The sequence below is a fragment of the Empedobacter sp. UBA2044 genome, assembly GCF_002333005.1.
GTDB classification, from domain to species: Bacteria; Bacteroidota; Bacteroidia; order Flavobacteriales; family Weeksellaceae; genus Empedobacter; species Empedobacter falsenii_B.
In genome coordinates, this window is record NZ_DDBA01000059.1 from 1 (window position 1) to 115343 (window position 115343).

General features: G+C 32.0%; 101 protein-coding genes, 9 tRNA genes and 1 riboswitch (1 of these 111 running past the window's edge). Of the genes, 58 read left to right on the top strand and 52 right to left on the bottom strand.

Annotated features, from left to right (window positions below; translation table 11 throughout):
• Positions 1 to 333 precede the first annotated feature (333 nt).
• Positions 334 to 1116, top strand: a complete 783-nt coding sequence (locus B4E59_RS10285) for an RNA polymerase sigma factor (RefSeq protein WP_291052808.1) — start codon at positions 334 to 336, stop codon at positions 1114 to 1116.
• Between the two features lie 2 nt (positions 1117 to 1118).
• Positions 1119 to 2216, top strand: a complete 1098-nt coding sequence (locus B4E59_RS10290) for a hypothetical protein (RefSeq protein ID WP_291052811.1) — start codon at positions 1119 to 1121, stop codon at positions 2214 to 2216.
• Positions 2217 to 3149: 933 nt separating this feature from the next.
• Here the strand turns inward: B4E59_RS10290 and B4E59_RS10295 are convergent.
• A complete protein-coding gene (locus B4E59_RS10295) occupies positions 3150 to 3476 on the bottom strand; it encodes a hypothetical protein (RefSeq protein ID WP_115001771.1) in 327 nt (108 codons plus the stop codon).
• Positions 3477 to 3713: 237 nt separating this feature from the next.
• Here B4E59_RS10295 and B4E59_RS10300 point away from each other — a divergent pair, with 237 nt between their 5' ends.
• Complete coding sequence (locus B4E59_RS10300) at positions 3714 to 6236, top strand: TonB-dependent receptor (protein ID WP_291047160.1); 2523 nt, start codon at positions 3714 to 3716, stop codon at positions 6234 to 6236.
• 76 nt (positions 6237 to 6312) lie between these two features.
• Here B4E59_RS10300 and mscL read toward each other — a convergent pair whose 3' ends face one another.
• The 5 genes from mscL to B4E59_RS10325 all read right to left on the bottom strand — a co-directional run bounded on the left by mscL (position 6313) and on the right by B4E59_RS10325 (position 8929).
• On the bottom strand, positions 6313 to 6696 hold the full coding sequence (gene mscL / locus B4E59_RS10305; protein WP_038332787.1) for a large conductance mechanosensitive channel protein MscL: 384 nt from the start codon (positions 6694 to 6696) through the stop codon (positions 6313 to 6315).
• Positions 6697 to 6731: 35 nt separating this feature from the next.
• Complete coding sequence (gene lgt / locus B4E59_RS10310; protein WP_115001766.1) at positions 6732 to 7628, bottom strand: prolipoprotein diacylglyceryl transferase; 897 nt, start codon at positions 7626 to 7628, stop codon at positions 6732 to 6734.
• Complete coding sequence (gene yidD, locus B4E59_RS10315; protein WP_125349653.1) at positions 7628 to 7861, bottom strand: membrane protein insertion efficiency factor YidD; 234 nt, start codon at positions 7859 to 7861, stop codon at positions 7628 to 7630. Before yidD ends, lgt begins: the two co-directional genes overlap by 1 nt.
• Before the next feature lie 98 nt (positions 7862 to 7959).
• Positions 7960 to 8466: a thioredoxin family protein gene (locus B4E59_RS10320; protein WP_125349652.1), complete on the bottom strand. Its 507-nt coding sequence runs from the start codon at positions 8464 to 8466 to the stop codon at positions 7960 to 7962.
• Positions 8467 to 8524: 58 nt separating this feature from the next.
• Positions 8525 to 8929 (bottom strand): hypothetical protein, encoded by a 405-nt coding sequence (locus B4E59_RS10325; RefSeq protein WP_115001760.1) that lies wholly within the window; start codon positions 8927 to 8929, stop codon positions 8525 to 8527.
• A gap of 113 nt (positions 8930 to 9042) precedes the next feature.
• On the opposite strand from B4E59_RS10325, the gene B4E59_RS10330 reads away from it, so the two are divergent.
• The 3 genes from B4E59_RS10330 to B4E59_RS10340 all read left to right on the top strand — a co-directional run bounded on the left by B4E59_RS10330 (position 9043) and on the right by B4E59_RS10340 (position 11323).
• Entirely contained in the window at positions 9043 to 10323 is a 1281-nt protein-coding gene (locus tag B4E59_RS10330; protein WP_221855377.1) for a replication-associated recombination protein A, read from the top strand.
• A 213-nt stretch (positions 10324 to 10536) separates the two neighbouring features.
• Positions 10537 to 10959: a type II 3-dehydroquinate dehydratase gene (locus tag B4E59_RS10335; RefSeq protein ID WP_115001756.1), complete on the top strand. Its 423-nt coding sequence runs from the start codon at positions 10537 to 10539 to the stop codon at positions 10957 to 10959.
• A 40-nt stretch (positions 10960 to 10999) separates the two neighbouring features.
• The gene (locus B4E59_RS10340; protein WP_038332805.1) at positions 11000 to 11323 is read left to right on the top strand and encodes a hypothetical protein; all 324 of its coding nucleotides are present in this window, start codon (positions 11000 to 11002) and stop codon (positions 11321 to 11323) included.
• Positions 11324 to 11357: 34 nt separating this feature from the next.
• Here B4E59_RS10340 and yihA read toward each other — a convergent pair whose 3' ends face one another.
• Together yihA and B4E59_RS10350 are read right to left on the bottom strand one after the other, a co-directional pair.
• Positions 11358 to 11990 (bottom strand): ribosome biogenesis GTP-binding protein YihA/YsxC, encoded by a 633-nt coding sequence (gene yihA, locus B4E59_RS10345; RefSeq protein ID WP_084106860.1) that lies wholly within the window; start codon positions 11988 to 11990, stop codon positions 11358 to 11360.
• A gap of 2 nt (positions 11991 to 11992) precedes the next feature.
• Positions 11993 to 12775 carry an alpha/beta fold hydrolase gene (locus B4E59_RS10350; protein WP_038332809.1) on the bottom strand — a complete coding sequence of 261 codons (783 nt, stop codon included), beginning with the start codon at positions 12773 to 12775 and terminating at the stop codon, positions 11993 to 11995.
• A gap of 262 nt (positions 12776 to 13037) precedes the next feature.
• Here B4E59_RS10350 and mraZ point away from each other — a divergent pair, with 262 nt between their 5' ends.
• From mraZ to B4E59_RS10425, 15 genes are all read left to right on the top strand, one after another.
• Complete coding sequence (gene mraZ / locus B4E59_RS10355; protein WP_038332815.1) at positions 13038 to 13499, top strand: division/cell wall cluster transcriptional repressor MraZ; 462 nt, start codon at positions 13038 to 13040, stop codon at positions 13497 to 13499.
• Positions 13492 to 14397 carry a 16S rRNA (cytosine(1402)-N(4))-methyltransferase RsmH gene (gene rsmH, locus B4E59_RS10360; protein ID WP_291052822.1) on the top strand — a complete coding sequence of 302 codons (906 nt, stop codon included), beginning with the start codon at positions 13492 to 13494 and terminating at the stop codon, positions 14395 to 14397. Before mraZ ends, rsmH begins: the two co-directional genes overlap by 8 nt.
• Positions 14398 to 14406: 9 nt before the next feature.
• A complete protein-coding gene (locus B4E59_RS10365) occupies positions 14407 to 14766 on the top strand; it encodes an FtsL-like putative cell division protein (protein ID WP_052217625.1) in 360 nt (119 codons plus the stop codon).
• Positions 14744 to 16726, top strand: a complete 1983-nt coding sequence (locus B4E59_RS10370) for a PASTA domain-containing penicillin-binding protein (RefSeq protein ID WP_221855357.1) — start codon at positions 14744 to 14746, stop codon at positions 16724 to 16726. The genes B4E59_RS10365 and B4E59_RS10370 overlap by 23 nt, the downstream gene beginning before the upstream one ends.
• Positions 16723 to 18186, top strand: coding sequence for a UDP-N-acetylmuramoyl-L-alanyl-D-glutamate--2,6-diaminopimelate ligase (locus B4E59_RS10375; RefSeq protein WP_291052825.1), 1464 nt, complete (start codon positions 16723 to 16725; stop codon positions 18184 to 18186). The genes B4E59_RS10370 and B4E59_RS10375 overlap by 4 nt, the downstream gene beginning before the upstream one ends.
• Positions 18187 to 18189: 3 nt before the next feature.
• On the top strand, positions 18190 to 19431 hold the full coding sequence (gene mraY, locus B4E59_RS10380; protein ID WP_291052827.1) for a phospho-N-acetylmuramoyl-pentapeptide-transferase: 1242 nt from the start codon (positions 18190 to 18192) through the stop codon (positions 19429 to 19431).
• A gap of 3 nt (positions 19432 to 19434) precedes the next feature.
• A complete protein-coding gene (murD, locus tag B4E59_RS10385; protein WP_291052830.1) occupies positions 19435 to 20769 on the top strand; it encodes a UDP-N-acetylmuramoyl-L-alanine--D-glutamate ligase in 1335 nt (444 codons plus the stop codon).
• Between the two features lie 15 nt (positions 20770 to 20784).
• The gene (locus B4E59_RS10390; RefSeq protein ID WP_291052833.1) at positions 20785 to 21984 is read left to right on the top strand and encodes an FtsW/RodA/SpoVE family cell cycle protein; all 1200 of its coding nucleotides are present in this window, start codon (positions 20785 to 20787) and stop codon (positions 21982 to 21984) included.
• Positions 21956 to 23062 (top strand): undecaprenyldiphospho-muramoylpentapeptide beta-N-acetylglucosaminyltransferase, encoded by a 1107-nt coding sequence (gene murG / locus B4E59_RS10395; protein WP_291052836.1) that lies wholly within the window; start codon positions 21956 to 21958, stop codon positions 23060 to 23062. The genes B4E59_RS10390 and murG overlap by 29 nt, the downstream gene beginning before the upstream one ends.
• The gene (murC, locus tag B4E59_RS10400) at positions 23062 to 24402 is read left to right on the top strand and encodes a UDP-N-acetylmuramate--L-alanine ligase (RefSeq protein WP_291052839.1); all 1341 of its coding nucleotides are present in this window, start codon (positions 23062 to 23064) and stop codon (positions 24400 to 24402) included. Before murG ends, murC begins: the two co-directional genes overlap by 1 nt.
• Before the next feature lies 1 nt (position 24403).
• On the top strand, positions 24404 to 25135 hold the full coding sequence (locus B4E59_RS10405; RefSeq protein WP_260391980.1) for a cell division protein FtsQ/DivIB: 732 nt from the start codon (positions 24404 to 24406) through the stop codon (positions 25133 to 25135).
• A complete protein-coding gene (gene ftsA, locus B4E59_RS10410) occupies positions 25122 to 26573 on the top strand; it encodes a cell division protein FtsA (RefSeq protein WP_291047152.1) in 1452 nt (483 codons plus the stop codon). Before B4E59_RS10405 ends, ftsA begins: the two co-directional genes overlap by 14 nt.
• 55 nt (positions 26574 to 26628) lie before the next feature.
• Complete coding sequence (gene ftsZ / locus B4E59_RS10415; protein ID WP_286494801.1) at positions 26629 to 28473, top strand: cell division protein FtsZ; 1845 nt, start codon at positions 26629 to 26631, stop codon at positions 28471 to 28473.
• A 101-nt stretch (positions 28474 to 28574) separates the two neighbouring features.
• Positions 28575 to 29027 (top strand): GatB/YqeY domain-containing protein, encoded by a 453-nt coding sequence (locus B4E59_RS10420; protein WP_125349638.1) that lies wholly within the window; start codon positions 28575 to 28577, stop codon positions 29025 to 29027.
• Between the two features lie 323 nt (positions 29028 to 29350).
• Positions 29351 to 29881: a septal ring lytic transglycosylase RlpA family protein gene (locus B4E59_RS10425; RefSeq protein WP_125349637.1), complete on the top strand. Its 531-nt coding sequence runs from the start codon at positions 29351 to 29353 to the stop codon at positions 29879 to 29881.
• Positions 29882 to 30009: 128 nt separating this feature from the next.
• Here the strand turns inward: B4E59_RS10425 and mqo are convergent, their stop codons facing one another.
• The 3 genes from mqo to B4E59_RS10440 all read right to left on the bottom strand — a co-directional run bounded on the left by mqo (position 30010) and on the right by B4E59_RS10440 (position 33682).
• On the bottom strand, positions 30010 to 31485 hold the full coding sequence (mqo, locus tag B4E59_RS10430) for a malate dehydrogenase (quinone) (RefSeq protein WP_291052844.1): 1476 nt from the start codon (positions 31483 to 31485) through the stop codon (positions 30010 to 30012).
• Positions 31486 to 31620: 135 nt separating this feature from the next.
• Positions 31621 to 32121: an RDD family protein gene (locus B4E59_RS10435; RefSeq protein WP_038332867.1), complete on the bottom strand. Its 501-nt coding sequence runs from the start codon at positions 32119 to 32121 to the stop codon at positions 31621 to 31623.
• Between the two features lie 79 nt (positions 32122 to 32200).
• A complete protein-coding gene (locus B4E59_RS10440) occupies positions 32201 to 33682 on the bottom strand; it encodes a hypothetical protein (protein WP_038332873.1) in 1482 nt (493 codons plus the stop codon).
• Positions 33683 to 33830: 148 nt separating this feature from the next.
• On the opposite strand from B4E59_RS10440, the gene B4E59_RS10445 reads away from it, so the two are divergent.
• From B4E59_RS10445 to leuB, 4 genes are read left to right on the top strand one after another with little or no spacing between them, the layout of a single operon-like run.
• Positions 33831 to 35006, top strand: coding sequence for a 2-isopropylmalate synthase (locus B4E59_RS10445; protein WP_221855341.1), 1176 nt, complete (start codon positions 33831 to 33833; stop codon positions 35004 to 35006).
• A complete protein-coding gene (gene leuC / locus B4E59_RS10450) occupies positions 35003 to 36388 on the top strand; it encodes a 3-isopropylmalate dehydratase large subunit (RefSeq protein WP_221855339.1) in 1386 nt (461 codons plus the stop codon). The genes B4E59_RS10445 and leuC overlap by 4 nt, the downstream gene beginning before the upstream one ends.
• A gap of 12 nt (positions 36389 to 36400) precedes the next feature.
• Complete coding sequence (gene leuD / locus B4E59_RS10455; protein WP_219034380.1) at positions 36401 to 37003, top strand: 3-isopropylmalate dehydratase small subunit; 603 nt, start codon at positions 36401 to 36403, stop codon at positions 37001 to 37003.
• Positions 36990 to 38114, top strand: a complete 1125-nt coding sequence (gene leuB / locus B4E59_RS10460) for a 3-isopropylmalate dehydrogenase (protein WP_286494786.1) — start codon at positions 36990 to 36992, stop codon at positions 38112 to 38114. Before leuD ends, leuB begins: the two co-directional genes overlap by 14 nt.
• 82 nt (positions 38115 to 38196) lie before the next feature.
• On the opposite strand, the gene groL is transcribed toward leuB, so the two are convergent.
• The 9 genes from groL to miaB form a co-directional block, all read right to left on the bottom strand.
• Positions 38197 to 39822 (bottom strand): chaperonin GroEL, encoded by a 1626-nt coding sequence (gene groL / locus B4E59_RS10465; RefSeq protein ID WP_125349630.1) that lies wholly within the window; start codon positions 39820 to 39822, stop codon positions 38197 to 38199.
• A 103-nt stretch (positions 39823 to 39925) separates the two neighbouring features.
• Entirely contained in the window at positions 39926 to 40204 is a 279-nt protein-coding gene (locus tag B4E59_RS10470) for a co-chaperone GroES (protein ID WP_125349629.1), read from the bottom strand.
• 155 nt (positions 40205 to 40359) lie between these two features.
• On the bottom strand, positions 40360 to 42681 hold the full coding sequence (locus B4E59_RS10475; protein WP_125349628.1) for a zinc-dependent metalloprotease: 2322 nt from the start codon (positions 42679 to 42681) through the stop codon (positions 40360 to 40362).
• 2 nt (positions 42682 to 42683) lie between these two features.
• Positions 42684 to 43109: a hypothetical protein gene (locus B4E59_RS10480; protein WP_125349627.1), complete on the bottom strand. Its 426-nt coding sequence runs from the start codon at positions 43107 to 43109 to the stop codon at positions 42684 to 42686.
• Between the two features lie 91 nt (positions 43110 to 43200).
• Positions 43201 to 43551, bottom strand: coding sequence for a preprotein translocase subunit SecG (gene secG / locus B4E59_RS10485; protein WP_038332909.1), 351 nt, complete (start codon positions 43549 to 43551; stop codon positions 43201 to 43203).
• 4 nt (positions 43552 to 43555) lie between these two features.
• Entirely contained in the window at positions 43556 to 44767 is a 1212-nt protein-coding gene (locus B4E59_RS10490) for a tetratricopeptide repeat protein (protein WP_219034382.1), read from the bottom strand.
• A gap of 23 nt (positions 44768 to 44790) precedes the next feature.
• Positions 44791 to 45300 (bottom strand): LptE family protein, encoded by a 510-nt coding sequence (gene lptE / locus B4E59_RS10495; protein ID WP_125349625.1) that lies wholly within the window; start codon positions 45298 to 45300, stop codon positions 44791 to 44793.
• Position 45301: 1 nt separating this feature from the next.
• Positions 45302 to 46573 carry a sigma-54 interaction domain-containing protein gene (locus tag B4E59_RS10500; RefSeq protein WP_125349624.1) on the bottom strand — a complete coding sequence of 424 codons (1272 nt, stop codon included), beginning with the start codon at positions 46571 to 46573 and terminating at the stop codon, positions 45302 to 45304.
• Positions 46574 to 46792: 219 nt separating this feature from the next.
• On the bottom strand, positions 46793 to 48238 hold the full coding sequence (gene miaB, locus B4E59_RS10505; RefSeq protein WP_125349623.1) for a tRNA (N6-isopentenyl adenosine(37)-C2)-methylthiotransferase MiaB: 1446 nt from the start codon (positions 48236 to 48238) through the stop codon (positions 46793 to 46795).
• Positions 48239 to 48360: 122 nt separating this feature from the next.
• Between miaB and B4E59_RS10510 the strand changes: the two genes are divergently transcribed.
• From B4E59_RS10510 to B4E59_RS10550, 9 genes are all read left to right on the top strand, one after another.
• The gene (locus B4E59_RS10510; protein WP_125349622.1) at positions 48361 to 49155 is read left to right on the top strand and encodes a DUF2189 domain-containing protein; all 795 of its coding nucleotides are present in this window, start codon (positions 48361 to 48363) and stop codon (positions 49153 to 49155) included.
• An 85-nt stretch (positions 49156 to 49240) separates the two neighbouring features.
• Positions 49241 to 51775 (top strand): type I DNA topoisomerase, encoded by a 2535-nt coding sequence (gene topA / locus B4E59_RS10515; protein WP_125349621.1) that lies wholly within the window; start codon positions 49241 to 49243, stop codon positions 51773 to 51775.
• Positions 51776 to 51777: 2 nt separating this feature from the next.
• A complete protein-coding gene (locus B4E59_RS10520) occupies positions 51778 to 52929 on the top strand; it encodes an arginase family protein (RefSeq protein ID WP_291047148.1) in 1152 nt (383 codons plus the stop codon).
• A 108-nt stretch (positions 52930 to 53037) separates the two neighbouring features.
• Positions 53038 to 54477, top strand: coding sequence for a T9SS ring complex lipoprotein PorK/GldK (gene porK, locus B4E59_RS10525; RefSeq protein WP_409450425.1), 1440 nt, complete (start codon positions 53038 to 53040; stop codon positions 54475 to 54477).
• Between the two features lie 36 nt (positions 54478 to 54513).
• Complete coding sequence (porL, locus tag B4E59_RS10530; RefSeq protein ID WP_125349619.1) at positions 54514 to 55185, top strand: type IX secretion system motor protein PorL/GldL; 672 nt, start codon at positions 54514 to 54516, stop codon at positions 55183 to 55185.
• A gap of 51 nt (positions 55186 to 55236) precedes the next feature.
• Positions 55237 to 56805, top strand: coding sequence for a type IX secretion system motor protein PorM/GldM (gene porM / locus B4E59_RS10535; protein WP_219034384.1), 1569 nt, complete (start codon positions 55237 to 55239; stop codon positions 56803 to 56805).
• Positions 56806 to 56828: 23 nt separating this feature from the next.
• Complete coding sequence (porN, locus tag B4E59_RS10540) at positions 56829 to 57731, top strand: type IX secretion system ring subunit PorN/GldN (RefSeq protein WP_257468103.1); 903 nt, start codon at positions 56829 to 56831, stop codon at positions 57729 to 57731.
• Between the two features lie 351 nt (positions 57732 to 58082).
• On the top strand, positions 58083 to 59141 hold the full coding sequence (locus B4E59_RS10545; RefSeq protein ID WP_291047147.1) for an NAD(P)/FAD-dependent oxidoreductase: 1059 nt from the start codon (positions 58083 to 58085) through the stop codon (positions 59139 to 59141).
• Between the two features lie 11 nt (positions 59142 to 59152).
• On the top strand, positions 59153 to 59614 hold the full coding sequence (locus tag B4E59_RS10550; protein ID WP_115001691.1) for a hypothetical protein: 462 nt from the start codon (positions 59153 to 59155) through the stop codon (positions 59612 to 59614).
• Between the two features lie 6 nt (positions 59615 to 59620).
• On the opposite strand, the gene B4E59_RS10555 is transcribed toward B4E59_RS10550, so the two are convergent.
• Positions 59621 to 59842 carry a hypothetical protein gene (locus B4E59_RS10555; protein ID WP_115001689.1) on the bottom strand — a complete coding sequence of 74 codons (222 nt, stop codon included), beginning with the start codon at positions 59840 to 59842 and terminating at the stop codon, positions 59621 to 59623.
• An 18-nt stretch (positions 59843 to 59860) separates the two neighbouring features.
• Positions 59861 to 60181, bottom strand: a complete 321-nt coding sequence (locus B4E59_RS10560) for a hypothetical protein (RefSeq protein ID WP_115002126.1) — start codon at positions 60179 to 60181, stop codon at positions 59861 to 59863.
• A gap of 107 nt (positions 60182 to 60288) precedes the next feature.
• Here B4E59_RS10560 and B4E59_RS10565 point away from each other — a divergent pair, with 107 nt between their 5' ends.
• The 4 genes from B4E59_RS10565 to B4E59_RS10580 all read left to right on the top strand — a co-directional run bounded on the left by B4E59_RS10565 (position 60289) and on the right by B4E59_RS10580 (position 63109).
• Positions 60289 to 62205, top strand: a complete 1917-nt coding sequence (locus B4E59_RS10565) for an ABC-F family ATP-binding cassette domain-containing protein (RefSeq protein WP_291052853.1) — start codon at positions 60289 to 60291, stop codon at positions 62203 to 62205.
• 74 nt (positions 62206 to 62279) lie between these two features.
• Positions 62280 to 62759 (top strand): DNA-deoxyinosine glycosylase, encoded by a 480-nt coding sequence (locus B4E59_RS10570; protein ID WP_115001685.1) that lies wholly within the window; start codon positions 62280 to 62282, stop codon positions 62757 to 62759.
• A gap of 169 nt (positions 62760 to 62928) precedes the next feature.
• Positions 62929 to 63001 (top strand) — tRNA-Gly (locus tag B4E59_RS10575).
• A 24-nt stretch (positions 63002 to 63025) separates the two neighbouring features.
• A tRNA-Leu gene (locus tag B4E59_RS10580) sits at positions 63026 to 63109 on the top strand.
• Positions 63110 to 63232: 123 nt separating this feature from the next.
• On the opposite strand, the gene rho is transcribed toward B4E59_RS10580, so the two are convergent.
• On the bottom strand, positions 63233 to 64870 hold the full coding sequence (rho, locus tag B4E59_RS10585; RefSeq protein WP_115001683.1) for a transcription termination factor Rho: 1638 nt from the start codon (positions 64868 to 64870) through the stop codon (positions 63233 to 63235).
• A gap of 175 nt (positions 64871 to 65045) precedes the next feature.
• Here rho and B4E59_RS10590 point away from each other — a divergent pair, with 175 nt between their 5' ends.
• The 4 genes from B4E59_RS10590 to B4E59_RS10605 all read left to right on the top strand — a co-directional run bounded on the left by B4E59_RS10590 (position 65046) and on the right by B4E59_RS10605 (position 70030).
• Complete coding sequence (locus B4E59_RS10590) at positions 65046 to 65459, top strand: DUF4293 domain-containing protein (RefSeq protein ID WP_038332961.1); 414 nt, start codon at positions 65046 to 65048, stop codon at positions 65457 to 65459.
• A gap of 262 nt (positions 65460 to 65721) precedes the next feature.
• Positions 65722 to 67908, top strand: coding sequence for a glutamine synthetase III family protein (locus B4E59_RS10595; RefSeq protein WP_291047146.1), 2187 nt, complete (start codon positions 65722 to 65724; stop codon positions 67906 to 67908).
• A 106-nt stretch (positions 67909 to 68014) separates the two neighbouring features.
• Positions 68015 to 69106 (top strand): peptide chain release factor 1, encoded by a 1092-nt coding sequence (gene prfA / locus B4E59_RS10600; protein ID WP_115001678.1) that lies wholly within the window; start codon positions 68015 to 68017, stop codon positions 69104 to 69106.
• Between the two features lie 273 nt (positions 69107 to 69379).
• Complete coding sequence (locus tag B4E59_RS10605) at positions 69380 to 70030, top strand: phosphoribosylanthranilate isomerase (protein ID WP_291052857.1); 651 nt, start codon at positions 69380 to 69382, stop codon at positions 70028 to 70030.
• Positions 70031 to 70079: 49 nt separating this feature from the next.
• Here B4E59_RS10605 and B4E59_RS10610 read toward each other — a convergent pair whose 3' ends face one another.
• Both B4E59_RS10610 and B4E59_RS10615 read right to left on the bottom strand, forming a co-directional pair.
• Positions 70080 to 70490: a hypothetical protein gene (locus B4E59_RS10610; RefSeq protein ID WP_286494769.1), complete on the bottom strand. Its 411-nt coding sequence runs from the start codon at positions 70488 to 70490 to the stop codon at positions 70080 to 70082.
• A gap of 29 nt (positions 70491 to 70519) precedes the next feature.
• Entirely contained in the window at positions 70520 to 70999 is a 480-nt protein-coding gene (locus B4E59_RS10615) for a WapI family immunity protein (protein WP_291047144.1), read from the bottom strand.
• A gap of 394 nt (positions 71000 to 71393) precedes the next feature.
• On the opposite strand from B4E59_RS10615, the gene B4E59_RS10620 reads away from it, so the two are divergent.
• Together B4E59_RS10620 and B4E59_RS10625 are read left to right on the top strand one after the other, a co-directional pair.
• Positions 71394 to 72077, top strand: a complete 684-nt coding sequence (locus tag B4E59_RS10620; RefSeq protein ID WP_291052860.1) for a DUF6261 family protein — start codon at positions 71394 to 71396, stop codon at positions 72075 to 72077.
• 149 nt (positions 72078 to 72226) lie between these two features.
• Positions 72227 to 73333: a TlpA disulfide reductase family protein gene (locus B4E59_RS10625; RefSeq protein ID WP_180905119.1), complete on the top strand. Its 1107-nt coding sequence runs from the start codon at positions 72227 to 72229 to the stop codon at positions 73331 to 73333.
• Between the two features lie 74 nt (positions 73334 to 73407).
• On the opposite strand, the gene B4E59_RS10630 is transcribed toward B4E59_RS10625, so the two are convergent.
• From B4E59_RS10630 to B4E59_RS10645, 4 genes are read right to left on the bottom strand one after another with little or no spacing between them, the layout of a single operon-like run.
• Positions 73408 to 74979 (bottom strand): DHA2 family efflux MFS transporter permease subunit, encoded by a 1572-nt coding sequence (locus tag B4E59_RS10630; protein ID WP_291052865.1) that lies wholly within the window; start codon positions 74977 to 74979, stop codon positions 73408 to 73410.
• Positions 74980 to 75000: 21 nt separating this feature from the next.
• A complete protein-coding gene (locus tag B4E59_RS10635) occupies positions 75001 to 76194 on the bottom strand; it encodes an HlyD family secretion protein (RefSeq protein ID WP_291052868.1) in 1194 nt (397 codons plus the stop codon).
• A gap of 11 nt (positions 76195 to 76205) precedes the next feature.
• Complete coding sequence (locus tag B4E59_RS10640; RefSeq protein WP_286494765.1) at positions 76206 to 77501, bottom strand: TolC family protein; 1296 nt, start codon at positions 77499 to 77501, stop codon at positions 76206 to 76208.
• A complete protein-coding gene (locus tag B4E59_RS10645; RefSeq protein WP_280062831.1) occupies positions 77491 to 78120 on the bottom strand; it encodes a TetR/AcrR family transcriptional regulator in 630 nt (209 codons plus the stop codon). Before B4E59_RS10645 ends, B4E59_RS10640 begins: the two co-directional genes overlap by 11 nt.
• Positions 78121 to 78225: 105 nt before the next feature.
• Here B4E59_RS10645 and B4E59_RS10650 point away from each other — a divergent pair, with 105 nt between their 5' ends.
• The 3 genes from B4E59_RS10650 to B4E59_RS10660 all read left to right on the top strand — a co-directional run bounded on the left by B4E59_RS10650 (position 78226) and on the right by B4E59_RS10660 (position 81052).
• The gene (locus tag B4E59_RS10650; protein WP_125349609.1) at positions 78226 to 79497 is read left to right on the top strand and encodes a DUF2851 family protein; all 1272 of its coding nucleotides are present in this window, start codon (positions 78226 to 78228) and stop codon (positions 79495 to 79497) included.
• Positions 79498 to 79719: a PspC family transcriptional regulator gene (locus B4E59_RS10655; protein ID WP_125349608.1), complete on the top strand. Its 222-nt coding sequence runs from the start codon at positions 79498 to 79500 to the stop codon at positions 79717 to 79719.
• 133 nt (positions 79720 to 79852) lie between these two features.
• Positions 79853 to 81052 (top strand): ComEA family DNA-binding protein, encoded by a 1200-nt coding sequence (locus tag B4E59_RS10660; protein WP_286494764.1) that lies wholly within the window; start codon positions 79853 to 79855, stop codon positions 81050 to 81052.
• An 85-nt stretch (positions 81053 to 81137) separates the two neighbouring features.
• Here the strand turns inward: B4E59_RS10660 and B4E59_RS10665 are convergent, their stop codons facing one another.
• The 7 genes from B4E59_RS10665 to B4E59_RS10695 form a co-directional block, all read right to left on the bottom strand.
• Positions 81138 to 84050: a M16 family metallopeptidase gene (locus B4E59_RS10665; protein WP_291052871.1), complete on the bottom strand. Its 2913-nt coding sequence runs from the start codon at positions 84048 to 84050 to the stop codon at positions 81138 to 81140.
• 71 nt (positions 84051 to 84121) lie between these two features.
• Positions 84122 to 84499: a fluoride efflux transporter CrcB gene (crcB, locus tag B4E59_RS10670; protein WP_125349605.1), complete on the bottom strand. Its 378-nt coding sequence runs from the start codon at positions 84497 to 84499 to the stop codon at positions 84122 to 84124.
• Positions 84499 to 84705, bottom strand: a complete 207-nt coding sequence (locus B4E59_RS10675; protein ID WP_125349604.1) for a hypothetical protein — start codon at positions 84703 to 84705, stop codon at positions 84499 to 84501. Before B4E59_RS10675 ends, crcB begins: the two co-directional genes overlap by 1 nt.
• 70 nt (positions 84706 to 84775) lie before the next feature.
• On the bottom strand, positions 84776 to 86344 hold the full coding sequence (locus tag B4E59_RS10680) for an NAD(P)/FAD-dependent oxidoreductase (RefSeq protein ID WP_291047142.1): 1569 nt from the start codon (positions 86342 to 86344) through the stop codon (positions 84776 to 84778).
• A 113-nt stretch (positions 86345 to 86457) separates the two neighbouring features.
• Positions 86458 to 87651: a C1 family peptidase gene (locus tag B4E59_RS10685; protein ID WP_291052874.1), complete on the bottom strand. Its 1194-nt coding sequence runs from the start codon at positions 87649 to 87651 to the stop codon at positions 86458 to 86460.
• A gap of 443 nt (positions 87652 to 88094) precedes the next feature.
• Positions 88095 to 88877 carry a hypothetical protein gene (locus tag B4E59_RS10690; protein WP_291052877.1) on the bottom strand — a complete coding sequence of 261 codons (783 nt, stop codon included), beginning with the start codon at positions 88875 to 88877 and terminating at the stop codon, positions 88095 to 88097.
• A gap of 38 nt (positions 88878 to 88915) precedes the next feature.
• Positions 88916 to 90499 carry a BamA/TamA family outer membrane protein gene (locus B4E59_RS10695; protein ID WP_291052880.1) on the bottom strand — a complete coding sequence of 528 codons (1584 nt, stop codon included), beginning with the start codon at positions 90497 to 90499 and terminating at the stop codon, positions 88916 to 88918.
• 153 nt (positions 90500 to 90652) lie between these two features.
• Here B4E59_RS10695 and B4E59_RS10700 point away from each other — a divergent pair, with 153 nt between their 5' ends.
• Positions 90653 to 90964: a DUF3817 domain-containing protein gene (locus B4E59_RS10700; protein ID WP_291052883.1), complete on the top strand. Its 312-nt coding sequence runs from the start codon at positions 90653 to 90655 to the stop codon at positions 90962 to 90964.
• Between the two features lie 119 nt (positions 90965 to 91083).
• Here the strand turns inward: B4E59_RS10700 and B4E59_RS10705 are convergent.
• The 3 genes from B4E59_RS10705 to B4E59_RS10715 form a co-directional block, all read right to left on the bottom strand.
• Positions 91084 to 91156, bottom strand: a tRNA-Gly gene (locus tag B4E59_RS10705).
• Between the two features lie 26 nt (positions 91157 to 91182).
• Positions 91183 to 91266: transfer RNA gene (locus tag B4E59_RS10710), tRNA-Leu, on the bottom strand.
• Between the two features lie 32 nt (positions 91267 to 91298).
• Positions 91299 to 91371 (bottom strand) — tRNA-Gly (locus tag B4E59_RS10715).
• A gap of 142 nt (positions 91372 to 91513) precedes the next feature.
• Between B4E59_RS10715 and B4E59_RS10720 the strand changes: the two genes are divergently transcribed.
• Positions 91514 to 91888 (top strand): hypothetical protein, encoded by a 375-nt coding sequence (locus B4E59_RS10720; RefSeq protein WP_125350484.1) that lies wholly within the window; start codon positions 91514 to 91516, stop codon positions 91886 to 91888.
• Positions 91889 to 91891: 3 nt separating this feature from the next.
• Positions 91892 to 92608 carry a DUF2071 domain-containing protein gene (locus B4E59_RS10725; protein ID WP_291052885.1) on the top strand — a complete coding sequence of 239 codons (717 nt, stop codon included), beginning with the start codon at positions 91892 to 91894 and terminating at the stop codon, positions 92606 to 92608.
• 1 nt (position 92609) lies between these two features.
• On the opposite strand, the gene cobC is transcribed toward B4E59_RS10725, so the two are convergent.
• From cobC to B4E59_RS10745, 4 genes are all read right to left on the bottom strand, one after another.
• Positions 92610 to 93170 (bottom strand): alpha-ribazole phosphatase, encoded by a 561-nt coding sequence (gene cobC / locus B4E59_RS10730; protein WP_291052888.1) that lies wholly within the window; start codon positions 93168 to 93170, stop codon positions 92610 to 92612.
• Complete coding sequence (locus B4E59_RS10735; RefSeq protein WP_221854148.1) at positions 93155 to 93931, bottom strand: adenosylcobinamide-GDP ribazoletransferase; 777 nt, start codon at positions 93929 to 93931, stop codon at positions 93155 to 93157. The genes cobC and B4E59_RS10735 overlap by 16 nt, the downstream gene beginning before the upstream one ends.
• Positions 93925 to 94944, bottom strand: coding sequence for a nicotinate-nucleotide--dimethylbenzimidazole phosphoribosyltransferase (gene cobT / locus B4E59_RS10740; RefSeq protein ID WP_291047138.1), 1020 nt, complete (start codon positions 94942 to 94944; stop codon positions 93925 to 93927). The genes B4E59_RS10735 and cobT overlap by 7 nt, the downstream gene beginning before the upstream one ends.
• Before the next feature lie 102 nt (positions 94945 to 95046).
• A riboswitch (cobalamin riboswitch) is annotated at positions 95047 to 95160 on the bottom strand.
• Positions 95156 to 95779 (bottom strand): hypothetical protein, encoded by a 624-nt coding sequence (locus tag B4E59_RS10745; RefSeq protein ID WP_291052891.1) that lies wholly within the window; start codon positions 95777 to 95779, stop codon positions 95156 to 95158. (Overlaps the previous riboswitch by 5 nt.)
• Positions 95780 to 95925: 146 nt before the next feature.
• Here B4E59_RS10745 and B4E59_RS10750 point away from each other — a divergent pair, with 146 nt between their 5' ends.
• Genes B4E59_RS10750 through B4E59_RS10765 form a run of 4 tightly spaced genes read left to right on the top strand, consistent with a single transcriptional unit; the run spans position 95926 to position 104717 of the window.
• Entirely contained in the window at positions 95926 to 99849 is a 3924-nt protein-coding gene (locus B4E59_RS10750; protein WP_291052894.1) for a response regulator, read from the top strand.
• Positions 99850 to 99860: 11 nt separating this feature from the next.
• A complete protein-coding gene (locus B4E59_RS10755) occupies positions 99861 to 100217 on the top strand; it encodes a response regulator transcription factor (RefSeq protein WP_221854151.1) in 357 nt (118 codons plus the stop codon).
• A 4-nt stretch (positions 100218 to 100221) separates the two neighbouring features.
• Positions 100222 to 101286: a HEAT repeat domain-containing protein gene (locus B4E59_RS10760; protein ID WP_291052899.1), complete on the top strand. Its 1065-nt coding sequence runs from the start codon at positions 100222 to 100224 to the stop codon at positions 101284 to 101286.
• Between the two features lie 2 nt (positions 101287 to 101288).
• Entirely contained in the window at positions 101289 to 104717 is a 3429-nt protein-coding gene (locus B4E59_RS10765) for a sulfatase-like hydrolase/transferase (protein ID WP_291052902.1), read from the top strand.
• On the opposite strand, the gene B4E59_RS10770 is transcribed toward B4E59_RS10765, so the two are convergent.
• The 8 genes from B4E59_RS10770 to tamL form a co-directional block, all read right to left on the bottom strand.
• Positions 104714 to 105961 (bottom strand): YaiO family outer membrane beta-barrel protein, encoded by a 1248-nt coding sequence (locus B4E59_RS10770; protein WP_291052905.1) that lies wholly within the window; start codon positions 105959 to 105961, stop codon positions 104714 to 104716. The two genes, B4E59_RS10765 and B4E59_RS10770, sit on opposite strands and share 4 nt — an antisense overlap.
• A gap of 90 nt (positions 105962 to 106051) precedes the next feature.
• Positions 106052 to 106135: transfer RNA gene (locus B4E59_RS10775), tRNA-Leu, on the bottom strand.
• Positions 106136 to 106159: 24 nt separating this feature from the next.
• A tRNA-Gly gene (locus B4E59_RS10780) sits at positions 106160 to 106232 on the bottom strand.
• A 29-nt stretch (positions 106233 to 106261) separates the two neighbouring features.
• Positions 106262 to 106345: transfer RNA gene (locus B4E59_RS10785), tRNA-Leu, on the bottom strand.
• Positions 106346 to 106380: 35 nt separating this feature from the next.
• A tRNA-Gly gene (locus tag B4E59_RS10790) sits at positions 106381 to 106453 on the bottom strand.
• 88 nt (positions 106454 to 106541) lie between these two features.
• On the bottom strand, positions 106542 to 107390 hold the full coding sequence (gene accD / locus B4E59_RS10795; protein ID WP_115001651.1) for an acetyl-CoA carboxylase, carboxyltransferase subunit beta: 849 nt from the start codon (positions 107388 to 107390) through the stop codon (positions 106542 to 106544).
• 43 nt (positions 107391 to 107433) lie between these two features.
• Positions 107434 to 108501: a class II fructose-bisphosphate aldolase gene (gene fbaA / locus B4E59_RS10800; protein WP_219033712.1), complete on the bottom strand. Its 1068-nt coding sequence runs from the start codon at positions 108499 to 108501 to the stop codon at positions 107434 to 107436.
• A gap of 37 nt (positions 108502 to 108538) precedes the next feature.
• Positions 108539 to 111142: a translocation and assembly module lipoprotein TamL gene (gene tamL / locus B4E59_RS10805; protein ID WP_286494748.1), complete on the bottom strand. Its 2604-nt coding sequence runs from the start codon at positions 111140 to 111142 to the stop codon at positions 108539 to 108541.
• A gap of 4 nt (positions 111143 to 111146) precedes the next feature.
• Between tamL and B4E59_RS10810 the strand changes: the two genes are divergently transcribed.
• The 4 genes from B4E59_RS10810 to B4E59_RS10825 all read left to right on the top strand — a co-directional run bounded on the left by B4E59_RS10810 (position 111147) and on the right by B4E59_RS10825 (position 114370).
• The gene (locus B4E59_RS10810; protein ID WP_115001648.1) at positions 111147 to 111890 is read left to right on the top strand and encodes a TrmH family RNA methyltransferase; all 744 of its coding nucleotides are present in this window, start codon (positions 111147 to 111149) and stop codon (positions 111888 to 111890) included.
• Between the two features lie 88 nt (positions 111891 to 111978).
• Positions 111979 to 113247, top strand: coding sequence for a serine hydrolase domain-containing protein (locus B4E59_RS10815; protein ID WP_286494747.1), 1269 nt, complete (start codon positions 111979 to 111981; stop codon positions 113245 to 113247).
• 145 nt (positions 113248 to 113392) lie between these two features.
• Positions 113393 to 113776, top strand: coding sequence for an HU family DNA-binding protein (locus B4E59_RS10820; RefSeq protein ID WP_280045253.1), 384 nt, complete (start codon positions 113393 to 113395; stop codon positions 113774 to 113776).
• A gap of 180 nt (positions 113777 to 113956) precedes the next feature.
• Positions 113957 to 114370 carry a GxxExxY protein gene (locus B4E59_RS10825; RefSeq protein WP_291052912.1) on the top strand — a complete coding sequence of 138 codons (414 nt, stop codon included), beginning with the start codon at positions 113957 to 113959 and terminating at the stop codon, positions 114368 to 114370.
• A gap of 470 nt (positions 114371 to 114840) precedes the next feature.
• On the opposite strand, the gene B4E59_RS10830 is transcribed toward B4E59_RS10825, so the two are convergent.
• Positions 114841 to 115343, bottom strand: partial view of an ABC transporter permease gene (locus B4E59_RS10830; RefSeq protein WP_286477497.1) — the 3' portion only. Its footprint extends 610 nt past the window's final position; 503 of the gene's 1113 nt are visible here — the last part of the coding sequence; its start codon lies off the right edge, out of view; the stop codon is at positions 114841 to 114843.

Sequence of the window (115343 nt, forward strand, 5' to 3'; positions counted from 1 at the left end):
ATGCAATTCAACTCTAAATTATTGGAATAAAAAAGATGAGGTGTTTGAACGAAGTGAGTTATCAACTTTATGGAAATAACTTATTTCGTTGAATCATTGAGAGACTACTGTCGGCATCTTTTTTTGTTTCGTTTTTTTGGATGCTCAAAAAAATGAAAGTAAAGAAAATATTTAAAATAAAGAAAAAACAAAAAAAACCTTTCCCCAAAAACAAAGTTGGCGCGATGTACTGGAAAAGGAGTGGCTTTTAAAACGAATGTTGAATTTAAAAACAATGTAAAAACGTAGAACGTAATACGTATCACGTAAAACATAAATAAAACCACCTTTATTATGCTAGAAAAAGAATTTGAATTATTAAAAAAAGGTAATTCTGCTGCCTTCGAACGTATTTATGTCAGGTACAATAAACGAATCTTTTGGTTTGGTAAACAAATAATTGAGGATGAGTTTGTAGTAGAATGTTTGGTACAAGATGCTTTTCTGAAATTATGGGAATATCGTGAGAAGATTGAGTCCCTTGATCATATCTTTTTCTTTTTGAGGCTTGTAATGAAGTACAGTTGCTATTTACATTATCGTAAACCGAAGAATAAGTTTTTTGCAACAGTAAACTCGCTAGAGAGTTATGAGAATTATCAAAGTTATTTGGCTGGATATGATCCCGCTGATGTAATAGAAAACCTGAATGAACAAGAAACACAACAGCACTATTTTGATGAAATTATAAAAGTATTACCTCTATTAAGTACTGAAAGAAAACATTTGATAGAACTTTGTTTAAAACATGGATTTAAATATAAAGCGATTGCTAAAGCAATGGGAAGAGGAATAACAGAAACCAGTAACGAAATTAAACATGCTATAGCGGATCTTAAGAAGATTTTAAGTCATCATGATAAGTTAATTATTAAAACCAAAACAGTCTCTACTGAAGAGAAACAAGATAAAATATCCGAAACACAATCGTTGATATTAAAACTTCGATGTAAGCATAAACAATCTTTTGCCAATATCGCTGAAGAATTAGAACTGTCTCAAAAAGAAGTACACAACGAATTTATAGTCGCCTATAAATTCACTCAACAAAACAAAGTTCAATCACTAAACTATTGATGATGGAAAAATCTACTTTAATACTCACTCGAAAAATACAATTAATTATCGATTTACCAACTCAAGAAGAACGTAAAGAAGTTTTGGATACGCTTTATAAATGGCAAAATAGATGTTTTAAAGCCGCTAATTTGATTGTTTCTCATTTGTATGTACAAGAAATGATGAAAGATTTTTTTTACCTCTCTGAAGGAGTTAAATATAAATTAATGGACGAGAAGAAAGATGCAGAGGGTATACTAGAGTGCTCTAGAATGAATACCATTTATCGTGTACTTTCAAATCGTTTTAAAGGAGAAGTTCCAATGAATATTTTATCTTGTTTGAATAATATGTTGTATCAATCTTTTAAAAAAGATTGTGTCAAATATTGGAAAGGTGAAATCTCATTAAAAAATTTTAAACGAGCTATGGCATTTCCTTTTAATAGCAGTAAAATAACTAAATTATGTTATAATGAAGAGAAGAAAAATTTTTGTTTTATCTTATTTAAAATACCATTCAAAACTTATTTAGGAAAATATTTTACAGGTAATAAAAAACTACTGGAACAAGTGATAAGTGGAGAAATAAAACTTTGCACTTCACAAATAAAGTTAGAAAAAAGTAAAATATTTTGGTTAGTAGCCGTTGAAGTTGAAAAAGAAAACCATCAATTACAATCCGAAATTATTGCAGAAGCTTCCTTGTCGTTGGAATATCCATTGGTTGTAAAAGTAGGTAAATCTCGGCTTACTATTGGTACTAAAGAAGAGTTTCTTTACCGAAGGTTAGCGATACAAGCATCCCGTCAACGAACGCAAGCAGGAGTAGCCTATGCGAAATCGGGAAAAGGAAGAACGAGAAAACTAAAAGCCCTAGATAAAATGAGTCAAGTAGAAAAAAATTATGTGCATCATAGACTACATGTCTATAGTAAAATGTTAATTGATTTTTGTATCAAATATAAAGCAGGAACACTTATTTTATTGGATCAAGAAGAAAAAATCGAGCTAGCTAAAGAAGAAGAATTTGTACTGAGGAATTGGAGTTATTATGAACTGATGACTAAAATAAAATACAAAGCAGAGAAAGCAGGAATTGAGCTTATTATAGCATAAATTATAATTTTTGAGGGTGATTGTACACCCATAAGGTGAGGTTGATTACGAACACTCACTAAATGTAAACAACATATACTAAGAGTGTTTGAGTGTATACTTGAATAGATAAAGGCAACATAGTGGCAGTAGAATGTATATAAAAGATTTTTGTAGTTCAGGTGTTGTGATGCTAGTTTAGTTGTTTTTTATACAAAAAGTCATGGTTAAAATATTTTATACAAATGTTTTGATTTTTACTACAACAAATGATTAAACGGTGATGGTTTGCTGATTTAAGCAAAGCAACAGCAGATACTTTGTGGTTAAGGACTCGCGAAAATTACCGCGAAGCGGGAATCATTAATTAAAAAAACATTATAACTTATTATAGCATACATTAAAAACAAGAAACATTGATTTGATTTTTGTAGATTTGAGAAGCAAGCATCTCCTCTACTTCATTTATCAACCAAATAAATAGTACATACCATAAATATTCTGTAAAAGACTTAGCTGAGTTAGGAGGCTTTTCCTCTGTACGTCACTTTTCTGATGTTTTTTTTTCAAGTGACTTCGTTACGTCCTTATGAATATATAGAACAATTGAAATTCAATTTGAACAAAGACGATTAAAAAGAAAAGATGGAAAAATTATAATAGAAGTTTTAATAATCAAAACTCCCTTGTATAGTAAATTTAGGATTAAGATCAATTGGTGTATAACTATAACAGGATTTATTTAAAAACATGTATAGTTATTTTAGGACGGGTCATTAGGACGGGACAGTAGCAGGATACTCCCAACATCAAGGCAAGATGAAGGCAACATAGTGGCAGTAGAATGTATGTAAAAGGTTTTTGTAACTCAGGTGTTGTGACGATTGCCTAGTTGCTTTGTAAAAAAGATAAACGTATTAAGTTGTGATAATTGTTTAAATAAAAAAGGAGCTATTAATTAGCTCCTTTTTTATTTTGATGTTTTTTGGCGTGCAATTCTTTCAATGTTGCTTTTTGTTCTGGCGTAAAAACATTATTGATTTCATTAAATTCTTTTTGACGAACTTCTTTCATTTTCTTTTTCAATTCCAGTTTTTCGTCTTTGTAGCTATCCTCAATTTGTTTGATTTTAATGACTTGCGCATCTGTCAAGTTCAAATCTTTTTTTAATTGTTGTAATTTCTGCTCTCTCGATCCTTCATTTCTGTCTTGCGCTGAAGCAGTTGTTAAAGTGAAAGCAATTAATCCTAATCCTACATATTTATAAAATGCTGTTCTCATAATTATCAACTTTTTTTGTTTTATTTATTCTTAAGACTTTAAAAAATTAAAAAGGTTTAAAACAATAAATGTTAAAATTTTTCGGTTATGATGAAATCTTTTAAAAGATGTAACATTTGAGATGAATAATCGACCAATATTTTTTAAAATTATTTTTGAAATCGATTAAACCTTTTCCAAAAAGGATTGTCAAACAAGTTGTAAAATTATAAAACTACAAAACGAAAAATTAAACAAATGAGGTTAAGAAGTTTATTTGCTTTGATTTTTATTTGTGTTTGTGCAGGATTGAATGCGCAAGAGCTTTTAAAAATTAAAGGGAAAGTCTTATCAAGTGAAAACAAACCTGTAGAATACACTACAATATCGCTTGAAAGCTCGGAAGATGGAGTTGTGGCAGAAGCGGCAACGGATGCAAAAGGAGAATTTACAGTAGAAGCAAAGGCTGGGCAATATGTTCTTGTGATTGAGCCATTGGGATACGATGTAATAGAAAAACAGATTAATTTAGAATCAGCTTTAGATTTAGGTACTTTTACTGTAAAAACGACGCAAACAGTTTCATTGGGCGCTGCAGTTGTAACAGCGGAAAAGCCTATTTATAAAGTAGAATTGGACAAGAAAGTGTATGATATGGCGAATGATCCAATGTCGCAAGGTCAAACATTGTCGGATGCTTTAGCAAATGTACCATCGGTTTCTGTAGATGCACAAGGAAACGTTTCATTAAGAGGGAATGATAATGTAAAGTTTTTGATTGATGGAAAACCTTCGGGAATGTTAGGTGTTTCTGATGTAGCAGAAGCGTTAAAAAATATTCCAGCCGAAAATGTTGAGCGTATCGAATTGGTGACAAATCCTTCTGCACGTTATGAAGCTTCTGGTTCTGCGGGAATTATTAATATCATCCTTAAAAAGGGAACAAATACAGGTTTTAATGGTTCTGTAACGTTGAATGGAGGTATTCCTAAAATGGTTGGAGGAAACGTCAACTTGAACTACAAAACAAAAAAATATAACATCTATACTACTTTAGGTACACGTTATATGGATAGAGAAGGAGAAGGCAATGCTTTGACAACAAACTATCCGAATGGAATTATTTCTGATTATAGAAAAACAGATACGAACAACAATAGAATTCGTAGAAACTATAATGCACGTTTAGGAGGTGAATATTATTTAGATGATAAAAATACATTAGGAGCTTCTGCAGGATATCGTTACAATAATGGAAATAATATTAATGATGTTAGATACTATTATTATGATGCATTATGGAATCAAACAAATAAAACTGCTCGTATCGAAAATGAAAAAGAGTTAAAAAAAAGTTTTGATGCGGATTTTAACTACAAACACGCTTTTGATACAAAAGGACATGAGTTTACTTTTACAGGACGTTACTCGTACCAAAAAGAAGACGAAAATGGAATTATTCGTAATTTAAATGCAAGTGATGTATTGACAGGAAATGAAAGAACATATAGTTTAGAAACTCAAAATTCTGCAGTTTTTACAGCAGATTATGTTCGTCCAATTGGAGAAAAAGGAAAATTTGAATTAGGTGCTCGTGTTGATTTAAGCGATACAAAAACAAATAGTGGAAATAATACAATTAATACGGACGGAACAGAAACTCCAAATAAAGCTTTCTTAGCTGATATAGATAATCAACAAAATGTATATGCTGGATACGTGCAATATGGAAATGCAATTGGAGAAAAATTCCAATACTTTGCAGGTTTACGTGTAGAAAGTTCTGATATGGAAATTGCAAATCATTCAGAAGGAACTACAATTTCAAAAAAATATACAGATTTATTCCCAACATTAACATTGAATTATAAATTGACAGATAAAAATGAGATGCAATTAAGCTACTCTCGTCGTGTTCGTCGTCCAATGGGATTCATGTTAATGCCATATTTTTCTAGTGTAAATGCATTAGATGTTCGTCGTGGTAATCCAGATCTTAATCCAACATATACTAATTCATTCGAATTATCGTATATCGCAACAGTTGGTAAATTGATGGTGACACCAAGTTTATTTTACCAAAGAACAACTGATGTGATTAATGATTTCCAAACATATAATTATATAGAGTCAGGAAATCCTTTAAAACCATATAATCAAGCATTCGAAACAATGCCAGTTAATGCAGGAAATGAAGACCGTTATGGTTTAGATTTAACTGCTACTTACCGTCCTTTCAAATGGTGGAATTTAATGTTTAATGTCAACTTATTTGGATACAATAGAACAGGTTCTTACTCAGCAACAATTTCAGATTATTTAAATCCAGATACAGGAGTTACAGAGTCGAAAGAATTTACACAAAGTTTCAAAGGAGATGGATTTAGTTCTCGTGGACGTTTATCATCAAACTTTATTTTACCAGCTGATTTAAAATTACAAATCGCAGGTAATTATATGGGAGGAATGAAAACTGCTCAACAAAAAACAGAAGATAACTTATCAATGGATTTATCTTTATCAAAAGATTTATTGAAAAAGAGAGCTTCATTAACATTAAATATTCGTGATGTATTCAATTCTCGTAAAAGAGAGCAAACAACTTTCTACGAAGAATCAGAAAACTATCAAAGTATGCGTTGGATGAAACGCTCTATTAACCTTTCATTTACGTATCGTTTCAAAAATACAAACGAGAAAGAGCAAAGTGGTAAACAACAACGTTCAAATGGAGAAGAAATGGGAGGTGGAGAAGAAATGCAAATGCAATCAGCTTCTTAGTAGTTTGAAAATAATCGAAAAAAAAAGGATCGCAATTGCGATCCTTTTTTGTTTTATTAATTGTTCGAAAAACGAATTATTTGTTTTTCAACAAATCACGAATTTCAGCCAATAATTCTTCTTGTGTTGGTCCAGCAGGAGCAGCTTCTTCAGCAGGAGCTTCTTTTTTCAACTTGTTAATTCCTTTAATCATTACGAATAAAGCAAATGCAACAACAGTAAAAGAAATAGCAGCAGCTAAAAAGCTACCATATTTAATGGCTGTTCCTGGAATTACTAAGGCTGCTAAATTTTCAGCATGAATGGCTTTCAAAGCTGGATTTAAAAGTGCTGGTGTAATGATATCTTCAACTAAAGAAGTAACAATTTTACCAAATGCACCACCGATAACTACACCGACAGCTAAATCTACTACGTTACCTTTTACTGCAAACTCTTTAAATTCTTTAAAAAATCCCATAAGTTTAAAATTTATTTCAAAGTTTATAATTAATATTAATTCGGTTGATTAGTTTCTAATCTATTTTTAGAAGAGATAAATAAGTATAAACCGATTAACATAAAAGGAATACTTAAGATTTGACCATTGTTTAATCCTATATTCAACATTTGAGCAACTGCTTCTTCACCTTGATTTTCTTTATAGAATTCAACAACAAATCGTATTAAAAATAATAAAAATAAGAATAGGCCTAACAAAGCTCCCAAATATTTTCTCTTATCTGTTTTGTTGTACATATAAAGCATAATAATTCCTAAGATAACATATCCAATCGCTTCATAAATTTGAGCTGGATGACGAGGAATTACTTCTCCATATCCCAAACTTTGTTGATGAAATTTTACTGCCCAAGGTAATTCTGATGCTTTTCCTACAATTTCTGAGTTGTAAAAGTTTCCAATTCGAACCGCAGCTCCACCAAAAGGAACAACAACAGCAATACGGTCTAACAACCACAATACATTACGATGCAAATATTTTCTACTAAATAAATAGGAAGTTAAAATTACACCTAATGCAGCTCCGTGACTTGCAAGTCCACTAAATCCTACAAATTCGTAATCTTGTAATAATCCAAAGAAAGCACTTTGTCCTGGTGAGTGTTGTACAGGTAAGAAAACTTCGATTGGTCGTTCAATAAACGCAGCAGGATCATAAAAAATATATTCTCCGAGTCTTGCACCTACAATTGCTCCAATAAATGTGTAAAGGAATAAAGGGTCAAGTAATTCTTTTTTCTGATTTTCTTTCTTGAAAATATTTGACATCAAATACCAGCCTACTACAAAGGCAACTATCCAACATAAACTGTAAATATGTACTTTGAATCCTGCTATTTCAAATAAATAAGGTTTTGGATTCCAATCGATAAACGAAATTAAGTTAATCATTAATTTTTCTTTTTAGGTACAGGGTCGTATCCATGTCCTCCCCAAGGATGACAGCGACCAATTCTTTTTGTTCCGAGCCACAAACCTTTTAGCAAACCATGTTCTTTTAGCGCCTCTATCATATAAGAAGAGCAAGTTGGTTGATATCTACAATTGCTTCCCATCCAAGGAGAAATCGCTAATTGATAAAATCTTACCAACAGAATAAATGGTGTAACCAAAATTTTGTTCATCTCACAAAGTTAATCAATAACCGAAATAAAAAAGAATCAATCTAAAAAGTTTATGCTTTTGCTGATTGATTCTCTATACGATACGTGCTTAACGCATATTATTTTTTAGTATAACTCGCTGGATCTAATGCTTTGTAAGACCAGTTTTGTAAAAACTCTAACACAACTTTCGGATCATGTCCTTTCACTTCTTTGCTTTCAAGATAAGCTGAGTTTTGTGTGTGAATTAAATTTCCTTTCTCATCTAAAATTACAAAAACAGGAAATCCAAAACGCTCTGGGTGTTTCAATGCAGCTAACGTTTCTTCGTTTTTATTTTTTGGAGAATAATTTACATGAACCACTTCATAATTATTCGCAATATAATCTTTTACTTCTTGATTTTCTTTTGTCAATTTATCAAACATCACACACCAAGCACACCAATTACCTCCAATTTGCAATAAAACGTGTTTCTTTTCAGCAGAAGCTTTTTGCACCGCATTCGCGATATCTACTTTCGGATTTGCTTCTTCACTATAAATTTTTGGTTTTTCAGTTTGTTGACCAAATGCAAAACTTAACGATAAAATCATTAAGCTAAAAAACATAGTTAATTTTTTCATTTCAAATTCTAAATATTAAGTCGAATTTACAATAAAAAATTATGCCGAAAACGTTTTTCTACGAATTAATAATCGTGTAATATAAATTTAGTTTTTCTTGAACCGAATTTATTTCATTATTTTTTTCGTTTTGATTAAATTGATTAATCATATTGATTGAGAATTTTGATTCAAATTCTAAACGGTCCAATTCTATTTCATAAAAATTAATTTGATGATGAATTTGTGTGAAATAATAATTCACCAATTCAACATACATCAATCTAAGTTCTTGATTTACTCTGATAAATTCTACAAATTCTTGCAATTCGACCAAAAACTCAATCATTTGTTTATTGATTTCTGATTGTTTATCTTTTAGTTCAATCTTTTTCAAATAATCAGTTGATAAAGCAATTTTATCACCCAAAAGTTGGTGCTTTCTTGTTAAAATTAAAGCACATTCTAACGCTTTCTTCATCATTTTAATTTTTATTCTAACACAAAGAAAATAAATCTAAATGCCAAAATATGTCGCCCAAAAAATCATTCATTTTGACAAAACATTCCCTAACTTTGAAATCTAAACAAGATTTTATGAATGCGCCTTTAGCTGAAAGAATGCGTCCAAAAACGCTTGAAGAATACATTAATCAAAAGCATTTGGTGGGCGAAAACGGACCAATAAAAATGATGTTGCAACATGATATGATTGCTTCGATGATTTTTTGGGGACCGCCAGGGACAGGAAAAACGACACTAGCTCAATTGATTTCCGAATTAACTGATCGACCATTTTATACGTTGAGCGCCATAAATTCTGGTGTGAAAGAAGTGCGTGAAGTAATTGAAAAAGCAAAGAATCAAAATTTGTTTTCGGGAACGAAAAATCCGATTTTATTTATAGATGAAATTCATCGTTTCAATAAATCACAGCAAGACAGTTTGTTGGGAGCGGTAGAAACTGGTTTGGTGACTTTGATTGGAGCGACAACCGAAAATCCAAGTTTCGAAGTTGTGCCAGCTTTGCTTTCACGTGCGCAAGTTTATGTGTTGAAACATCTCGAAAAAGAAGATTTAGTCGATTTGATTGAACGAGCTACAAAAAAAGATACAGTTTTATCTAAATTAAATATTGAATTAGTTGAAACAAATGCATTATTAAGATATTCGGGAGGTGATGCAAGAAAATTATTGAATGGTTTGGAGTTGGTAATTAATAGTTTTTCTCCAACTGATAAAATCATCATCAACGATGAAATTGTGCATGAACGTATTCAGCAAAATTTAGCGCGTTATGATAAAACGGGTGAACAACATTATGATATTATTTCAGCTTTTATCAAATCGATTCGTGGTTCAGATCCAAATGGAGCGGTTTATTGGTTAGCTCGAATGATTGAAGGTGGTGAAGATTTGAAATTTATTGCGCGAAGAATGTTGATTTCAGCTTCCGAAGATGTGGGAAATGCAAATCCAACAGCGATGATTTTGGCGAATAATACATTTCAAGCTGTTTCGGTGATTGGTTATCCAGAATCTCGTATTTTATTGAGTCAATGTGCGGTTTATTTAGCAAATTCTCCAAAAAGTAATGCAACTTATTTAGCGATTGGTAAAGCGCAACAAGTTGTGAAACAAACAGGGGATTTACCTGTTCCGTTGCATTTACGAAATGCACCAACTAAGTTGATGAAAGATTTGGATTATGGAAAAGAATATAAATATTCGCACGATTTTCCAGGAAATTTTGCTGAACAAGAATTTTTACCAAATGAAATTTCGGGGACGACTTTTTATGAGCCAGGAAATAATAAGCGAGAACAAGTGGATAAACAATCGCTGAATCAAAAGTGGAAAGGTAAGTATGGATACTAAAAATAAAAATCTCAGTTAATCAAGTTTAACTGAGATTTTAAGGTTTGGTTGATTTTTTTGGTTTAGATTGGTTTTATATGATAATAGGTTGGTGATTGTATATATACAAGGTTTGTGCCAAAACTTAATAAAAAGTAAAAAATTGATTAAAAAAAAGAAAAAATTAAAGTTTTTCGATTTAAAAAAGGAATTTATATTTATAAAATAAAGAAAATGAAACAAATACAAATTATAAACGGACCTAATTTAAATTTACTTGGCGTTCGCGAACCAGAGATTTATGGAACACAAACTTTCGAAGATTTTTTTGAACATGAATTGAGAAAGCAATTTCCAGAAGTTTCGTTGCATTATTTTCAATCAAATCACGAAGGAGATATTATTGATAAATTGCACGAAATTGGTTTTAAATATGACGGAATTATCTTGAATGCTGGTGCGTATACGCATTATTCGTATGCGATTGCAGATGCGATAAAAGCGATTACGACTAAAGTGATAGAAGTTCATATTTCGGATATTTATGCGCGCGAAGATTTCAGAAAAAATAGTGTAACAGGTGAAAGTTGTCTAAAAATTATTTCAGGAAAAGGTTTACCAGGTTATGTTGAAGCTGTGAATAATTTTGTGAAATAATTAATAATCATTATCTTAACAAGATTAAAATCTATTACCTATGGATAAAATTATTTTAGGATTAATCTTTGGATTAACCATTATTAGCTGTAATTCGAAAGCTGATAAAAACAATACAGAGCAAAAAGCTCAGGCAATGACGGCTTGTGAACAAGCGGCAATAACACCAGGGATATCTGCGGCTAAAAAAGAGCTGATTACAAAATATTGTGACTGTTCGACAGATAAAATGATGGATGAATTTACATATACAGAAATGATGCAAATGAATAATCCAACACCTGAATTACAAGAACGATTAATGAAATTAATAGAACCTTGTATCAATGATTTGAAAACAAAATCTGCTGAATTAGGAGAGTAATAAACAAAAAAGTCGGAACTATGTTCCGACTTTTTTAATATTCTTTTTTGTATTGTTCTTTCTTAAACTCGTCTACAAGATGTTCGTTCAAACTATCAATGTAGCCTAAGATTTCTAATTTACCAATTTTACTCGAAGCCGAACTTGTAAATATTTTTGGTAATTCTTCCCAAGTTTTTAATAACTCGTTTTTGTAGTGATTCAAGTTTTTTTGCATTTGTGTACTCGTTAGTTTGTCTAATTTTGTAAACACAATCGCAAACGGAATTTGTTTGTTTCCTAACCATTCCATAAACTGTAAATCTATTTTTTGAGGCGTGTGTCGAGAATCAATCAATAAAAAAACATTGACCAAGTTTTTACGAAACTCAATGTAATCATAAATCATTTTATTGAAACCACCACGAACACCTTTTGGTGCTTTAGCAAAACCATAACCTGGTAAATCGGCTAAATACCAAGTATCGTCCATTTCGAATGTATTAATCAATTGAGTTTTACCTGGAGTTGCAGAAGTTTTAGCTAATGCTTTTTTATCTGCTAACATATTGATTAATGATGATTTTCCAACATTAGAACGCCCAATAAATGCGTATTCTGGTTTGAAAGGATCTGGACAATCTGTATATTTTTGCGAACTTTTTACGAATTCAGCTTTTTTAATCATAATTATGCTTTAGTGGCTGGATCTAATTGTTTTTCGATTAGCCATTTGTATAAAATTTCGTTGAATAATTCAGGGTGTTCCATCATTGGAGCGTGCCCACATTTATCAATCCAAAATAAAGAAGCGTCTGGTAATTCTTCTTCAAATTCTATTGCAACTTCTGGTGGAGTTACATTATCTTGTTTTCCCCAAATCAAACAAACAGGCATTTTGATGTCTTTTAAATCATCTTTCATGTTAGATTTGATCGCGTCTCTTGCGATATATAAAGTTTTGATAGCTTTATTTCTGTCATTTACAGTGTCAAAAACATCATCTACAATTTCTTTTGTAGCGATAGCAGGATCGTAAAAAACTTCGCGCGTTTTACGTTCTACATATTCGTAATTACCACGTTTTGGATAAGTTTCTCCAAAAGATTTTTCGTACAAACCAGAACTTCCTGTTAAACAAAGTGCTTTTACATATTCTGGATGTCTGTGACAAACCATCAAACCAATATGTCCTCCTAAAGAATTTCCAACTAAAATAGCTGGTTCTTTAACGACTTCTTCAATAAAATTTGCAACATGTTTTGCAATATTTTTGATATTAGTATTGATGACAGATAAAGAATATAATGGCAATTCTGGTGCGAAAACCTTATATCCTCTTTGTGCATAATAATTTGTAAGTGAGCTGAAATTGCTAAGTTCACCCATTAATCCATGAAGCAAAACAATTGGTTGTCCTTCTCCTTCTTCTATGTAAGAGAACTTATCTTTTTTCTTTAAGCTAAAAAACATTTACTCGATATTAAGTCGACAAATTTAATTAATTATATTTTTTATTTCGTGGTTTATATGAAAAACTTTAACAATCCATATTAATCACTTATCAAAACAAGGTCTATATAAACATTATTTCTCATTTTATACATGGGGTTAGCGTTAGAAAAAACATAACTATCTGATACTAAATTTTAAATTGTTGATAACTATTTCAATAAAAGTGGTAAAAAATGGTAATTTGTGGTAATATTTTATTTATTTTTGGAAAAATTCTATCATGAATTCATTAATTGGAACATATGAGTGTAAGGTAGATACAAAGGGTAGGCTCCCAATACCAGCGGGTTTGAAGAAACAACTTGCTGAATGTTTGGAAGATGGCTTTGTGTTGAAAAGATCTGTGTTTCAAAATTGTTTAGAACTGCACCCTATGAAAGAATGGGAAAAAGTGATGAATGATTTGAATAAATTGAATCGATTTGTGAAGAAAAACAATGATTTTATTAGAATTTTTACGGCTGGACTAAAAATTGTCGAAGTTGATGCGAATGGAAGGCTACAGATTTCAAAAGATTTAGTGAAATTTGCAGAAATTAATAAAGAAGTAGTTCTTAATTCTTCTGTAAACATGATCGAGATTTGGGATAAAGACAAATATGAAGAGTCGATTAATGTAGATGATTTAGATTTTGCTTCTTTGGCAGAAGATGTAATGGGAAATTTAGGAGAAGATGAGTGAATATCATAATCCAGTATTATTAAAAGATAGTGTTGATGCGTTAATTATTAACGAATCAGGTATATATGTAGATTGTACGTTCGGGGGTGGAGGTCACTCACGTGAAATATTAAGTCGTTTGGATCAAAATGGAAAATTATTTTCATTTGATCAAGATGTGGATGCGGTTCGCAATAAAATTGATGATAATCGATTTGAGTTAGTTGAGCAAAATTTTAGATTCTTGAAAAATAATTTAAGATTTCGTGGAATAAAACAAGTGGATGGTGTTTTGGGTGATTTGGGAGTTTCTTCTCATCAGTTTGATACGCCAGAACGTGGTTTTTCAACTCGCTTTGATGGAGAATTGGATATGCGAATGAATCAGAATGCAAAACTTTCTGCCAAAACAATTATTAATGAATACGAAGAAGAAGATCTTGCTCGTGTTTTTTATGATTTTGGAGAATTGCAAGGTTCGTATCGTTTGGCGAGAGAAGTTGTGAAAGCAAGAGCAGATAAACAAATTAATACAATTGATGAGTTGAAGCAAATTTTTTCATTCATTCCAAAAATGAAAGAAAATAAATTTTTCGCTCAAATGTTTCAGGCATTACGAATCGAAACAAATGATGAAATGGCTGCATTGAAAGAGATGTTAACGCAATGTGGAGAAGTGATAAAACCAGGTGGTCGTTTGGTGATTATTTCGTATCATTCGTTAGAAGATCGTTTAACAAAACGCTACATGAAAAACGGAATGTTTGAAGGTGAACCTGAACGTGATGTTTTTGGAAATTGGTCGGCACCTTTCAAACCTTTACAATCAAAGGTGATTGTGCCAACGCAAGAAGAAATTAATGAAAATCCAAGAGCGCGTAGTGCGAAAATGCGTATTGCGGTTCGTAATGAGGATTAAGAAATAGGAATGGCAAAAAAGAAAAAAATATTACCAGAGAAAAAAACTTTTACAGGTTTGTTGAGAGGTGAGTTTTTAATCAAAACTGGCTCAGAACAAAACTGGAAGTTCATGTTGTATCTGGTAGGTTTGGCTTTTTTGAGTATTTCGAGTTCGCATTTAGTTGATCGTAAAGTGGTTCGAATCGCTGAATTACAAGATAAAGTAGAAGATTTAAAATCTCAATATACAGATAAGCATCGCGATTTGATGCGTATGCAATTAGAAACGGAAATTTTGGAGCGTACAGCAGTGTATGGTTTGAAAATTCCAGATAAACAACCTTATTATATAGTAGACAAAGTTTATGACGAAGTCAGCGAAAAATAAAAACAATATTGTCATCAAAGGATGGGTATTTGCCGGCGCGCTAGCGATTTGGGCCATCTTTATTATTGTTTTTATGTTTCGAATTAATATTGTAGAAGGGGTTGAATTAGAGCGTTTTGCTGAAAAGAATAATTTTAGATTAGATACCGTTACGGCGGAGCGTGGTAATTTATATGCTTCTAATGGCGCATTAATGGCTACAACTGTTACAAAACACAATGTTTATGTGGATTTGACGGTGATCAAAGATGAATTATTTAAAACAGAAATGCACAATCTTGCCGATTCTTTAGGTAAGATGTTTACAAAATCACCTTCTTATTTTTACGACAAATTTTCGACAGAACGTAAAAAGAAGAATCGCTACATGATGTTAGTAAAAGATTTGGATTATGAGCAATATCAACGCATCAAAAAATTTCCAATCTTCAACAAAGGTCAAAACAAAGGTGGATTTATTCATGAAACTGAGTCAAAACGAGAATTAATTGTTCAAGACATTGGTGTTCGTACAATTGGTTACGATGATCAACGCGGAAAAGTTGGGTTAGAAGGAGCTTATTCTGACTTATTAAGCGGTATTGAAGGTCGTCGTTGGGAGCAATTTATGGGACGTGGAAAATGGAAACCAATGAAAAGTTGGGAGCAAGAGCCCCAAGCGGGTTCATCAGTTTACACAACAATAGATGCCGATTTACAAATGGTTGCTTACGATGCTTTGTACAAACAACTTTCTGAATTTGAGGCGCAACACGGAAGTGTAGTCGTGATGGAAGTTCAGACAGGGAAAGTTCGTGCAATTGTGAATTTATCTCGTAAAAAAGATGGAACATATATAGACGATTATAATTATGCGGTTGGTGAAGCTGCAGAACCAGGATCTACTTTCAAAACAGTTTCGTTGCTTGCAGCAATGGATGATGGTTTTATTAATAAAAACTCGACAGTAGAAACGGGAGGTGGAAGTTATAAATTCTATGGTCGTACGATTACAGATACACACGGATACGGAACATTGACTGTAGATGGCGTGATGAAAAAATCGTCTAACATTGGTACAGCTAAAATTATAAATAAATATTACGGAGAAAATCCAAAAGCTTTCTTCAAAAAAATGGATAAATGGCATATGACTTCGCCTCTTGGAGTTGATATTCTTGGAGAAGGAAGTCCAATTATGCACCGTCCAGATAGTAAATCTTGGAGTAATATTACGTTACCTGTAATGGGTTATGGATATGGTTTACAGTTAACTCCAATTCAAATTGTGACTTTCTACAACGCAGTGGCAAATAATGGTAAAATGTTGAAACCATTATTTATGGATAAAATCACACGTAAAGGTGAACCTGATAAAATTTTCGAACCAGTTGTTTTGGTTGATCAATTAACTTCTTTGGAAAATGTAAAACAAATGCAAGAAATGCTTCGAGGAGCAGTAGAACAAGGAACGGGACGTATTATTAGTAATAGTAATTACGATATTGCTGGTAAAACAGGTACTGCTCGTGTTGATTATTGGAAGCGAGACGGTAAAGGAATGCAATATCGTGCATCATTCGCAGGATATTTTCCAGCAGAAAAACCAAAGTATTCTTGTATTGTTGTTGTGCACAAGCCAAATACAGCCAAAGGGTTTTATGGAGGTAGTGTAACTGCTCCGGTTTTTAAGAAAATTGCCGATTGGGTATATTCAAAAACTCCCATACCTTTGCCACGCGATTTAGTAAAAAAGAACGCGGTGAAAGAGTTTAAAAAAGGAGATGATATTAATGTTAGTAATTCTAAAAATATAGTGCCAAATGTGACTGGTCATACAGGATCTAAAGCAATTCCGGTATTAGAAAATTTAGGGTTAGATGTACAATATTCAGGGTTTGGAAAAGTAACAAATCAATCCATTCCTGCGGGAACAAGATTTAAGAAGGGTGAGACAATTTATTTAATGTTGGAAGGATGAGAAATTTAGTTGATGTATTATATAAAGTTTCCATCTCAGAAACGATTGGTTCAACAAAAGTTGAAGTCAATAATATTCAATTTGATTCAAGAAAAGTATCAAACGATGATGTTTTTGTTGCTGTAAATGGAGTTACAGTTGACGGTCATCAGTATATAGAAAAAGCGATTGGTTTAGGTGCTAAAGCAATTGTTTGCGAAGTTTTGCCAGAAAATTTAGTTGATGGAATAACGTATGTGAAAGTTGAAAATTCAACGATTGCATTAGGAATTTTAGCTTCTAACTTTTATGGAAATCCAACAAAAGATTTAAAACTTGTTGGAGTTACAGGTACGAATGGAAAAACAACAACGACAACTTTGTTGTACGAATTGTTTACAAAATTAGGTTATGCTTGTGCATTAATTTCGACGATTAAAATTGTGATTGATGGTGAAGTGATTCCGTCTACCCATACAACGCCAGATATTTTGACATTGAACAAAATGTTTCGCGAAGCGGTAGATAGAGGATGCGAATTTGCTTTTATGGAAGTTTCTTCGCACGGAATTCATCAAAATAGAATTGCTGGTTTGCATTTTGAAGTGGCTGGATTTACGAATATCACACACGATCATTTAGATTATCACAAAACGTTTGCAAATTATCTTGCAGCAAAAAAGAAATTCTTCGACGATTTGCCAAAAACGTCTACGGCAATTTCGAATGCAGATGATAAAAACGGAAAAGTAATGCTTCAGAATACAGTTGCTACGAAAAAATTGTATGCGCTAAAAACTGATGCAGATTTTAAAGGAAAAATTATTGAACACCAATTTGATGGAATGCAATTAGAATTCAATGGAAAAGAATTCTGGACATCATTAATTGGTCAATTCAATGCATATAATTTATTATTAGTTTTTGGTGTAGCGTCAATTTTAGGACAAGATGAATTAGAAGTTCTAAAAGCGTTGAGCACACTTGGAAATGTTGATGGTCGTTTTCAAACATTCAAAACAGAATCAGGAATTATCGTAATCGTAGATTATGCACATACGCCTGATGCGTTAGAAAATGTTTTGGATACAATAGAAGGAATTCGTACCAAAAACGAAAAACTAATAACAGTTGTAGGCTGTGGTGGAGATCGCGATAAAACAAAACGTCCAGAAATGGCCGATATCGCGAGCGAAAAATCTAATCTTGCCATTTTTACATCAGATAATCCAAGAACCGAAGATGCAGAAGAAATTCTTCGCGAAATGGAAGTTGGTGTAAAAGCGCAATTTTATAATCGCACCTTGAAGATTATAGATCGAAAAGAAGCTATAAAAACAGCACTTAAAATGGCCGAACCAAAAGATATTATTTTGATTGCGGGTAAAGGTCACGAGACGTATCAAGAAATTAACGGAGTAAGAACACATTTTTCTGATGTAGAAGTTGCATCAGAATTGAGTAAAATATTGAACAAATAAAGAATGTTATACTATTTATTTGATTATTTAGAAGGTATCCATTTTCCAGGAGCGCGTATGTTTCAATACACGTCTTTCCGCGCGGGAATGGCAATTTTATTGGCAATGTTCATCAGTTTGTTTTACGGAAAACGAATCATCAGTTATTTACGTAAAGAACAAATGGGAGAAATTGTTCGTGATTTAGGTTTAAAAGGACAAATCGAAAAAGCAGGAACGCCAACAATGGGTGGTTTGATCATCATTTTGGCGACATTAATTCCGACTTTACTTTTTGCGAGATTAGATAATATTTACATTATCATTTTGTTGGTTTCAACAATTTGGTTAGGTGTGATTGGTTTTTTAGACGATTACATCAAAGTTTTTAGAAAAAACAAAGAAGGTTTACAAGGTAAATTTAAAATTTTAGGACAAGTTGGTCTTGGAGTTGTAGTTGGATTAATGCTTTATTTCAGTCCAACAGTTACCGTAAAACATCAAGAAAATAGAGTAAAAACGCCTGTAGGAACAGAACAAACAGAATACAGCCGACAAATAAAATTTGGTCCAGAAGAAAAAACGTTGGAAACAACAATGCCTTTCGTGAAAGGAAATGAATTTAACTATTCTGATATTTTATTTTGGATAGATGCGCAAGATCGACCAACATGGGCGGTTGCAGCGATTTTTATTTTTGCAGTAATTTTTATCATTACAGCAGTTTCGAATGGAGCAAATTTAACAGATGGAATCGATGGTTTAGCAGCAGGTAGTTCGGCTGTGATTATGGCGGCAATCTCGATGTTTGTTTTCGTTTCTGGAAACTTAATGTTCGCCGATTATTTGAACATTATGTTTATTCCGCGTTCAGAAGAAGTCTTGATTTTCTGTGGTGCATTCCTTGGAGGTTTGATAGGATTTATTTGGTATAATACCTATCCAGCTCAAGTTTTCATGGGAGATACAGGAAGTTTAACAATCGGAGGAATAATTGCTGTTTTAGCAATTATCGTTCGTAAAGAATTATTACTACCAATTTTATGCGGAATATTTTTCGCAGAAAGTTTATCAGTAATGTTACAAGTGTCTTATTTCAAGTACACGAAAAAGAAATTTGGTGAAGGTCGTAGAATCTTTTTGATGTCTCCTCTACATCACCATTTTCAGAAGTTAGGTTATCACGAAAGTAAAATCGTGGTGCGTGCAATTATCATCGGAATCATTTTAGCGGTAATTAGTATTATTACCTTAAAGATTAGATAAAAAATGAAAAGATTAGTCGTTTTAGGAGGAGGAGAAAGTGGCGTAGGAACAGCTATTCTTGCGAAGAAAGAAAACTTTGATGTTTTTCTTTCGGACATGGGACAAATAAAAGACAAGTATAAACAACTTTTGGAGGAGCACGGAATTGCTTATGAAGAAGGTCAGCACACAGAAGATTTGATTCTGAATGCCGATGAAGTAGTGAAAAGTCCAGGTATTCCAAAAAAAGCAGCGCTAATTCAGAAATTAGAAGAAAAAGGAACTTCAATTATTTCTGAAATTGAATTTGCGTCTCGTTACACAGATGCAAAAATTATTGCGATTACAGGATCTAATGGAAAAACAACAACAACAAGTTTGATGTTCCATATCCTAAAGCAAGCTGGATTAAATGTAGGATTAGGTGGTAACATCGGAAAAAGTTTTGCAAAATCTGTAGCAGAAGACAACTTTGATTATTATGTATTAGAAGTAAGTAGTTTTCAGTTAGATGATATCAAAACAGATTTCAAACCGTATGTTGCAATTTTGCTGAACATTACACCAGATCATTTAGACCAATACAATTATCAGTTTGATTTGTATGCAAAGGCTAAATTCAGAATTACTGAAAACCAAGATGAAAACGATTATTTTATCTACAATTTGGATGATCCAAAAACAATGGAGATGATTGATCAGATTGATATTCGCGCTCATCGCAAACCGTTCACAATGATGGATGCAACAAATGAAGCATACGCAAACAATGAATTGTTCCGTGTGAACGATTCGAATGGTGATTTTACAATGTTAGTGAATGATTTAGGATTGATTGGAAAACACAATGTTTCTAATTCATTGGCTGCGGCTGTAGCCTCAAAAATTATTGATATTAATAATGAGGAGCTTAAAAAGAGTTTATCAGATTTCAAATCTGTTGAACATCGTTTAGAGCCTGTTTTGACAATTGGAGGAATTGATTTTATCAACGATTCTAAAGCAACAAATGTAAATGCAACGTATTTTGCCTTGGAAAGTATGACAAAACCTATTATTTGGATTGTTGGAGGAACTGATAAAGGAAACGATTACAACGAAGTTTTACCTTTCGTAAAAAAGAAAGTGAAAGCAATTGTTTGTTTGGGTGTTGATAACGCTAAAATTGTTGATTTTTTCAGTCCATATATCGATAGAATTGTTGAGACAAATACAATGAAAGATTGTGTAGAGCAATCATATAAATTAGCAACAAAAGGAGAAACGGTTCTTTTGTCACCAGCTTGTGCAAGTTTCGATTTGTTCAATGGTTACGAAGATCGTGGAGATCAATTTAAAGAAAACGTACGCAAATTATAATAACACAACCAACCAATGTCTAACATCGTACAAAAATATTTTAAAGGCGATAAACCGCTTTGGGCTTTCATTTTATTGTTAGCACTATTTTCGTTTTTACCTGTTTATTCAGCAAGTTCTAACTTGGTGTATACGGTAGGATCGGGTACTATTTTTGGTCATTTAGGTAAACACGCTGTGATTTTATTAATTGGTTTATTTATCATTTATGGATTGCAACGTGTCGATTATCGTTGGTTTGGCTTATTTGCTTTAACGGCTGTTGTTATACTTTCGGGAGTTTTAGCATTGACGCTCGTGCAAGGGCAAACAATTGGAGGTGCAAATGCTGCGCGTTGGTTAACGATTCCGGGAACTGGAATTGGTATTCAACCTTCGATGATTGCTTCGCAAGCGTTGTTGATTTATATAGCTCGTTATTTGACAAAAAATAGAGACAAAGAATATACGTGGAAAAATACAGCAGTTCCATTATTCTTACCAATTATTGTAATTGTAGGATTAATCTTTCCTTCTAATGGTTCAACAGCGTTGATGTTAGCTGGAATGTGCGGAATATTGTTGATTATTGGTGGATTTCCATTCAAATATTTATTTACAATTGCCGGAGTAGGTTTAATACTCGGTGGCGGATTTGTGTGGATGGCTTTATCTCGACCAGATTTAGTAACAAATTCTCGTGTGCATACATGGATGTCACGTATCGAGAAATTTAATGATGATTCTGGATTAGAAAGTTATCAAGTTTTACACGCAAAAGCTGCAATTGCAAGAGGATTGAATGAAATGGCTGGACCAGGAAAAAGTGTTTTCAAACAAACTTTACCTCAGTCATCATCCGATTTTATCTTCGCGATTATTGTAGAAGAATATGGTGCGCTTGGAGCAATTCTATTAATTGGAATTTTCCTTCTGATTTTAATACGGATTTGTATCATCGCATCTAAAATTCATACTGTTTTTGGTACGTTACTTGTGTTTGCAGTTGGCTTACCAATTATTATACAAGCCATGGTAAATATGGCGGTAGCGGTTAATTTAATTCCAGTAACGGGACAACCATTACCAATGATTAGTTACGGAGGAACGTCCATTTGGATGACATGTATTTCGTTCGGAATTATTTTGAGTGTAAGTACTCAAATTAAATCGAAAGAAGAATTAGAACAAGATAGAAAAGTATTAAGTGAAGAATACATCGAAGACATCGCCTAAAGTTTTAATAAGCGGCGGAGGAACAGGTGGACATATTTATCCAGCCATTGCAATAGCAGACGAAATTAAAAGACGTTTGCCAGATGCGCAAATTTTGTTCGTAGGAGCAGAAGGAAGAATGGAAATGGAAAAAGTGCCAAAAGTTGGGTATGACATAAAAGGTTTACCAATTTCTGGATTTGATAGAAGTAACATGAAAGCGAATTTAAAGTTCCCTTTCAAATTGATAAAAAGCTTAAGTCTTGCAAAAAAAATCTACAAAGATTTTCAACCAGATTTAGCTGTTGGTACAGGAGGTTATGCAAGTGGACCAATGTTGTGGGTAGCAGGAAGTAGAAATGTTCCGATTTTATTACAAGAACAAAATTCGTTTCCAGGAGTTACCAATAAAATTTTGAAAAATAAAGCCAGTGCAATTTGTACAGCTTATGAAGGAATTTCTCAGTTTCCACAAGAAAAAGTGCATTATACAGGAAATCCTATTCGTGCTGAAATTTTTCAAAATTTACCATCCAAAGCAGAAGCAATTTCAGCTTTTGGATTAGATCCAGAAAAACCAACAATTTTATCAGTTGGTGGTTCACAAGGATCAAGAGCAATGAATAACGCTTGGTTAGAAAACCTTGATGAATTTGTTGCAAGTGGCGTTCAGTTGATTTGGCAAACAGGAAAGTTAGATTATCAAAAAATCAAAAATTTAGTTTGTGATAAATATCCAACGATTCATGTAACCGAATTTATTTACAACATGAAAGATGCGTATGCAGCTTCGGATATGATTGTTTCTCGCGCAGGAGCAATGGCAATTTCGGAATTGTGTATTGTTGGAAAAGCAACTATTTTGCTTCCATTGCCAACAGCGGCAGAAGATCATCAAACCAAAAATGCACAAGCATTGGTTGAGAAAGATGCAGCGATTATGGTGAAAGATGCAGATGCAAAACAAATTTTAGTCAAAGAAGTAATTGCTTTGGCGAACAATGAAGAATTAAAAAATAAATTATCTCAAAACATTAAGCAATTAGGGAAACCGAACGCAACAAAAGAGATTGTAGATATATTATTGAATTTATTATAATGAATATTTTAGATAAAACATATTATTATTTCATCGGTGCAGGAGGAATCGGAATGAGTGCTTTGGAACGTTTCTTCAAGTCAATCGGAAAAGAAGTTGCTGGTTATGACAAGACGCAAACCGAACTAACAACTGAATTGATTGCTGAAGGAATTGATATTCATTTCGAAGATAACATTGACTTAATTCCAGCAGGAATTAATGCAGAAAATACGTTGGTAATTTATACGCCAGCGGTACCAAAAGATCATTCAGAACTAAATTATTTTTTAGTGAATGATTTTAAAGTCATGAAGCGTTCAGAAGTGTTAGGTGAAATTACCAAACATACATACAATATTGGTGTTGCGGGAACACACGGAAAAACAACGACTTCGTCTATTTTAGGACATATCCTAAAAGTTGCGAATGTAGAATGTACAGCTTTTTTAGGTGGTATTGCTGAAAATTACGATTCGAATATTATCCTAAATGGATCTAAATATACAGTTGCAGAAGCCGATGAATTTGATCGTTCTTTCTTACGTCTTTCTCCAAAATTAGCGATTATCACAAGTGATGATGCAGATCATTTGGATATTTATGGTGAGCGTGATGAAGTGAAAAAATCGTTTCAAGAATTTGCGGCAATTGTTGAAGAAAAATTATTTGTTCACAAAGGTTTGCCTTTCGACGGAGCTTTTACATATGGAGTAGATTTGGACGCAGATTATGATGGGCACAATGTAAGAATTATTGATGGACATTATGTATTTGATGTAAAAACACCAAACGGTTCATTGACAGATGTTGGAATTTTATTACCAGGACATCACAATATGGAAAATGCGGTTGCGGCTTTAGCTGTTGCAGATTACATGGGTGTTCCACATGATAAAATTAAAGAAGCTTTATCAACTTTTGTTGGAGTTAAAAGACGTTTTAATCGTTTCGAAGCAAATGGAAAAATTTACATCGACGATTATGCACATCATCCAACAGAATTGAATGCAGCAATTCGTTCAGTTCGTGAACTTTATCTGGGTAAAAAAGTGTTGGGAGTATTTCAGCCTCACTTATTTACACGTACAAGAGATTTCGCAGAAGAGTTTGGACAAAGTTTATCGCAGTTAGATAGTTTGATTTTATTAGACATTTATCCTGCCAGAGAGTTACCAATCGAAGGAATTACTTCAAATTGGTTGCTAGAAAAGGTGAATTTAAATGAAAAAATAGTATCTTCATTAGAAGATAGTTTAGCAAACATCAAAAAACAAGATTTTGATGTATTATTGACTGTTGGAGCAGGAAATATTGATACAATTGTTAAACCAATAAAAGAGTGGTTAAGTGAAGCGTAAATTGAAAATCATAAAAGTGATTTTTGGAGTTGCCTTGCTAATCGGTTTGATTAGTTTTACGGTAATTAAGAATGCTTCGCGTACTGTGAAAAAAATTGACGTGGCGTTTGTTCAGCCAGTTGATAATTATTTTATTAATGATGAATCGATAAGAGAAATTATCAACAAAGATGGAAAAGACATTCTGAAACAATCTCTACGAGAGGTGAATGTAAAAGAAATCGAACAAAAAGTAAGTGAGAGTCCTTTTGTGGATTCTGTACAAGTAAGTAAGGATATCAACGGACATTTACGACTTGACATAAAAGCAAACTCAGCAGTAGCAAGAATAAAGACGCTGAAAAATGAATTTTATTTGACAACAAAAGGCGGGAAAATGCCTTTATCTAAATTAAATTCAGCAGATGTAATCTTAGTTTCTGGTGATGTAAAACCGAATGAGTATGAAGATTTGAGTAAGTTTGTTCAAGCTTTGAAAGCTGACGATTTATTAAAAAATCACATCATAGCAATTCAAAAAGTGGGACAACGTTCTTTTAATTTAATTGTAAACACAGGAAACTATTATATAGAATTAGGAACTTTAAACAACTTTGAACAGAAGTTACATAATCTAAAATTATTCTATAATCAATACATTGATTTTATAGGAACTGAAGATTATGAAAAATTGAGCTTGAAATTTGTAAACCAAGTTGTAGCAACCAAACGAATAAAAAATGGAAAACAATAGTAAGATTGCAGTTGGCTTAGACATAGGGACTACAAAGATTGTAGCACTTGTCGGACGAAAAAATGAGAACGGAAAAATCGAAATTCTTGGACACGGACAAGCAAAAAGCTTAGGTGTACACAGAGGTGTTGTAAATAATATTACACAAACCATTAACTCGATAAAAGAGGCAATTGATAAGGCTGAAAGATCATCTGGTGTCAAAATTACTGATGTTACTGTTGGTATTGCCGGACAACATATTCGTAGTTTACAACATAGCGATTACATTACTCGTACCAATTCAGAAGACGTGATTGATGATAATGATTTAAAGTTATTAACAAATCAAGTTTACAAATTGGTCATGTTACCTGGAGAAGAAATTATCCATGTTCTTCCTCAAGAATTTAAGGTTGATAACGAAGGTGAAATCCGCGAACCAATCGGTATGTACGGAAGCCGTTTAGAGGCTAATTTCCATGTGGTTGTAGGACAAGTTTCATCCATCCGAAATATTGCACGTTGTGTAAAAGCTGCTGGTTTACGTTTGGCAAGTATTACTTTAGAACCAATTGCATCATCTAGTGCTGCGCTTAGCGAAGAAGAGAAAGAAGCTGGTGTTGCATTGATTGATATAGGTGGTGGAACAACGGATATTGCAATTTTTAAGGATAATATTATTCGTCACACATCTGTTATTCCGTTTGGAGGAAATGTGATTACAGAAGACATTAAAGTTGGATGTTCTATTATTGGAAAGCAAGCCGAAGCTTTAAAAGAAAAATTTGGTTCTGCTTGGCCAGGAGAAAATAAAGAAACTGAAATTGTATCGATTCCTGGTTTAAAAGGACGCGAAGCAAAAGAAATATCATTAAAAAGATTGTCACAAATTATTCATGCACGTGTGCAGGAAATTTTGGAACAAGTATATTTGGAATTGAAAAACTACGGTTGCGAAGATCAAAACAAAAAATTGATTGCAGGAATCGTTTTAACAGGTGGTGGATCTAAATTGAAACACATTCGTCAACTTACAGAATATGTAACAGGAATGGATGTAAGAATTGGATACTCTAACGAACATATTGTTGGTGCAAAAGCTGAGGAAATTAGCGGACCAGAATATGCAACATCTGTTGGATTATTAATGAAAGGTTTAGAAGAATTAGCGGCGAATTATCAGCACGAAATTTATGAAAAACCAGTTATTAATAATTTAAATAACCAAGAAGAATTAGAAATTGGAATTCAACCAACACAACAAACTAAGACTGTGAAAGCTGAAATTGTTGTTGAGGAAGAAATTATCCAAAAACCAAAAAGAGAAGAAGTAGTAGACGAATTCTTGGATCAAGAAATTGGTGAAAAGAAAGAAGCTAAATCTAAACCAGAAAAGAAAAATTTCTTTTCGAAATGGACGGATAAATTTATCCAAATGATCAACGAAACTGAATAATAAGAATAAACTAGAATAAATTACGAATCAATTTAATAAGAAGAATATGAGTGATATGTTAACAGGAGATATTGTGTTCAACTTACCAAAGAGCCGATCTCAAGCTATCAAAGTAATCGGAGTAGGTGGTGGAGGTAGTAATGCCGTAAACTACATGTTTGAACAAGGAATTGCAGGTGTAGAATTTGTAATTTGTAATACGGACTCTCAAGCATTAGCAAATAGTCCAGTACCAACAAGAATTCAATTAGGACAAGCAATAACAGAAGGTTTAGGAGCTGGAGCAAATCCTGAGGTAGGAGAGCAATCTGCTATCGAAAGTATGGATGATGTAAAAGCTGTTTTAGACGAGGGTACTAAAATGGTATTTATTACTGCCGGAATGGGTGGTGGTACAGGAACCGGAGCAGCACCAGTAATTGCTGGTATTGCAAAAGAAATGGATATCTTAACAGTTGGGATTGTTACAGCGCCATTCTTTTTCGAAGGAAGAATGAGGTTGGAACAAGCCGAAAAAGGTATCGAAAAATTAAGACAAAATGTCGATTCATTAATTGTTATCAACAATGATAAATTACGTGAATTATACGGAAACTTAGGTTTCAAAAATGGTTTCTCGAAAGCTGATGAGGTTTTAACAACAGCAGCTAAAGGAATTGCAGAAGTTATTACTCAACACTATGCAATGAACATCGATTTACGTGATGCGCGTACAGTACTTAAAAATTCTGGTACAGCAATCATGGGATCTGCGCAAGGTTCTGGTGAAAACAAAGCGAAAGACGCAATTTCTTCTGCTTTAGATTCTCCATTGTTAAACAACAACAAAATTACGGGTGCACGTAACGTATTGTTATTGATTTTGTCTGGTAATAACGAAATTACAATGGATGAAATCGGTATCATCAATGATTACATTCAACAAGAAGCTGGTAATAGTGCAAATATTATCATGGGTATTGGTGAAGACTTAGATTTAGGAGATTCTATCTCTGTAACTGTTGTAGCAACTGGTTTTCCTACAGAAGATCAGGCGTATACAGGAAAAGAGGAACAAAAAATTGTACATACATTAGAGGAAGAACAACCAATTAATAAAACGTTATCAGTTGAGCAACCTTTTGTGAATCGTGTAAAACCAATGACGTTAGATTTTGGTCGTTCTAATGCTTCTCAGCAAGCACCACAAACGCCTCAACAAAATCAAACGCCAGAGGCTCCTCAAAATAATTATCGTCAAGCAGATATTAACCAAAGTTTTCAACAACAAACTTATCACAATACGCCAGAAGAATCTTTCGAAGAAAATAATTCTCCAAAGCGTTATGTTTTAGATGATATTGATGATGAGCCAGTGCAAGAGAGACGTTCTTATGATGATTTCGAACCACGTTTGAAATCAGATTTTAATCGTCCGCAAGAACCAACGAATAATGTAAATAATAATCAAACATATAATTCATATTCTAATCCTGTAGCTTCAGAACAGTCAAATTATCCTCAAAATAATTATGCTGGATATCAAGCTCCAAAGAACGAAGGATATGGAAATGTAGAGCCAGTTCAATCTAATGTAGCTCATTCTGTTGCTCCACAAGCTGAAGAAGTACAAGTTGCTATAGATCCATTTAGTCAACCAATTGAGCAATCAAATGATCCTGAATTGAATAGTATGATTGAAGAAAGAAGAAATCGTTTGAAACAATTTAATTTTAAATTCAACAACACGATGACAAATTCTCAAGTAGACGAATACGAAGCAATTCCTGCTTATAAACGTCAAGGATTGAATTTATCTGATCGTAATGATAATCAATCTTCTGATTTTTCTGTAGGAACTAATCGTAACAACGAAACGCAAATTCGTCCAAACAATTTTCTACATGATAACGTAGATTAATAAACGATCACTCGTAAAAAATATTCTTATTATAGAAAAGGTTCATTGCTTTTGCGATGAGCCTTTTTTTGTCTTAAATTTGTAGTCTAAAAGCAAAACAAATGAATTTAGAAACTCAAATAATGGCACAGTTAAAAGAAGCGATGAAAGCTAAAAATACTGTTGCTTTAGAAGCTTTAAGAGCTGTAAAATCTGAATTATTATTAGCAAAAACATCAGGTGCTAACGGAGAATTATCAGAAGATCAAGAAATTGCTTTATTACAAAAATTAGTAAAACAACGTAAAGAAGCTGCTGAACAATTCGAAGCAAATGGACGTGCTGAATTAGCTGAAAAAGAATTGGCACAAGCAGAAGTTATTCAACAATTTTTACCTGCTCAATTATCAGACGAAGAATTAACAGCTGCAATTACAGAAATTGTTGCAGAGGTTGGCGCTACTTCTCCAAAAGATATGGGAAAAGTAATGGGAGCTGCTTCATCTAAATTAGCTGGTAAAGCGGAAGGAAAATTAATTTCAGCTAAAGTAAAAGATATTTTAGCTAGTTTATAATTGATTTTTAAATCTTTAAAAATTAAGAAAAGGTAAAGTTTATAACACTTTACCTTTTTTATTTCTTTATTAGATAAATTTCTTCAAATTATATAAAATTATTATTTATTGATAATCAATAGTATATCCGATTTAAATAAATAATTCCCAAAAAAATTAGGATTATAGTTTTATTTTAACATTAAATTAACAAATCGCTGTAAGCATCTAAATTCGCAAAGCACAAGAGATTTTAGAATTAAAAATCAATTGATTAGAATAATTCTAAATAAGAAGCTGTTTATACCCTTAAATTTGCAAAGTAAATCAGAAAAATCTAAAGGATGACGAAAAGCATTACAGCGTTTATAGCAATGTTAATGATTTTTCCAATAGCAAATGCTGATGGTAAAATTTTTAAGGATTCTGGTAATAATGACACAATTATTATGCCAGCTTCTGAGAAAAGATTTAGTAACGATATTGATAATGATACCATCAAAAAAGATACATTATCAGTTGAAGATGAAAAGTTGGTTGGAGAACTTATCGAGAATAGTGCTCGAAAAATCTCGACAGGAGTTGTTTCTTGGTATGGAGACAAATTCCACGGACGCAAGACAGCTAGTGGTGAAACGTATGACAAACACGAACTAACAGCTGCCCATAAGTCTTTACCATTTGGTACGAAAGTAAAAGTTACGAATATCAGAAATGGTAAATCTGTAGTTGTAGAAATCAACGACAGAGGTCCATACGCTAAATCTAGAGTTTTAGACTTAAGTCAAGCTGCATTCAGCGAAATTGGTCACACCAATACAGGAGTGATGCAAGTTGAATACGAAATTATCAAAAGCGAAGACAAGAAAGACTAAGATGTTCAGAAAAAATTAAAAGGTTTGAGAATTTATTCTCAAACCTTTTTTTATGCTCTTAAGTTTCGTGCAAAAAAAATCCTGACAAATGAATATCAGGATTTATAATTATATGATGTAAGAAAATCTTAATCTAAAATTTTAAGCACTTTAGTTGTACGGGCTCTTGATGCTTCAACTAATTCAGCTTGTGCTAAATCTTCACCGTAAGAAGGGATCATTTCTTTGATTGCTTCGTTCCAGTTGTTTTTCATCAAGTCTGGGAAACATTGTTTCATTAAGTTCAACATTGCACTAACAGATGTAGATGCTCCTGGAGAAGCTCCTAATAAGGCAGACATTGTTCCATCTTGAGATGTTACGATTTCTGTACCAAATTTTAAAACTCCTTTTCCATCTTGTTTTTCGATTACTTGAACACGTTGTCCTGCAGTTTGTTCGAACCAATCTTCTAGTTTAGCTTCAGGAAAATATTCTTGTAATTCTTCTACTTTTTTCACTTTAGATAACATCACTTGTTCTACCAGGTATTTTGTTAAATCGATATTGTTTAATCCACAATTCATCAAAAATCCTACGTTTCCTAAGTTTACAGATTTGAATAAATCGCAATTAGATCCGTATTTTAAGAATTTTGTTGAGAATGTTGCAAATGGACCAAATAATAGAGATTGTTTTCCATCAATAACACGTGTATCTAAGTGAGGAACAGACATTGGTGGTGCACCAATTTTTGCTTTTCCATATACTTTTGCATGATGTTTTTTGATTACTTCTTCGTTTTGACAAATTAACCATTGTCCACCAACTGGGAAGCCACCAAATTTTTTCGATTCTGGAATTCCAGATTTTTGTAACAATAAAATTGCTCCTCCACCTGCACCAATAAATACGAAATCAGCATTAAGTGCTTTGTTATTTCCAGATTTTAAATCTTTTACTTTAACTGCCCATTTTCCGTTGCTAAGACGAGTTAAGTCTTTTACTTCGTGTTCAGTTTCTAACGTGATTTCTTTTTTGTCTTGTAAACCTTTGAAAATTTGACGCGTTAATTCACCAAAATTCACATCAGTTCCCAAGTTCATATGCGTTGCCGCAACTTTTTCATTACCTTTTCTACCGTCAACAATTAATGGAGCCCATTCTCTGATTTTAGAAACATCATCCGAATATTCCATATCCTTAAATAAAGGATGCTGAGATAATTTTTCGTAACGTTTTTTCAAGAAATTTACATCGTCATCGCCCCAAACAAAAGACATATGTGGAGTAGGACGTAAGAATTTTTCTGGAGAAGAAACGTAATTATTTTCGACTAAGTAAGACCAAAACTCTTTCGAAGTTTCAAATTGTTTTGCAATATTAATTGCTTTATCAATGTTAACCACTCCATTTTTGTCCATTGGTGTATAATTCAATTCACAAAAAGCAGAGTGACCAGTACCTGCATTATTGAAAGCATCAGAGCTTTCAAATCCAATCTTATCTAATTTTTCGAAAACAGAAATCTTAATAGCCGGATTTATTTTTTTAAGAAGTATGCTTAAAGTAGCACTCATGATACCAGCACCAACTAACACTACCTCTTGAGGTTGTTTTTCCATTTCTCAAAAATATATTTACGTTGCAAAGGTATTAATAAATAGCCTTTTTTGCGAAATAATACGCAGAAAAAACAATGATTTTTTACATAAATTATTGTTTTGAGATAATTTGAATAGATTTTATTTTATAGAAAATTATTCAAACTCAGTTTTTCCAATACTTTCGATGTTGTCTGCTTGTGATAAATCTGCTTCAAAAGCTTTTTTGTTCACAATTGTAGTTTTTGAAATTTTATCGTGCCAACCATTTTCTCCTAAAAAAGTAAGAACATCAAATGGAATTATTCTACAAATACTTCTTGTAAAATAATCTTTCGTTGTAGGTGTAGAACCGTCAATCATCACAACTTTTGTTCCTGTAATAAATTTACCTAATGAACGTCCTTTGGTTAAAAACTCTGATAAAAAAATTAGTAAAACATAAAAAAAGGCTGTGATAACTCTATCAATCAAAGGATTTATATTTTCTAATTGATAAATAATGTCGCTTTCTGGATTAATGATCACAATAACAATTGCTATAAAACCGAAAAATAGCATCGTCAATAAAATGATTGATACATAATCTATAATAAAATTTAAAAAGCGCAATCCTTTGTTCGCTTTATGTTCGCCAACTTTGTAATCTTGGTACATAGTGTTTATGTGTTAATTTAGATGTAAATATATGATAAACACTAAATTTTTAAAATTATTTTATGCAGATAATTTAAGTCTAAATTTTATCCTCCATCCAACGTCTAAGATTAATGTAATTGGTATTTCTTCGCAACAAATTTTGATTGTCCGAATCTTTCAAAAAATCATCTAATTCTCTGAAAGCTTTTACTTTTTCATGTGGGTACAAATCATTCAATTCAATAAAAAATAAACTAATTTTTCGTGTAATAATATTACTATTTTTCATCTTTTTGCAGAATTGATGCGTTTTGTACGAATATGTATCCAATTCTTGATCATTCCCAGAATCATACAAATTCATCATAATCAAAACCAAGGTGTAAAAATGTAAATCTTCTTGAATTGACGCTTCACTATTGATTATTTTTTGACAATACTCGAACGAATTATCCCAATCTTTGTTTAAGAAATAATAGGCAGCAATTTTTAGATAAAGCACCAAAATATGATGATTATCGATTTTATGATGATGCGATTTAATTTCGCGTAAAATATCTTTAATCAAAAATGGACTAATATTTTCTTTCGGATTAATGAAAAAATAATTCAGTTTGCTATTAAATTTATTGATAAACCAAAGCGCTTCCACATTATCATTTTGAGGCAAAATCTCGTAAACAGATTCTAATTTATCAAACCAAAATTTAAATTCTTCAGAATTTTTTTTCAGGTATAAGATCTTTAATAAATAGCTATTTCCTTTAATAAACCAAACTGGATGACTAAGAATTCGTTCTTTTTTCTCGTAAAATAATTCAACCCATTTTTTCGAAAATTCATAGGCAGAGTGTAGGTTTTGCGTTAACATCGACAACCAAACATTTGCTTTGTAAAACCACAGTTTCTCTTTGAATTTTAATTTCTTAAAATCGATATTTTTTGTTTCCGAATCAAAGAAATTCTGAATTTTTTGAATTTCATCATCATCTTTTGCGTATCCATTCTCGAGCAAAATACTATACAATTTTAGCGATAAATTAGACAATTTACTTGCTTGTAAATTCTGTAAACTCAATTCCTCCGATTGTTCAATCAACTGATCTGCACGACCAGAAATACTTCGTGTAATGAATTGTGATTCGATAATTTTTTCGAGTTCTAAAATATCATAAGCAATGGCTTTTTCGTCAAAATCTAAGGCTTGAGTTTTGGCTTTGTCCAACATTTTTAGACTTTGTTTGTGTAAGCCTTTTTGATACAAAATCGTAGCAAAATCAAACTGTTCACGTATTTGCATACGCGAATTTTGTTGCGAAGGATTCATTCTCAAGCTAAACAAAATTTGTTTGTACAAATGCGCTTTTAGATTAGATAATTGTTGTTTCGTGGTAATTTTTTTCTTCAAAATAGCCGTTTCATCATATTCTTCCAACTTATCCAATGCTTCAAATAATAACAAAAATTTTGCATCTGCATTAATTTGCAGACGATTTACATAAAGTTTGAATTGACGTTTTTCGGAACGATTAAGTGACTTTATTAAACTAAATAGTGCGTCTTTGTTATGATTTGACATTGTAATTAAATTATATATAATGTATTGAAAATAAAATGATTATGATAAATATTTTAGCTTTAAGAATTGTAAAACACTTTTCAATTTGAAAATTTAAAGTTAGTACAATTTTAATTTTACATCACAATAACAAACAAAACTAATTGCAATGAGTGCTGAGAAGATTCAAATTTTTGATACGACACTGAGAGATGGAGAGCAAGTGCCGGGGTGTAAGTTAAACAAAAAACAGAAGTTAGAAATTGCGGCTCGATTGGACGAATTAGGCGTTGATATTATCGAGGCTGGTTTTCCAATTTCAAGTCCTGGAGATTTCGAAGCCGTAAATGCAATTTCAAAATTAGTGAAAAATGCCACAGTTTGTGGTTTAACTCGTGCAAACAAAAAAGATATAGAATCTGCAGCTAAAGCTTTACAATATGCCGTAAAACCAAGAATTCATACCGGAATTGGAACTTCGGATTCTCATATTATTCACAAATTTAATTCGAATCGTGAAGCGATTATCGAACGTGCAGTTGAAGCGGTTGCATATGCAAAAACATTTGTAGATGATGTTGAGTTTTATGCTGAAGATGCAGGAAGAACGGATAATGCTTTTCTTGCTCAAGTTTGTGAAGAAGTGATAAAAGCTGGTGCGACGGTTCTTAATATTCCAGACACAACGGGTTATTGTTTGCCTTTTGAGTATGGAAATAAAATTAAATATTTAAAAGATCATGTTCAAGGAATTGATAATGTGATTATTTCTTGCCACAATCATAACGATTTAGGTTTAGCGACAGCGAATGCAGTTGCAGGAGCTATAAATGGAGCACGCCAAATAGAATGTACAATTAATGGAATTGGTGAGCGTGCTGGTAATACGGCCTTGGAAGAAATCGTGATGATTTTTAGACAACACAAAGAATTGAATTTTTATACAGATATCAATGCTCAAATGTTAACAGAATTAAGTCAATTAACTTCTGAAACAATGGGAATGATGGTTCAACCAAACAAAGCAATTGTAGGATCGAATGCTTTTGCGCACAGTTCTGGAATTCATCAAGATGGTGTGATTAAAAACCGTGAAACATACGAAATTATCAATCCAGCAGATGTTGGAGTTAATGAATCCTCTATTATTTTGACAGCTCGTAGCGGGCGTTCGGCGTTAGCTTATCGTCTAAAAGATATCGGTTTCGATACATCTAAAAATGAATTAGATATTTTATATGAACAATTTTTAGAAATTGCAGATTTGAAGAAAGAAGTTGTTCGTGAAGATTTACTTGGATTAATGCATCAGTTTAATCAAACATCACAGAGAAAATTCGCATGAGAACATTATTCGATAAAGTGTGGGATGCCCATGTTGTCAGCCAAGTAGAAAATGGACCACAAGTGATTTATATTGATAAACATTTAATTCACGAAGTAACAAGTCCACAAGCTTTTGCAGAATTAGAAGCGAGAAATATTCCAATTTTTCGACCAAATCAAATTGTTGCAACTGCGGATCACAATGTACCAACGATTAATCAAGATAAGCCAGTTCGAGATCCATTATCAAAACAACAATTAGAGCAATTAGCGATTAATTGCGAAAAAAATAATATTACTTTTTATGGTTTAGGTCATCCGTATCAAGGAATTGTTCACATTATTGCGCCAGAATTGGGTGTTACGCAACCAGGAATGAGCATGGTTTGTGGCGATAGTCACACATCTACGCATGGAGCTTTTGGAGCAATTGCTTTCGGAATTGGAACAAGTCAAGTTGCACAGGTTTTTGCTAGTCAATGTTTGTTGATGAATAAACCAAAATCGATGCGAATTACAGTTAATGGAAAACTGAATCCAAATGTTCAACCAAAAGATGTGATTTTGTATATCATTTCTAAAGTTGGAACAAATGCAGGAACAGGTTTTTTCTGTGAATATGCAGGAGATGTTTTCGAGAATATGTCGATGGAAGGTCGAATGACAGTTTGTAATATGTCGATAGAAATGGGCGCTCGTGGCGGAATGATTGCACCAGATGAAACAACTTTTGCTTATTTAAAAGATAAACCATTTGCACCGAAAGGAGAAGATTGGGAGCAAAAAGTAGCATATTGGAAAACTTTACCAAGTGATGCTGATGCAATTTTTGATGAAGAAATAGAATTTGACGCTGCGGATATTTATCCAATGATTACGTTTGGTACGAATCCAGGAATGGGAATTTCGGTGAAAGACAGTATTCCTTCTAAAGATTCGTTAAGCGATAATGAAAAAGAATCGTTTGAAAAAGCGTTGAAATATATGGGATTCCAAGATAATCAATCAATCATCAATCATCCAATTGATTATGTGTTTATCGGAAGTTGTACAAATGCAAGAATCGAAGATTTGCGTGAAGTAGCAAATTATGTGAAAGGAAAACAGCGCAATGAAAATGTAACTGCGTGGATTGTTCCGGGATCGAAACAAGTAGAAAAGCAAGCGATAGAAGAAGGTTTGGACAAAATTTTTGAAGCCTCTGGATTCAGATTGCGCGAACCAGGTTGTTCGGCTTGTTTGGCGATGAACGACGATAAAGTTCCAGAAGGAAAATATTGTGTTTCGACTTCGAATAGAAATTTTGAAGGACGTCAAGGTCCAAATTCTCGTACATTATTAGCAAGTCCTTTGATTGCTGCTGCTGCTGCAATTCACGGAAAAATTGTTGATATCAATTAAAATTTACTCAAAATGGATTCAATCAATCAATTAAAATCATCGGCTGTTCCGATTAAAATAGAAAATATAGATACCGATCAAATTATTCCAGCTCGTTTTTTGAAAGCGATTAGTAGAGAAGGTTTTGGAGATAATTTATTCAGAGATTGGCGATTTAATCAAGATAATCAATCAATTGATAATTTCCCGCTGAATGATTCAAAATATGCTGGAAAAATATTAGTTGCAGGTAAAAATTTTGGTTGTGGAAGTAGCCGAGAACACGCTGCTTGGGCAATCAAAGATTACGGATTTGATGTGGTAATTAGTAGTTATTTTGCAGATATTTTCAAAGGAAATGCATTGAATAACGGAATTTTACCAATCGTTGTTTCAGATGAAATTTTAAATCAAATCTTTGAGATCATCGATCAAAATCCTTCAACAGAATTTGAAGTTAATTTAGAAAATCAAACCTTAAAAATTCAAGATCAAACCATCAACTTTGATGTTGATTCTTATAAAAAAATCTGTTTATTAAATGGATATGATGACATTGATTTTTTAATCAGTCAAAAAGATAAAATAGAAACTTACGAACAAAACCATAAATCTTTACAACATGAAAACGCATAAAATTGCAGTACTTTCTGGCGATGGAATAGGACCAGAAGTCGTTTCGGAAACAATAAAAGTTCTGAAAGTCGTTGAACAAATTTTTAAATATAATTTCGAATTTGAGGAAGCTTTGATTGGTGCAATTGCGATTGACGAAACGGGAAATCCTTTGCCTGATGCGACATTGCAATTATGTAAAGATGCAGATGCGGTTTTGTTTGGTTCTATTGGTGATCCAAAATATGACAATAATCCGAACGCTAAAGTTCGTCCCGAACAAGGTTTGTTAAAGCTAAGAAAGGAACTTGGTTTATTTGCAAATATCCGTCCAATCAAGGCTTACGAATCTTTGTTGGGGAAAAGTCCATTGAAACGTTCGCACATCGAAGGAACAGATATGGTTATTTTTCGTGAATTGATTAATGGAATTTATTTCGGAGAAAAATTTACAGCACAAGATGGTTCTCATGCGTATGATACGTGTTCGTACAACAGAAAAGACATTGAGCAAATTACACATTTAGCTTTTCAGGAAGCAATGAAGCGTCGCAAAAAAGTAACGTTGGTAGACAAGGCAAATGTGTTGGATACCTCTCGTTTATGGCGAAAAGTTGCGATGGATATTAGCCAAAAATATCCTGAAGTTGAATTAGATTTCTTGTTTGTTGATAACGCAGCGATGCAATTAATTATCAATCCAAAACAATTTGATGTGATTTTGACAGAGAATATGTTTGGTGATATTATTTCGGACGAAGGAAGTGTAATTGGAGGAAGTATAGGTTTGTTGCCTTCGGCTTCTATTGGTACAGAAAATGCATTGTTCGAGCCTATTCATGGTTCGTATCCACAAGCAAAAGGAAAAGGAATTGCAAATCCGATGGCTTCTATTTTGAGTGCCGCAATGATGTTGCGTTATTTGGGATTGGAAGAAGGAGCAAAAGCAATAGAAAATGCGGTGGGAAATGCGATTAATAATTTGATTGTAACTTCAGATTTAGATGAAACGAGCGATTATTCGACGTCTGTTGTAGCAAATTATATTGCGAAGATATTATTGAGCGATCATGATCATCATTCATATTTTAATTTTGAAAATGTATTGATGGGGAAATCGACGATTATATAGTTTTTATTATTTATGACTTAATGAAAAAGCCATTCAGAGTTCTGAATGGCTTTTTCTATTGTATATTTTTATGAGTTGATGATTACATCATTCCTGGCATTCCACCTCCCATTGGTGGCATAGCTGGCTCATCTTTTTTAATTTCTGTAACAACCGCCTCAGTAGTAATTAACATACCTGCAACAGAAGCAGCGTTTTCTAATGCAACACGAGCGACTTTAGTTGGATCAATAACTCCAGCCTCGATCATGTTTACATATTCGTCAGTTTTTGCATTGTATCCGAAATCTCCATTTCCTTCTTTTACTTTTGCAACAACTACAGAACCTTCACCACCAGCGTTGTGAACGATTTGGCGTAATGGTTCTTCAACTGCACGCGTTACTATTTTAACACCTGTAGCTTCGTCAGCATTTGTAGTATCGATTGTTAAGTTAGATAAAGCTCTAACAAAAGCAACACCACCACCAGCAACGATACCTTCTTCTACAGCAGCACGAGTTGCGTGTAAAGCATCATCAACACGGTCTTTAATTTCTTTCATTTCAACCTCTGAAGCAGCACCAACGTATAATACAGCAACACCTCCAGCTAATTTAGCTAAACGCTCTTGTAATTTTTCGCGGTCATAGTCAGAAGTAGTTGTTTCTACTTGTGCTTTAATTTGGTTAACACGAGATTTGATTTGCTCTGCATCACCAGCACCATTAACAATAGTTGTATTGTCTTTGTCGATAACTACTCTTTCAGCAGTACCTAACATTTCTAAAGTAGCAGTTTCTAACGTAATTCCTTGCTCTTCAGAAATAACTGTACCTCCTGTTAAGATTGCTATATCTTGTAACATCGCTTTTCTACGATCTCCAAATCCTGGTGCTTTAACAGCAGCAATTTTTAAAGAACCTCTTAAACGGTTCACTACTAAAGTAGCTAAAGCTTGACCTTCAACTTCTTCAGAAATAATTAAGAATGGACGTCCTGATTGAGCAACTGGTTCTAATAAAGGTAAGATTTCTTGTAAGTTAGAGATTTTTTTCTCACATAATAAGATGTAAGGATTCTCTAATTCAGCAATCATTTTATCTGCGTTTGTAACGAAGTAAGGAGATTGATATCCACGATCGAATTGCATTCCCTCTACAACGTCAACGTAAGTTTCTGTTCCTTTTGCTTCTTCAACAGTAATTACTCCTTCTTTTCCAACTTTAGAAAAAGCTTCTGCGATTAATGATCCAATAGTATCATCGTTATTTGCAGAGATAGAAGCAACTTGTTTAATTTTTTCTGATGAATCACCAACTTCTTGAGATTGCTCTCTTAAGTTAGCAACGATTCCAGAAACAGCTTTATCAATACCACGTTTTAAGTCCATTGGGTTCGCACCTGCAGCAACGTTTTTCAAACCTTCGCGAACGATAGCTTGAGCTAAAACTGTAGCAGTTGTAGTACCATCACCTGCAACGTCGTTTGTTTTAGAAGCAACTTCTTTTACCATTTGAGCACCTAAGTTTTCGATTGGATCTTCCAATTCGATTTCTTTTGCTACAGAAACTCCGTCTTTTGTTACATGTGGAGCACCGAAAGATTTTTCTAAAACTACGTTACGACCTTTTGGTCCTAATGTTACTTTAACTGCATTTGCTAATGCATCAACACCTCTTTTTAAAGCGTCTCTTGATTCAATGTCGAATTTAATATCTTTTGCCATTTTTTTTATAAGTTTTGTTGTCTTAAGTCTTAAGTCGAATATAATTAAAAATAAAAAAATAAGTTACTTTGTACTTAATACATTTTACTAATTACAACTAAATTTAGATGATTGCCAAAATATCAGCTTCACGCATGATTAAATAGTCCTTTCCTTCTAATTTTAATTCAGTTCCTGAATATTTTCCGTAAAGAACTTTGTCTCCAATTGCAACAGTTATTGGTTCATCTTTTTTACCATTACCAACTGCTACAACGATTCCTTCTTGAGGTTTCTCTTTTGCTGAATCTGGGATAATAATTCCTGATGCTGTTTTAGTTTCTGCAGGAGCAGGCTCAATAACCACTCGATCTGCTAATGGTTTAATGTTTAATTGTGACATATTTGTATTTTTATTTTAATAATTGATGGTTTTAAATAAACGAAAAACGTGCCAACACACAATTTCTGCCATTATGGATAAGTTAATTTCACTCCTTAAAACAAAAATGCCAAGTTGTATGACAACTTGGCATTTAAAGTGATTTTTATGAATAATTATTTTTTGATAATCACTTTTTTCGTGAATTGTTCGTTACCTGCTTCAATCGAAACAATGTAAACACCATTTGATAAACTAGATAAATTAACTTGTTGAGATTTCGAAGAATTCAATTTGTTTGAGTAAACTGTTCTTCCTGCTAAATCTGTCACCGTAATTTTACCTGTTGTAAATGAGTTTGTAAAATCTAAATTGATTATTCCATTTGAAGGATTTGGAGAAATCGTACCTAAATCTTTTCCTTTTATATCATTTGTAGTTAAAGAACTTTCTATAGAAAAATCAGTAGAGTTAACAGCTAAGAAAACGTTATCAATAGCTTTAATCATAATTCTCGCTTTATTAGTAATTCCTAATCCTGCAGGAACTGTGAATGTATAAGAACCGTTGTTCGGAACTGATTCAGCTAAAACATAATCAAATGTTTTTCCTCCATCAACCGATAATAAAATTTTTACATTTTGTGTGTCAATACCGTTTGCATCAGTTCCTGCAACATTCCAAGTAATTGTAGCAGTGTTATCTTGTTTCCAATTTTCTGCAATTGATTGCGAAGTCACTTTGAATGGACCAAAATTTAGAAAGTTTAACTGAACATTTTGTCGAGCGGTTAATCCAACTTCAGAATTATTGTCACGAACTGTTACAGAGAAATTCATTGTACGAGGAACTGAAGGAATGACTTCCCAATTGTTTTTATCGTAATTTGAAACGTTTGACAGATATAGATTTGTTTGAAATACTAATTCATTTGAAATAATTTTTTCTAAACGAGGAAAATAGCGAATTCCAACTTTTTGTGGAGAGAATGATCTGAAATTTGGGCCTTGAGAATTAGAGGAAATAGGAGGAAGTGATTTAATAGAAGTTTCAGAAACTTCAGGATTCATCTGCTCCCAAGAATATGTTAATTGATCATTATTTGAGTCAGTGGCTAATGTTTCTAAAGCAAATGCAGTTGAAATTGGAATGTTATATTTTGTTTTCAAGTTAGAAGCTATAATAGGTGCAGCATTAGTTGTTGTAACGAATTGTCCACAATTCACATAATTTAGCACTTTTGCCATTTCTTCTAAACTTTTTGTATGGAAATATGCATCACTTTGATTTTGTACGTTTGGTGAACAGATACCAGTGTAAGCCATAATTGTAGAACCACTTCCAGGTTCAACAGAACTGTTAAGTGTACGATTACAATTGTTGTTTTGTGTATGGTAGGCACCTAATTGATGACCAATTTCGTGGGCAGTATAATCAATATCAAAAGCATCCCCAATAGGAACTATTGTACCAGTCACTCCTCCTGCTTTTGCTCTATCATTACAAACTGCTGGCGTATTGGCTAATCCATTTGAATTATTATCATCATTCACTTGAAAAAATAAATGACCAATATCGTAGTTAGCAACTCCAATAACATTATTTGTAACAGTAATATTTTCCTCAAGATTGTAATTTGCTGCAGAATTAGAATTAATATTAGGGTCTTGGAAAGAATCAGAATCAATAAAAAATAATTGATCAGTATTTGGAATTAATTCTAAAAAAACACCAACATCATTTTTTAAAACGCCATTAATTCGTGTGAGTGATAAATTGACTGCAGCTAATATTGACGCTTTCTTTTGAGCTTCTGTACCAGATGATAAATTAGCTTGTTTGATTACAAAATCTGAATACTCAGTCGTTGTTGTAATGGCTAATCTAAATTTTCTTAAACTTCCATTTTGAGTTGCTGTTCGAGAAGATTGTTTAATAGTTTCAAAATTCAAATTATCTATCCCAAGAGCACTTTCAGAAGGTTCTGTAGCACATTTGAAAGAATTTGTATTAACTAAATCTTTTTTATCATACACAATATATGACGCTTTATTTTTGGTGTAAGCGTCTATTAACACTGTTTTATTGCCGTTTGAAACTAAACCATACAAACCAAATTGAGGAGATAAACTAAAATTGATTTTCTCTGTCAAATCATTTGTATTGTATCCAGAAAAAGATTTTATATCTGGGTATTTAGTTTGTAATTCAGGAGATAAATTTGAGGTTTCTACAATACGATATGTATTAAACTTTCCGTTCTCAGTTGGAAATTTTAATAAAAAATTTTGTTGATTCGTATTGTTTAAATAGTTCACCAAATTATCATAAGCTAAGTCTAATTTAACCGATTTAGTTGGTATATGTGCTCTTGGATTTAATTGCTCTTTAGAAATATTTCCTTTCGCATTGGTAGTTTTCCAAAAGTTTTGTTGAGCAAATAAGTTTGTGCTAAATGCAAGACAAATAAGTAAATATTTAGATGTATATTTTTCCATTTTTATTTAGTTTTTACTAAAATCTTCTCTACAGATTTAGGTACAATCATCATCAATAAATTTGAAGAATCTTGTGTTTGATTAATTCCTTTTATAGGTGTTAAATGTAAATTATAAATCTTTTCATTACCAGTAATAGAATCAATATTATATGAATTAATATGTTTTTGAGGAATCAAAATTATTTGATTTTGTTCATAATCAATAACGAAACGAGGTAATGATTTATTGTAATCTTTTGGTAATGTGGCATACATGTTGTTTAATTCAGTTTCATTTTTGAAGAAATGTGTTCCTGATAATTCATATTGCGCAGAAAAAGTTGTGAGTAATTGATAATTTTCTTTTGGAATTTTCTGATATACTTTTTGACCAACACAGCTTATAAAAGTAAGTAAGATGGTTATAAATGAAACGAATGTTTTCATAATTTAGGTTTTGATAAATTTAAAGATAATATTAATCAATCAACAAAAAAAGCCTCACAATTTGTGAGGCTTGTATATTTTCTTATCAAAATTACTTCGCTGGTTGAGCTGGTAATTGATTTTGACTTGCTCCGTTTGCAGCAGGTTGCGTTGGTAAATTATTAGCTGGTGCCGTAACATTTGGCTTAATTGGTTTTATCGCATTTGGATTTTCATGCGAAGCACTTGCTCCAATAATCAATACGATTACAGCGATAAATAATCCCCAAGTTGTGTTGTCTAAGAATTTATTCGTTCTTTGAACTCCAAACATTTGGCTTCCTCCGCCACCTCCGAAAGTAGAAGATAATCCTCCTCCTTTAGGGTTTTGAGATAATACGATTAGTACTAATAATACACATAAAATCATGATAATAATCATGAAAAACTGAAATAGTCCCATTTTATTATTTAGAGTTTTTTAAATTTTCAATTTCTTTAATTCGATTTGCAAATAAACTATTTTTTTCTGGATATTTCAAAATTAATATCTTATAAGCTTTAATTGCCTTATCATATTTTTTTTGCTCAATATAAATTTGAGCCAAAGTTTCGGTCATCAAATCCGAATATTCTTCCGTATTCTGAACGAAATTTGATGGTGTGTTAACTGGTGTAATATCCGTTTTTTTCATCGGAACGATTTTCGGATTTTTTTCCAAAAAGTCATCAATCAACTTATATTTTATTTCTCTTTCTGCAATTTCTTGCTCTTCCTCAATCTCTTGTTGAGTTTTTGATTGAGAAGGAACTTTCTTCAACCAATCCGAAAAAGAGAACGTCGAATCATCCGAATTATTTTCAATGATTTCTACTTTTTCTTCAATCGTTTCAGGTTCAGATTCTTCAATTACCTCCGCATTTTCAGACAATCCTTCTATAATTTCTTCTTCCTGATTATCTTCAATTGTTTCAATTACCTGCTGAGGTTCAGATTCAATAATTTCAATTCCAGAAGTTTGTTGAACAGCATTTTCGATATCATTCTCAGAAGTTAAATTTTCTTCTTTCGAATTATTTTCTACCACAACTTTATTCGTGATTTCAGCAACTTCGTTCAATTCTTCATCCGAAATAATATCAACAACATGATCTGTTCTCAATTCAGATTCTTCTGTATCATTTTCGATCATTTCGTCTACAATATCTTCATTGATTTCTTCTGAATTAGTTTCAGAAACAACTTCAATTTCTTGGTTTAATTCTTCTTCTTTTTCTTCAATGATTTCATCAATAACTTCAACTGTTTCGTTATTGTTTTCGATGATTTCAGAAGTAGAATTTTCTAAAATTGGTTCAGAAATAATTTCGTTTTCAACTAATTCTTCCATTATTTCTTCTTCCATTTCAGGAGAAATAGTTTCAGTTTTTGTTTGAATTTCTTTTTGAATTGGTTCTGAATTGATGTAATGATACAAATCGACACGATTGCTACTGTGAATTGAAGTTTTGTTCAAATAATCCTCAAAAGAAGGATGATTTTCCTTTTTTAAACCATAAAGTAATAAAGCGCGCAATGTGTAGAAATACGGATATTTTTCTACCTCTTTTTTAAGAAGTGGAATGTCCGATTTCTCAACTTCGTACGGATGTGCTACTAAATATTCAATTCTGGTCATTGCTCAAATATAAGGTTATTTTTTTACCAATCCATCGCAATAGACGCAAAAACTTGGTCGCGAATATCATCAATAATTAAAGGAACAATTGACGATTCTACAGCGCTTAACATTGCATTTCCGTCATATAATTGGAAAGCAGAAAATGTTCTGTCATAACTTTTTGATTCGTCTTTATTGTTGATGTATCGAACTTTTACATAAATCGTCAAACGGTTTTTTGCCGCAATATCATTTGATTGAATTGCTTCTGGAACAACATCGTATCCCGTAATTTCACCTTCGATAATTAAGTCAGAATTTTCATTCGAATTTAACTTTAACTTCGTTCTACTTCTAAAAATATCTTGAATCGCAATCGTTAAATCTTGACTCAAAGTAGGATTTTGTTGAGGTGCGTAATTCGGAAAAGTTGCCACATAAATTGTGTTCCAATCTGGTTGAATTGCTGCTCCCGAAAGTGAATATTTTATACATCCTGTTAAACTAAAAATAGCAAAAATACTAAGGACGAATAGTTTTATTTTGTTCATATTACAAATGATATTGTTTGATTTTTCGGTACAATGTTCGCTCAGAAATTCCCAATTCGTCAGCCGCCATTTTACGTTTTCCTTTGTGTTTTTCCAACGCCAATTTTATCATTTCCTTTTCATTATCTTGCAACGAAAGAGATTCTGGTTCTTCGATTGGACTTACATCATATACATCGTTCGAATAATCGTATTGCGATTGTTGATAATTTGGTGTAATTGGAGCAGATTTCGTTGGAACCAAATTATATTGACTTGGCACAAAATCTTCTTCTGGTTCGTTTTGATCTTGATAAACGCGCTGAATCAATTCTTGTGTATTGCCATTAAAATCTTCAACATCTTTGTGTTTGATTAAATCTAATGTTAAAGCACGTAAATCGTTCAAATCTTTTTTCATGTCCAATAAAACTTTGAACAATAATTCACGTTCCATAAAATCAGAAGAACTTCCATCTTTCGATTTATTTGTTACCGTCAACATTGTTGAATTATTGGGTAATAATTCCATGATTTTTTCTAACGAAATCACACGGTCTTTTTCCACAACAGAAACTTGTTCAGCAAAATTTCTTAATTGACGCACATTTCCCGGCCAAGGATAATTCGCAATATAATTTTGGGCTTCTGGAGAAAGCTCAATATGCGGCATTCTGTATTTATTTGCAAAATCTGAAGCAAATTTTCGGAACAATAAATTAATATCTTCCTTACGCTCGCGCAAAGCAGGAATATCAATTTGAACTGTATTTAATCGATAATATAAATCTTCACGAAATTTACCTTTTTCAACAGCTTCTTTCAATTTTACATTCGTTGCAGCAACAACACGAACATTTGTTTTTTGAAGTTCCGAAGAACCAACTTTCATAAATTCACCCGACTCTAAAATACGCAATAAACGCACTTGTGTAGCTAAAGGCAATTCACCAACTTCATCTAAGAAAATAGTTCCACCATCTGCTACTTCAAAATAACCTTTACGTGTTTGTGTAGCGCCTGTAAAAGCACCTTTTTCGTGTCCAAATAATTCAGAATCGATTGTTCCTTCTGGAATCGCACCACAGTTCACTGCAATATAATTGTTGTGTTTGCGTGCAGATTGATTGTGAATAATTTTCGGAATAAATTCTTTACCTACACCACTTTCTCCGATAACAAGAACAGAAATGTCTGTAGGTGCAACCTGAATCGCCTTTTCTAAAGCACGATTCAAGGCTATATTATTTCCAATGATTCCAAAACGTTGTTTGATAGTTTGTAAAGAATCCATTTTTTTATTTTTTAGGTTTTTGAAAAATGATCTATCAAATTTCAATTATTGTCTTATTAAAACCGTCATTTCGAGTAAAATTCTTTAGAATTTTGTATCGAGAAAAAGGTTTTAAACTATTAAAATTCTATTCTCGATACAATTTTTAATCATTTCATTTATAAAAATCACTCGAATTGACGAATTTTATTTTTAGTATACAATTGACGGATTGATTGTTTATCCTTCTATCATTTCACCAATCAAAGTAGCCGTTGTACAGCTATTTGCTTTTACGTTTACAAAATCTCCTATTTTAGTTCCTTCTACTTTAGGGAAAACTAAAACCGCGTTTTGTGTATTACGTCCGTACCAGAAATTTTCGTCACGTTTAGAGTTTCCTTCAATCAAAACTTCATGAGTTTTTCCAACATAACTATTCATACGCTCTGCAGAGTGTTTTTGTTGCATTTCGATGATTTCTTGTAAACGACGTTTTTTATCTTCTGGTAAAACATCATCAGGCATTTTTTTGTGCGCTGGCGTTCCTGGACGCTCAGAATAAGCGAACATATAACCGAAATCATATTTCACATATTCCATTAACGATAATGTATCTTGATGTTCTTCTTCTGTTTCGCCACAGAAACCTGCAATCATATCGTGAGATAAAGCACAATCTGGAACGATACGTCGAATTTTATCAATCAATTCGAAATATTCTTCACGAGTATGTTGACGATTCATACGTGCTAAGACAGTAGTAGAACCCGATTGAACAGGTAAGTGAATGTATTTACAAATATTTTTGTGTTTCGCCATCATTTGCAATACGCCTTCTTCCATATCTTGTGGATTAGAAGTTGAAAAACGTAAACGAATGTTAGGAAACTGCGTAGCAACCATGTCTAATAATTGAGCAAAATCTACAGCAGTCGCTTTCTGAATATCAGTTGCATTTTTGAAATCTTTTTTTGGTCCTCCACCATACCATAAATATGAATCGACATTTTGACCTAAAAGTGTAATTTCTTTGTAACCAGATTCTGCTAATTCTTTACATTCATTCAAGATTGAGTGAGGATCACGAGAACGCTCACGACCACGCGTAAAAGGAACAACACAGAATGTACACATGTTATCACAGCCACGAGTAATCGTAACAAAGGCTGTAACGCCATTTCCACCTAAACGAACAGGAGAAATTTCGGCATATGTTTCTTCTTTTGATAATTGTACGTTTACCGCATCACGACCATCTTCTACATCGTTGATTAAGTTTGGTAAATCGCGGTAAGCATCTGGTCCTACAACGATATCTACTAAATGTTCTTCTTCTAAGAATTTATGTTTCAAACGTTCCGCCATACAACCTAAAACTCCAATTTTAAGACTTGGATTTTGTTTTTTGATTGCGTTTAAAGTTCCTAAACGTTTACGAACTGTTTGTTCCGCTTTTTCACGAATAGAACAAGTGTTTAAAAGAATTAAATCTGCTTCGTCAACTTTTTGAGTGGTTTGATAACCTTCGTTATTTAGAATAGATGCAACAATTTCACTATCCGAGAAATTCATTTGACATCCGTAACTTTCTAAGAATAATTTCTTTGTTGCATTACGAGTAGGAGCAGTCATCAAAGCCTCTCCTTGTCTTGCTTCATCTATATGTTTTTCTTCTGTATGCATTCTAAAATGGATATTTTATCGTGCAAAAATAATAAATCTATGTGACATATTGGCAGTAAAATTTTCTTTTGCATTTTATTAACATTTTGTAGATTTGAGGAAATCTAAAAAAATATAAAACTATGGATGATAGAATTAGACAAAGAATAGAAGAAATTAAACAACGAGGAGTAAATATAAACGTTGGCGATATTTTTTCAAAATCATGGGAAATTTTTTCAGGAATCGCTTTATATGCAATTCTTGCAATTGTAATAACATTCGCAATTAGTTTCATGATTAATTTCTTCTTAGGATTAATCATTTCAGCACCAACTATGGTTATTAATGATCCATCTGATTTAAATGAAGTGTTTGCAGAAGCATCATCTCCTTTAGCGTGGGTGAGTAATATTGTTAGTATTGTAGTTGCAGCAGCTTTAGCACCGATTACAGTAAGTATTTTGACAATGGCTAAAAAATTTAATAAACATCAAAATCCTGATTTTTCAGATTTGTTTGTTCATTATAAAGATGGAAAATTTGGTGTGATTTTTACAACATATTTAGCTGTTCAATTTTTAGGATTCATAGGTATTTTATTATGTATTGTACCTGGATTTATTTTCTATGTTACATCAATACTAGCAATTCCTTTTGTATTGTTTACAAGTTTTACTACAACGGAAGCTATAAAATCAAGTGTAAGTATTTTATTTAAAAACTTCGGATCAGCATTTGTTTTTTGTTTGGCTTGTTTTGGAGTTGCAATTTTAGGCGTACTTGCTTGTGGAGTTGGATTATTAGTAGCAATGCCTCTAATTTATATTGCTACATATGTTTTATATGAAACAGTTATAGGAACAGAAGACAATGAACAATCAGAAATAGACCAAATAGGAACAGATATTTACAAGGATAATCCTTACATGAAATAGACAAAATTATGAAGCAGTTGAAAATCATTTTTGGCTGCTTCATTTTTTTGTTATTAATTTTGCAGAAATTTTTTAAGAAAACAATATGTCTAAAAATCTCGTTATTGTTGAGTCCCCAGCAAAAGCTAAAACCATTCAAGGTTTTTTAGGTGATGATTTTATCGTGGAATCAAGTTTTGGTCACGTGGTCGATTTACCAAAGAAAGGAATGGGAATCGAAATCGAGAATCATTATAAGCCAATATACGAAGTAACACCTGATAAAAAGGAGGTTGTAAGTAAACTGAAAAAATTGTCTTCGAAAGCCCAAACAATTTGGTTAGCATCCGATGAGGACCGCGAAGGAGAAGCAATTTCTTGGCATTTGTATCACGTTCTTGGATTAGAAAAGAAAGATACAAAACGTATTGTTTTTAATGAAATTACAAAAAAAGCGATTCAACGTGCGGTAGAAAATCCACGTCAAATTGATGAGAATTTGGTTGATGCACAACAAGCTCGTCGTGTTTTGGACAGATTAGTTGGTTTCGAAATGTCGCCAATTTTATGGAAAAAAATCAAACCAGGCTTATCTGCAGGTCGTGTTCAATCAGTTTCTGTTCGATTAATTGTTGAACGTGAAAAAGAAATTCAAAATTTTGTTCCAGTTTCGTCATATAAATTCATAGCAATTTTCGAAACAAATGAGGGAAGAACATTAAAAGCAGTTTTAACAAAAGAATTTTCTACGTTAAAAGAAGCCGAAGATTTCTTAGAAACATGTGTTGGAGCAGATTTTAAAGTAAATGATTTACAAAAGAAACCAGCAAAGCGTACACCTTCAGCACCATTTACAACATCAACTTTGCAACAAGAAGCATCTCGTAAATTAGGTTTTTCAGTTTCAAGAACGATGCGTGTCGCACAACAATTATACGAATCTGGACATATCACATATATGAGAACAGATAGTGTGAATTTGTCTGATGATGCATTAACAGCAGTAAAAGCTGAGATAGAATCTGCTTACGGAAACAAATATGTTGAGATAAGAAAATATAAAAACAAAAATTCATCTGCACAAGAAGCGCACGAAGCGATTCGTCCAACGCATTTCGAAAATCATTCAATAAATGCAGACGATTCTATGCGAAAATTGTACGAATTAATTTGGAAACGTACAGTTGCTTCTCAAATGGCAAATGCAGAATTGGAACGAACTATTATTGATATTGATAACAACAAAAACAACTTTATTTTCCAAGCGAAAGGAGAAGTAATTGTGTTTGATGGTTTCTTAAAAGTATATCAAGAATCGTTTGACGACGAAGATGCTGATGATGATAAAGTATTATTACCAAGTGTAAAAGTAAATGAGCAATTGAAAGCAGATGAAATAAACGGTACTGAACGTTTTTCTCGTCCTTCGGCTCGTTATACAGAAGCATCTTTGGTAAAAAAATTAGAAGAATTAGGAATTGGTCGTCCATCAACTTATGCGCCAACGATTTCTACAATCCAGAATAGAGGCTATGTGGAAGTTGGGGAATTGGATGGTCAAGAACGAAAATATAATACCTTAACGCTAATCGATAATCAAATCAAAAAAGTTCAACAAAAAGAAATTTTTGGAGCTGATCGTCGCAAATTAATGCCAACTGATATCGGAATTGTGGTAAATGATTTCTTGGTTGATTATTTTACGAATGTGATGGATTACGATTTTACAGCGCGTGTCGAAAATAGTTTTGATGATATTGCGGAAGGTAAATTGAATTGGACAAAAATGATTGATGAATTTTATACGAAATTTCATCATGTTGTAGAAGATGTTCAAGAAAATGCTGATCGTGCAACTGGAGAACGCGAATTAGGAATTGATCCTGTATCGGGTAAAAAAGTGCATGCACGTATTGGACGTTTTGGGCCAATGATTCAGATTGGTGAAGCAGAAGATGAAGAAAAACCTCGCTTTGCAAGTCTTCAAAAACATCAATCTATTCATAATATTACCTTAGAAGAGGCAATGAAATTGTTCGAATTACCAAAAACTTTAGGTGAGTATAAAGCGCACGAAGTAGAAGTGAATATTGGACGTTTTGGACCTTATGTGAAATTTGATGATAAATATATTTCGATTCCGAAAGAGGAAGATCCAATGGATTTATCATTTGATCGTGCAGTAGAATTAATCGAAGAAAAATTAAAAGCTGATGCACCGATTGCACAATACGAAGGGTATGATGTAACAAAAGGAAAAGGACGTTTTGGACCATTTATCAAATGGAATGAATGGTTTATTAATGTTCCGAAAAAATACGATTTCGATCATTTATCTCAAGCTGATATTATCGAATTGATTGAAGATAAAAAACGTAAAGAATCTGAACGTGTTGTTCGCGAATGGTCAGAACAGGAAATTCGATTAGAGAAAGCGCGTTGGGGACGTTATAATTTGATTCAAGGAAAAATAAAAGTTGAGTTATCGAAAGAGACGAATCCAGAAGCGTTGACTTTGGCTGAGGTTGAAAAATTAATAGAAGCTGCGAAACCTAAAAAGAAAGCAGTGACTAAAAAAGCGCCTGCAAAAAAGACAACTGCGAAGAAAACGACAACTAAAAAAACAACGACTAAAAAGTAATAATGTACAACGACTTTTTAAAACCCGTTTCTGAAGAATTACAAGATTTTGCTAAATCTTGTAATTCTTTTGCGTTAGGACAAGCTATAAAATTTCGCGAAGATGTTATCGAAAGCGATGAAAAATCGAACGATAAAATTGCGATTATTGGTGTGACAGAATCTCGTTCGAAACAAAAAGATTTGATCGAAGATGTAGATTTTAGCCTTGTTCGTACACAATTGTACGAATTGCAAATGGGAAATTGGTCGATAGATTTGTACGATTTTGGCGATGTTGTTTATTATGATGATAAAGCCGAAACCGAAAAAGTTTTTAGAGAAGTTACCAACGGATTAATTCGTGATGGATATGTTGTTGTTATTTTGGGTGGAAACCCAAGTTTAGGTTATCAACAATATCGTGCTTATGACGAAATTGTTGATAAAGTTTATTACTTAACAATCGATCATAAATTACGATTAGGAAAAGATGAAGCACAAACAACAGAAAATAATTATTTAACAAAAATTATTTCGAATGAGCCTTTCAATTTATTGGATTATACGAATATCGGTTTTCAAACGTATTTTGTTGCTCAAGAAAAATTAGATTTGTTAGATCAGTTAAATTTTGATGCTGTTCGTTTGGGTGTGATTTCTGAAAATGTAAAAGAAATAGAACCTTATTCGAGAGATGCAAATGCGGCTTTGCTTAATTTATCGAGTTTACAAGGTTCGGATTTCTCTTCTTCAAAAAATATGACGCCAAATGGATTTACTTCACGAGAAATTTGTGCGTTAACAAGATATTTAGGTTTCAGCAATAAATTGACTTCACTTTACGTTTGTGATTATATCGAGAATTATAAAAAATTAGATCATCTATTAATTTCGCAGATGATTTGGTATTTTATTGATGGAAAAAATCACCGTCCAGAGATAAAAAGTTTTGACGATACACAATATTTTGAAAAAATTTTTGTTCCTACAGAAGGATACAATTATATTTTTTACCGAAATGTATTAACCAATCAATTGTGGATAGAAGTTGATAACACTGTTGATGGAGAGCGAAAATTTGAAATTATTCCGTGTTCAGAAAAAGATTATGAGCAAGCCTTGAATGGAGAAATACCGAATAGGTGGTGGAAATATTTCAAAAAATTTTATTAAAAAATAAAGAACAATTTTAAAAATCAATTAATAAATTGCCTTAATTTGTAGCCTTATTAATTGAGAACTAAAAGTATAAAACCTGTATAAAAATAAATCTATAACAGAATGAATAGAATTTTGGTAAGTGCATTGTTGCTATCTCTTTCTTTATCATCATGTAAAATGTTGAAGAACAGAGGGAGTAGTGATAGAAATGATGGACAAATAGTTTCGAAAACATCTTCGGCTTGGACGCCAGTTCGTCCAAAAGGAATGGTTCCGATTCCGAGTGGATCGTTTGTTTTAGGACAAACCGATTACGATTTTACAAAAACAAATGATGCTCCAGTAAAAACGGTTACTGTTACAGGTTTCTTTATGGATGATACAGAGATTACAAACTCTGAGTATCAGTATTTTGTAAATTATGTAAAAGATTCTATCGCTCGTACTGCTTTGGCAAACAAGGCAGAAACTTTAGGTTTTGACCCTATGAATCCAAATAATGGAGCAGGAGGTATTGGTGATTATGCATATATTTCTGGTTCACAAAATGGACAAGGGACGCCATATGATGAATATATTAAAAACAGTAATACAGGTCGTGATGGTCAATCTTTAGATGGTAAGAAATTAAATTGGAAACAGCGTTTGGAGTGGGATAAATACAAATATCCAGATGTAGATTATGCTGAGGTTATGGAAGGATTATATTATCCTCCAGAAGAGCGTATGAATGGAGAAAGACGTATTGATACGCGTAAATTAAACTATTCTTATGTGACAGTTGATCAAACTGCTGCAGCAAAAAAACGTGGTACTTTCCGTGTAGATTTTCGTAAAGAATTTAGTTTAAACATTTATCCTGATACAACAGTTTGGGTAAGAGATTTCAACTATTCGTACAATGATCCAATGCACCAAGACTATTTTTGGCATAAAGCTTATGCAAATTATCCTGTTGTAGGTGTTAACTGGAATCAAGCAACAGCTTTTTGTGATTTCCGCACAAGATATCATAACACAGCATTGAATAATAAAAAGAAAAGAGGAAGTCAAGTAAAAGTTATTAGTTACCGTTTACCAACAGAAATTGAGTGGGAATACGCAGCGAAAGGTGGTTTAGAAAATGCACCTTATCCTTGGGGAGGTCCTTATTTAACAGATGATAGAGGTTGTTATCTAGCGAACTTCAAACCAAAACGTGGAGATTATTTAGAAATCAACGATGGCAAGAAAACTGGTTACATGTATACGGCTCCTATAAAAACATTCCGTGCGAATGGATATGGTCTTTATGACATGGCTGGTAACGTAGCTGAATGGACAAGTTCTCCGTATAACAGATCATCTTATACAATGTCTTCATCACTTAATCCGTCAATTACAATGTCTGGAGAAGTAAATAGAAGTGTAAGAGGAGGATCTTGGAAAGATGTTGGATATTTATTAATGACTTCAGCAAGAGATTGGGAACACAAAGATTCTGCAAGAAGTTTCATCGGATTCCGTACAGTTCAATCTTTCCCAGAAGGATCAAAAGTAAATTTTAGAAAAACCAAATAACCTAATTAATAAAACAATTTAATAAAAAGCACTCTTATGGCAGTACAAGCTTCAAAACAAGAACGTCTTACAAATTTTTTGTATAATTTCTTTGCCGCAGTAGTAATTATCGGGGCATTATGTAAAATTACGCACACGAATTTAGGACCAATATCAGCCAATTTAATCTTAACAATCGGATTAGTAGCTGAAGCATTCGTCTTCTTTTATTCAGCATTTTTCGATAAACCTCAAGGAAGCTATGAATGGGAAAAAGCTTATCCAGAATTATTAAATGGAGAACCAGTACAAAGAAAAACTGCTGCTGTTGCAACTGCAGGAAATAATTTAACTGCTGAGTTAGACAAAGTATTAGCAGATGCAAAATTAGATAAAGAAGTTTTCGAAAGATTACGTGGTTCTTTAGATAAATTTGGTTCAGCTGTTAACGAATTAAACACAACAACATCAGCTGTCGCTTCAACAGAACAATATAGCAACGAAATTGCAAAAGCATCAACTAACATCAGCCAATTAAATGCTGTATATGCTGAGCAAATTGTAAATAGCCAAAAACAAGTAGAATTAAATAAACAATTTATCGAAGAAATGCAAAAATCTTCAGGTAGTTCAGAGCAATTCTTGAAAGAAATGCAAGAGCTTTCTGCTAACATTAATGCATTAAACAAAGTATACGGAGGTATGCTTTCTGCAATGAAAAACAACTAATACATTGCTCCGATAAATTAAACTAATTATTCATTAATTCTATAAATTATTATGGCAGGAGGTGGTAGACTAACCGGACGTCAGAAGATGATTAACCTGATGTATCTCGTGTTCATTGCAATGATGGCTTTGAACGTGGATCGTGAGGTGTTGAGATCTTTCGAAACGATAAATACTTCTTTAGAGTCAACAACGACTTTAACGAAAACAAATAACGATACCTTCTATGGTCAAATTGATCTAAAAGCGAAGGATGATCCAACTTATGCAAAAACTCAAGCTGAGGCTGCAGAAGTTAAAAAGCAAACAAATGATTTTGTTGCTTATATCGATGGATTGAAAAAAGAATTAGCTGGTGCTGATTTTATTTCTGGATCAGAAGATACAGATTACAATGCATTGTCTAATACAGAGCCTGTTGTATCTTTATTCTTTAAAGGAAAAGGAGGTGACAAAGGAAATGAGAAAGCACAAGAGTTTACAAACAAAATTGATGGTTTCAGAAATTTCTTAATGACTTTTGCAAAACAAAGTCCTGATGCTAAAAATGCGGAAGCTCGTATCAACGAATTTTTTGGAACAACTCCAAAATCGAAGAAACAAAGTTGGATGCAAGAAAAATTCTATGATCAACCAATGGTTGCTTCTTTAACGAATTTATCGAAAATGCAAATGGATGCTCGTACAGAAGAAGGTAACTTAGTGAGAGCATTATTATCTGGTAAATTAGAAGAAAAAATCGAATTGGATGCTTTCCAAGGTTTATTCTTATCTCCAGGTGTTGTTAAAGTCGGAGATGAAGCTGTTCTTAATGTAGTTTTAGGAGCTTACGATAATTCAATCAAAGGTTCTGTTTCTACAAGTGTTGGTTCTGCTACTGTTGTTGATGGTAAAGCATCTATTAAGCTGAATACATCTGCAGTTGGTATGCATCAATTAACAGGTAACATTACATACGTATCGAATGGAAAAACGAAAACGGTAGCCATAGCACCTTCAACTTATCAAGTTGTTGCACAAACATTAGATAAAAAAGCTGCTGAGATTATTGAAAAAGATCCAACAGGAGGTTCTATTGTTGCAGATAATTTACGTGTAGTTTATCGTGGAGTATCTAATCCAATTTCAGCAACAATTAACGGTGCAAACGGACCTGTTAGTTTAAGTGCTTCTTCTGGAAGTCCTTCTGGAGCGGGAGCTAACAAATGGAATTATACGCCTGGAGGAGGAAACGAAGTGGTGTTTACGGCATCTGCAAGAGCAAGTTCTGGTAAAACATTATCAGTTCGTGAAACATTCCGTATCAAACCAGTTCCACCAGCACGTGGTGTTATTTTAGGAAATACAAGTCCAGCTATTCCAGATAATGGAATTGCAGCGCAAACAATTCGTGTAGATTGGCCAGATTTCTTATTCCCAATTTCAGGTGAAGTAACATCTTTCAATGTTAAAGTTCCTGGTCAGGCAACGGCTCGTGTTTCTGGAAATAAAATGTCAGGAGCAGCTGGAGTTATTTCGAAAGCGAAAAAAGGTGATATTATTGGTGTTTTCGATATTAAATATCGTACAAATTCAGGAGCAACTGGAGAAGCATCATCTATCGCAATTCAAGTACAATAATTTAAAAAGTAAAAATTTAAAATATGAAGTATCTTTTGTTTGGTTTAATGAGTTTTTTCTCAACTCTTACAATGGCGCAAAATGTTCTTAACGCTGTTTCGCCAGAACAGTTAAGAAAAGACCGCGAAAATAAAACAAGAGTTGATGAAGCTGGAGATACAGTAAGTACGGCTCAAGATCCTATGAAATATGGTTTTATCGAAGATAAAGATGTTTTATGGTCGAAAGTTGTATGGGAAGTAATTGATTTGAATGAGCGTCTAAATCAACCTTATTATAGATCTGGTGATGAGTTAGTGCAAAATTCTAAATCATTATACGATGTATTGGTTGACGGAGTTCGTAGCAAAAAGATTAGAGAAGTTTACGATGATGAGTACTTTCAAACTAAAATGAGTTATGAGCAAATTATGGCTCGTAATGAGAAGAAAGATACACAGCAGTATTACTACGATATGAAAGCTGCTGGAGAAACTCCTGACGAAGCTGCTATTTTTAATTATAAAATTAAATCTGACGATATCAAAATGGTAAAAACGAAAGGTCTTTGGTATATCGACCGTCGTTTAGGAGAATTAAAATATCGTTTGTTAGGTTTAGCAATTATGGGGCCTGATGCGCAATCGTTAGGAACAGAATTTGCTGACGGAGCTTACGTAGATTTATTTTGGATTTGGTATCCTGATGCTCGTAATGTTTTGGTGAATGCAACAGTATTTAATCCAAGTAATTCAAATTCGGCAATTACATACGATGAGATGTTAAATGCACGCAGATTTAGTTCTGTTATTTATAAAGCTCAAACAATGTATGGAACGAAAATGATTGATGATTACATTCCAAATGATGCGAAAGGTCAATTAGAAGAACATCATAAAATTAGAAATTCTATTATTCAGTCAGAAGCTGATATGTGGAATTACTAATCAGAATACAATAAAAAAACTCCAATCATTTGATTGGAGTTTTTTTTATTTAAATTAGGTCGATTAAAAACATAATGATGAAAAGTATTATTTTACTACAACACTATTTGTTTCAATTAATAGTTTTGGACAAGCAAAAACTCTTTCTAATTCTATTAAAAAATCAACAACTAAATTAGACGAAAGCGAAAAAAGAATCACCTTAAGAGACTTTGTAGAGAATATCTATATTAATGCTCTAAATACTTTTGAAGGAGAAAAAATAGTTTAATTTTTCTACAATGTTTTTTTTCAGAATTTAGTTAATCCTTAAAATCTAAAATAGATACCTTTGTAAGCAAATTTTAGAAATTGAAAAAAGTAGAATATATCATCGTTGGTCAAGGTGTTGCAGGGAGTTGTATGGCGATGAAATTGTTGCAGGAAAAGAAATCTTTTGTGGTGATTGATAATCATTTTCACAAAGCATCGGCGATTGCTGCTGGAATTTTTAATCCTGTTGTGCTAAAACGTATTTCAATTGTTTGGAATGCGACAAAACAAATTGAAAGATTGCGCGAAGTTTTTGGTGATTTCGAACAATTATTAAACAAAAAATATATCTACAATTTTCCAGTTTATAGAATTTTTAATGACGAACAAGAGAAAAAAACGTGGTTGAAAAAAGCGACAACTCATCCAGATTTGATTGATTATTTAGCAACTGATACAGAACAATTGAATGATTTTTCTTCAATAAATTCTCCGATAGGTTCTGGCGAAGTTTTGCATACAGGCCGTGTTGATTTGACAAATCTTTTGGCTGATTTTAAAAATTATTTAGTCAAAAATGATTTGTTTCTTGATGAAACTTTTGATTTTAATGAATTAAAATTAGAGGATAATCAAACGAGCTATAAAAAAATCGAAGCAACTAAAATAATTTTTGCCGAAGGTTATAATATTTTGAACAATCCTTATTTCAAAAATTTACCTATAATTGGTGTAAAAGGCGAAGTGTTGAGAATTAAAACAGAAGCTAATTTACCTGAAGCAGTTGTGAAAGGAAAAGAATTTTTGATGCCTTTAGAAAATAATCAATATTTTGTAGGCGCAACTTACGATCGTGATCATGTGAATTATGAAAATACTGAGGATGCAAAACAATATTTGGTTGAAGGTGTTCAGAATTTTTTTAAAGATGATTTTGAAGTTGTGGAACAACATGCGTCAATTCGTCCAACGGTTGTGGATCGTCGTCCAATTATAGGAGCGCATCCAACGCATCAACAATTGATTTGTCTAAATGGAATGGGAACGCGTGGGACAATGTTAGCGCCTGTGATGGTGGATGATTTGTACGATTTTTTAGAAAATAATCAACTAATTGACAAAGAAGCGAACATTGCACGTTTCTATGATCGATTTTAAACCTATTTTGAATGAAAAAATTTGACATAAAAATATTTGCAATTCAACTTGTAGCAAGCGTTTTGTTATTTTTAGGAATTCAACAATTTTACGTCTTGGCTGAATTAGATTTGATTGAATTAATTCATTCAATGGGAAAAGATAATTTTGCCTTTTTGGTTAGAAAAAGTGACGAATTCGGAATCAGCGAAAAACTGAAACATTTAGCTACAATGAAAACAATTTTGAGTTTTGTAGGTATTGTTTTGGCGTATATTTTATGTTCAGTAATTAATCATAAACGCAATTACGATTGGAAAATGTCTGTAATTATAGTAGTATTGTGTTTTTTAGTTTTTCAATTCAGATTAATGAACCTTCCAATTAATTTTATTGCAACCAAAAATCTCGCATTGGCTTATTTTGTGCCAGCAACTTTTTCGATTTTAATCAGTTTTGTATTGTATTTTTTGAGTTATCGTTTAAAACCTTAAAAAAAATCAATGCAAAATTCTACAATTAGCATTAATATTTTTAGCTTCTTTTATAAAAGTTAAAGCTAATTGTTCATCGTTAACATCAATTGTTATTGAATGTCCATCTAATAATTTGTCAACATTACTTTTAGCAACTTTTAATGATATTTTTAGTAAGTCAATTTGTAGATGTGTTAAAGTGACTTTTTGAAATCCTTCATTCCAGCCATCAAATATTATCTTCATAAGTGATTTTAAATATTGTTAAAAATAGAAATGAATACTTGTTTTAAGTTCTAATGCTTTATGAAATATATTAATAATATTTTCACATTCAGGATATGTTTTCTTCAATTGATTATAAGTGTTTTCAATTAAAACTAAATTATTAATTTTTTCGTCTTCATAATCGTCAATTATTGAATTACAAGTTTGATTAATTAAATCAAAAACACCTTTCTTCCATAAAATATTAAATTCTGATTCATTTAACCTAATTTCGATTAATTCGTTTGGAGAAGCTGTATCATAATCTAATTTTAATTCAGCTTCTTTATTAATAGGAACAATAATAATTTTACTCATAATCATTAATTGAAAGGTGATTGTTATTTTTAAAACACTTTCACAATATACTACTTATAGTTTTGAGATAAGTTTTCATCTAACAAAAAACATTGTATTTTTGCAAAATGTTATTAGTACAAAATTTAGGAGTTTATTTTGCGGGTAGATATTTATTCGAAAACGTTTCGTTCCGCATCAACAAAGGAAACCGTGTTGGTTTGGTAGGGAAAAATGGAGCAGGAAAATCTACTTTGCTTAAAATTTTAGCCAAAAGTCAGCAATCTTCAGAAGGTGAAGTTGTTTACGAAGGCGACGTTACAATCGGATATTTATCGCAAGATATTGATTTTGTACAAGGAAGAACGGTTTGGCAAGAAGCGGATTCTGCTTTTGAGCAATTGGTTGAAATTCAAGAACGTATTGATTTTGTAAACAAAGAATTAGCTGAAAGAACAGATTACGAATCGGACGAATATGGAAAATTAATTGAAGATATTTCTCATTTAATAGAACGTTTCGGACTTTTAGGTGGTTACACAAAAGATGCTGAAATCGAACAAATTTTAATTGGTTTAGGATTCAAAAATTCAGATTTTCATCGCCCAACAGAAGAATTTTCTGGAGGTTGGAGAATGCGAATTGAATTGGCAAAACTATTGTTGCAAAAACATGATGTAATGCTTTTAGATGAGCCTACCAACCATTTGGATATCGATTCGATTGTTTGGTTAGAAGATTTCTTGAAAGATTATCCTGGAGCTGTTGTGTTGGTTTCGCACGACCGTCAATTTTTGGATAACGTAACTAATCGTACAATCGAAATTGCAAATCGCCACATTTCTGATTTTAAAGCGAATTATACGCGTTATTTAGAATTGCGTGAAGATCGTCGCGAAAAATTAGAGCAAGCACAGAAGAATCAAGAGCAAATGATTAAGCACACGGAAGATTTAATTTCAAAATTCCGTGTAAAAGCTAATAAAGCTTCGATGGCGCAATCATTAATCAAAAAATTAGATAAAATAGAACGCATCGAAATTGAAAATGATGATGTAACGAAAATGAATATCCGTTTTGTGGATGCTGTTCAGCCAGGTAAAATTATTTTCGAGTTAGATGATGTAGGTGTTGCTTTTGGTGATCATCAAGTTTTTGATCATGTTTCTTTTTATGTTAATCGAGGAGAAAAAGTAGCTTTTGTTGGTCAAAATGGTCAAGGAAAAACGACTTTATCGCGTGCGATTATCAACGAACAAGAGCATTCAGGCAAAATAAAACATGGACATAATGTAGAAATCGGATATTTTGCCCAAAATCAAGCACATGTTTTGAATGATAAATTAACGGTTTTAGAAGAAGCAGAAAATTCTGCAACAGAAGAAACACGTAAACATGTTCGCGATTATTTAGGTGCATTTATGTTTGGTGGTGATGCTGTTGAGAAAAAAGTTTCGGTTCTTTCGGGAGGTGAGCGAAATCGTTTGGCGTTGTGTAAATTATTGTTACGTCCATTCAATGTATTAATCATGGATGAGCCAACGAACCACTTGGATATTGTATCAAAAGAATTGTTGAAAAAAGCTTTACAAAAATATTCTGGAACTTTGATTTTAGTATCTCATGACCGTGAATTTTTAGAAGGTTTAGTAGATAAAGTGTTCGATTTCCGTAATGGTCAAGTGAAAGAATATCTTTCTGGAATTGATGATTATTTGGCGCAAATAAAAGCGGGAAGTTTCCGTGAAGTGGAGAAAGGAAATAGTTTGGCTGCACGAAAAGAAGAGAAACCGATTGAGGTTAAAATAGAACAAGCGAAAAGAGTTTTATCTTTTGAGGAAGAGAAAGAGCAAAAACGTCTTAAAAATAGATTGTCAAGAATAGAAACGGAGATTTCTGATTTAGAGACGAAGATTGCCGATTTAGAAAATAAGTTGCATGCAGGTTCGCAAACGCAACAAGAATTAGATAAATACTCGAATCTGAAAAATGATTTAGACAAAAAAATGTTAGAGTGGGAGGAGGTTTCTGAACAAATTATCTAATGATAGAAATAGAAAAAAAAGTGCTACAAACTGTAGCACTTTTTTTGTACATTATATTTTTAGAATAAAACAAAATGCATAAACAATCATTTGCTGCAATTATATCAGAACTACCAAAAACATTAATTCTTGGCTCTTTACCTGGTGATTTATCGTTAGAAGTCAATCAATATTATGGACATCCGCGTAATCGATTTTGGAAAATGATGTTTGAGATTTTTGAGACAGAATTTTCAGAAGATTATGAAATAAGAAAACAACTTATTTTACAGAATAAGTTTGCGCTTTGGGATGTTGCACATTCTGCTGACAGAAAGGGAAGCATGGATGTGGATATGAAAAATGTTTTGCCAAATCAGATTGATGAATTGTTGAATGAATATCCTACAATTGATAAAATAATTTTCAATGGAAAGAAATCAGAACAATTATTTTGGAAATATTTTGATGAAAAAACATCTATTGAGTATATTTCTTTGCCAAGTACAAGTCCAGCTAATGCTCAATTTTCTTACGAACGATTGCTTAAAATCTGGAAAAATGCAATTATTTAAGATGAATTTTTAATGTTCAAAATAATTTAATCAAAAAAAAGTAAAATTATTTTAGTACTTAAAAATATTATGATGAGAAACTTAGCTTTTAATGTAAAATAATTATGAAAAAAATGTTTCCTAAAAGTTTTGTAATTAAAAAAGCTGTTCTATATTTGCACTCACAATCGCGGGAATAGCTCAATTGGTAGAGCGTCAGCCTTCCAAGCTGAATGTTGCGGGTTCGAGTCCCGTTTCCCGCTCTAACTTCTTTCTTAGAAGTGGATGCCTTGGTGGTGGAATTGGTAGACACGCAGGACTTAAAATCCTGTGTCCATTAGGACGTGCGGGTTCAAGTCCCGCCTGAGGTACAACAAAGCTCAAGAATTTATTTTCTTGAGCTTTTTTTGTTATATATTTTTTTCATAAAATAGATTTAAAAAAAACCACCTAAACAACTTTAGATGGTTTTTAAAATTATAAGTTGTAATAAATTACTTATTCATTGAGATTAAAAACTCTTCGTTAGAGCGTGTATGTTTGATACGATCGTGTAAGAATTCCATCGCTTCTACAGGATTCATATCCGATAAATGGTTGCGAAGAACCCACATTAATTGTTGTGTTTTGTCGTCTAATAACAAATCGTCTTTACGCGTAGAAGAACTTACTAAGTCAATTGCAGGGAAAATACGTTTGTTCGAAATCTTACGATCCAATTGTAACTCCATATTACCTGTTCCTTTAAATTCTTCGAAAATAACTTCATCCATTTTAGAACCTGTATCAATCAATGCAGTTGCAATAATTGTTAAAGAACCTCCATTTTCGATGTTACGAGCAGCTCCAAAGAAACGTTTTGGTTTGTGTAATGCATTTGCATCAACACCACCCGATAACACTTTACCAGAAGCTGGCGAAACTGTATTGTAAGCACGAGCCAAACGCGTAATAGAATCTAAAAGAATCACAACATCGTGTCCACATTCTACCATACGTTTTGCCTTCTCTAAAACGATATTTGCAACTTTTACATGGCGATTTGCTTCCTCATCAAACGTAGATGCAATAACCTCTCCGTTTACCGAACGTTTCATATCTGTTACCTCTTCCGGACGCTCATCGATTAATAAAACAATCAAATAAACTTCTGGATGATTTTGCGCAATTCCATTCGCAATATCTTTCAATAACGTTGTTTTACCCGTTTTTGGTGGCGCCACAATCATCCCACGTTGACCTTTACCTATTGGTGTAAATAAGTCAATTACGCGATTTGATAAAGATTTAGAATTACTTAAATTGAATTTCTCGTTAGGGAAAAGTGGAGTTAAATGCTCAAAAGCGATACGATCACGTACATAATCTGGCGTACGACCGTTGATTTCTTTAATTTTGATTAAAGGAAAATATTTTTCACCTTCTTTTGGAGGACGAACCTCTCCTGTAATTGTATCTCCCGTTTTTAATCCAAATAATCTAATTTGAGATTGAGAAACATACACATCATCAGGCGAAGACAAATAATTAAAATCAGAAGAACGTAAAAAACCATAATTATTATCTGGTAAAATCTCTAAAACACCTTCAGTTTCAATAATTCCGTCAAATTCATAATTCGCAGCGCGATATTTATTTTTTTGATTTTGATTATTGTGGTGATTATTTTGTTGAGATTGATCGTTTTGATTACGATTATCAGATTGATTATTTTTCTTCTGATTATTTTGATTATTCTTTTTCAGATCTTGGCTTTTGTTCGCTCGTTCCTGAAATTTATTAACGCGAGGATTATTTTCTTCCTTTTTTTCTGTTTCGGTAGAAGTATTTTCAACTTTTTCAGTTTTTACTTCTTCTGCAACAGCCTCTTTTTGTTGAACTTCTCCTTCCGAATTTTGAACTCGTTTGCGTTTCGGTTTCTTATCTTCTGTAGGTAGATTTTCAGCTTTATCTTTTTTAGCAGGTTTTGTTTCAGCTTTTTCTTCAACCTTTGGTTGGCTGTTGATAAAACCTAAAACTGCGTCTAACAATTCGCCTTTTTTTAATTTCTTATACCCATCGATTTTCAGTTGCTCTGCAACTTGTTGTAAATCTGGTAATTTGAATGATTTTAATTCTTCGATATCAAACATAATCCTATAATGAAGGTATTAATGTGTTTATATTTTTTTTATTCAATAAAGTAATTGGGAATCATAACAATAGAATTGTTATAAAGCGTATAAATTTGAGATTTATTAATGCAATAGTACGAATAATTATAAAAACTCAAAAAGTTTTTTTACATTTGTATTCGAAATTTAAGAAATGATTCAAAGAAAGCAAAGTATATATTTATTCTTAAGTGGAATAATTTCGAGTATATTCGCCATGAATTTTGATAAGCTGTTTGATATTCCATTAAATTGGTTACAAAATCCGGAGAAAGGAGATTACATTTTTTCGTTAGCCTTTTTCTCATCAGCTTTAATTTCATTTTTAACCATTATGTTTTTCAAAAAACGTAAGTTACAGATTAGCTTAGGATGGTTAAACATTATTTTGAATGTTTTATTAATTGGTTCTTTTGTATATTGTCTATTAACATTACCTGGAGAAGGAAATTCTGAGAAAGGTATTTGGGCATTAGTTCCTTTAGCTTCGATTGTGCTTCTGTCAATTGCCAATCGTTTGATTAAGAAGGATGATGATCTTGTAAAATCAGTAGACCGTTTCAGATAGACCAAAAACTTTTTATATTATGAGTGTCTAAAAGCAGTTTCAAGCAATTGAAACTGCTTTTTTCGTTTAAATAAGTTTATTCGAATGTTAAATAAAAATTAATTTTACACTGATGTTTTGAAAATCTAAACTAAAATAAAGGGGTATTGAATTTATTTGTAATGAAATTATAATTTAACCCCTAAAAAAATAGGGGTGTTTTTATTTTATGTTTAATTTTTATTTATTTTTGCATCATAAAACAACACAAAGTAATTTTCTTATGACATCATTTCGTTTTGAAGCACTAAAAGCCGCAAGCAATCGCAAACCGGTAGCTGTTCCTGAATTAGGGAAAAAATCAGAAATTTTTGGAAGCAATGTTTTCAATGACAAAGCAATGCGTCAACATTTAACTTCAGAAGCTTATAAAGCCGTTCGTTCTGCAATGGATTATGGTACTAAAATCGACCGTAAAATGGCAGATTTTGTTGCTTTAGGAATGAAAGAATGGGCGATGAGCAAAGGTGTAACACATTATACACACTGGTTTCAGCCATTAACAGGAACAACAGCAGAAAAACATGATGCTTTTTTCGAAACTTCATTTGATGGAGCAGATCCTGTAGAAAAATTTAGTGGATCATTATTAGTTCAACAAGAGCCAGATGCATCTTCTTTTCCAAATGGAGGAATTCGTAATACATTCGAAGCACGTGGATATACAGCTTGGGATCCAACCTCACCAGCATTTATTTTTGGAACAACTTTATGCATTCCGACAGTATTTGTTTCGTACACAGGAGAAGCTCTAGATAATAAAACACCTTTGTTAAGAGCGCTTTTATCAATTGATGAAGCAGCTACAGAAGTAGCGAAGTTCTTCGATAAAAATGTGAAGAAAGTAACTCCGACTTTAGGTTGGGAACAAGAATATTTTTTAATTGATGATGCTTTAGCGGCTTCTCGTCCAGATATTTTACAAACTGGTAGAACGTTGTTAGGACATGTTTCTGCAAAAGGTCAACAATTAGAAGATCATTATTTTGGTTCGATTCCTACGCGTGTTTTAAATTATATGCGCGATTTAGAAAACGAATGTATGTTGTTGGGAATTCCTGTAAAAACTCGTCACAACGAAGTAGCACCTAATCAATTTGAGTTAGCGCCAATTTTCGAGGAAACGAATTTAGCAGTTGACCACAACTCATTGTTAATGGATGTGATGCAAAAAGTTGGTGAGCGTCATCATTTTAAAGTATTATTCCACGAAAAACCATTCAAAGGAGTTAACGGATCTGGAAAACACAATAACTGGTCGTTAGCAACAGATACTGGAGTTAATTTATTAGCGCCAGGAAAAACACCAAACAGCAATTTACAGTTTTTAACGTTCTTTATTAATACCATCAAAGCAGTTTCAATTTATGAGGAATTGTTACGTGCTTCTATCGCTTCTGCTTCTAATGACCACCGTTTAGGAGCGAATGAAGCGCCACCAGCAATTATTTCGATCTTTATTGGTCAACAATTGACAAAAGTATTGGAAGAATTAGAAGGTGTTTCGACAGGGAAATTATCTCCTGAAGAAAAAACTGATTTAAAATTAAACGTTGTTGGAAAAATTCCAGATGTTTTATTAGACAATACAGATAGAAACAGAACTTCTCCATTTGCTTTTACAGGAAATAAATTCGAGTTCCGTGCTGTAGGATCGACTGCAAACTGTGCAAATGCAATGACAACGTTGAATGCAATTGTAGCAAAACAATTGATCGATTTCAAAAAAGAAGTTGATGCGTTGATTGAAACAGGTTTGAAAAAAGATGAAGCAATTTTCAATGTTTTACGTGAATATATTAAAGAAACAAAGAATATATTATTCGAAGGTGACGGATACAGCAAAGAATGGGAAGAAGAAGCGGCTCGTAGAGGATTGTCAAATCACAAAACAACTCCATCTGCTTTAAAAGCAAAAGTTTCTCAAAAATCATTGGATTTATTCTCGGAACTTAATGTAATGAACAACACAGAAGTTGAAGCGCGTTACGAAATCGAATTAGAAGATTACATCAAGAAAATTCAGATTGAAGGTCGTGTTTTAGGTGATATTGTGAGAAATCATATTATTCCGACAGCTTTCAAATATCAAAACATATTGATCAAAAACATTAAAGGATTCAAAGATATTTTTGGAGATGATTATGAAGAATATGCAGGCGAGCAATTAATTATTTTGAAGAAAATTTCGATGCATGTAAACGAATTAAACGCAAAATTGCACTTAATGATGGATGCACGTAAAGAAGCAAATGTGGTTGAATCTTTAGAAGAAAGAGCACATGCTTATTGTAACAAAGTAAAACCATATTATGATGAAATTCGTTACCATGCTGATAAGTTAGAATTAATGGTCGATAACGAATTCTGGGTTTTAACAAAATACAGAGAATTATTATTTACGAGATAATATTTTTAACAATAAATTACAAAACCGATGAGAAATCATCGGTTTTTTTTATTCAAATTTTCTGAATCCCTTGAGTTATTGTATCTTTGCAATCCAATAAAAGTATATGGCAGATTTAGGTCTATTAGATAAATTAAGAGCAATCAAACAACGTTTCGATGAGGTGGCAGATTTAATCATCCAACCAGATATCGTAACAGATCAAACTCGTTATGCGAAATTAAACAAAGAATATTCTGATTTGAAAGACTTTGTTGAAATGCAAAAACAATACGAAAACTTAATCAATGTAATTGAGGAAGCAGACGAAATTATTCAAGATGGTTCTGATGCTGAAATGGTTGAGTTAGCTAAAATAGAAAAAGACGAAGCAATCAATGCGATTCCACCTTTAGAGGAAGAAATCAAAATGATGTTGATTCCAAAAGATCCAGAAGATGAGAAAAACATCATTGTCGAGTTACGTTCTGGAACAGGAGGAGATGAGGCAGCGATTTTCGTAGAAGATATTTACCGTATGTATTCGATGTATTTCAAAGAAAAAGGATGGAAACACGAAGTATTAAATACTTCTGAAGCATCTGGAAAAGGATACAAAGAGTTGGTAATGCAAGTAGAAGGAAATGCAGTGTACGGAACAATGAAATACGAATCAGGTGTTCACCGTGTACAACGTGTTCCTGAAACAGAATCGCAAGGACGTGTGCATACATCGGCGATTACGGTTGCGGTTTTACCAGAAGCAGAGGAGGTTGATGTAGTGATTAATCCAGCAGATTTGGAGTATCAAACAGCTCGTTCATCTGGTGCGGGAGGACAAAATGTAAATAAAGTTGAAACGAAAGTTCAATTAACGCACAAACCTTCTGGAATTGTAATTGTTTGTCAAGAAGCGCGTTCTCAACATAAGAACCGTGAAAAAGCCTTACAATTATTACGTACAAAATTGTATGAAATCGAGTTCGAGAAAAAACATTCAGAACGTTCTGCTCAACGTAAATCATTAGTTTCGACTGGTGACCGTTCTGCTAAAATTCGTACATACAACTATCCGCAAGGACGTGTAACAGATCACCGTATCAACAAATCAATTTATAATTTGGATAACTTTATGAATGGAGATATTCAAGAAATGATTGATGCATTGAAAATGGCAGAAAATGCAGAAAAATTAAAAGGTTCGGAAGAAGATTTCTAAAATCAATTCTAAATCTTAGATCATACAAAACACTTCAAGAAATTGAGGTGTTTTTTTATATTTAATTCGTTGTTCATTTTGATAATTTTATCAAAAAAAAACGTCTGTTCGAGTGGAATTCTGTAAGAATTTTGTATCGAGAATAGTTTTTTAATGATAAAATTCTATTCTCGATACAATTTTTATTCACTCTGTTTCTAAAAATCACTCGAATTGACGAATTTTTAATTAAAATGAATAATAGGTATATTTAAAAGTAAAATCAATAATATGATGAAAACAAGAGTTAAGATTTGTTGTATTAGTAGCAAAGAAGAAGCACAACAAGCAATAAAATATGGAGCAAATGGATTGGGTTTGGTGGGTAATATGCCAAGCGGACCTGGAGTAATTGGTGATGATTTAATCAAAGATATTACTAAAATTATTCCACCAACATTAGCTTCGTTTTTATTAACAAGTGAAACAACAGCAGAAACAATTATTCACCATTATAAAAAAGTTTATACAAATACAATTCAGTTAGTAGATGAGCTGAATAACGAAGAATATCAAATTTTGAGAAACGAATTACCTTGGGTAAAGTTGGTACAAGTGATTCATGTGATTGATGAAAATTCGGTAACGGAAGCGGTAGAGAAATCTCAGTTTGTAGATGCTATTTTATTAGATAGCGGAAATCCTAACTTACAAGTAAAAGAACTGGGAGGGACAGGGCGCACGCACAATTGGGCGATTAGCAAAAAAATTAGAGAAGAAATTAACATTCCTCTATTTTTGGCTGGCGGTCTTCATCCTGATAATATTCGTGAAGCGATTGATGTTGTTCAGCCTTTTGGCGTAGATATTTGTAGCGGTGTAAGAACTGATGGAAAATTAGACGAAAAGAAATTAGACGCTTTTTTTAGAGCGGTTAATGGTTAGAAAAATAAAATCCTTGTCAAAGTTTTGAATCTTGACAAGGATTTTTTTTCTAATTTTCTTTGTCGCTTGAGTCTAAAAGGAATTTGTAAACCGTTTTATCTCCATTACTAGTTATTCTTATAATATTGATAGTATCTTTTCTTTTTTTACTATGGAATTTAATATCTCCAATTCTCAAATTGTAAAATCTCATTGAATCGGATAAATCATTATGATTTAATAATTTTCTTTCATTTAATTTTTTTAAGCTCGATGATTGAATATAAATTGAATCATTTGGATTTACATTTCCTATTTTAATCTGTTTGATTAAGTACGTACAAAATACATTTAATTTTAAATCATTTTTGTCAGAAATTTCTTTATATGAGTGAGAATGTGGAGCTCCTGTAATTGCTAAAAAGCAAGAGTTTAAAGTTAAAATAATTAAAATAAAGAAAAGAAAATTGAATATTTTCATATTAGAATACTGTTTAGTCTTATTTTTTATTATAATACATCGTATTTATTAGATATATTAAAATCACCAATTATTGGAAATGCTTTGGTAATTTGATTGAGTTGGTTAATTATATCTTTAAGAAAAGTTTGGTCAAAATCAATATCAAAAGTTAGATTCGCAGAATATATACCCGATTTATCATTACACTCAATACTTGCTCTTAATTTACCAGAACCATCTCCTGAAATATCAATTTTACAATATTCTTCTAAATCAGAAAATATTACTTTTCCATCTAATTTATTATATAAAATTGCGAGCTTTTGTTTAAAATCTTCAAAAGTTATTGTTAGAATTTCAGCTGAATATTTACCTTGAAATGCTCCTCCTTTAACCTCAATATAACAATTAATCCAATTATTATCATAATCAATTTCTGAGTTATAGTTTATTAGATTTTTTGTCGAAATTCTTATAAAATTTCCTTGACTTTTTATTTCAAAAAATAGATTTTCTGTTGAGTTCATTCAGTGTAATGTTTGGAAAGCTTGTATATAACTAATTTCTTGTAAATATAATTGTTTCTAAAATTACATTCGTCTAAAACAAGTCTGTTTGTAATAAACGTAAGATTACATTCATCTAAAACAAGTCTGTTTATAATAAATGTAAGGTTACATTCATCTAAAACAAGTCTGTTTATAATAAATGTAAGGTTACATTCATCTAAAACAAGTCTGTTTGTAATAAATGTAAGGTTACATTCATCTAAAACAAGTCTGTTTGTAATAAATGTAAGATTACATTCATCTAAAACAAGTTTGTTTGTAATATCTGTAAGGTTATATTGATTAATAATATATTGACTATATTTATAAAACATTAAAAATAAATGAATTATAAACACTTAATTAACCTGTTATGAAAATTAATTTACAAAAATTATCGACAAAAAATCTGGCGACATTAGCGCAGCGAACTATCAACTCTTCTCAAGCCGGAAATTACACCATTGTAGAGAACCACCCTTTGTTGCTGTCGCTTATTGCGAGTTATCAAAACTACGACACGGTATACACAAAGTTGACCTATAGCGGAAAAGGAAAAGAGGTGGCGACAGCGGATAAAGAGAGAGATGTTGCATTTAGTAACATGAAGGCTTTCTTGAATGGTTATCGTAAATTGACTTCTGTCGCGAACTATCAAGATGCGGAAGCTTTGTACAAAGTTTTCCAAATGTTTGGACTGGATTTAGACAGATTGAGTTATTCTGCCGAAACAGCTCAATTGAAGAAGCTTATCGAAGAATTAGAAAAGCCAGATAATACATTGCGTATTATTAACTTATCGCTTGTATCAGCTTTTGATGATTTGAAAACAAAACATACCGATTTTGAGATATTATTTGCGCAACAAGCAGAGGCTAATGCAGATCTTCGTCAAATATCGAGTGCGTCATCTTCTCGAAAAGAATTGGAACATGTACTGCGATCTTACCTCAATCTAATTACAGCAATGAAAGATGTACCGGATTGGTCTAATTTGTACCACGATTTGAATGAGATTGTGAAAGCAGCAAGAAATAGTGTGTTGCCTGCAAGTTGAACAAGTAAACAAACGAGCCGAAATTGTAAAAATACTAAACGTTAATTATTGAATAATAAAACCTCCACCCAAATTGCTTGGGTGGAGGTTTTTTTGAGATGATTTTTCGAAATATTTAATTAGATTTATAAATAATTAACTACATAATAATGACTAAACTATTAACACTAATTATCTTATTTGTTTTTACAAACTTATTTGCTCAAAAACAATTTACTATTTCTGGAAAACTTGATGGATTTGATGAAAATGCATTGGTCAAAATAAGTATTAATAATGCTCCTATTGATAGTGTCGTATTAGTTAAAGGGGGTTATAAATTAGAAGGAAAATTAAAAGAGGTTCCATCTTCGGTTTATATTACAGTCAAAAATGGAAAAGATTATCATTCTGCACTTCTTTTTATTGGTAATGAAAAAATTACACTAAATGCCACAAAAAAAGATTTTCCTTATGATGTAAAAACTTCTGGATCTGAGTATGACGAGATGAGGTATAAATATGCTCAGTTTGATAAAGATTATACGATAAAACGACGAGAATTTTTAACTGATATGATGTCGCTTCGTGAACAAAATAAATGGAATGATAGTTTACAAAAAGCATACTGGGGTAAAGTAGAACCTTATGGTAAAATAACTGCATTAGATAATGAATTTGCAAAGAATAGTCTTCAATTTTATCAAGATAATATAAATTCATACTATACACTTTCATTAGTTAATTCATACAAGACAGAATTGTCAAAAGAAGTTTTAATTGATTTGATGAATAAGTTAGAATCTAAATATAAAAAATCAGCCTATTACAAATCTATCATGACAGATATTAATACAGAAAAGTTAAATATTGGCGACAGTTATATAGATTTTATGGCGTATAATCAATCAAATAAAAAAGTTAATTTTTCAGATTATTTCAAAGGAAAATATGTGTTATTAGATTTTACAACTTTTTATTGTGGATTCTCTTTAGAATCTATTCCTGTTTTAGATCAAATAAAGACTAATAATCTTGATAAGTTAGAAATTGTAAGTTTCTATGTAGATAAAGAAGAAATTGGTTATAAAAACTTTCTTTTAAAACATGCAGAAGATTGGATTTCGCTTTGGGATAAAGAAGGTAGAACAGGAGGTACTTATACAAAATACAAGATTATCGGTACACCAACTTTTTATCTTTTTAATCCAGAAGGAAAACTTATTCTAGCAGATTTTGGATTAGATGAAAAGAAAATTACAGAATCAATCAAATAAAAAAAATCCATCCCAATAAATTGAGATAGATTTTACATTTATAAAAAACTGAAAATTAAAATAATTATTCTTTTTTAATGTCCTGCACTGATTACTTTACCTGCTCCTTTTTTGATAAAGAACAGAATAAATGGAATACAGATTAGGAAAACTACACCTAAATACAAGAAAACATCCATATAAGTTAACACAGTTGCTTGTTTGGTAACTTGTAAATCGAGTAGGTTATAGGCTTTATTTAATGCTTCATTTGGGGCAAAACCTTTACTAATGAAGCTCATTTGTAAATTCTGAATATGTTTTTGTACATCAAAATCGGATGTATCAAGATGCGAAACTAAATTTGTTCGGTGTCCAACTGTCCAACGAGAAATAAATGTTGTAATAATCGCGATACCAAAAGATCCTCCTAACTGACGCATCATTCCTGTAAAGGCAGCTCCTTCACCAATTTGTTGCCCTCTCAAACTTGAAAGTGAAAGTGTGGTAACAGGTACAAATAATAATCCCAATCCAACTCCACGAACAATTAATGGCCAAAAGAAATGCTCGGAACCTGTGTCTGGTGTTAAGATTTTGTATGACCAAAAACTGTAACAGAAAAAGATAAAGAATCCTCCTGCAACCATGTATTTTGGTGGTACACCTTTTTGTAACATTGTTGCGATGATTGGCATCATGAATGCAGTCATCAACGACGAAGGAATTAATAATAAACCTGCATCAGTTGCAGTCCATCCTAAGATTGATTGTGTATAAATTGGAATAATGAATGTCGATCCATATAATCCAAATCCTAAGATGAAGGATAAAATAGTACCAACTGCTAAGTTGCTATCTTTCAGTACACGTAAATTTACAATTGGATGTTTGAAAACTAATTCTCGCCAAACAAATAAAATGAATCCGAAGAAACTTGCGATACTCAAGGTTACAATTGTCGAATCTGAGAACCAGTCGTCTTGTTGTCCGTGTTCTAATACATATTGTAACGATCCAACTGCAATGGCTAACAAAATAATTCCCAAGAAATCGACTTGACTTAGTTTTGATTTCTCTGCATATTTTGGACTACGAACAAATGATATCGTTAACAATACAGCAGTAATCCCAATCGGAATATTGATGTAAAATATATATGGCCAAGACCAATTATCAATAATATAACCTCCCAAAGGCGGACCAAGCGTAGGACCAACGATAACTCCCATTCCGTAGATTGCTTGCGCTAAACCACGTTTTTCGGGCGGATAACTTTCGGTAATAATAGTTTGCGAAGTTACCAACAGCGCTCCACCACCAAGTCCTTGAATAAATCGGAACAATATAATTTCCCACAATGTTGTTGCATTTCCACAAAGAAATGAAGAAACTGTAAAAATAATAATCGAAGCCGCAAAATAATTGCGTCGTCCAAATTGTTGCGACAACCAGCTGGTCATCGGCACTACAATTACGTTGGCAATTGCGTAAGCGGTAACCACCCACGCAATATCAGTTAAAGAGACACCCAAACTACCTTTCATGTCGTTCATTGCAACGTTAACAATTGTTGTATCAACAATCTCTAACAATGCACACATGATGGCGGTAATGGTGATGATTACACGTCTTGCACCATATTCAACTAAATTATTTTCTTCCATAATTTTTCTGAATAGGTGTTATTACTTTGCAGAAGTATTCGATTTTAAAAGAATATCAGCTTCCACGTTCATACCTGGACGAATCATTTTCAACATTTCGTCTTTTTGATCGATAAATTCGATTTTAATAGGAAGACGTTGAACTGTTTTTACGAAGTTACCCGACGCATTATCTGGAGGTAATAATGCAAATTTAGCACCAGTTGCAGGAGATAAAGATGTTACTTTCGCTTTGAATTCGTGGTTTGGATAAGCATCAACTTTGATGATGGCTTCTTGTCCAACTCTAATTTTTTCTAATTGAGTTTCTTTGTAATTTGCCACAACCCAAATATTTTTTGTAGTCACAATATTGAACAAAGATTGACCAGCTTGTACCAATTGTCCTGGTTGTAAATTAATTTTAGAAACTTGTCCATCTTCAGCCGCAATTACATACGTATAAGACAAATATAATTTTGCATTATCGATGTTTGTTTTGCTTTGACCAATTGCTGCTTCCGCAACTTTAATTTGTGCTTTTGAAGCATCAGCTTGTGCTTTCGAAGTGTTCACTTGTTTTGCTGTAGCTTGCGCTTGTTTTGCTGTAGAAGCTAATTGAGCACGAGAAACACCTAATTGTTCTTGTACAATTCGCAATTGTTTTTCTGCTGTTTCTTTTGCTGCTAAAGCTTGCTCGTATTGTTGTTTTGTGATCGATTGATTTTGGTATAATTTATTGTAACGATCAAAATCATTTTTCGTTCTCCAAACTTGTACTTTTGCTGCTTCTACATTTGCTTGAGCTGTATTAACACTTGCTTGAGCTGTTTCGATTGTTGTATTTGCTGCAACAGCACCAGCTTCTGTCACTCCAATTGCTGCACCAGCTTGAGAAACACCTGCGTGAGCAACTCCTAATTGACCTTCTGCTTGTAATAGAGCATCTTGCGATTGTTGCAATTTCAAGGCAAATTCAGATCCGTCCAAAACAACTAATGTATCACCTTTGTGAACCATTTGGTTATCTTCTACTAAAATCTTCTGAATGTATCCTGAAACTTTAGGTATAACAGGTGTTATTTTTGATTCAATTTGTGCATCATCAGTAATTTCGTGCGCTTGTCCGTGTAAATATTTATAAACTCCATATCCACCTCCAAGGATGATTAATGCTCCTAAAACGATGATAAATTTTGAATTTATTTTTTTCTTTTCTTGATTATTTTCTTCCATATCGAGAGGTGTTATTGTACGTTTTCTAATAAAATTCCTGTAGTATAGTAATATTCGTAGATCGCTAATTGTTCGTCAGCATCTCCGACAACTTGATTGATTTTTGCTTGCAATTGTTGTACATCTGCTTCTAATAAATCGTCTGTATCAGCCAATCCGTTGTCATTTTTATCTTTTACAATTCTGTAGTTTTCGTTCGCTTGTTCTACAGCTTCTTTGTAAACATTATTTTTCTTTTTTGCTAAATCATACTTTTGAAAAGCTTCGTTCATTTCAACTTTAGCTTTATCAATTGTCGTTTCTTTTTGCATCTCATTTTCTAATTTCTGAGCTTTTGCAATTTCAACTTCTGCTTTATTTTTATACAAAGAAGATAAATCATATTTCAATCCAACACCAACATTTGTTGCATTTGTAACCGAAGCAACTTTATCAATATCCATCGCAATATATCCAGCTGAAACCGCTAATTGAGGGTAATAAGCTGCTTTCGCAATTTTGATTTGACTATCAGCAATCTGATTTTTTACATCATATGATTTAACATCTGTACGATTGACGTAATCTTGAGAATTTTGATTGATGGTTTTCAAGGTTTCTACATTATCAACATGAACGATTTTACTTTCGTCTTGTCCAGTCAATAAATTCAATCGGTAATTAATGTTTTTGTATTGCGTTTCGGCTTCATCAATTGCAACTTGCACATTCGATGCTTGTAATTTTGCTCTCAACAAATCATTTCTCGCGATGATTCCGTTATCCAAAAAGTTTTGAAAATCTTTCACACGTTGATTTGCTCTCACTAAGTTTTCATTCAAAACATCGATAGAACGTTGCGTTTTGTACAATCCAAAATATAAATTAATAGCTTGCCAAACCACATTTTCTTTTGTTGCTTCGATTTGTAAGTTTGATAAATCAACCATCAATTCACTGCTTTTGATTGCATTTTTAATTTTAAATCCAGCAAAAACAGGGACAGAAGCACTTGCTTGTCCTAATAATAATTGGCTCGGTTCAACTCCCATTCCTCCACCAGAAGATTGCATCGGAAGTTTGATGTCTACATTTGTTGTCGTAAACAAATGCATGTATTGTCCACTCAACGAAATGTCTGGTAAACGATTGTTTTTCGCGCTTTGTACTTTATACTCACTTGTATTTTTAGCAGCTTCGGCAACTTTCACAGATTTGTTGTTCTGCAAACTTTGTTGAATAACTTCCTGCAAAGAAACGTTGGTTTCCTGCGCATGAGCGAAAGTAGCAACAACTAAACAAATCGGTAAGAAAATTTTATTTTTCATCGTATAGTAAAATTGCTTTTAAAGAATCTATTAAATAAGGGTAATATTCTTCGTGAATATGTTCTGTAAACTCTTCATGAGAAGATAATCCCCATTGTTTCATATATGTTTTTTCGTTCAAAATCAAATAAGATGTTCCACCAATAACTACCATTACAACAGCTTCGGCAGGAGCTTTTCTTTTAAAAACGCCTTCAGAATATCCTTCACTAATAATATTTGTGATATATTCTAAATTTTTTGTTTTTAAGTCATTGACTTTACAATCAATTTCTAAAATTGAATCTCTTTTCGAATATTCTCTTGCCATAATTCGATGAAATTCAGGTTTATCCAAAATTCTATTCAAATAAGCTTTTAGGATTGACTGTAACTTTTCAAATGGAGAAAGTGTAGAATTTTGTGAAATTGAGGCCAATGATTCATTGAAAGTTGTGATACGCCAACTAAATAAATTCTCGACCAATTTATCTTTTGATCCAAAATAATAGCTAATCATCGCAATATTAATGTTTGCTTCTTTTGCAATTTCTCGAACACTTGCAGCATCAATTCCTCGTCTTCCAAAAACTCGTTCAGCCGCGCCCAAAATTTCTATTTGCTTCTCACTTAATTTCATCTTATAAAAATTGAACGCGCAAAGTTAAACAAACGTTTAATTAATTTAAAAAAAATAAGTATTTATTTTAATGATTTTTTATAATTCATTGATTAACTTTTGTCTATGAAAGAAATTTTTCTACATCATATTTGGAAATTGAATCAATTTTCACATCAAAGCTTACAAACTTTTCATGGAGATTTCATTGAAATTGTGAAAGTTGGAAAGTTAAACCATCATGCTGGGCCAGATTTTTTGGAAGCAGAAATCATCATTGGCGATAAATTGTGGATTGGAAGTGTCGAAATGCATGTCAATTCTTCGGATTGGAATTTTCATCAACATTCGAATGATTTATCGTATCAAAATGTGATTTTGCATGTTGTATGGAATCACGATTGTGAAGTTGATATTTTGCGTCAACGTAATGTACAAACTTTGATTTTACAAGATTTTGTAAAACCGGAAATTGTTTTTAATTATCAAAATATTATTAATTCTAAGTTGGATAAAATTTATTGTGAAGAATTTTTAGATTCAATTGATTTGAAGCAATTTTCTTTTTGGTTTGAACGAATTTTAATCGAACGTTTCGAAGAAAAAACAAACGATATTGTACAAATTTTAGAACACAATAATTCCAATTGGGAAGAAACATTGTTCAAAAGTTTGGCAAAGAATTTTGGATTAAAAGTTAATGTAGAAACTTTTGAGATTTGGGCAAATTCTTTTCCGTTCAAAGTTTTGCAAAAAATACAATTTAATGCCCAAAAAGTTGAAGCCTTGTTTTTTGGACAAGCCAGTTTTTTAGAAGAAAACTATGAGAATGATTATTCTAAGCAATTAAAAAACGAATATCAATTCCTGAAAAATAAATATCAATTAGAATCAATTGAAAATAGTTTGTTCCGATTTTCGAAAATGCGACCAATTGGTTTTCCGACGATTCGTTTGGCGCAATTAGCATCGATTTATGTGAATTATCAAAGTTTGTTTTCTGAAATTATTCAGCCAAAAAATTTGAAAGAATTTTATAAAATCTTCGAAAATTTGGAATTAAATTCTTTTTGGGAAACGCATTATACATTTAAGAACGAATCAAAATTTCAACTCAAAAATCTTTCAAAAGATAAAATAAATAATTTGCTCATCAATTCTATTATTCCGATTCGTTATGCTTTTGAGCGACAAAAAGATGAGGTAGAAATTGATTTTTATTTGGATTTATTAAATGAAATGGAAGCGGAAAATAACTCGATTTTAGATGAATTTGAACGAATTGGTTTTGAAAATAAAACCGCAAAAGATTCTCAACAATTAATTCAACTTAAAAAAAGATATTGCTCCGAAAAAAAATGTTTAAATTGCGCTATCGGACAACAAATTTTACGTTAAATGAAAGATCAAATTAGGAATTTTACTGAAACAGAATGGTTTAATGTGATTTCGCGATTTGCAGACAAATTGGGAATTCGCGTTGCAAAATTACGTTTGATTTTCATTTATTTAACCTTTGCAACTTTCGGTTTAACCTTTATTGGTTATTTTATTATGTTATTCTTTTTTTGGGTAAAAGATTGTTTTGTTATCAAACGAAAATCGGTTTTTGATTTGTAAAAAATATTTACAAATACTTAAAACCTTTTATTAATTTTAGATTTCTTAATTTGTTAAATATTTGATGGTTATGTCGTTTTCGATATCGTGAGTGTTTGATAAGGATATTATTTTCACTTCTTTTCCAACCAAGATGAAATATTTAAAAAAATCTACTTTTTACCTGAATAAATCGCAAAGATTTGGCTTGTATTTATTATTTGTTTTGATTTTGTTATTTGAGATTTTTCAACATATTTCAGTTGAAAAAGAAACATATCAATTATCAGAAGCAGATAAAGCTTTGCTAGCAAATTATCAAAAAACTCCGAAAAATTATACATTTAATTCTACTTCAAATAAACAAGTAAAAGATTCAATCAAACCCTTTAACCCAAACGAATTATCTTTAGAAGATTGGATGAATTTAGGGTTTTCGGAACGTCAAGCCGAAGTCATTTTGAAATATAAAGGAATTGTTGGCGGAGAATTTACATCGAAAGAACAGCTTAAGAAATGTTATGTTATCGATGAAGGAAAGTATAATGAATTAGCTCCTTTTGTTCTTTTACCAGAACAATCTAAATCGAGTTTTATAGATTATTCATCACCAAAAACTAAAATAGTTTACAAAAATTTCAATCCAAATGATTTGCCACAACAAGGCTGGGAAAAACTTGGTTTTTCGCCAAAACAGGCAGAAATAATCATGAAATATAAACAGATTGTTGGAGGAAAGTTTACCTCGAAAGAGCAATTGAGGAAATGTTTTGTGATTGATGATGCGAAATATGCAGAGATGAAAACGTATATTTTGTTACCAGAAAAATCAAAGGAAGATGAAAAAAATGAGAAAAAACAAAGTGGCAAAAAGATTCAATATGTAAAATTTAATCCAAATAGTTATTCTGAAAATGATTGGCAAAAAATAGGTTTTTCGTCTAAACAAGCTGCTTCAATTATGAAATATAAAAATATTTTGGGAGGTCAGTTTAAATCGAAAGAACAATTGAAAAAATGTTATATGATTTCGGATGAAAAATATGCAGAAATGGAATCTTATATTGATTTACCTGAAAATGTAATTTATAAAGCTGAGCAGCCAAAAGTTGAACAGTCAAAAAGTGAAGATAAAGTAGCAGAAAAAATAGAAATAAAAGGTAAGTTTAATCCAAATAATTTGAGTCATGAGGATTGGATAAAACTCGGTTTCACAGAGAAACAAGTAAATACGATTCTTAATTTTAAACGTTCGTTAGGTGGGAGTTTTAAAGATGCAAAAACATTGAAAAGATGTTATGCGATAAGTGAAGAAAAGTTTAGGGAAATTGAGCCTTATTTGGTTTTTGAGTGATTATTCATTCATAGGTTAGTTTTAAAAAATAAACGCGTTATAGGATTTCCTAAACGCGTTTATTGGTTTTTATAATTTCTGATTATTAGTAGTTAAACAGCTCTTCTAACGTTAATTCTTTTACTTGTCCAAGTTTTTCAACAGATGGCCAATCTAAGTTTTCTTTATTACCAATTAAACCAACATTGAAGTTTTGACCTTTGATATGTTTTTGGAAAAATTGATCCAATTGTTCTAATGTTAATTTAGATGTTTGATCGTAAATATCTTTATTGATATCATAATTTAGACCTTTATCTTGTAATGATAACCAATAAAAGAACACATTTGCTTTTGTATAACGACTTGTAGCGATTTGCTTAAGTGCTGCTTGTTTAGAATTATTGAATTGATTTTCTGCTTTTGGCATATTATTCATTAATTCTTTCATTGCGTCAACAGCTTGTGGCAATTTGTTTGCTTGTGTTCCAATTACAGCTCTTACATAATTGTAATTATCTTTTTTATTTGCATTAATGTAATAAGAACCAGCAGAATAAGCCAATGATTTAGACTCGCGAATTTCTTGGAAAACGATAGATGACAAACCTCCACCAAAATACTCATTGAAAATTCCTGTAGATGTCAACAAAGTTGGATCATATTTAGTATCACGAGCAAAGAAATTAATTTCCGCTTGTACCATATCGTAAGGAGCAAAATATACTTTGCCATCTGTAGCTGGTTGTGGATATTCTTTTTTCTTAGGATAATCTAAATTTTTCCCGAAATTATGATTTTGTTCAATTGCTTTTTTCGTTTCCGCTTCATTATTTCCGTAATAGAAAATTTGGTGCTTGTAATTAAAGAAATCTTTGATGATTTGCGTTAATTCTTTTGGATCAATAGCTTTCAAATCAGCTTCAGAAATAATATCTCTCGAGCGATTATTTGGTCCATATTGCGCATAAGTGTTCAACAAAGAAGAAATCACGTTTTTGTTCTTTTTTGAATTTTCTCTTGATTTCAAGATTGTTTTCACATATTCTTGGTAAGATTCATTATTTGAAACGGCATCACTTAAAAGATGTTCAAATAATTTGATTCCGCTTGTTAAGTTCTTTTGTAAACCTGTGATATAAACAGAAGTTCTTTCTGTACCAGGATTAACTCCATAATCAACACCAATTTTATAAAACTCTTTTTTCAAGTTTTCTGGCGAATATTTGGACGTTCCTAAATAATTTAAGTAATTAATCGCTAAACCAAGCTTTTTGTTATTGTCTGATCCCATATCCGCGATATAGTAAACAGAGCTAATATCGTTTGTCTTGTTCTGAATCGAAGTGAATTTTGCATTCTTGATTTTACTTTCGTTCAATTCTTTTTTGAAGTCAACAAAAACTGGTTTAATCTCACTTGATTTAATCTTCATGAAATCTTTGTACCAAGTAGATTCAGCATCACGATTCAATTGAATTGGCGTAATTCCAGGATTCGAAACACGTACCAAATCCTTGTTTTCACCTTGACGTTTGTAAACAATTACATAATTATTCGTATAATTATTCTTTGCAAAGTCCATTAGTTCTTGCTTTGTTACACGACCCATATCATCGTATTGATCGACAACTTCTGCCCAAGGAACATCATTGATATATGATTTGTACAAACTTGCTGCTAAAGAACGAGTATTTTCCCAGCTTTTCATACGAGATTTTCTTAAATCATTTACAACTGCTTCTATCATCCAATCATCAAATTCCCCTTTTTTGATTTTTTCAATCTGAGCAATTAATAAATCACGTACTTCTTCTAAACTTTGTCCCTGTTTTGGAGATCCAGAAAAAGAATGCATACCATAATCTCTAAAGAAAGAAGAAGAGCTTCCTGCTCCTAATGTTTTTTGCTGTTGATTGATATTTAAGTCGATTAATCCAGCTGTAGAATTACTTAAAATATAATCAATTAATGTTACATATTTTGCATCAGAACTTTTTGCTCCGTTAAAACGGTAAGCAAACTGAACACGTTCCGAAGATGGACTAAAAACTTCGCTTGTTACAATTGTTTTAATCGGCTCTTCTTTTGCAACATATTGTGCAGGAGCTGCTTTTGTAGCATAATTTCCAAAATATTTGTCAATCATTGGAACAGCCGTATCAAAATCGAAATCACCAATCAACATCACAGCCATATTGCTCGCTACATAATATTTATCGAAATAATTATGAATTGCAACCATTGATGGATTTTTTAAATGTTCTGAAGTTCCAATAGTTGTTTGTGTTCCGTAATGCGATTTTGGAAACAATGTTTCCATCATTTTATAAAAAACTAAACGTCCATCATTGTCTTGTGAACGATTAAATTCTTCGTAAACGGCTTCTAATTCAGTATGAAAAAGACGTAAAGTTAATTCACTAAAGCGCTCAGATTCTACTGTTAACCATTTCTCTAATTCATTATTCGGAATATTATTATGATAAATTGTTTCTTCTAAAGATGTATGTGCATTAGTTCCTGATGCTCCCAAAGATGAAATTAATTTATCGTATTCGTTTGCCACAGCATATTTGGATGCTTCTTGCGAAACTTGATCAATTTTTTTATAGATTTCTACTTTTTTTGCAGGATCTTTTTCTGCTTTGTGCTGTTCGTATAAATCTGAAATTTGTTGGATCAAAGGTTTTTCAACAGCCCAATTTTGTGTTCCAATTTTAGAAGTTCCTTTAAAAACCATATGCTCTAAGTAGTGAGCCAAACCAGTATTGTCTTCTGGATCGTTGTTAGAACCTGTTTTTACAGCTATATGAGTTTGGATTCTTGGTTCGTCTTTTATTTGAGCCAAATAGATTTTCAAACCATTTTTTAGCGTATAAATTCTTGTATTCGAAGGATCATTTTCTACCATTTCGTAGGTATATCCTTTATTGTCAGTTTTTTTCACTGTTTTTAATTGTGCGTGAGTAAATACAGAACCAAAAATGATTCCGCAGATCAAAATAGATTTCCTCATGTATTAATTTTTTAAGTTGCTTAAAAGTAATACATTAAAACGAATAAGAGAAAACTATTTTCGATATAGAGTTATTTTGTTAATCTAAAACCAATCATTGTAAAGAGTAAACCAATGAGTACACTCAAAAAAATATAAATAATTGGTGTGATGTAATTTTGTTGTTGAATTAAGTTGAAATTTTCATACGAAAAACTTGAAAATGTCGTGAAACCTCCACAAAATCCAGTTATCAGTAAAAAATTGAAATAGGTATTTCCTAAACCATTTTTGATTGAATATCCATATAAAGTGCCAATCAAAAAACAACCGATAATATTTGTCAAAAACGTAGCAAATGGAAAAGGTTGTGAATAATATTTTCCGATTCCGTACGAAATTAAAAATCTTGCAACACTACCAAAAGCGCCACCTAAACCGACAAATAGTATAGATTTTAAGAGATTCATTAAATTCTATTAACAATTTTAATTAAAGCTAAAAATAGTAAAATGATGAATGAAATAATTCCTAAAAAGAATAAACCTAATCCAAAATAAGCAATTGTAATTGTTCCAATATTCCAACCGATTAAGTTGATTGAATAACCTATCAAAATCAGTACTACTGAAATCAATAAAAATTTGAAATTATTTACTTTTTCTAAATTCATCATTCCTAAAGATGTGAAGCTAAAACAAGTTCAGCTTGACATCTGTATTTTATTTTGAGTATTAAATATAAAACTATTTTCCGATAAAATTCTTCACAGCAATTGCAACTTTTGCTCCGTCCATTGCGGCAGAAATAATTCCACCAGCGTAACCAGCTCCTTCAGCGCAAGGAAATAAACCAGCAACTTGCGTATGTTCTAAGGTTTCTTCATTTCTCGGAATACGAACAGGCGAAGAAGTTCTTGATTCTGTTGCCACAATATTTGCATTTTCGGTATAGTAACCATTCATTTTTTTACCAAATGTTTGGAAACCTAATTTCAAAGATTGATGAACTTCTTTTGGTAAAACTTCGCTCAATAAACCTGATGTTAAACCTGGTAAATACGAGCAATCATTTAATGAATTGGATAATTTCCCTGAAACAAAATCAGTCATTCGTTGTGCGGGAGCTTTTAATTTACCTTCACCAACTTGCCACGCTTTTTGCTCGACCATTTGTTGAAACTTCATTCCACCCAAAGGTCCAGTAAAACCATATTTAGCAAAATCTTTTTCATCAACTGTTACAACCATTCCCGAGTTTGCAAAGAATCCGTCACGTTTAGAAGGTGACCAACCATTTACTACCAATTCTCCTTCGTCTGTAGATGCGGGCGCGATAATTCCACCGGGACACATACAAAAAGAGAAAACGCCGCGACCTGCTTCTTGAGAAACTAATGAATACGAGGCTGGCGGAAGAAATTCGTTGCGTTCTGTTCCGATTGGACAATGATATTGAGCAGAATCAATCAAACTTTGGTGATGTTCTACACGAACGCCTAATGCAAAAGGTTTTGCTTCGATTAAAACTTTCTTTTCATCTAACATTCTGAAAATATCACGAGCCGAATGTCCCGTTGCTAAGATCAAAGAAGAAGTTTTAATTTTTTTATCATGATTAATTTCAATTCCTTTGATTTGATTATTCTCGATGATAATATCCGTTAGTTTTGTATCAAACCAAACTTCACCACCACATTCGATAATTGCTTCGCGCATGTTGGCGATAATCCCAGGTAACTTATTTGTTCCGATATGTGGATGCGCTTCTTGTAAAATACGCTCTGTTGCACCGAAATGGACAAACCATTGCAATGATTTCAGAATGTTTCCACGTTTTGTAGAACGCGTATATAATTTTCCGTCCGAATAAGTTCCAGCGCCACCTTCGCCATAACAATAGTTTGATTCAGGATTTACTTTTCCTTCTTTATTCATTGCTGCTAAATCACGACGACGATCACGAACAGTTTTACCACGCTCGATGATAATTGGTTTTAGACCTTGTTCTATTAATTCTAACGCAGCAAATAATCCAGCAGGACCAGCACCAGCAATATAAACTTCGTGTTTGTTTTCTACATTTTGAAGATTTGGATGAAACTCGAAAGCATCAGAGAATTCTTCATTTACAAAAACATTGACTTGTAATTGGGAAATAATATTTCGGCTTCGTGCATCTAAAGAGCGACGAATAATTTGGTAAGCATTGATATTCTCTGGTTTTGTTTTAACAGCAGATGCTAAACGTTGTTTCAGAAGTTTCTCGTTTGCAGCTTCTGTAGGAGATATGCGTATTGTTACATTTTGAGGCATATTTATTGACTAAAAATTAGACTGCAAAAGTACATCAAACCATTTGAAATATTCGTTTTTAAACAAAAAAAGCTGTCTCATAAGACAGCTTTTCATTATTATATAAATTAAGATTATAATCCTAATTTTTTCAACGTTTGTTTTTGAACACCGTTTTTATGAACTAAAATATTTGTTGTTTTGTACTGAACAAAAGCTTTTGTTACATAAAGATATCCTTCGTAATCGTTAGTTAAACCCCAAGAGTTTTTCACGATGTAGTAATCTTTTCCGTTTTGATCTTTTGCAATACCAACAATGTGCATTCCGTGGTCATCAGTCGTTTGGTAATCATCAAAAGCAGCCTGACGCATATCTTCTGTAATTACTTTTTCTGGTTTTGGACCTTTGAACATATCTGCTTTTTGTTGCGCATTCATATCTGCAAAATCAACTTCTGGTACATACGCTACACCATTTTTCCAGCTAAATCCTTTTTCAGAAACGTCTGTTGCCCAAGCAACTGTAAATCCGTTTTTCAAAGCATAATCAATGTTATCAGTCATCTCTGTCATCGGAACATTGTAGAAAGATTCGTACGCCCAGTTATCAGGAATCGCTAATACAAACGGTTTGTAATAGTCGTGATCTTTGAAAGATGTAATCGCAACATAATCGTTTGGATTAATTCCTACAACTTGATCAGCAAATGTACGTGGTGTGTATTTTTTTCCGTTGTATGTAAATTCTTTTGGATATTCTCCTAAATAGCTATCCAAAACAGCTGTATAGGCTTTCTCCCAGTTTGGTGTTAATTTACCATTTGGATTTGCAACAACCGCTTTCAAAACTCCTTCTTGAATGGCAGCCATCTCACCAAATTGATTTGTTTTTGTTCCGTAATTCAAACCTGTGTATACAGATTCTGGAACAGCTCCATATTTTTTGATTGTATTCAAAACATCATAGAAAGAACCACCGTCACCTAAAGTTGTTGCACCGTGCATGCGAACATATTGTTTTCCTTTCTCAACATATGTATTTCTCGCATTGAAAATTGGAGACAATTGAATAGGTTGTTTTCCCATTCTTAACATTTCTGATTCGAAGAAAGAATTTCCTGAATATGACCAACAAGTTCCTGATGAACCTTGGTTTTCTACTGGAGTTTTAGCTAAATTAATAACGTCAGTAAATTTGAAAGCTTCTTTACTATTTTCACTAACGTTTTTGTTCAAAGAATTAACTAAATTGTCTTGTGCAGACACCAATTGAGCTGAAGCTAAAAATAAAGCTGAAGCTAAAACTGGATAAAAAATTTTACGCATTTTTAAATTTATTTTGTGTGAGTATTTTATAAGTAGCTAATTTCACGAAAATGTTAACAATAAACCTATAAAAATTTAAAGTTTTTTTAATAAAACTTCTTAGTATTCATTCTCACAATACATTTGGTAAGCTAAAACATACTTGTTTGTGATCAACCGAGTCCTCGGGAAAGGTAAAACAGACTTGTTTGTAATTAACTGAGTCCTCGGGTAAGGTAAAACAACCTTGTTTGTAATCAACTTAGTCCTCGGGAAAGATAAAACATATCTGTTTGTAATTAAATTTTCTTGACGAACATTACAAACATACTTGTTTATAATAAACCGAATGCTCGGGAAAGCTAAAACAACCTTGTTTGTAATAAAAGTTTCTTGACGGACATCGCAAACAGATATGTTTTAGATAAATGTAGATTTAAGTTGATTAAAAGTAACCTTTAAGATTAAGGATTTTGTTCAATTAATAAATTGAATTTATTAACGATATTTAAAGGTAAAGGATATTCAATTAGATAATTTTCCCAATAATTATTATAATAATTTGAAATATTAAAGTTGATTGAATTGTATTTTTTTCTTCCATTATCAAAATCAGAAAGGAGTTCTTTTGTTAGAAAAATTTCTGTTACAATCTCTTTTTTACTTCCAAATAAATCTTCATTTTGGATTAAAGTGAAAGATTGAGGAATTCCTTTTTTATCCCATTTTCCTAAATTACTTAATGATATTTTTATATTTTTTTTACGAGAAAAATTTAAAACAAAATTTATACTATCATTCTCAATTCCTTGATAATATTTACCAATTATAGAATCTCTACTGTTATAAATATCAAAATTATCTTTAGAAATTTCTACTTTTTTATATTTTTCATGACGATTATAACTAGGAATATTCCAAAATCCATAATAATCATTCATTATAGATACTTGCGTTTTTTTATTATTACCTTTTATCTCAGGATTATAAAAGTTTCTGTATTGTAAAACATATCTTTTTACTTTTAATTTATCTTTAAATTCTTCCTTTGGATAAAGATAATAAGCTTCTCCATCTACAAAATCTGTTAAACTATCATTTTTGATTATCCAACTTCTAAAATAAGATTTTAATAAAATGTATTTTGTTTTATTCTGAATATTGACTTCATTTAAGTTTATAATATCATCTTTTTGACAAAATAAAGTTGAACTAAAGAGTAAAAATAGTAGCGATAAATATTTCATTATACAATGTTTATAAAAACAAAAGTAAAATATTTTTTTTAAAACTGACTTAATATCCCAAAATGGATTTTAGATTCTTTGAAGTCGAATGAAGTTTCGTCTGTTTTACCAACTGCATAACTCAAATTGAAAATTCCCATCTTCGTTAAAAAAGAAATTCCAGTTCCGAAACTTAACAATGATGTATTTAGATTTGCGCGTTTGTTATCAATAAAACCATAATCGGCGAAAAGTCCAATATAAAAAGCTTCGCTTGGAACAAAACGATAATCTGCACTCAAAAATCCGTACATATTTGTTGTAATACTTTCTTCGTTAAAACCTCTAAAACTACCAAAACCACCAATTCTGTACAATTCGTTTTCGGAGAAATCATCGTCTTTCGTGAGCAAACCTCTAAATTCTGCACCAGCTTTTAAGAAATGCTTTTTGGATAATTCGAATAAACGAAACGTTTTTAGACCAACTTCAACTTGATTGACGGTTTTATTTTCCAAATCTTCTGTCCACGAAAAATTCTTTTCCTTTTTACGAATCGAATTTACCGCAACATTCAACATCGATTTTACTTCCATCAAACGAAAAGGATGTTTCAGGAAATAGTGATAACTCAAACCAAAACCAATTTTCGAATAATCGTCATAGCTCGATTTTAGATAAGAATCATCTTCCAGCAAAAAGTTAGACGATTGTATAATTCCGCTTACACCAATATTCGAGTTGAGGTTGAGTTGATAAAATAATCGCTCCGAAAAATCTAAATTCACAAAAACAGAATCTTGCTTGAAAAGCTTGAAATTCGTTTCCGAACCAATCGCAGATTTGAACAAATAAGGAACTTTAACACCAATATTCAACGACGTATTTTTATTCGCTGTTCCAATCCAATTTAACCTGATTTCTTCCAAACTATTGAACACATTGTTCAACGAAAGTTGTACATTTCCGTTCAATCTAAAATCGCCGTTATCATCTGTTCCAAAACCTAAAACACCATCAAAATAATTTGAATTCACTTTGCGAGGATACAAATATAAAATCGTAGAATCTGGCTTAAATAAAGTTTGTGGTAATTGCGCTTCTGCAATATAATTGGTTCGTTGCATTAATGTCGAAATCGTTGCCAACTTCTGTTCATTGTAGACTTCGCCAGTTTTTATATTGAGTCCATGACGCAAATAACCTTTGGATAATTTTTCGTAACCAACCAATTTTACACCATCAATTTTGCGCTGATTTCCTTTGTCTAAAACCAATTCAATTTTCTGTTCATTTTGTTCAAAACCATTTGGAACAAGTTTTATTTGCGCAAACGGATAACCTTGATTAGTGTTGGTTGTTGCTATTTTATTTAGAATAGAATCTAAATTATTTGTTGGGAAATAATTATTTTTATTTTCGAACAATTCATTGTTTTTCACCCAAATTGTTTGGTACAATTTTCCTTTATTTAGATAAACTTTTTCATTTTTTATAGAATCAATCGTCAACGTATAATAACCCGTTTTTTGAAGCGAATCTAAAGATGAATCAAGATTTTTGCTTTCAAAATCTTTTGTATACGATTTTGTATCATCATTATACCGTAAAAAATGATATGTTTTTTCTTGTCCAAAAAGCAAAATTGTTTGGATAAAAAAAAAGAATATGTAGCCTAAAAATCGCATTCTTGCTTATAATAACGTGTAAAATAGATGTTAAGTATTTGTTTTACTGATATCTATTAGTGTTCGTTTGAAAATTAAAAATTATTTTTGACTTCAAATTTAAGATGAATGTTGAAATTATTTAAAATTACTGGATATTTAGAAGCTATTTCTGCGATAGTTTTGTTTTTTATCGCAATGCCAATGAAATATATTTGGGAAGATCCGATATGGGTAACACACGCAGGACGCGTACACGGAGGATTGTTTATAGCTTATATTATATTGGTTTATTTATTGAAAGAAAAATACAATTGGTCTTGGAAAATTTTTATGATCTTTTTTATCGCAGCAGTTATTCCTGGAGGAACAATTTGGGCGGAAAAAAGATTAATCGAAGGCAAAAAATATAAACAAATGTTGGCTGAAGAAGCGAAATAAGACAACGATTAGATAAAAAAGTAAAAACCTTAAACGTGATTGTTTGAGGTTTTTTTATGTTTTAGGAATCAAATTTTTCTAAATAAAAAAAGCCGAAGATTAATCTTCGGCTTTTATAGAGCGGGAAACGAGACTCGAACTCGCAACATTCAGCTTGGAAGGCTGACGCTCTACCAATTGAGCTATTCCCGCGTAAATTTTCAAATCAAATTAAAAAGTACCTCAGGCGGGACTTGAACCCGCACGTCCTAATGGACACAGGATTTTAAGTCCTGCGTGTCTACCAATTCCACCACCAAGGCAAAATTTGATTTTTGAATTTAATATTTCAAAGAGCGGGAAACGAGACTCGAACTCGCAACATTCAGCTTGGAAGGCTGACGCTCTACCAATTGAGCTATTCCCGCGTTGTGAGTGCAAATATAAGGTCATTAATATTACTTTTGCAAGTGTTTTTCGAATAAATTTTACAACTTTTTTCTAATAAATTAATTTTGAAATATTTGACTTGTTGATTTTTTTTGAGAAATTAGGGAATTGAATTATTTTATGGAGAAATTATTTATTTTTTGTGGTGTTTTTCTTCTTGTGATGAGTTGTAATTCTAAGAAAAAGTTTGAATCAGATAAATGGATTCCTTTTGAGGAAGGAGTTTACGGACAAAATTATCGTTATAAGATGTTGGATGATTTGGTTAATAATGTTTTAAAATTTGATTCATATAATTCAAATGGAACTTCAAAAAATGAGGTTTATAAATTGATTGGTAAGCCTGATGAAATTTTAGATAAAATGGAGGTTTATTTAATTCAAGAAAAAATTGGTAAAATTGATCAAAATGGAGAAATTAAACTTTATTTAAAATATAGTGATAATTTGACGTTGAATTATTGGAAAATACAAGAAACAACTTACAAAGAATAAATTATGAAAATCCCTACAATTTATGGTATTATAGAACGTAGAATGTTAATCAATTTTTGTGTAGAATCACACTATATTGAGACGATTTTACCTCAACCTTTTCGTCCAAAATTGTACAAAGGAAAAGCAATTGCTGGAATCTGTTTGATTCGATTAAAAGATATAAAACCAAAAGGTTTACCTGATTTTGTAGGAGTGAATTCTGAAAATGCAGCGCATCGAATCGCGGTTGAATGGGAAGAAAATGGTGTGACAAAAGAAGGTGTATATATCCCGATGAGAGATACTTCTCTAAAATTGAATACGCTTGTTGGTGGTCGAGTTTTTCCTGGGAAACATTATTTTGCGAAGTTTAATGTTATAGAAGAAAACGATAATTATCATTTAGATTTCACGAGTTCTGACGATACACGAATTGAAATTGATGCAAAAAAATCTGTTGAATTTAATTTGAATTCGATTTTCGAAACGTTGAATGAAGTTTCAAAATTCTTCGAGAATGGTTCTGTCGGTTATTCTCCAAATGGAAATAATTTTGAAGGTCTAAAACTCGAAACCTATAATTGGGGAGTAGAACCTTTGGAAGTTTTACATGTGAAATCAAGTTTTTTTGAAAATGAAACAATCTTTCTAAAAGGTTCTGTTCAGTTTGATAACGCAATTCTGATGACCAATATCGAACATGAATGGAAGTCGTTAGAAAAGATAAAATGTTTGTAGTTTATTCTTTGCTCAAAATAAAATCTTCCTCATTTGTTTTTCCTAAATTAAACTGAAACATTTCACCATAATTTATAGGTATTTTGAATGCATTTTTGATTGGTATTTGCAACAAATAACACCACATCAAACGGATGATTCCACCATGTGCAACAATCAGCACTTTTTCGTGTTGAGCATTTCGTAACTCGTCCATAAAATCAAAAAGTCGCGTAGAAATATCTTGCATTGATTCGCCGTTTGGTGTGTTAGTTTCGACAAAATCGGCGTACCAAGGTTCTATTTCTTCCGAAGGAATTTCGTTCCACGATTTCATTTCCCAATCTCCAAAATTGAATTCTTTTAATCGTTCATCAAAAATAATTTCATTCGAGAAAGTTTCTGCTAATCGTTGACAGCGACTCAGTGGACTTGAAAAAATTATCTCAAAGTCGTTTTCGATCTTAGTATGAATTTGTACTACTTCTTGATGAAAAGTATCAGCTAATTCCACATCAGTTTGTCCGTAACAAACCGATGAAGGAACATTAACTTTTGTATGTCGAATTACAGAAACTTGCATAGAATTAAAACGCCAAGATAAAACAAAACTTCGGTAACTTGTTGCACAGTTCCCAAGCAATCGCCTGTATATCCACCAATATATTTTTTGAAATACCAGCCCAAATAAACTTTTCCTATGTAACAAAGTGGTAATATCAACAAGAATTTCCATTCGCCAAAAACAATAAAAGGCACAAGACAGAAAAGAAAACTAATGATAAGATTTTTTATTGGAAGTGCTTTATTTGCCATCGGTTTTGATTTACTTTTGTCGATATCTGTCACATATTCGTGTGTATAAATCATCATTCCAGAAAAAAAGCGACTAACCGAATGTGCTGCAATCAAGCTGAAAATTATCAACCAAAAATTATTTTCTGCAATATGTTGAAGTGATGTGAATTTCAATAACAACAATAAGATAACACCAATTACACCATAAGCTCCAATTCGGCTATCTTTCATAATTGTCAAGATTTTTTCTTTGCCATAACCACCTCCAAAACTATCGCAAACATCGGTGAAACCATCTTCGTGAAAGGCTCCAGTCAACAAAACGCTTGTAATCATTGTGATAATAATGGCGATATCAATAGGTAAAATAAATTGACAAATCATATAAATCAATGCATTAAAAGCGCCAACCAATAAACCAATCGCTGCATAGTATTTCTGTGATTGATTCATGATTTCGTTGCTATATGGAATTTTGAACGGAATCGGAATTCGCGTAAAAAACATCAATGCGGTTAAAAAATAAGTGATTTCTTTTTTTAGCATTTCACTTTAGTTTCTTTGTTACTCACGCCTGCAGAGTCGAAACTCGCCATATCATTGTAGAAATTTACCGCACTTTTGATAATTGGATAAGCCAACGCACACCCCGTTCCTTCACCAACTCGCAAATTGATGTTCAGAATTGGTTCTTCGTTGAAATAATTTAATAAATATTGATGTCCAGATTCATCACTTTGATGACAGAAAATTGTATTGTTTAAAATTTCTGGATTTAATTTAGACGCAACCAAAATCGCAGACGAAGCAATATATCCATCAATCATCAACAACATATTATGTTCATAAGCAGATAACATTGCAGCTGTCATTTGAGCAACTTCAAAACCTCCAAAAGTGGCTAAAATTTCTTTTGGATCAGTAATTTTCCCATGTGTATTCTTCGCTTCATTTAGAATATTGATTTTATTTTGTAATTGCTCATCATTCAAACCTGTTCCACGTCCTACACATTGTTCAAGCGGTAAATCGGTTAAATAGTGTACAAGCATCGATGCAGAAGAAGTGTTCCCAATTCCCATTTCGCCAAAACCAATAATATTTGTTCCATTTTGAGCGATTTCGTTCACAATTGTCTTCGAATAATCAAAACATTGTTCCAATTGATCTAAGGTCATTGCAGGTTCGTGCAAGAAATTTTTGGTTGATTTGGCTACTTTACAATTTTTCAAAACCGAATAATCCTCGAAATCATAATTTACACCAGCGTCAACAATCGTTAAATTAATCTCATTTTGATTACAAAAAACATTAATAGCTGCTCCATTATTTAGGAAATTTAAAACCATTTGAGGCGTAACTTCTGCTGGATACGCACTAACACCAGATTGTGCAATTCCGTGATCGCTTGCGAAAACGATTAGATGAGGTTTTATTAATTCTAAATGATTTTTTTGCTGAACCAAACCAATTTTAAGTGCGATTTTTTCTAATAAACCTAAAGCTCCAAGCGGTTTTGTTTTAAGATCAATAATGTGTTGAATTTCTTCTTTTTGCATTTTATACTAAACTAAATTTTAATAAAAAAATGCTTTCGAAATCAAGTGCAATCAATTCAACAAATAATAAAAATATATGTAGTTTTGATTGAGCTTCAATCGCGAAAGCATCATCTAAAAAGTGGTCTGGCTTATAGTTTTTCTCTACTTACAGTTGCGCGACAGCTCGAGATTTGCACTCGATTCCCTTTTGTGCAAGCAAGGTAATAAATTATTTTTCTGGGACAAAATTTTCATCAATCACTATATCTCCCATCAAAACGACTTGCTCTTCAAAATCAGAAGTGTTTAAATTAACTTTATTCGGAAAATTTTTAAATGAATAAGATTTATAAACTTCTGAATTTATTTCATTTGAAGCTAATCTTAGGTTAAGTTCAGTATTTTTTAAAGTCTCAAATTGTATTGTATATTCCTCGCCAACGTTTAATTTACTTTCTACTAATTCATCATTAATTAACAAACGATATGTTTTGATTTCTAAGTTAGAATTTCCAAAATTAACTTTTATTTTGAATTTTATTTTTTCTTTTTGAATCGAATCATTTTTTGCAACTAAAGGTTCTGTACAATTTGGTTTATCCTGTCCATTTGTACATGAATTTAATAACCCAAAAGCAGAAAAAATCATGACATTAGAAATCGTTTTCTTAAAAAGATTTTGACCTAATTGACTTGGATGAAAAATACCACAATGAACGTTGCTTTTCTGAAATTCATTCGAAATTTCGTCATTTGTCAAATTAGAAAAGTCAGTGATTTTATGTTGACATTTTGCATAGAAATTTTCGTTTGTTAATTTCTCTTTGCAAGGAATTGGAATTGTGATTTTCATATTTTTTAAAGTTTAGATTTATAATAGAGATGATTTTATGAATAAAAAGGTTGGTTTTATTTTTAGAAATAATTGATTTAGAATATTTGGATTTATGTAATATCTTTAACCACCTCTACTTTCCTATTAAATAAGATCAATTTTTAATGAAAAATTTTCCCATCCCAACGAACGAAAAGCAAAGATTGCAAGCGGTTTACGATTATAATTTACAAGAACATGATAAAGACGAAGAATTAGAGGTTTTTGCAAATGCTGCGAGTTTGATTTGTAATGCGCCAATTGCGTTAGTTTCTATTTTTGATGAAAACTATCAAGTGATTAAAGCCAATTGCGGAATCGAGGTAGATATTGTTCCACGTCAACAAACTATTTGTCAATTTTCTTTAATGGAAGAAGAAATTTTGGTGATTGATGATGTGACGAAATTTGAACCTGCAAAAAATATTGCTGGAGTAAAAGCTGCAAATATTCAGTTTTATGCTGGTGTTCCGTTGATTGATGACAATGGAAATGTGTTGGGGACATTATGTGTAAACGATCATTATCCAAGAACGTTGGACGAAAAACAACTCAATTTATTGATTCAACTTGGGAAAAATATTACCAAATTATTGGTTAGTAAAAAGCGAAAAAAAGACGCTTCTTACTTTCAAAATATCTATAAAATATCGAATAACCTGATTGGAGTTGCCGATATTAATGGTGTTCTAAAATCTATAAATCCTGCTTTTAAAGAGGTTTTAGGAATAAAAGATAAAAAGACAATTATTACAGAAAATTTTTTAGATTTTGTTTCGGAAAAAGATAAAAAGAAAGTTAATACGTATTTATCAAATCTTAAAAATAATACAGATTCAATCAATTTCAAATGTTTGATGTATTCTCCCGAATCTCAAGAAGAGAAGTTAGTGGAATGGTATACAAGATCAAACTTAAAAATTGACAACGAAATCTTCTTCTTTGGTCGAGATATTACGCTTGAAAATTCGAAAAAAGTAGAATTAGAAAACAGTGAACGTAAGTTTAGAAACTTCTTCAATTCTTCGCTTGGTTTAATGACAATTCATGATTTAGATGGAAATATTTTGTCGATAAATAAGAAAGGATTAGAATCTATGGGCTATTCAGAAAATGAGGCAAAAGATTTGAATCTGAAAAAAATAATTCCAAAATCTAATCAAAAAGAATATCAAACCTATATAGAAACGATTTTGAGTAAAAAGCAAGATTCTGGTTTGATGAGCTTGATTAAGAAAGATGGTTCGCTAACATATTGGTTATACAGTAATATTTTGGACAAAGATAACGAAGGAAATCCTGTTGTAATGAGTACTGCTGTGGATATGACACAAAGGACGTTGTTGGAAAGAGATCTTAATCGTGTTCGTCAGTTACTAGATCATACGTACGAAGTTGCGAATGTTGGAGGTTGGAAATATGATTTAGTTAAGCAAAAATTAATTTGGGCTGATATAACGAAAAAGATCCATGAAGTTGAACCAGATTATGAACCAAATGTAGAAACTGCACTCAATTTTTATGAAGCAAAAAGTAGTTATCCAAAAATAAAGAAAGCTTTTAAAGATGCGGTAGAAAAAGGAATCGGATATGATATGGAGTTGCAGATTGTTACCCAAAAAGGAAAAACAATTTGGGTAAGATGTAAAGGAATTCCAGAATTTGTAAATGGAGAATGTGTTAGCGTTTTTGGAATTTTTCAGGATATTGATGAGAGAAAACGTTATACGTTAGAGTTGGCTCGACAAAAAGCTATTTTCGAAACATTTATTAATAATGTACCTGCATCTGTTGCAATGTTTGATAAGGATATGAATTATCTGACTTTGAGTAATCAATGGTGTGATGAATTTGTGATAAAAAAGAAAAATGTGATCGGAAAATCTCATTACGAAATGTACAATGTTCCAGCAGAAAGAAAAGCGATTTATGAAGCTTGTTTGCAAGGCGAAAATTATTCGAATGAAGATATGATTTATCGTACACCAAAATATGATACAGATCAACACTATTCGTGGGCGATTCATCCGTGGTATATCAACAAAAAACAGATTGGTGGTCTGATTATGTTTTCGCAAAATATAACAGAATCTGTCAAGAAAAATAAAGAACTTAAAAAAGCCAAAAAGAATGCGGATATCGCTAGTAAGGCAAAGTCTGAGTTTTTAGCAAATATGAGTCACGAGATTCGAACACCTTTAAATGGTGTGATTGGTTTCTCTGATTTATTGTTGAAAACGCCACTTAATCCGACTCAAAAACAATATTTGAATTTTATTAATGATTCTGCAAATTCATTGTTGTCAATAATAAATGATATTTTAGATTTTTCTAAAATTGAATCGGGTCGAATGGATGTTTCGATAGAAAAAAATAATTTGTTCGAGTTAGGAAATCAAGTAATCAATGTGATTCTTTATCAAGCCGAAAACAAAAAAATAGAATTATTGTTGAATATAGATAATAATTTACCTCAATTTATTTGGATTGATGAAGCTCGATTGAAACAAGTGCTAATTAATCTACTTGGAAACGCTGTGAAATTTACGGATAGTGGAGAAATAGAACTAAAAATTAGTCAAGTTGAACCAATTGTGAAAGGAGAAAAAGCAAAATTGAGATTCTCTGTTCGTGATACAGGAATTGGTATAAAACCAGAAAAACAAGTCAAGATTTTTGATGCATTTACTCAAGAGGATAGTACTGTTAGTAAACGTTTCGGAGGAACTGGTTTAGGTTTAACAATTTCGAATAAGTTGCTAAATTATTTCGGAAGCCATCTAGAATTGCAAAGCGAAATAGATAAAGGTTCTACATTTTTCTTTGATTTAGAAGTTGATTACGAATATAATATTGAGCAACAATTTGATCATTTGGAAGAAATAAATCATGTGTTGATTGTAGATGATAATCAAAGTAATCAAATGATTTTGCAACATATGTTACAGTTCAAAAATATAACATCTGATATTGCAAATAATGGAATGGAAGCGCTACAGAAAGTTTTGAATGGCGATGTTTACGATGTTATTTTGATGGATTATCATATGCCGGTTTTGAATGGTTTGGAAACAATTCAGAAAATAAAAGAGTATTTCGTAACAAAGGATACAAAAACTCCTTTAGTGTTATTGCATAGTTCTTCTGAGGATGAATATCTAATTCAGAAAGCAAAAGAATTAGGAATTACTTCGCGTTTATTGAAACCAATTAAGTCGGAAGAATTGTTTGATACGTTGCGTAAAACAATTATTGATTCGAAAGAAATTCAAACCATAGAAATTGAAAATCAAGAAGAAATTTCGCAAGATTTTTCGAAACAATTTCACATTTTAATTGCAGATGATAATTTAGTAAATATGGCTCTGAATCAGCAAATTATCAAAAATATTGCACCAAATTCTATTTTGTATACAGCTGCGAATGGAGCGGAAGCCGTATCAATTTGTCAAGAAAATAAGATCGATTTAATCTTGATGGATATTCAAATGCCAGAAATGAATGGGATTGAAGCAACTAGGGTTATTCGTTTGTTAAATAATTTTCAAGAAACTCCGATTATAGCAGTGACAGCGGGAAATGTAAAAGGCGAAAAGGAAAAATGTCTTGATGCTGGATTGAATGATTTCTTAGCAAAACCAATTCGAGAAAAAGATATTTTTGATGTCCTAGAAAAATGGTTAGATTTTTCTAAAAAAGAAAAGAATGAAACCAACGATTTTGGAAATCACCTTGATCTTTCTATGATAAATAATTATACGAAAGACGACGAATCGTTTAGAAAAATGTTTATAGAAATAATTATTAATGAGTTAGAAAAATCTGTACAAGAATTTGAAACTTATTTCAACAAACAAAATTTAGAAGGATTAAATCAATTAGGTCATAAAGTAAAAGGAACAGCAAAAACTGCAGGACTTACAATTTTGGCTGATTTAACCGAACAAATAGAAAAATCAACTTCGATCAATTACCTACAAGAAAACCAGCTGATTATTAAAGTAAAAACCGAAATAGAATTAGTTATTAACTATTTAAAAAATATTTAAAAACCAATATTATGCAGATTTTAATTGCCGAAGACGATGAATTGATTTTAAAAACAATTGAACACAAACTGAAAAAAGAAGGTTACAAAGTTGTTTTAACACGAAATGGAAAAGAAGCAATCAGTAAGATTGAGAATGAAGATATTGATTTGATTATTACAGATATTATGATGCCTTTTGCGTCTGGTTTGGAGATTATTAGTGCTGTTAGAAAAAGTAAAAATTCCGAAACACCAATGATTATTTTGTCTTCTTTAGGGCAAGAAGATGTAGTGGTGGAAGCATTTAATTTGGGTGCAAATGATTTTATGGTGAAACCATTTAGCCCTATTGAATTGTCTGTTCGCGTGAAGAAATTATTAAAATAAAAGCATGATTATCCTACAAATTATAACCTATACCGAGTTAATCGTAGGAATTTATATTCTACTTATTTTACTTTTTTTGACAATTATTTATACGTTATTGACAAGTATAATTGAATATAAAATCATTACAAAGAAAAATAAGTGGAATGCGATTATTGATAAAGAAATTTATGAAACAATTTTGGATGATCAATCCAATTCGAATACTGACTTTAATGATTATTTGAAATCAAGTTCATTCAAACATTATTTTATTAAAAAATTACTAAAAGCGGAACAAAATTTTTCTGGAAATTCAAAAGAAAGTATTCAAAATTTATTTGACCATTATGAATTAAAAAAAATATCCTTACAGAAATTAAATAGTCAAAAAAATCATGAAATAGCCGAGGCAATACAAGAAGTTACGACGATGAATCATGTTGAAACTTTACCAAAAATCAAAAGTATGTTACAACATAAAAATGATTTAGTACGATCTGAAGCGCAATATGGTTTAACGAAATTTGCTGGTTTCGAAGGTTTATATTTTTTGGATAATTTACAAGAGCAATTGACGGATTGGCAACAGTTGAAATTGTTGGATGCAATTACAATTTTACCAAATCTTGATGAGGTTGATAAGATAATTTCAAATTGGTTAAAATCACCTAATCAAAGTGTGAAAATTCTAACAATGAAATTAATTCGCAAGTTTCAATTGTTGCAAATGCACGATTTGGTTGCAGATAATTTGCACGATTCTGATGAAAAAGTTGTGGAAGAAACGATTAAAACATTAGTCAGAATCGAAGATGACTCAACCTCAAAGCTATTGATTGAGCAATATGAAACGTGTAACGAAAAGTTTCAAATTCAAATTTTAAAAGCTTTAGAAAAAATCTCAAATCCAGAAAATAACACATTCTTAGAAACTCAAGCAAAGGAAAATCCTTCATTTTCTGTCAAAAAAGCAAGTGTAAAAGCCTTAAATAATTGTTGTTCAAAAACCGATTTACAAAAACTTGCACACCAATCAAACTCTCCTGAATTAAAACAAATTATTAATCAAATTATCCAAGAAAACTAATCATGAATTGGCTAGAAACGGCTTTCGATTTTTTTATTTACGGCTTCCTTTTTTATTCAATCCTATTAATTTTAGTCTACGGATGGATAGGTTTTTATGCAAAAGGAGCGATAAAAATGTATATCCGAAAAAACAGTTTTACGGATTATTCGCTTATTGCAACATCGCCAAATGCGCCTACTTTTAGCCTTATTGCGCCCGCTTATAACGAAGGTGCAACGATTGTGGAGAATGTGCGTTCGTTGTTGTCGTTGTATTACAATCAGCTCGAAATTATTATTGTAAATGATGGTTCCAAAGATGATTCGTTGCAACGATTAATTGAAGCGTATGATTTGATTAAAATTGATTATTTCGTTGAAGGAAACATCGAAACGAAACCAATTAATGCAATTTATAAAAGTACCAATCCAGTTTTCAAAAAATTAATTATTGTTGACAAAGTAAATGGAGGAAAATCGGATGCGTTAAATGTCGGAATTAATATTGCAACAAACGATTATATTGTTTGTATTGATGTCGATTGTATTTTAGAACAAGATGCGATTCTGAAGCTTGCGAAACCTTTTATGGATGAAGCAAAAGCAAAAGTAATTGCATGTGGAGGCGTAATTCGTTTGGCGAATAATTGTACCATTGTTGACGGAAAAATTGTCGATGTTAATTTACCAAAAACTCGTTTAGGAAGAGCACAAGCGTTAGAATATATTCGTGCATTTCTTTTGGGAAGAATGGCGTGGTCGCGCGCCAATGGTTTGATGCTGATTTCGGGTGCTTTTGGTGCTTTTGATCGTGAAACTGTACTCCAATGTGGCGGTTATGATCACGATACAGTTGGTGAAGATATGGAGCTTATTGTGCGAATGCGACGTTATATGCACGAGCAAAAATTGGCCTATAAAGTAGTAAATATTCCCGATCCGCTTTGTTGGACAGAAGTGCCAGAAAGTAAAGAAATTTTAACCAAACAACGCAATCGTTGGATGCGTGGAACGATAGAAACATTGTGGAAACATCGTATTTTATTTTTCAATCCGAAATATGGAAAACTTGGAATGATGAGTTATCCGTATTGGTTTTTCTTCGAATTTTTAGGACCGATTATCGAATATATTGGTTGGATCATTTTCGTTGTTTTATTCTTTTTAGGTTTAATTAATTGGCATATTTTCTTTCCTTTAATGGCTTTTGTATTGCTTTATGGAATTTTATATTCGATTTATGCTATTCTGATTGATTTAATGACGTATAACGTTTATTACAAGAATGGTGATATTCCGAAGTTATTTTTTACGGCGTTTATAGAGCCTTTTACATTTCATCCGTTGGTTGTGTTGTCAGGAGTGAAAGGCGTGAAGGATTTCTTTCTGAAAAATAATTCGTGGGGAGAAATGACGCGACAAGGGTTTGGTAGAAATCAAGCGAAAGAATTGTCTATTTGGCAAAAAATGAGACTTGGATTCATGAATCTAGTTCAGCAAACTACGTTTATTTCGTTGGTTTATTTGTTGCTTTTTGGATTGTCATCAATTCTTGAATTTTATCTTTATCAAGAAAATCTCTCAACAACTTCTAATCAAACTTTATTTTTTGACTTATTCGTACATAATATCGATTTTGCTTTAGATAGTATTTTTGTGGTAAGTTTTAAATATTTTTTACTGCAATTTTATTCGATAAGTTGGGCAAAAAAATGGATCATTTTTACGTATTCTTTTTTAATTATTTCGAATATTTTATTGATTAAATATTTTCAAACAACACTCAATTTATTAGGTTCAGATTTTTTTTCTTATACGTTAGAAGAATTGAAATTAATTATTGGTGCGTCAGGTGTTGTAAATGTTACAAACATTCTTTTATCAATCGCTGCAATTGCTATTTTAACAACGATATTTATTTACAGTTATCGATTAAAAATCAATCAAAAAATTCTTCAATTACCATTAATAATTTTGAGTTTTTTATCGCTTATTATTCCAATTAATTTGTATTTAAAAAGTACTCAAAATGATGAGTTTTCATCTAATTTAATTTTGAGTAAATCCTCTTATTTTTTCTCAAACTCGATTGAACAATATGCAGAAGATAAACTTTCGGAAATTGATTTTTTAAATTCAAATTCGAGTTCAAATAATGAAGATAATCGACATTATTTTGATAAAATTAATTATCCATTTTTGTATCAAGATGAGAACAAAAATTTCTTCGCGGATCAATTTAATTTAACAACAGAAAAACCGAATGTTGTTTTTATTGTGATTGAAGGTTTGGGACGAGCTTTTAGTAACGAAAGTGCATATTTAGGTTCTTTTACACCATATATTGATAAGCTTTCGAAAAAGAGTTTGTATTGGGAAAATGGATTAAGTACGACGGGAAGAACATATGGAGTTTTACCTGGATTGACGGGGTCTTTGCCATTTGCTGAAAATGGTTTTATGGAACAAAAGAGTTTACCTCAACATTACAATTTGTATAATTTGTTGAAAAGTAATGGTTATAAAACGGGGTATTTTTACGGTGGCGATGTTGATTTCGATTTTATGTCAAAATACTTGAATTATTCGGGTGTTGAAACAATTATTGATGAAAATGATTACGAAAATAATTATGCAAAAATTCCGTCGAATAATGGATTTTCTTGGGGATTTGACGATCATTCAGTGTTTAAAAAATATTTAGCAACGCAAAAAGAAAATAATCAACCATATTTTAATGTTTTGATGACGTTAGCGACGCATAGTCCTTTCTTAATAAACAATGTTGAGAAATATAATAAACAGTTTGAAACGTTGATTAAATCTCGAAATTATGATGCGACAACTTTGACGACAGTAAAAAAATATAAACAACAATTGGTGACTTTTTTGAGTGTTGATGAAGCTGTAAAAAACTTTTTCGAAGCTTATCAAAAACGTTCAGATTTTAATCAAACTATTTTTGTGATTACTGGAGATCATCGAATGCCAGAAGTACCGATGGAAACAAAGATTGATCGTTTTCATGTTCCGATTATTGTTTATTCTCCTTTGTTAAAGTCACCGAAAAAGATGTCAAATATTGTGACGCATTTTGATGTTGCACCAACTTTTGTGACATATTTTAGAGATTCATATAAACTGAAATTACCGAATTATGTGACTTGGATGGGACAGAATTTAGAAAACGGTAAAGCGAATTTCAGAAAACAAGGCGTTCCGTTAATGCAGAATAAAAATATTTTAGATGATTATGTTTTTCAAAATTATCATTTGTCAGGAGGGAAGTTATATCGAATTGAAAAGAATTTAACCGAAGATGTTGAACAAAATTCGAAGATGGAAACAGAGTTGAAAAATCGATTGAAAAGCTTTAAAACAAAAAACCATTCTTTGAAAAATACTCAAAAAATGGTTCCTGATTCTATATTTAATCGTTATATCAATTAGAATTTTCGGCTGTACGAAACGCTTACATCAAATTGATTTCCTTTTTGATTTGGACGATATTCTTGATTGTAATAATTCGCACCAATTGAAATTAAGTTTAATTCATTGATCGAAAAATTATAATCTGCTCCAATTTTGAAGGACTTCAGTTTGTAAGTTGTATCTTCTAAAAGATTGTTGTTAAAATCTTCTGGTGAAATTCCTGTACCAATAGCTAAGCTTAAATAATTGTTTGCATCGCCAGTATAATAACGAGTTGTGAATGTATACGAATGCGAAATATTGTTGTTGCTTGGCGTTACAAATGCACGTAAATTGAACCAATAATTTTTATAATATTTACCGATAGATCCTGTGAACATCCAAACATCATCCGAAAAATGAAGTTGACGATAACCTAATTCAGCTTCGAAACTTTTAGGTAAATTAGCGTAAAGAGAGGCTCCTGTGCGATATTTAGGAAAAATTCCATCACTATCCGAATATCCACCGCCAACATACATATAAAATGTCTTAGAAAGTCTTGGATAAGCTTCTACTTCGTATTGAACTCCGTTATCTTTAAATTTGTTTGCGTAATTTACTTTAAAAATCAACGAACCAAGTGAAGTTTGTCTTTTATAACTAACCGAAACTTGATGCCAATCATCTGCAAATTGCTTGTCAAAATGTGAGTAATTATAATTTACACTAATCGCATTTTTAGTATTATTTATTTCGATTCGATTTGCTAATTCGCGCGCTTCCGTATTTTTAGGGTTAATTGCTAATAATTCTTTGATTGTTTTCGAAGCTTCTTCATAAGCATTGTTTGAATTAAGAACTTTAGCTTTTAACAACAATAATTCTTCATTTTTAGGATATTTAATTAATCCACGATCAATGATAGAAACGGCTTCTGTATAATTATCATTCCAATATTCAAGTGACGTGTAAGCTAAATAAAAATCGGTAGAAGGATCCATGTTTTTTTCAACATTCTGAAAAACTTTTCTCGCTTCTTCGGTTTCATCATTCCATGTATATATTCGTCCCAAAAAAACAGCGATATCTGTATATTCCGGAGATTGATCTAAAGCTTGTAATGCAAGTTTCTTGGCAGTTGCATAATCTTTTTCTTCGAAAGCTTTGTGACGTGCTTCTTGAAATAAATCATCCGAACTTTTCGATTCTTGACTATACGAAAATAAAGGTAAAAAGGTAAGAGTAAAGAGTGTCTTTCTTAGAAATGATTTTTGAATCATGTGATAAAAACGTACTTTATTATGAGGATAAAGATATAATTATTTAGAGCATAAAAAAAGCTCAAGAAAATAAATTCTTGAGCTTTATTGTACCTCAGGCGGGACTTGAACCCGCACGTCCTAATGGACACAGGATTTTAAGTCCTGCGTGTCTACCAATTCCACCACCAAGGCATCCACTTCTAAGAAAGAAGTTAGAGCGGGAAACGGGACTCGAACCCGCAACATTCAGCTTGGAAGGCTGACGCTCTACCAATTGAGCTATTCCCGCGTGTAAATTGTAAAAATCAAATTAAAAAGTACCTCAGGCGGGACTTGAACCCGCACGTCCTAATGGACACAGGATTTTAAGTCCTGCGTGTCTACCAATTCCACCACCAAGGCAAAATTTGATTTTTATGAATTTTTATATTTCAAAGAGCGGGAAACGGGGCTCGAACCCGCGACCTCAACCTTGGCAAGGTTGCGCTCTACCAGCTGAGCTATTCTCGCGATTGGAGTGCAAATATATAAAATCAATTTCTAATAATCCAAATCAAATTTGAATAAAATTTTAAAAATATATTTGCACTTATTTTAATTAGTTGATAGGCATTAACATATCAGCTACTTCTTTTATTTTATCTTTCATCTTTTTACGATGAACGATCATATCAACGAAGCCTTTTTCTAATAAAAATTCAGAAGTTTGGAATCCTTCTGGTAAATCTCTACCAATAGTTTCTTTGATAACACGTGGTCCAGCGAATCCAATTAATGCTCCTGGCTCTGCCATGATAACGTCACCAATTGATCCGAAAGAAGCTGTAATTCCTCCAAAAGATGGATTTGTTAAGATTGTAATATAAGGAATGTTGTTATCTGCTAATTGAATTAATTTAGCTTCTACTTTAGCTAATTGCATCAACGAAATTGCAGCTTCCATCATACGTGCACCACCAGATTGTGTAATAATTACGAATGGAGTTTTGTTTTTGATAGAATAATCAATTGCACGTGCAATTTTTTCTCCCATTACAGATCCTAAAGAACCTCCAATAAATTTGAAGTCCATACAAGAAATTGTAATGTCACGTCCATGAATTTTTCCAGTCGCATTGCGAATAGAATCTGTCATTCCCGTTTTCTTTTTAATCTCTTTTAAACGATCTTTATAAGGTTTTGTATCTGTCCAATTTAATGGGTCTTTACTTTCTACTTTTGTATCTAATTCTGTGAATTTACTATCATCAAATAAGATATCGAAGTATTCTTGAGAACCAATTTGTACGTGATGATCATCCTCTGGACTTACATACGCATTTGCTTTTAGTTCTTCAGTTTCAATAATTTTTCCTGATGGTGTTTTGTACCATAAGCCTTTTTTAACGTCTTTTTTAGACTCTGTAGGCGTTGTAATATTTTTCTTGCTTCTAATAAACCAAGGCATATTCTCTGTTTTTATTTGGGTAAGAATAATCTTAGTGAAAAGATTATCCTAAAGTATTAACATTATTTAAATCGTGAAAAGCTTGAATTAATCTGTCTTTGAAAGTAACTTCTCCAGCTCTTAACCACACGCGTGGATCATAATATTTTTTGTTAGGAGATTCTGGACCTTCAGGATTTCCAATTTGTCCTTGTAAATAAGCTGCATTTTCGTCAAAATATTTACGAATTCCTTCCATAAATGCATATTGTAAATCTGTATCAATGTTCATTTTGATAACTCCGTAGCTAATTGCTTCTCTAATTTCTTCTAACGTAGAACCAGAACCTCCGTGGAATACGAAGTTTACAGCGTTGTCTACACCATACTTTTCGTTGATGTATTTTTGAGAGTTATCTAAAATTTTTGGAGTCAATACAACATTTCCTGGTTTGTAAACACCGTGTACATTACCAAATGCTGCTGCAATCCAGAAATTATCAGAAATAGATTTTAAGTTTTCGTAAACGTAAGCAACTTCTTCTGGTTGAGTGTATAATAAAGAATTGTCAACATTAGAATTGTCAACACCATCTTCTTCTCCACCTGTAATACCTAATTCCATCTCCAAAGTCATTCCAACTTTAGACATTCTTTCTAAGTATCTTTTGCACTTTTCTACGTTTTCTTCTAAAGGCTCTTCAGATAAATCTAACATGTGAGAACTAAATAAAGTCTTTCCGAATTTATTAAAATGTTCTTCGTTAGCGTCCATAATTCCATCAATCCAAGGCAATAATTTTTTTGCACAGTGGTCTGTATGTAAAATTACAGTAGCTCCGTAAGACTCAGCTAAAGTGTGAATATGTTTTGCTCCCGCAATAGCACCTTTGATAGCAGAAAGTTGATTTTCTCCTTTTAATCCTTTTCCGGCATTAAAAGCAGCACCTCCGTTAGAAAATTGAATAATAACCGGAGAGTTTACTTCAACTGCAGCTTCCATTGCAGCGTTAATAGTATCTGAACCGATGACATTACACGCTGGTAAAGCGTATTGATTTGCTTTTGCATCATTGATAATGTCTTGAACTAATGAACCGGTAGCAACACCGGCAGGAAATTTTCTGCTCATTATGTTAGTATTTTGTGAAACAAATATAGATGTTTTTTTAGAAAGGATAATTAATTCCGAAGTGGATTCTTGGTTTAAGCAAATTAAAATTGTCAAATTGCCAGCGATCACCCAATTCGTAAGAAGGGTCATAAATTTTGTAACCTAAATCAAATCTTACAATTGCAAACGTACCAATGTGATAACGGAAACCTAATCCAGAACCAATTCCGAATTCTTTGTAAAAATCTTTGAACTTAAATAATGTTTCTGGACGATTTTTATTAACACCCCAAATATTACCAGCATCAAGAAAATATGCACCTTCCAAACTTCCAAAAAGATTGAAGCGATATTCAGCATTGAATAACAATTTCATGCTTTCAAATTCTAAACTTTGATTTTTAGAATCGATACGTGGTTTACTTCCAGGACCTAAAGTTAACGGTGCCCAACCACGAACATCATTTGCTCCTCCAGCCGAATAACTTCTTACGAAGGGTGCAACATCTGAGTTTCCATATGGTTGAATGATTCCGAATAAGAAACGTCCCGCTACGCTAGAATTTGAATTTAATTTGAATTTTCGTCTAACATCCACATCAAATTTTACGAATTGAGAATAAGGAATTCCAAAGATCAAACCTGCTTGATTTCCGTCTCGATCAGGTTCAGCTTTATTAAAGCCAAAAGCTTTGTCTAAACCTCTTAATACATTTCCGGCTAATTCAATTCTCGCTTGAATAAACCAAGGATTACTTTTTGGTCGAAATGAATTTTCTTGATTAAATGTAAATTGATAGATAAAAGAGTTGATTAATACATTTTGGGAAATATTAGCTTTTCTATATAACATATTCTCAAAATCAACATACAACTTTGCGTTTTCTCCAGTTAATGAACTTTGGAATCCTTTGTCAGCCTCGATTGCGTCTGTTAATTCATCGTCCGTTAGATAAATTGGTGCATTAGGATTGTATGCGTAGTATAAATCTTTTACTTCGTTTTTTGTATTATTATCTTTTGTAAACACTTCATAATAGCGATCTTTTTTTCGGTTACTAATAAATTCTGTGTTAAACAAAGAAACTTTGTGTTGAAACTCCGAACTCGAAATATCCATATCAAAACCAAAACCATAAGTCGTTTTGTCTAAACCTACATTTTTCTGCGTACTTGCATTCATTCGAATAGCAGATTCGGCAGTAAAACGTTTTGGTAAAATATTATCAAGATTAATTGGTGTTAATAAATAAGGAAATTTCAACTTTGTTTCGATAGCGATTTCGTAAGCATTTAAGAATGCTTTATTCATTGAGAAATCTTTGTTGACAGAACCTAAAGTTCCTTTCAAAGTTGTTTCTAAATTTTCTCCTCCTCCAAATAGATTTCTCGAAGTTAAAGTCATTCCGGGAGAAATTGCAAAGTTCATATAGCGAGAAGCATAACTTTCGACAAAGAGATTCAAGTCATATTTCTTTTTTGGTGTAAAGAAAACGTCTACATTTAGGATAGAATCTTGTTTATTAATTCTGAATCCATGTAAGTTAATGTTTTCTTTCTTGAAAATATTACGTTTTGTCTGAATTTCTTGTCGTTGACGATATAGTTGACCAGGACGAATTACAAATGCATCTGTAAAATATTTTGGTCGATATTCTGGTTCTTTTGTATATAAAACGTTATAATCTTTATATTCTTCTTTGATTAATTTACTTTCATCATCAACAAAACTGCGAGAATCTGCATAAATATTTATCTTCCCAAAACGGTATTGCGTAAAAGGTGTAATACTATCCGTTTTCAAAGAATCTTGAATATATTTATCAATAAACATCGTTACATCAAGGCGTTTGTTACTTTTTAATGTATCCGCTTCAAAATATAAATCTTCGCCCGAATCATTAAAATCATAGTAACCTCTATTCTTTAACAAATCGATGATACGATCGCGTTCTTCCTCAAATTTGTCAAAATTATATTGATCTCCAGCATGCAAAACAGTTTGTTTTCCAATAGAAGAATTAAGATATTCTTCTATTTTTTGATCAGATATTTTTTGATCATATGTTTCGATATAAGAAGGTTCCCCTAACTTAATATCATAAATAGTTTCTGCTTTTTTCGCAACAGAATCTTTATTATAGGAAACAGCTACTTTCGAATCGAAATAACCTTTGTCATGAAATAATCTATTTAAGTTCTTTGCCGAAAATTCTGATTGTTGTTCATCCAACAAAACTGGAGCCTCACCTTGACTATAATAAAGACGTTCTTTCCATAAACTGTGCCCAACATATTCGCTAAGATTATTCTTCGTTAGTAAACTGTCCAATAATTTTTGGTTACGAACCGAAGCATCTTGTCGATAATATTCCTGAAAAGTTTCATCAAATTTTGCAGGAGACCAATTATAAACCCATTGCCAAAGAGGGAAAAAACCAAGGAACTTACCAGCTGGTTTTTGTTTCACATAATCACTTAAATCTTTGTTGATTATAGTTTTTTTCTTCTTAATATCGGGATCTTCTTTATCGTAGATAAATTTGTTCTTTACAAACAAATATTCTCCTTCAGGTACTTTTTTAGTTGTACTACAGCTATAAAAAAGTAAACCTAAACAAGAGATAAGTGTTATATTTGTTGTAATTTTTTTTTGCATAAATATGTTATCAAATAACGTTATTAAGATAATAACTTCTCTGGGTTCTAAAAAATATAGACAAAAATATAATTTGTTTGTCGTAGAAGGTGTTAAAAATATTGGGGAAGTTATAAAAAGTTCTATAAATATTAAAGAATTATTTATAACTGAAGACTTTTGGCCAGAAGCTACACATATCAAAAAGACTTTTATTGAAGAAAAAGACTTGAAAAAGATCAGTTTCTTAACTACTCCGAATGTAGGTTTAGCACTTTGTGAATTACCTAATTATAACGAAAACATCAAGTTGAATGGTTTAAGTATTGCTTTGGATGATATTCGAGATCCAGGTAATTTAGGAACAATTATCCGCTTGGCTGATTGGTTTGGTGTAGAGGATATTTTGTGTACCAAAGAATCTGTTGATATGTACAACCCAAAAGTTGTGATGTCGACAATGGGCTCTTTTACACGAGTGAAAGTTCATTATATCGATTTGGAGAAATACTTGTCTGACTATAAAGGAAACATTTTCGGGACTTTTATGGAAGGAGAATCTATTTATGAACAAACACTTCCACAAGAAGGTATCTTGGTAATGGGGAACGAAGCGAATGGAATTTCTCCAGAAATCGAGAAGTTAACGACAAATAAACTAAGTATTCCGTTCTTTGGGAAAAATGGTTCTACCGAAAGTCTCAACGTAGCTGTTGCAACAAGTGTCATCTTAGGCGAGTTTAAGTCTCAACTTTCGCACAAATCATAAAAAAAACTTAATGTTTCTAAACGGGTAACTATTCCACAAATAAATATATACTTTAGTAGAAACAAACAATAAGATTAAGAAAAAACACATGAAATATGTAGCGGTTGTTCTTGCTTCTGCAATGCTGTTTATGGGAAGCTGTAGCAAGAAAAACGAACAAAAAGAAGAAGTTAGAAAGAAGGATCCTCATGCTTTGCGCTATGATTCGTTGGATTGGAAAGCAGATTTCAAGCCAATGAAGTACACACAAGCAGAACTTAATGATTACAGAAATAAACTAAACACCTATTATAAAGACTTTTGGGTTGACGGGAAAGTGAGCGGAGGTTTGTTGGTTGTGAAGAATGGGCAAGTACTTTTAGAGCAATATCAAGGGATGGCAGACGAAAGACATAAGCGTCCAATCACTGCCGAAACGCCTATTCACATAGCATCTATCTCGAAAGTTTTTACATCTATGGCGATACTTAAGCTGGTCGAGAAAGGTAAAATCAAATTAGATCAAAAAGTAAATACAATATTAGAAGGTTTTCCTTACGACGATATCACGGTTCGTAATTTGCTAAATCACCGCAGTGGTTTGCCAAATTATGCCAACGTTTTGTGGAATAACAAGAAGGTAATGATGGATCGCGAGAAACCAATTTCTAATCAAGATGTGTTAGATATCTTTAGAGAATTTGACGTTAAACAAATTCGTCCCGCAGACAAAGGGTTTTATTACTCGAACACCAACTTCGCTTTCCTTGCTTTAGTAATCGAAAAGATTATGAAAATACCTTATCCGAAAGCAATGAAATACATGGTTTTTGACCCTCTTGAGATGAATAACACCTTTGTTTTTGAGTATGATCGCGATAAAGATACAGTAGCTCGTTCTTACAAATACAATGGTTACGAGTGGGCTTGGGATGATTTTGACCGCACGTATGGAGACAAAAATATCTACTCAACGCCAAGAGATCTTTACAAGTTAGATGTTGCCATGTATTCAGACGATTTTTTACCGAAGAAGATCAAGAAAGAAGCTTTCAAAGGATATAGTTACGAGCAGAAAGGTTTCAAAAATTATGGGCTTGGAATGCGCTTGTTAGAATATGACAATGGTAAAAAATTATTGTATCACAATGGTTGGTGGCACGGGAATAACACAGTTTTTGTACACGATGTTAACAATCAATTTACGGTAATTGCATTAGGAAACAAGCAGAATAAGAATATATATAGTGCATTTAAATTGGCTGGACTTACAGGAACTTATCCGCTAAAAGCACCAAATAAAGATTCGATGAGATTGCATCAAAAACCAATTGTACCAAAAACAACAGCAAAACTTTCGACCAAAGTTTCAAGATAATAGCAAGGCTTTCTTATATAAGAAAGCCTTTTTTATTTTTATGATATAATGTATTTTATTGATAATCAATAGTTTTATTTTGTTAATTAAATATAAAGTATTAACTTAGAGATAATTAACTATTAATCTATAAATACTTTTAATTATGGCTGTAAAATACAACGTTATTCAGAAGGCTTACCCAGGAGATCCTATGGCGCCTAAAAAGTTCTACGCAAATTCTATTGCAGATGGTGAAGTATCACTTCGAAATTTGAGTAAAGAAATTGCGCAAACCTCATCTATTAGTGAGAGTGATGTATATGCAACATTGATTGATTTGGCTAAAATGTTATCGAAACATTTGTCTGATGGAAAGATTGTTCGCTTAGGAGATTTTGGTTCTTTTCAAATAAGTATAAGTAGCGAAGGAATGGATGCAATGAACAAAGTAAATTCTTCTTCTATAAAAAGTGCTAAAATACTTTTTAGACCTGGTCTAGATTTACGAGATACTTTAGCTACTTTAAAGTATGAGAAAAAGAAATAGTTAAGATAATTTTTCTAACTTCTAATTTAAGTAAATATAAAACGTCAAGTGGTTTTCATTAAAATCACTTGACGTTTTGTTTAAAACCTCCTTAGGTTTTATATAAAAGATAAGGAGGTTTTATAAAAAGTTTATTTATATCTCACTTGAATAATCATTAACAACATAGAAATATAGACTATGAAAACTAAAAAATATTTAGATGAATTAACTTATGAAATAATAGGTTCTGCTATAGAAGTTCATAAAATAATGGGTAGAGGATTATTAGAAAGTGTTTATCATCAATGCTTAAAAGAAGAGTTAAATCATAGGAAAATAAATTTTCTCACAGAAATGAAGATTCCAGTTGTCTATAAAGAAAAACTACTTGATCTTGATTTTCGTTGTGACCTCTATGTAGAAAATAGTATAGTTGTTGAGTTAAAAGCTGTGCAAGATATTGTTCTTGCTTATGAAGCTCAATTATTAACTTATATGAAACTACTGAAATGTCCAAAAGGAATATTAATCAACTTCAATTGTTTTAACATATTTAATGAAGGACAAAAAACGTATGTTAATGAGTTTTTTACTCATCTTCTAAATTATTAAACCGATGTATTTATATTGTAAAAACAGATAGGTTTTAAATTTTGTTTTGGTAAAATATTAACCACATAGAAACATAGAAATTGATTAATTGTGATTTATTTATAAACTTTCAGTTATTAACTTAAGTAAAGTCACTGTGAAAACTATAAGTCCATTCTAATATTTCTAAGAATTAAACCTATGTATCTATGTAGATAAAAAAGAAATATTTTAAATTTTCTTTTGGTAAAATCTTAACTACATAGAAACATAGAAATTGATTAATTGTGATTTGTTTATATATTTTCAGTTGTTAACTTAAGTAAAGTTATTGTGAAAACTAAAAGTCTATTCTAATCTTTATAAATATTTAACCTATGTCTCTATGTGGTTAAAAAAGATAAAAAATTAACCACATAGAGACATAGATGAATATATAACCTGAGTTTTAAAGTGGTTAGAAAAAGAAAATACAAAACTTTATAAGCTTATTACTGCTTAATGTCCATAATGTCTCTTAATACATTTCCAAAGATATTAAATCCAAGAACCAATAACATAATAGCTAATCCCGGTAGAATTGCCAAATGTTGTTTCCCTAAAATAATATGATTATAATGTTCTTTGATGATATTTCCCCAAGACGGAGTAGGAGGTTGTGCACCAATTCCAAGGAAACTAAGACCGCTTTCTACTAAAATTGCCGAAGCAAAATTGGCAGCAGATATAACGATAATAGGAGCAATGACATTAGGTAATATTTGGTTGAAGATAATTCTTGTGTCCGAAAAACCTAAAGCTTTTGCTGCTTCTACGAATTCTTTTTCTCTATATGATAGGAATTGTCCACGAACTACACGTGCAACTTCTACCCACATCGTTAGTCCAACTGCGATAAATATCTGCCAAAATCCTTTTCCAATAGCTAAGGTAATCGCAATAACCAATAGTAATGTTGGGATAGACCACACAACGTTTATCAACCACATTATGA

Bases quoted from the DNA above. Each gene is read 5' to 3' on its own strand.
- B4E59_RS10285 (WP_291052808.1), top strand. From the start codon at position 334: ATGCTAGAAAAAGAATTTGAATTATTAAAAAAAGGTAATTCTGCTGCC.
- B4E59_RS10290 (WP_291052811.1), top strand. From the start codon at position 1,119: ATGGAAAAATCTACTTTAATACTCACTCGAAAAATACAATTAATTATC.
- B4E59_RS10295 (WP_115001771.1), bottom strand. From the start codon at position 3,476: ATGAGAACAGCATTTTATAAATATGTAGGATTAGGATTAATTGCTTTC.
- B4E59_RS10300 (WP_291047160.1), top strand. From the start codon at position 3,714: ATGAGGTTAAGAAGTTTATTTGCTTTGATTTTTATTTGTGTTTGTGCA.
- mscL (WP_038332787.1), bottom strand. From the start codon at position 6,696: ATGGGATTTTTTAAAGAATTTAAAGAGTTTGCAGTAAAAGGTAACGTA.
- lgt (WP_115001766.1), bottom strand. From the start codon at position 7,628: ATGATTAACTTAATTTCGTTTATCGATTGGAATCCAAAACCTTATTTA.
- yidD (WP_125349653.1), bottom strand. From the start codon at position 7,861: ATGAACAAAATTTTGGTTACACCATTTATTCTGTTGGTAAGATTTTAT.
- B4E59_RS10320 (WP_125349652.1), bottom strand. From the start codon at position 8,466: ATGAAAAAATTAACTATGTTTTTTAGCTTAATGATTTTATCGTTAAGT.
- B4E59_RS10325 (WP_115001760.1), bottom strand. From the start codon at position 8,929: ATGATGAAGAAAGCGTTAGAATGTGCTTTAATTTTAACAAGAAAGCAC.
- B4E59_RS10330 (WP_221855377.1), top strand. From the start codon at position 9,043: ATGAATGCGCCTTTAGCTGAAAGAATGCGTCCAAAAACGCTTGAAGAA.
- B4E59_RS10335 (WP_115001756.1), top strand. From the start codon at position 10,537: ATGAAACAAATACAAATTATAAACGGACCTAATTTAAATTTACTTGGC.
- B4E59_RS10340 (WP_038332805.1), top strand. From the start codon at position 11,000: ATGGATAAAATTATTTTAGGATTAATCTTTGGATTAACCATTATTAGC.
- yihA (WP_084106860.1), bottom strand. From the start codon at position 11,990: ATGATTAAAAAAGCTGAATTCGTAAAAAGTTCGCAAAAATATACAGAT.
- B4E59_RS10350 (WP_038332809.1), bottom strand. From the start codon at position 12,775: ATGTTTTTTAGCTTAAAGAAAAAAGATAAGTTCTCTTACATAGAAGAA.
- mraZ (WP_038332815.1), top strand. From the start codon at position 13,038: ATGAATTCATTAATTGGAACATATGAGTGTAAGGTAGATACAAAGGGT.
- rsmH (WP_291052822.1), top strand. From the start codon at position 13,492: ATGAGTGAATATCATAATCCAGTATTATTAAAAGATAGTGTTGATGCG.
- B4E59_RS10365 (WP_052217625.1), top strand. From the start codon at position 14,407: ATGGCAAAAAAGAAAAAAATATTACCAGAGAAAAAAACTTTTACAGGT.
- B4E59_RS10370 (WP_221855357.1), top strand. From the start codon at position 14,744: ATGACGAAGTCAGCGAAAAATAAAAACAATATTGTCATCAAAGGATGG.
- B4E59_RS10375 (WP_291052825.1), top strand. From the start codon at position 16,723: ATGAGAAATTTAGTTGATGTATTATATAAAGTTTCCATCTCAGAAACG.
- mraY (WP_291052827.1), top strand. From the start codon at position 18,190: ATGTTATACTATTTATTTGATTATTTAGAAGGTATCCATTTTCCAGGA.
- murD (WP_291052830.1), top strand. From the start codon at position 19,435: ATGAAAAGATTAGTCGTTTTAGGAGGAGGAGAAAGTGGCGTAGGAACA.
- B4E59_RS10390 (WP_291052833.1), top strand. From the start codon at position 20,785: ATGTCTAACATCGTACAAAAATATTTTAAAGGCGATAAACCGCTTTGG.
- murC (WP_291052839.1), top strand. From the start codon at position 23,062: ATGAATATTTTAGATAAAACATATTATTATTTCATCGGTGCAGGAGGA.
- ftsA (WP_291047152.1), top strand. From the start codon at position 25,122: ATGGAAAACAATAGTAAGATTGCAGTTGGCTTAGACATAGGGACTACA.
- ftsZ (WP_286494801.1), top strand. From the start codon at position 26,629: ATGTTAACAGGAGATATTGTGTTCAACTTACCAAAGAGCCGATCTCAA.
- B4E59_RS10420 (WP_125349638.1), top strand. From the start codon at position 28,575: ATGAATTTAGAAACTCAAATAATGGCACAGTTAAAAGAAGCGATGAAA.
- B4E59_RS10425 (WP_125349637.1), top strand. From the start codon at position 29,351: ATGACGAAAAGCATTACAGCGTTTATAGCAATGTTAATGATTTTTCCA.
- mqo (WP_291052844.1), bottom strand. From the start codon at position 31,485: ATGGAAAAACAACCTCAAGAGGTAGTGTTAGTTGGTGCTGGTATCATG.
- B4E59_RS10435 (WP_038332867.1), bottom strand. From the start codon at position 32,121: ATGTACCAAGATTACAAAGTTGGCGAACATAAAGCGAACAAAGGATTG.
- B4E59_RS10440 (WP_038332873.1), bottom strand. From the start codon at position 33,682: ATGTCAAATCATAACAAAGACGCACTATTTAGTTTAATAAAGTCACTT.
- B4E59_RS10445 (WP_221855341.1), top strand. From the start codon at position 33,831: ATGAGTGCTGAGAAGATTCAAATTTTTGATACGACACTGAGAGATGGA.
- leuC (WP_221855339.1), top strand. From the start codon at position 35,003: ATGAGAACATTATTCGATAAAGTGTGGGATGCCCATGTTGTCAGCCAA.
- leuD (WP_219034380.1), top strand. From the start codon at position 36,401: ATGGATTCAATCAATCAATTAAAATCATCGGCTGTTCCGATTAAAATA.
- leuB (WP_286494786.1), top strand. From the start codon at position 36,990: ATGAAAACGCATAAAATTGCAGTACTTTCTGGCGATGGAATAGGACCA.
- groL (WP_125349630.1), bottom strand. From the start codon at position 39,822: ATGGCAAAAGATATTAAATTCGACATTGAATCAAGAGACGCTTTAAAA.
- B4E59_RS10470 (WP_125349629.1), bottom strand. From the start codon at position 40,204: ATGTCACAATTAAACATTAAACCATTAGCAGATCGAGTGGTTATTGAG.
- B4E59_RS10475 (WP_125349628.1), bottom strand. From the start codon at position 42,681: ATGGAAAAATATACATCTAAATATTTACTTATTTGTCTTGCATTTAGC.
- B4E59_RS10480 (WP_125349627.1), bottom strand. From the start codon at position 43,109: ATGAAAACATTCGTTTCATTTATAACCATCTTACTTACTTTTATAAGC.
- secG (WP_038332909.1), bottom strand. From the start codon at position 43,551: ATGGGACTATTTCAGTTTTTCATGATTATTATCATGATTTTATGTGTA.
- B4E59_RS10490 (WP_219034382.1), bottom strand. From the start codon at position 44,767: ATGACCAGAATTGAATATTTAGTAGCACATCCGTACGAAGTTGAGAAA.
- lptE (WP_125349625.1), bottom strand. From the start codon at position 45,300: ATGAACAAAATAAAACTATTCGTCCTTAGTATTTTTGCTATTTTTAGT.
- B4E59_RS10500 (WP_125349624.1), bottom strand. From the start codon at position 46,573: ATGGATTCTTTACAAACTATCAAACAACGTTTTGGAATCATTGGAAAT.
- miaB (WP_125349623.1), bottom strand. From the start codon at position 48,238: ATGCATACAGAAGAAAAACATATAGATGAAGCAAGACAAGGAGAGGCT.
- B4E59_RS10510 (WP_125349622.1), top strand. From the start codon at position 48,361: ATGGATGATAGAATTAGACAAAGAATAGAAGAAATTAAACAACGAGGA.
- topA (WP_125349621.1), top strand. From the start codon at position 49,241: ATGTCTAAAAATCTCGTTATTGTTGAGTCCCCAGCAAAAGCTAAAACC.
- B4E59_RS10520 (WP_291047148.1), top strand. From the start codon at position 51,778: ATGTACAACGACTTTTTAAAACCCGTTTCTGAAGAATTACAAGATTTT.
- porK (WP_409450425.1), top strand. From the start codon at position 53,038: ATGAATAGAATTTTGGTAAGTGCATTGTTGCTATCTCTTTCTTTATCA.
- porL (WP_125349619.1), top strand. From the start codon at position 54,514: ATGGCAGTACAAGCTTCAAAACAAGAACGTCTTACAAATTTTTTGTAT.
- porM (WP_219034384.1), top strand. From the start codon at position 55,237: ATGGCAGGAGGTGGTAGACTAACCGGACGTCAGAAGATGATTAACCTG.
- porN (WP_257468103.1), top strand. From the start codon at position 56,829: ATGAAGTATCTTTTGTTTGGTTTAATGAGTTTTTTCTCAACTCTTACA.
- B4E59_RS10550 (WP_115001691.1), top strand. From the start codon at position 59,153: ATGAAAAAATTTGACATAAAAATATTTGCAATTCAACTTGTAGCAAGC.
- B4E59_RS10555 (WP_115001689.1), bottom strand. From the start codon at position 59,842: ATGAAGATAATATTTGATGGCTGGAATGAAGGATTTCAAAAAGTCACT.
- B4E59_RS10560 (WP_115002126.1), bottom strand. From the start codon at position 60,181: ATGAGTAAAATTATTATTGTTCCTATTAATAAAGAAGCTGAATTAAAA.
- B4E59_RS10565 (WP_291052853.1), top strand. From the start codon at position 60,289: ATGTTATTAGTACAAAATTTAGGAGTTTATTTTGCGGGTAGATATTTA.
- B4E59_RS10570 (WP_115001685.1), top strand. From the start codon at position 62,280: ATGCATAAACAATCATTTGCTGCAATTATATCAGAACTACCAAAAACA.
- rho (WP_115001683.1), bottom strand. From the start codon at position 64,870: ATGTTTGATATCGAAGAATTAAAATCATTCAAATTACCAGATTTACAA.
- B4E59_RS10590 (WP_038332961.1), top strand. From the start codon at position 65,046: ATGATTCAAAGAAAGCAAAGTATATATTTATTCTTAAGTGGAATAATT.
- B4E59_RS10595 (WP_291047146.1), top strand. From the start codon at position 65,722: ATGACATCATTTCGTTTTGAAGCACTAAAAGCCGCAAGCAATCGCAAA.
- prfA (WP_115001678.1), top strand. From the start codon at position 68,015: ATGGCAGATTTAGGTCTATTAGATAAATTAAGAGCAATCAAACAACGT.
- B4E59_RS10605 (WP_291052857.1), top strand. From the start codon at position 69,380: ATGAAAACAAGAGTTAAGATTTGTTGTATTAGTAGCAAAGAAGAAGCA.
- B4E59_RS10610 (WP_286494769.1), bottom strand. From the start codon at position 70,490: ATGAAAATATTCAATTTTCTTTTCTTTATTTTAATTATTTTAACTTTA.
- B4E59_RS10615 (WP_291047144.1), bottom strand. From the start codon at position 70,999: ATGAACTCAACAGAAAATCTATTTTTTGAAATAAAAAGTCAAGGAAAT.
- B4E59_RS10620 (WP_291052860.1), top strand. From the start codon at position 71,394: ATGAAAATTAATTTACAAAAATTATCGACAAAAAATCTGGCGACATTA.
- B4E59_RS10625 (WP_180905119.1), top strand. From the start codon at position 72,227: ATGACTAAACTATTAACACTAATTATCTTATTTGTTTTTACAAACTTA.
- B4E59_RS10630 (WP_291052865.1), bottom strand. From the start codon at position 74,979: ATGGAAGAAAATAATTTAGTTGAATATGGTGCAAGACGTGTAATCATC.
- B4E59_RS10635 (WP_291052868.1), bottom strand. From the start codon at position 76,194: ATGGAAGAAAATAATCAAGAAAAGAAAAAAATAAATTCAAAATTTATC.
- B4E59_RS10640 (WP_286494765.1), bottom strand. From the start codon at position 77,501: ATGAAAAATAAAATTTTCTTACCGATTTGTTTAGTTGTTGCTACTTTC.
- B4E59_RS10645 (WP_280062831.1), bottom strand. From the start codon at position 78,120: ATGAAATTAAGTGAGAAGCAAATAGAAATTTTGGGCGCGGCTGAACGA.
- B4E59_RS10650 (WP_125349609.1), top strand. From the start codon at position 78,226: ATGAAAGAAATTTTTCTACATCATATTTGGAAATTGAATCAATTTTCA.
- B4E59_RS10655 (WP_125349608.1), top strand. From the start codon at position 79,498: ATGAAAGATCAAATTAGGAATTTTACTGAAACAGAATGGTTTAATGTG.
- B4E59_RS10660 (WP_286494764.1), top strand. From the start codon at position 79,853: ATGAAATATTTAAAAAAATCTACTTTTTACCTGAATAAATCGCAAAGA.
- B4E59_RS10665 (WP_291052871.1), bottom strand. From the start codon at position 84,050: ATGAGGAAATCTATTTTGATCTGCGGAATCATTTTTGGTTCTGTATTT.
- crcB (WP_125349605.1), bottom strand. From the start codon at position 84,499: ATGAATCTCTTAAAATCTATACTATTTGTCGGTTTAGGTGGCGCTTTT.
- B4E59_RS10675 (WP_125349604.1), bottom strand. From the start codon at position 84,705: ATGATGAATTTAGAAAAAGTAAATAATTTCAAATTTTTATTGATTTCA.
- B4E59_RS10680 (WP_291047142.1), bottom strand. From the start codon at position 86,344: ATGCCTCAAAATGTAACAATACGCATATCTCCTACAGAAGCTGCAAAC.
- B4E59_RS10685 (WP_291052874.1), bottom strand. From the start codon at position 87,651: ATGCGTAAAATTTTTTATCCAGTTTTAGCTTCAGCTTTATTTTTAGCT.
- B4E59_RS10690 (WP_291052877.1), bottom strand. From the start codon at position 88,877: ATGAAATATTTATCGCTACTATTTTTACTCTTTAGTTCAACTTTATTT.
- B4E59_RS10700 (WP_291052883.1), top strand. From the start codon at position 90,653: ATGTTGAAATTATTTAAAATTACTGGATATTTAGAAGCTATTTCTGCG.
- B4E59_RS10720 (WP_125350484.1), top strand. From the start codon at position 91,514: ATGGAGAAATTATTTATTTTTTGTGGTGTTTTTCTTCTTGTGATGAGT.
- B4E59_RS10725 (WP_291052885.1), top strand. From the start codon at position 91,892: ATGAAAATCCCTACAATTTATGGTATTATAGAACGTAGAATGTTAATC.
- cobC (WP_291052888.1), bottom strand. From the start codon at position 93,170: ATGCAAGTTTCTGTAATTCGACATACAAAAGTTAATGTTCCTTCATCG.
- B4E59_RS10735 (WP_221854148.1), bottom strand. From the start codon at position 93,931: ATGCTAAAAAAAGAAATCACTTATTTTTTAACCGCATTGATGTTTTTT.
- cobT (WP_291047138.1), bottom strand. From the start codon at position 94,944: ATGCAAAAAGAAGAAATTCAACACATTATTGATCTTAAAACAAAACCG.
- B4E59_RS10745 (WP_291052891.1), bottom strand. From the start codon at position 95,779: ATGAAAATCACAATTCCAATTCCTTGCAAAGAGAAATTAACAAACGAA.
- B4E59_RS10750 (WP_291052894.1), top strand. From the start codon at position 95,926: ATGAAAAATTTTCCCATCCCAACGAACGAAAAGCAAAGATTGCAAGCG.
- B4E59_RS10755 (WP_221854151.1), top strand. From the start codon at position 99,861: ATGCAGATTTTAATTGCCGAAGACGATGAATTGATTTTAAAAACAATT.
- B4E59_RS10760 (WP_291052899.1), top strand. From the start codon at position 100,222: ATGATTATCCTACAAATTATAACCTATACCGAGTTAATCGTAGGAATT.
- B4E59_RS10765 (WP_291052902.1), top strand. From the start codon at position 101,289: ATGAATTGGCTAGAAACGGCTTTCGATTTTTTTATTTACGGCTTCCTT.
- B4E59_RS10770 (WP_291052905.1), bottom strand. From the start codon at position 105,961: ATGATTCAAAAATCATTTCTAAGAAAGACACTCTTTACTCTTACCTTT.
- accD (WP_115001651.1), bottom strand. From the start codon at position 107,390: ATGCCTTGGTTTATTAGAAGCAAGAAAAATATTACAACGCCTACAGAG.
- fbaA (WP_219033712.1), bottom strand. From the start codon at position 108,501: ATGAGCAGAAAATTTCCTGCCGGTGTTGCTACCGGTTCATTAGTTCAA.
- tamL (WP_286494748.1), bottom strand. From the start codon at position 111,142: ATGCAAAAAAAAATTACAACAAATATAACACTTATCTCTTGTTTAGGT.
- B4E59_RS10810 (WP_115001648.1), top strand. From the start codon at position 111,147: ATGTTATCAAATAACGTTATTAAGATAATAACTTCTCTGGGTTCTAAA.
- B4E59_RS10815 (WP_286494747.1), top strand. From the start codon at position 111,979: ATGAAATATGTAGCGGTTGTTCTTGCTTCTGCAATGCTGTTTATGGGA.
- B4E59_RS10820 (WP_280045253.1), top strand. From the start codon at position 113,393: ATGGCTGTAAAATACAACGTTATTCAGAAGGCTTACCCAGGAGATCCT.
- B4E59_RS10825 (WP_291052912.1), top strand. From the start codon at position 113,957: ATGAAAACTAAAAAATATTTAGATGAATTAACTTATGAAATAATAGGT.